The sequence below is a fragment of the Rhodococcus sp. BP-332 genome, assembly GCF_019836065.1.
Lineage (GTDB): Bacteria > Actinomycetota > Actinomycetes > Mycobacteriales > Mycobacteriaceae > Rhodococcoides.
Genome location: NZ_JABUEC010000002.1, coordinates 911,963 through 1,024,649 on the forward strand (window position 1 = coordinate 911,963; position 112,687 = coordinate 1,024,649).

110 protein-coding genes (2 of these 110 cut by a window edge) are annotated in these 112,687 nt (G+C 68.4%); 71 read left to right on the top strand and 39 right to left on the bottom strand.

Features of this window, described 5'->3' with window-relative positions; all coding sequences use genetic code 11:
• Positions 1–880: the 3' portion of a multidrug effflux MFS transporter gene (locus tag HQ314_RS09990; RefSeq protein ID WP_222649938.1), read on the top strand. Its footprint begins 383 nt before the window's first position; only the last 880 of its 1,263 coding nucleotides appear in the window; the start codon falls outside the window, past its left edge; the stop codon is at positions 878–880.
• A gap of 1 nt (position 881) precedes the next feature.
• On the opposite strand, the gene HQ314_RS09995 is transcribed toward HQ314_RS09990, so the two are convergent.
• The 4 genes from HQ314_RS09995 to HQ314_RS10010 all read right to left on the bottom strand — a co-directional run bounded on the left by HQ314_RS09995 (position 882) and on the right by HQ314_RS10010 (position 5,361).
• Entirely contained in the window at positions 882–1,646 is a 765-nt protein-coding gene (locus HQ314_RS09995) for a deoxyribonuclease IV (RefSeq protein WP_222649939.1), read from the bottom strand.
• A gap of 9 nt (positions 1,647–1,655) precedes the next feature.
• A complete protein-coding gene (locus HQ314_RS10000) occupies positions 1,656–1,997 on the bottom strand; it encodes a carboxymuconolactone decarboxylase family protein (RefSeq protein ID WP_051613431.1) in 342 nt (113 codons plus the stop codon).
• A 41-nt stretch (positions 1,998–2,038) separates the two neighbouring features.
• Positions 2,039–3,022 (bottom strand): NADPH:quinone oxidoreductase family protein, encoded by a 984-nt coding sequence (locus HQ314_RS10005; RefSeq protein ID WP_027506074.1) that lies wholly within the window; start codon positions 3,020–3,022, stop codon positions 2,039–2,041.
• A 92-nt stretch (positions 3,023–3,114) separates the two neighbouring features.
• A complete protein-coding gene (locus HQ314_RS10010) occupies positions 3,115–5,361 on the bottom strand; it encodes a bifunctional diguanylate cyclase/phosphodiesterase (RefSeq protein ID WP_222649940.1) in 2,247 nt (748 codons plus the stop codon).
• Positions 5,362–5,584: 223 nt separating this feature from the next.
• On the opposite strand from HQ314_RS10010, the gene HQ314_RS10015 reads away from it, so the two are divergent.
• Both HQ314_RS10015 and HQ314_RS10020 read left to right on the top strand, forming a co-directional pair.
• Complete coding sequence (locus HQ314_RS10015; RefSeq protein WP_051613430.1) at positions 5,585–6,190, top strand: TetR/AcrR family transcriptional regulator; 606 nt, start codon at positions 5,585–5,587, stop codon at positions 6,188–6,190.
• Positions 6,187–7,395 (top strand): acetyl-CoA C-acetyltransferase, encoded by a 1,209-nt coding sequence (locus HQ314_RS10020; RefSeq protein WP_222637902.1) that lies wholly within the window; start codon positions 6,187–6,189, stop codon positions 7,393–7,395. The genes HQ314_RS10015 and HQ314_RS10020 overlap by 4 nt, the downstream gene beginning before the upstream one ends.
• Before the next feature lie 155 nt (positions 7,396–7,550).
• Here the strand turns inward: HQ314_RS10020 and HQ314_RS10025 are convergent, their stop codons facing one another.
• Positions 7,551–8,738, bottom strand: a complete 1,188-nt coding sequence (locus tag HQ314_RS10025; protein ID WP_027506071.1) for an AAA family ATPase — start codon at positions 8,736–8,738, stop codon at positions 7,551–7,553.
• Between the two features lie 239 nt (positions 8,739–8,977).
• Here HQ314_RS10025 and HQ314_RS10030 point away from each other — a divergent pair, with 239 nt between their 5' ends.
• Positions 8,978–9,454 (top strand): alpha-isopropylmalate synthase regulatory domain-containing protein, encoded by a 477-nt coding sequence (locus HQ314_RS10030; RefSeq protein WP_222649941.1) that lies wholly within the window; start codon positions 8,978–8,980, stop codon positions 9,452–9,454.
• 18 nt (positions 9,455–9,472) lie between these two features.
• Here the strand turns inward: HQ314_RS10030 and HQ314_RS10035 are convergent, their stop codons facing one another.
• Complete coding sequence (locus HQ314_RS10035; protein WP_308119338.1) at positions 9,473–9,952, bottom strand: MarR family transcriptional regulator; 480 nt, start codon at positions 9,950–9,952, stop codon at positions 9,473–9,475.
• A gap of 55 nt (positions 9,953–10,007) precedes the next feature.
• On the opposite strand from HQ314_RS10035, the gene HQ314_RS10040 reads away from it, so the two are divergent.
• Positions 10,008–10,883, top strand: a complete 876-nt coding sequence (locus HQ314_RS10040; RefSeq protein ID WP_222649942.1) for an alpha/beta fold hydrolase — start codon at positions 10,008–10,010, stop codon at positions 10,881–10,883.
• Positions 10,884–10,906: 23 nt separating this feature from the next.
• On the opposite strand, the gene HQ314_RS10045 is transcribed toward HQ314_RS10040, so the two are convergent.
• Positions 10,907–11,503: a hypothetical protein gene (locus tag HQ314_RS10045; RefSeq protein WP_222649943.1), complete on the bottom strand. Its 597-nt coding sequence runs from the start codon at positions 11,501–11,503 to the stop codon at positions 10,907–10,909.
• 215 nt (positions 11,504–11,718) lie between these two features.
• Between HQ314_RS10045 and HQ314_RS10050 the strand changes: the two genes are divergently transcribed.
• The 3 genes from HQ314_RS10050 to HQ314_RS10060 are packed head-to-tail and all read left to right on the top strand — an operon-like array spanning position 11,719 to position 14,641.
• On the top strand, positions 11,719–12,600 hold the full coding sequence (locus tag HQ314_RS10050) for a metal-dependent hydrolase (RefSeq protein ID WP_222637898.1): 882 nt from the start codon (positions 11,719–11,721) through the stop codon (positions 12,598–12,600).
• Positions 12,597–13,673 (top strand): PDR/VanB family oxidoreductase, encoded by a 1,077-nt coding sequence (locus HQ314_RS10055; RefSeq protein WP_222649944.1) that lies wholly within the window; start codon positions 12,597–12,599, stop codon positions 13,671–13,673. The genes HQ314_RS10050 and HQ314_RS10055 overlap by 4 nt, the downstream gene beginning before the upstream one ends.
• 41 nt (positions 13,674–13,714) lie before the next feature.
• Positions 13,715–14,641 (top strand): alpha/beta fold hydrolase, encoded by a 927-nt coding sequence (locus HQ314_RS10060; protein WP_222649945.1) that lies wholly within the window; start codon positions 13,715–13,717, stop codon positions 14,639–14,641.
• Here HQ314_RS10060 and HQ314_RS10065 read toward each other — a convergent pair.
• Both HQ314_RS10065 and HQ314_RS10070 read right to left on the bottom strand, forming a co-directional pair.
• Entirely contained in the window at positions 14,623–15,003 is a 381-nt protein-coding gene (locus tag HQ314_RS10065) for a YchJ family protein (protein ID WP_056441019.1), read from the bottom strand. The two genes, HQ314_RS10060 and HQ314_RS10065, sit on opposite strands and share 19 nt — an antisense overlap.
• 11 nt (positions 15,004–15,014) lie before the next feature.
• Complete coding sequence (locus HQ314_RS10070; protein WP_027506062.1) at positions 15,015–15,614, bottom strand: TetR/AcrR family transcriptional regulator; 600 nt, start codon at positions 15,612–15,614, stop codon at positions 15,015–15,017.
• A gap of 63 nt (positions 15,615–15,677) precedes the next feature.
• Here HQ314_RS10070 and HQ314_RS10075 point away from each other — a divergent pair, with 63 nt between their 5' ends.
• Complete coding sequence (locus tag HQ314_RS10075; RefSeq protein ID WP_027506061.1) at positions 15,678–16,253, top strand: hypothetical protein; 576 nt, start codon at positions 15,678–15,680, stop codon at positions 16,251–16,253.
• Here HQ314_RS10075 and HQ314_RS10080 read toward each other — a convergent pair.
• Positions 16,225–17,214 (bottom strand): malate dehydrogenase, encoded by a 990-nt coding sequence (locus HQ314_RS10080; protein ID WP_222649946.1) that lies wholly within the window; start codon positions 17,212–17,214, stop codon positions 16,225–16,227. The genes HQ314_RS10075 and HQ314_RS10080 overlap by 29 nt on opposite strands.
• Before the next feature lie 188 nt (positions 17,215–17,402).
• Here HQ314_RS10080 and HQ314_RS10085 point away from each other — a divergent pair, with 188 nt between their 5' ends.
• The gene (locus tag HQ314_RS10085) at positions 17,403–18,101 is read left to right on the top strand and encodes a FadR/GntR family transcriptional regulator (RefSeq protein WP_027506059.1); all 699 of its coding nucleotides are present in this window, start codon (positions 17,403–17,405) and stop codon (positions 18,099–18,101) included.
• A 286-nt stretch (positions 18,102–18,387) separates the two neighbouring features.
• On the top strand, positions 18,388–19,821 hold the full coding sequence (locus HQ314_RS10090; RefSeq protein WP_374197833.1) for a stealth family protein: 1,434 nt from the start codon (positions 18,388–18,390) through the stop codon (positions 19,819–19,821).
• A 9-nt stretch (positions 19,822–19,830) separates the two neighbouring features.
• Here HQ314_RS10090 and HQ314_RS10095 read toward each other — a convergent pair whose 3' ends face one another.
• Positions 19,831–20,754: a phosphodiesterase gene (locus HQ314_RS10095; protein ID WP_222649948.1), complete on the bottom strand. Its 924-nt coding sequence runs from the start codon at positions 20,752–20,754 to the stop codon at positions 19,831–19,833.
• 148 nt (positions 20,755–20,902) lie between these two features.
• Here HQ314_RS10095 and HQ314_RS10100 point away from each other — a divergent pair, with 148 nt between their 5' ends.
• Entirely contained in the window at positions 20,903–21,112 is a 210-nt protein-coding gene (locus tag HQ314_RS10100) for a heavy-metal-associated domain-containing protein (protein ID WP_222637893.1), read from the top strand.
• Complete coding sequence (locus HQ314_RS10105) at positions 21,109–23,343, top strand: heavy metal translocating P-type ATPase (protein WP_308119339.1); 2,235 nt, start codon at positions 21,109–21,111, stop codon at positions 23,341–23,343. The genes HQ314_RS10100 and HQ314_RS10105 overlap by 4 nt, the downstream gene beginning before the upstream one ends.
• A 1-nt stretch (position 23,344) precedes the next feature.
• Here the strand turns inward: HQ314_RS10105 and HQ314_RS10110 are convergent, their stop codons facing one another.
• Positions 23,345–23,755, bottom strand: coding sequence for a DoxX family protein (locus HQ314_RS10110; RefSeq protein WP_027506054.1), 411 nt, complete (start codon positions 23,753–23,755; stop codon positions 23,345–23,347).
• A gap of 91 nt (positions 23,756–23,846) precedes the next feature.
• Between HQ314_RS10110 and HQ314_RS10115 the strand changes: the two genes are divergently transcribed.
• A complete protein-coding gene (locus tag HQ314_RS10115) occupies positions 23,847–24,827 on the top strand; it encodes a sigma-70 family RNA polymerase sigma factor (RefSeq protein ID WP_222649949.1) in 981 nt (326 codons plus the stop codon).
• A 21-nt stretch (positions 24,828–24,848) separates the two neighbouring features.
• Here the strand turns inward: HQ314_RS10115 and HQ314_RS10120 are convergent, their stop codons facing one another.
• Both HQ314_RS10120 and HQ314_RS10125 read right to left on the bottom strand, forming a co-directional pair.
• Entirely contained in the window at positions 24,849–25,274 is a 426-nt protein-coding gene (locus tag HQ314_RS10120) for a VOC family protein (protein WP_027506052.1), read from the bottom strand.
• Between the two features lie 107 nt (positions 25,275–25,381).
• The gene (locus HQ314_RS10125) at positions 25,382–26,374 is read right to left on the bottom strand and encodes an LLM class flavin-dependent oxidoreductase (RefSeq protein WP_027506051.1); all 993 of its coding nucleotides are present in this window, start codon (positions 26,372–26,374) and stop codon (positions 25,382–25,384) included.
• A 292-nt stretch (positions 26,375–26,666) separates the two neighbouring features.
• Here HQ314_RS10125 and HQ314_RS10130 point away from each other — a divergent pair, with 292 nt between their 5' ends.
• Complete coding sequence (locus HQ314_RS10130) at positions 26,667–27,035, top strand: Lsr2 family protein (protein WP_222632680.1); 369 nt, start codon at positions 26,667–26,669, stop codon at positions 27,033–27,035.
• A 19-nt stretch (positions 27,036–27,054) separates the two neighbouring features.
• On the opposite strand, the gene HQ314_RS10135 is transcribed toward HQ314_RS10130, so the two are convergent.
• Positions 27,055–28,293: an APC family permease gene (locus HQ314_RS10135; protein ID WP_027506049.1), complete on the bottom strand. Its 1,239-nt coding sequence runs from the start codon at positions 28,291–28,293 to the stop codon at positions 27,055–27,057.
• A gap of 147 nt (positions 28,294–28,440) precedes the next feature.
• Between HQ314_RS10135 and HQ314_RS10140 the strand changes: the two genes are divergently transcribed.
• Positions 28,441–30,060 carry an AMP-binding protein gene (locus HQ314_RS10140; protein WP_027506048.1) on the top strand — a complete coding sequence of 540 codons (1,620 nt, stop codon included), beginning with the start codon at positions 28,441–28,443 and terminating at the stop codon, positions 30,058–30,060.
• 34 nt (positions 30,061–30,094) lie between these two features.
• Here HQ314_RS10140 and HQ314_RS10145 read toward each other — a convergent pair whose 3' ends face one another.
• Positions 30,095–31,135 (bottom strand): type III polyketide synthase, encoded by a 1,041-nt coding sequence (locus HQ314_RS10145; RefSeq protein ID WP_027506047.1) that lies wholly within the window; start codon positions 31,133–31,135, stop codon positions 30,095–30,097.
• Between the two features lie 90 nt (positions 31,136–31,225).
• On the opposite strand from HQ314_RS10145, the gene HQ314_RS10150 reads away from it, so the two are divergent.
• From HQ314_RS10150 to HQ314_RS10175, 6 genes are all read left to right on the top strand, one after another.
• Positions 31,226–32,311, top strand: a complete 1,086-nt coding sequence (locus HQ314_RS10150) for a PLP-dependent cysteine synthase family protein (protein WP_222649950.1) — start codon at positions 31,226–31,228, stop codon at positions 32,309–32,311.
• Positions 32,308–33,111 carry a hypothetical protein gene (locus tag HQ314_RS10155; protein ID WP_222650101.1) on the top strand — a complete coding sequence of 268 codons (804 nt, stop codon included), beginning with the start codon at positions 32,308–32,310 and terminating at the stop codon, positions 33,109–33,111. Before HQ314_RS10150 ends, HQ314_RS10155 begins: the two co-directional genes overlap by 4 nt.
• 10 nt (positions 33,112–33,121) lie before the next feature.
• Positions 33,122–33,964 (top strand): SGNH/GDSL hydrolase family protein, encoded by an 843-nt coding sequence (locus HQ314_RS10160; protein ID WP_222649951.1) that lies wholly within the window; start codon positions 33,122–33,124, stop codon positions 33,962–33,964.
• 148 nt (positions 33,965–34,112) lie between these two features.
• The gene (locus HQ314_RS10165; RefSeq protein ID WP_222649952.1) at positions 34,113–35,354 is read left to right on the top strand and encodes a dihydrolipoamide acetyltransferase family protein; all 1,242 of its coding nucleotides are present in this window, start codon (positions 34,113–34,115) and stop codon (positions 35,352–35,354) included.
• A 7-nt stretch (positions 35,355–35,361) separates the two neighbouring features.
• Positions 35,362–35,799: a GNAT family N-acetyltransferase gene (locus HQ314_RS10170; RefSeq protein ID WP_222649953.1), complete on the top strand. Its 438-nt coding sequence runs from the start codon at positions 35,362–35,364 to the stop codon at positions 35,797–35,799.
• Positions 35,800–35,813: 14 nt separating this feature from the next.
• Entirely contained in the window at positions 35,814–36,608 is a 795-nt protein-coding gene (locus HQ314_RS10175; protein ID WP_222649954.1) for an SDR family NAD(P)-dependent oxidoreductase, read from the top strand.
• Here the strand turns inward: HQ314_RS10175 and HQ314_RS10180 are convergent.
• Entirely contained in the window at positions 36,584–37,498 is a 915-nt protein-coding gene (locus HQ314_RS10180) for a DUF5996 family protein (protein WP_222637884.1), read from the bottom strand. The genes HQ314_RS10175 and HQ314_RS10180 overlap by 25 nt on opposite strands.
• A 48-nt stretch (positions 37,499–37,546) precedes the next feature.
• Between HQ314_RS10180 and HQ314_RS10185 the strand changes: the two genes are divergently transcribed.
• The 17 genes from HQ314_RS10185 (at position 37,547) to nuoN (ending at position 54,943) form a co-directional block, all read left to right on the top strand.
• Positions 37,547–38,497: a ring-cleaving dioxygenase gene (locus HQ314_RS10185; RefSeq protein WP_056440995.1), complete on the top strand. Its 951-nt coding sequence runs from the start codon at positions 37,547–37,549 to the stop codon at positions 38,495–38,497.
• Positions 38,494–39,123: an MSMEG_1061 family FMN-dependent PPOX-type flavoprotein gene (locus HQ314_RS10190; RefSeq protein ID WP_307097003.1), complete on the top strand. Its 630-nt coding sequence runs from the start codon at positions 38,494–38,496 to the stop codon at positions 39,121–39,123. The genes HQ314_RS10185 and HQ314_RS10190 overlap by 4 nt, the downstream gene beginning before the upstream one ends.
• Positions 39,124–39,210: 87 nt before the next feature.
• The gene (locus tag HQ314_RS10195) at positions 39,211–39,603 is read left to right on the top strand and encodes a response regulator transcription factor (RefSeq protein ID WP_056440992.1); all 393 of its coding nucleotides are present in this window, start codon (positions 39,211–39,213) and stop codon (positions 39,601–39,603) included.
• 177 nt (positions 39,604–39,780) lie between these two features.
• Positions 39,781–40,140: an NADH-quinone oxidoreductase subunit A gene (locus tag HQ314_RS10200; protein ID WP_027506038.1), complete on the top strand. Its 360-nt coding sequence runs from the start codon at positions 39,781–39,783 to the stop codon at positions 40,138–40,140.
• Positions 40,141–40,167: 27 nt separating this feature from the next.
• Positions 40,168–40,722 carry an NADH-quinone oxidoreductase subunit B family protein gene (locus HQ314_RS10205; RefSeq protein WP_027506037.1) on the top strand — a complete coding sequence of 185 codons (555 nt, stop codon included), beginning with the start codon at positions 40,168–40,170 and terminating at the stop codon, positions 40,720–40,722.
• Positions 40,719–41,366, top strand: a complete 648-nt coding sequence (locus tag HQ314_RS10210) for an NADH-quinone oxidoreductase subunit C (RefSeq protein ID WP_222649955.1) — start codon at positions 40,719–40,721, stop codon at positions 41,364–41,366. The genes HQ314_RS10205 and HQ314_RS10210 overlap by 4 nt, the downstream gene beginning before the upstream one ends.
• Positions 41,366–42,676: an NADH dehydrogenase (quinone) subunit D gene (nuoD, locus tag HQ314_RS10215; protein ID WP_056440985.1), complete on the top strand. Its 1,311-nt coding sequence runs from the start codon at positions 41,366–41,368 to the stop codon at positions 42,674–42,676. Before HQ314_RS10210 ends, nuoD begins: the two co-directional genes overlap by 1 nt.
• Positions 42,673–43,521 (top strand): NADH-quinone oxidoreductase subunit NuoE, encoded by an 849-nt coding sequence (gene nuoE, locus HQ314_RS10220; protein WP_222649956.1) that lies wholly within the window; start codon positions 42,673–42,675, stop codon positions 43,519–43,521. The genes nuoD and nuoE overlap by 4 nt, the downstream gene beginning before the upstream one ends.
• Positions 43,518–44,834 carry an NADH-quinone oxidoreductase subunit NuoF gene (nuoF, locus tag HQ314_RS10225; protein ID WP_222629538.1) on the top strand — a complete coding sequence of 439 codons (1,317 nt, stop codon included), beginning with the start codon at positions 43,518–43,520 and terminating at the stop codon, positions 44,832–44,834. The genes nuoE and nuoF overlap by 4 nt, the downstream gene beginning before the upstream one ends.
• Positions 44,831–47,206, top strand: coding sequence for an NADH-quinone oxidoreductase subunit G (locus tag HQ314_RS10230; protein WP_222649957.1), 2,376 nt, complete (start codon positions 44,831–44,833; stop codon positions 47,204–47,206). The genes nuoF and HQ314_RS10230 overlap by 4 nt, the downstream gene beginning before the upstream one ends.
• Complete coding sequence (gene nuoH, locus HQ314_RS10235) at positions 47,203–48,477, top strand: NADH-quinone oxidoreductase subunit NuoH (protein WP_222649958.1); 1,275 nt, start codon at positions 47,203–47,205, stop codon at positions 48,475–48,477. Before HQ314_RS10230 ends, nuoH begins: the two co-directional genes overlap by 4 nt.
• Positions 48,470–48,994 (top strand): NADH-quinone oxidoreductase subunit NuoI, encoded by a 525-nt coding sequence (gene nuoI / locus HQ314_RS10240; RefSeq protein WP_027506032.1) that lies wholly within the window; start codon positions 48,470–48,472, stop codon positions 48,992–48,994. The genes nuoH and nuoI overlap by 8 nt, the downstream gene beginning before the upstream one ends.
• Positions 48,991–49,689, top strand: coding sequence for an NADH-quinone oxidoreductase subunit J (locus tag HQ314_RS10245; RefSeq protein WP_051613412.1), 699 nt, complete (start codon positions 48,991–48,993; stop codon positions 49,687–49,689). The genes nuoI and HQ314_RS10245 overlap by 4 nt, the downstream gene beginning before the upstream one ends.
• On the top strand, positions 49,686–49,985 hold the full coding sequence (gene nuoK, locus HQ314_RS10250) for an NADH-quinone oxidoreductase subunit NuoK (protein WP_056440973.1): 300 nt from the start codon (positions 49,686–49,688) through the stop codon (positions 49,983–49,985). Before HQ314_RS10245 ends, nuoK begins: the two co-directional genes overlap by 4 nt.
• A 1-nt stretch (position 49,986) precedes the next feature.
• Positions 49,987–51,873, top strand: a complete 1,887-nt coding sequence (gene nuoL, locus HQ314_RS10255; RefSeq protein ID WP_222649959.1) for an NADH-quinone oxidoreductase subunit L — start codon at positions 49,987–49,989, stop codon at positions 51,871–51,873.
• A complete protein-coding gene (locus HQ314_RS10260) occupies positions 51,870–53,417 on the top strand; it encodes an NADH-quinone oxidoreductase subunit M (protein WP_027506029.1) in 1,548 nt (515 codons plus the stop codon). The genes nuoL and HQ314_RS10260 overlap by 4 nt, the downstream gene beginning before the upstream one ends.
• The gene (gene nuoN / locus HQ314_RS10265) at positions 53,414–54,943 is read left to right on the top strand and encodes an NADH-quinone oxidoreductase subunit NuoN (RefSeq protein ID WP_222649960.1); all 1,530 of its coding nucleotides are present in this window, start codon (positions 53,414–53,416) and stop codon (positions 54,941–54,943) included. The genes HQ314_RS10260 and nuoN overlap by 4 nt, the downstream gene beginning before the upstream one ends.
• Before the next feature lie 138 nt (positions 54,944–55,081).
• Here nuoN and HQ314_RS10270 read toward each other — a convergent pair whose 3' ends face one another.
• Positions 55,082–55,783: a type 1 glutamine amidotransferase domain-containing protein gene (locus HQ314_RS10270; protein ID WP_056440961.1), complete on the bottom strand. Its 702-nt coding sequence runs from the start codon at positions 55,781–55,783 to the stop codon at positions 55,082–55,084.
• A gap of 135 nt (positions 55,784–55,918) precedes the next feature.
• On the opposite strand from HQ314_RS10270, the gene HQ314_RS10275 reads away from it, so the two are divergent.
• Positions 55,919–56,311, top strand: a complete 393-nt coding sequence (locus HQ314_RS10275; protein WP_027506026.1) for a hypothetical protein — start codon at positions 55,919–55,921, stop codon at positions 56,309–56,311.
• Here HQ314_RS10275 and HQ314_RS10280 read toward each other — a convergent pair.
• Positions 56,254–56,964 (bottom strand): YitT family protein, encoded by a 711-nt coding sequence (locus HQ314_RS10280; RefSeq protein ID WP_222649961.1) that lies wholly within the window; start codon positions 56,962–56,964, stop codon positions 56,254–56,256. The genes HQ314_RS10275 and HQ314_RS10280 overlap by 58 nt on opposite strands.
• 242 nt (positions 56,965–57,206) lie before the next feature.
• Between HQ314_RS10280 and HQ314_RS10285 the strand changes: the two genes are divergently transcribed.
• Positions 57,207–58,622 carry a diguanylate cyclase gene (locus tag HQ314_RS10285; protein ID WP_222649962.1) on the top strand — a complete coding sequence of 472 codons (1,416 nt, stop codon included), beginning with the start codon at positions 57,207–57,209 and terminating at the stop codon, positions 58,620–58,622.
• 6 nt (positions 58,623–58,628) lie between these two features.
• Here HQ314_RS10285 and HQ314_RS10290 read toward each other — a convergent pair whose 3' ends face one another.
• On the bottom strand, positions 58,629–59,336 hold the full coding sequence (locus HQ314_RS10290) for a YoaK family protein (RefSeq protein ID WP_222649963.1): 708 nt from the start codon (positions 59,334–59,336) through the stop codon (positions 58,629–58,631).
• Between the two features lie 41 nt (positions 59,337–59,377).
• On the opposite strand from HQ314_RS10290, the gene HQ314_RS10295 reads away from it, so the two are divergent.
• Entirely contained in the window at positions 59,378–59,920 is a 543-nt protein-coding gene (locus tag HQ314_RS10295) for a YceI family protein (RefSeq protein ID WP_222649964.1), read from the top strand.
• Positions 59,921–59,971: 51 nt separating this feature from the next.
• Here the strand turns inward: HQ314_RS10295 and dnaB are convergent, their stop codons facing one another.
• From dnaB to rpsF, 6 genes are all read right to left on the bottom strand, one after another.
• Complete coding sequence (gene dnaB / locus HQ314_RS10300; RefSeq protein ID WP_222637870.1) at positions 59,972–62,611, bottom strand: replicative DNA helicase; 2,640 nt, start codon at positions 62,609–62,611, stop codon at positions 59,972–59,974.
• Between the two features lie 571 nt (positions 62,612–63,182).
• Complete coding sequence (locus tag HQ314_RS10305) at positions 63,183–65,456, bottom strand: SulP family inorganic anion transporter (protein WP_374197828.1); 2,274 nt, start codon at positions 65,454–65,456, stop codon at positions 63,183–63,185.
• A gap of 338 nt (positions 65,457–65,794) precedes the next feature.
• Positions 65,795–66,247, bottom strand: coding sequence for a 50S ribosomal protein L9 (rplI, locus tag HQ314_RS10310; RefSeq protein WP_027506022.1), 453 nt, complete (start codon positions 66,245–66,247; stop codon positions 65,795–65,797).
• A gap of 14 nt (positions 66,248–66,261) precedes the next feature.
• Entirely contained in the window at positions 66,262–66,504 is a 243-nt protein-coding gene (gene rpsR / locus HQ314_RS10315) for a 30S ribosomal protein S18 (protein ID WP_027506021.1), read from the bottom strand.
• Between the two features lie 47 nt (positions 66,505–66,551).
• Positions 66,552–67,103, bottom strand: coding sequence for a single-stranded DNA-binding protein (locus HQ314_RS10320; RefSeq protein ID WP_027506020.1), 552 nt, complete (start codon positions 67,101–67,103; stop codon positions 66,552–66,554).
• Positions 67,104–67,182: 79 nt separating this feature from the next.
• Positions 67,183–67,470 carry a 30S ribosomal protein S6 gene (gene rpsF / locus HQ314_RS10325; RefSeq protein WP_027506019.1) on the bottom strand — a complete coding sequence of 96 codons (288 nt, stop codon included), beginning with the start codon at positions 67,468–67,470 and terminating at the stop codon, positions 67,183–67,185.
• Positions 67,471–67,641: 171 nt separating this feature from the next.
• Between rpsF and HQ314_RS10330 the strand changes: the two genes are divergently transcribed.
• From HQ314_RS10330 to HQ314_RS10340, 3 genes are all read left to right on the top strand, one after another.
• Entirely contained in the window at positions 67,642–69,051 is a 1,410-nt protein-coding gene (locus tag HQ314_RS10330; protein WP_056440943.1) for a glycosyltransferase 87 family protein, read from the top strand.
• Positions 69,048–69,629, top strand: coding sequence for a GNAT family N-acetyltransferase (locus tag HQ314_RS10335; protein WP_056440941.1), 582 nt, complete (start codon positions 69,048–69,050; stop codon positions 69,627–69,629). Before HQ314_RS10330 ends, HQ314_RS10335 begins: the two co-directional genes overlap by 4 nt.
• 167 nt (positions 69,630–69,796) lie before the next feature.
• On the top strand, positions 69,797–70,108 hold the full coding sequence (locus HQ314_RS10340) for a LuxR C-terminal-related transcriptional regulator (protein WP_081821310.1): 312 nt from the start codon (positions 69,797–69,799) through the stop codon (positions 70,106–70,108).
• A gap of 10 nt (positions 70,109–70,118) precedes the next feature.
• Here HQ314_RS10340 and HQ314_RS10345 read toward each other — a convergent pair whose 3' ends face one another.
• Together HQ314_RS10345 and HQ314_RS10350 are read right to left on the bottom strand one after the other, a co-directional pair.
• The gene (locus HQ314_RS10345; RefSeq protein WP_056440938.1) at positions 70,119–71,231 is read right to left on the bottom strand and encodes a DUF475 domain-containing protein; all 1,113 of its coding nucleotides are present in this window, start codon (positions 71,229–71,231) and stop codon (positions 70,119–70,121) included.
• Between the two features lie 171 nt (positions 71,232–71,402).
• Entirely contained in the window at positions 71,403–71,978 is a 576-nt protein-coding gene (locus HQ314_RS10350) for a TerD family protein (protein ID WP_027506015.1), read from the bottom strand.
• A gap of 77 nt (positions 71,979–72,055) precedes the next feature.
• Between HQ314_RS10350 and HQ314_RS10355 the strand changes: the two genes are divergently transcribed.
• Genes HQ314_RS10355 through HQ314_RS10385 form a run of 7 tightly spaced genes read left to right on the top strand, consistent with a single transcriptional unit; the run spans position 72,056 to position 79,556 of the window.
• A complete protein-coding gene (locus tag HQ314_RS10355) occupies positions 72,056–73,348 on the top strand; it encodes a hypothetical protein (protein WP_056440935.1) in 1,293 nt (430 codons plus the stop codon).
• Between the two features lie 16 nt (positions 73,349–73,364).
• Positions 73,365–74,549, top strand: coding sequence for an HpcH/HpaI aldolase/citrate lyase family protein (locus tag HQ314_RS10360; protein WP_056440932.1), 1,185 nt, complete (start codon positions 73,365–73,367; stop codon positions 74,547–74,549).
• Positions 74,546–75,820 carry a phosphoribosyltransferase family protein gene (locus HQ314_RS10365; protein ID WP_222646435.1) on the top strand — a complete coding sequence of 425 codons (1,275 nt, stop codon included), beginning with the start codon at positions 74,546–74,548 and terminating at the stop codon, positions 75,818–75,820. Before HQ314_RS10360 ends, HQ314_RS10365 begins: the two co-directional genes overlap by 4 nt.
• Positions 75,817–76,926 (top strand): cysteine protease StiP family protein, encoded by a 1,110-nt coding sequence (locus HQ314_RS10370; protein WP_222649966.1) that lies wholly within the window; start codon positions 75,817–75,819, stop codon positions 76,924–76,926. The genes HQ314_RS10365 and HQ314_RS10370 overlap by 4 nt, the downstream gene beginning before the upstream one ends.
• Positions 76,927–76,970: 44 nt before the next feature.
• Entirely contained in the window at positions 76,971–77,798 is an 828-nt protein-coding gene (locus tag HQ314_RS10375; RefSeq protein ID WP_056442152.1) for a hypothetical protein, read from the top strand.
• Between the two features lie 38 nt (positions 77,799–77,836).
• The gene (locus tag HQ314_RS10380) at positions 77,837–79,066 is read left to right on the top strand and encodes a TerD family protein (protein WP_308119343.1); all 1,230 of its coding nucleotides are present in this window, start codon (positions 77,837–77,839) and stop codon (positions 79,064–79,066) included.
• A gap of 22 nt (positions 79,067–79,088) precedes the next feature.
• The gene (locus tag HQ314_RS10385; protein ID WP_027506008.1) at positions 79,089–79,556 is read left to right on the top strand and encodes a universal stress protein; all 468 of its coding nucleotides are present in this window, start codon (positions 79,089–79,091) and stop codon (positions 79,554–79,556) included.
• Here the strand turns inward: HQ314_RS10385 and HQ314_RS10390 are convergent.
• The 3 genes from HQ314_RS10390 to HQ314_RS10400 all read right to left on the bottom strand — a co-directional run bounded on the left by HQ314_RS10390 (position 79,519) and on the right by HQ314_RS10400 (position 84,417).
• Positions 79,519–81,036 carry a glycosyltransferase family 87 protein gene (locus HQ314_RS10390; protein ID WP_222649967.1) on the bottom strand — a complete coding sequence of 506 codons (1,518 nt, stop codon included), beginning with the start codon at positions 81,034–81,036 and terminating at the stop codon, positions 79,519–79,521. The two genes, HQ314_RS10385 and HQ314_RS10390, sit on opposite strands and share 38 nt — an antisense overlap.
• Positions 81,037–81,251: 215 nt before the next feature.
• Positions 81,252–83,342: a transglycosylase domain-containing protein gene (locus HQ314_RS10395; RefSeq protein WP_081821327.1), complete on the bottom strand. Its 2,091-nt coding sequence runs from the start codon at positions 83,340–83,342 to the stop codon at positions 81,252–81,254.
• 655 nt (positions 83,343–83,997) lie between these two features.
• Entirely contained in the window at positions 83,998–84,417 is a 420-nt protein-coding gene (locus HQ314_RS10400; protein ID WP_056695695.1) for a DUF5318 domain-containing protein, read from the bottom strand.
• 138 nt (positions 84,418–84,555) lie between these two features.
• On the opposite strand from HQ314_RS10400, the gene HQ314_RS10405 reads away from it, so the two are divergent.
• The 4 genes from HQ314_RS10405 (at position 84,556) to HQ314_RS10420 (ending at position 88,052) form a co-directional block, all read left to right on the top strand.
• Positions 84,556–85,353, top strand: a complete 798-nt coding sequence (locus HQ314_RS10405; protein ID WP_222649968.1) for a DUF1707 domain-containing protein — start codon at positions 84,556–84,558, stop codon at positions 85,351–85,353.
• A gap of 9 nt (positions 85,354–85,362) precedes the next feature.
• Positions 85,363–86,202: a DUF1707 domain-containing protein gene (locus HQ314_RS10410; RefSeq protein ID WP_222649969.1), complete on the top strand. Its 840-nt coding sequence runs from the start codon at positions 85,363–85,365 to the stop codon at positions 86,200–86,202.
• A 127-nt stretch (positions 86,203–86,329) separates the two neighbouring features.
• Positions 86,330–86,968, top strand: a complete 639-nt coding sequence (locus HQ314_RS10415) for a PadR family transcriptional regulator (protein WP_027506004.1) — start codon at positions 86,330–86,332, stop codon at positions 86,966–86,968.
• Positions 86,961–88,052, top strand: a complete 1,092-nt coding sequence (locus HQ314_RS10420; RefSeq protein WP_027506003.1) for an inositol-3-phosphate synthase — start codon at positions 86,961–86,963, stop codon at positions 88,050–88,052. Before HQ314_RS10415 ends, HQ314_RS10420 begins: the two co-directional genes overlap by 8 nt.
• A 67-nt stretch (positions 88,053–88,119) precedes the next feature.
• Here HQ314_RS10420 and HQ314_RS10425 read toward each other — a convergent pair whose 3' ends face one another.
• Positions 88,120–88,662 (bottom strand): hypothetical protein, encoded by a 543-nt coding sequence (locus tag HQ314_RS10425; RefSeq protein ID WP_027506002.1) that lies wholly within the window; start codon positions 88,660–88,662, stop codon positions 88,120–88,122.
• Between the two features lie 134 nt (positions 88,663–88,796).
• On the opposite strand from HQ314_RS10425, the gene HQ314_RS10430 reads away from it, so the two are divergent.
• The 4 genes from HQ314_RS10430 to HQ314_RS10445 all read left to right on the top strand — a co-directional run bounded on the left by HQ314_RS10430 (position 88,797) and on the right by HQ314_RS10445 (position 94,510).
• Positions 88,797–92,246 (top strand): BREX system ATP-binding domain-containing protein, encoded by a 3,450-nt coding sequence (locus HQ314_RS10430; protein WP_222649970.1) that lies wholly within the window; start codon positions 88,797–88,799, stop codon positions 92,244–92,246.
• 113 nt (positions 92,247–92,359) lie between these two features.
• Entirely contained in the window at positions 92,360–93,175 is an 816-nt protein-coding gene (locus tag HQ314_RS10435; protein ID WP_056440912.1) for a DUF2786 domain-containing protein, read from the top strand.
• Positions 93,172–93,690, top strand: a complete 519-nt coding sequence (locus HQ314_RS10440; protein ID WP_027505999.1) for a TIGR04338 family metallohydrolase — start codon at positions 93,172–93,174, stop codon at positions 93,688–93,690. The genes HQ314_RS10435 and HQ314_RS10440 overlap by 4 nt, the downstream gene beginning before the upstream one ends.
• Positions 93,691–93,742: 52 nt before the next feature.
• Complete coding sequence (locus tag HQ314_RS10445; protein WP_222649971.1) at positions 93,743–94,510, top strand: LLM class F420-dependent oxidoreductase; 768 nt, start codon at positions 93,743–93,745, stop codon at positions 94,508–94,510.
• A gap of 3 nt (positions 94,511–94,513) precedes the next feature.
• Here HQ314_RS10445 and HQ314_RS10450 read toward each other — a convergent pair whose 3' ends face one another.
• Positions 94,514–95,878, bottom strand: coding sequence for an ammonium transporter (locus HQ314_RS10450; protein WP_027505997.1), 1,365 nt, complete (start codon positions 95,876–95,878; stop codon positions 94,514–94,516).
• A gap of 190 nt (positions 95,879–96,068) precedes the next feature.
• Here HQ314_RS10450 and HQ314_RS10455 point away from each other — a divergent pair, with 190 nt between their 5' ends.
• From HQ314_RS10455 to fdhA, 3 genes are all read left to right on the top strand, one after another.
• Complete coding sequence (locus tag HQ314_RS10455; protein WP_222632432.1) at positions 96,069–97,892, top strand: ABC transporter substrate-binding protein/permease; 1,824 nt, start codon at positions 96,069–96,071, stop codon at positions 97,890–97,892.
• A 3-nt stretch (positions 97,893–97,895) separates the two neighbouring features.
• Entirely contained in the window at positions 97,896–98,651 is a 756-nt protein-coding gene (locus HQ314_RS10460) for an amino acid ABC transporter ATP-binding protein (RefSeq protein WP_222649972.1), read from the top strand.
• Between the two features lie 112 nt (positions 98,652–98,763).
• Positions 98,764–99,984 carry a formaldehyde dehydrogenase, glutathione-independent gene (fdhA, locus tag HQ314_RS10465; RefSeq protein ID WP_222649973.1) on the top strand — a complete coding sequence of 407 codons (1,221 nt, stop codon included), beginning with the start codon at positions 98,764–98,766 and terminating at the stop codon, positions 99,982–99,984.
• Positions 99,985–100,030: 46 nt separating this feature from the next.
• Here the strand turns inward: fdhA and HQ314_RS10470 are convergent, their stop codons facing one another.
• Complete coding sequence (locus HQ314_RS10470) at positions 100,031–100,861, bottom strand: alpha/beta fold hydrolase (protein WP_056440899.1); 831 nt, start codon at positions 100,859–100,861, stop codon at positions 100,031–100,033.
• Positions 100,862–101,014: 153 nt separating this feature from the next.
• Between HQ314_RS10470 and HQ314_RS10475 the strand changes: the two genes are divergently transcribed.
• On the top strand, positions 101,015–103,069 hold the full coding sequence (locus tag HQ314_RS10475) for a PhoX family phosphatase (RefSeq protein ID WP_027505992.1): 2,055 nt from the start codon (positions 101,015–101,017) through the stop codon (positions 103,067–103,069).
• 27 nt (positions 103,070–103,096) lie between these two features.
• Here the strand turns inward: HQ314_RS10475 and HQ314_RS10480 are convergent, their stop codons facing one another.
• Entirely contained in the window at positions 103,097–104,434 is a 1,338-nt protein-coding gene (locus tag HQ314_RS10480) for an amylo-alpha-1,6-glucosidase (RefSeq protein WP_204869410.1), read from the bottom strand.
• A 127-nt stretch (positions 104,435–104,561) separates the two neighbouring features.
• Between HQ314_RS10480 and HQ314_RS10485 the strand changes: the two genes are divergently transcribed.
• Both HQ314_RS10485 and HQ314_RS10490 read left to right on the top strand, forming a co-directional pair.
• Positions 104,562–105,509, top strand: a complete 948-nt coding sequence (locus HQ314_RS10485; RefSeq protein ID WP_222649974.1) for a universal stress protein — start codon at positions 104,562–104,564, stop codon at positions 105,507–105,509.
• Positions 105,510–105,532: 23 nt separating this feature from the next.
• Entirely contained in the window at positions 105,533–106,963 is a 1,431-nt protein-coding gene (locus HQ314_RS10490) for an amino acid permease (protein WP_222649975.1), read from the top strand.
• A 14-nt stretch (positions 106,964–106,977) separates the two neighbouring features.
• Here the strand turns inward: HQ314_RS10490 and HQ314_RS10495 are convergent, their stop codons facing one another.
• The 3 genes from HQ314_RS10495 to HQ314_RS10505 are packed head-to-tail and all read right to left on the bottom strand — an operon-like array spanning position 106,978 to position 108,942.
• Positions 106,978–107,760, bottom strand: a complete 783-nt coding sequence (locus HQ314_RS10495) for a pirin-like bicupin family protein (protein ID WP_222649976.1) — start codon at positions 107,758–107,760, stop codon at positions 106,978–106,980.
• Positions 107,761–107,790: 30 nt separating this feature from the next.
• Complete coding sequence (gene wrbA / locus HQ314_RS10500; RefSeq protein WP_027505988.1) at positions 107,791–108,390, bottom strand: NAD(P)H:quinone oxidoreductase; 600 nt, start codon at positions 108,388–108,390, stop codon at positions 107,791–107,793.
• 45 nt (positions 108,391–108,435) lie between these two features.
• A complete protein-coding gene (locus tag HQ314_RS10505) occupies positions 108,436–108,942 on the bottom strand; it encodes a VOC family protein (protein ID WP_027505987.1) in 507 nt (168 codons plus the stop codon).
• A 99-nt stretch (positions 108,943–109,041) separates the two neighbouring features.
• On the opposite strand from HQ314_RS10505, the gene HQ314_RS10510 reads away from it, so the two are divergent.
• Together HQ314_RS10510 and HQ314_RS10515 are read left to right on the top strand one after the other, a co-directional pair.
• Positions 109,042–109,500, top strand: a complete 459-nt coding sequence (locus HQ314_RS10510; protein ID WP_027505986.1) for a MarR family winged helix-turn-helix transcriptional regulator — start codon at positions 109,042–109,044, stop codon at positions 109,498–109,500.
• Positions 109,501–109,509: 9 nt separating this feature from the next.
• The gene (locus HQ314_RS10515; RefSeq protein WP_027505985.1) at positions 109,510–110,181 is read left to right on the top strand and encodes an SDR family oxidoreductase; all 672 of its coding nucleotides are present in this window, start codon (positions 109,510–109,512) and stop codon (positions 110,179–110,181) included.
• Between the two features lie 24 nt (positions 110,182–110,205).
• Here HQ314_RS10515 and HQ314_RS10520 read toward each other — a convergent pair whose 3' ends face one another.
• Positions 110,206–110,592 carry a universal stress protein gene (locus HQ314_RS10520; RefSeq protein ID WP_027505984.1) on the bottom strand — a complete coding sequence of 129 codons (387 nt, stop codon included), beginning with the start codon at positions 110,590–110,592 and terminating at the stop codon, positions 110,206–110,208.
• A 177-nt stretch (positions 110,593–110,769) separates the two neighbouring features.
• Between HQ314_RS10520 and HQ314_RS10525 the strand changes: the two genes are divergently transcribed.
• The 3 genes in view from HQ314_RS10525 to HQ314_RS10535 are tightly spaced (each overlapping or abutting the next) and all read left to right on the top strand, a layout consistent with a single transcriptional unit that may run on beyond the window.
• Positions 110,770–111,753, top strand: a complete 984-nt coding sequence (locus HQ314_RS10525) for a tripartite tricarboxylate transporter substrate binding protein (protein WP_231476358.1) — start codon at positions 110,770–110,772, stop codon at positions 111,751–111,753.
• On the top strand, positions 111,750–112,298 hold the full coding sequence (locus tag HQ314_RS10530; protein ID WP_027505982.1) for a tripartite tricarboxylate transporter TctB family protein: 549 nt from the start codon (positions 111,750–111,752) through the stop codon (positions 112,296–112,298). The genes HQ314_RS10525 and HQ314_RS10530 overlap by 4 nt, the downstream gene beginning before the upstream one ends.
• Positions 112,298–112,687, top strand: the 5' portion of a protein-coding gene (locus tag HQ314_RS10535) for a tripartite tricarboxylate transporter permease (protein WP_222649977.1). 1,116 nt of this gene lie beyond the right edge of the window; the window shows 390 of its 1,506 coding nt (coding positions 1–390); it begins with the start codon at positions 112,298–112,300; the stop codon falls past the right edge of the window. The genes HQ314_RS10530 and HQ314_RS10535 overlap by 1 nt, the downstream gene beginning before the upstream one ends.

Here is a 112,687-nt window from a genome sequence, read left to right on the forward strand (position 1 = left end):
CTTCGGTGCCGCCGCCGCCATGGTCATCGCGATCGCCATCGTCCGCGACCTGTTCGACGGCAGGGCCGCCGCCACCGTGATGTCGCGTCTGGTCCTGGTCATGGGCGTCGCGCCGATCGTGGCACCCAGCCTCGGCAGCCTCGTCCTCATCCACGGGTCGTGGCGCGGCGTGTTCGCCGGGCTCGCGGTCGTGGGTGCCGCCCTCATGCTCGTGGCGATGTTCCTGCTGAAGGAGACGCTCCCCGAGGAGCGTCGTCGACCCAACGAGTTCCTGCCCGTCCTGCGCACCTACGGATCGTTGCTCGGCGACCGACGGTTCGTGGTTCTCGTTCTCGTGGCCGGCCTCGGTATGTCCGCGCTGTTCGCCTACATCTCCGGCAGCTCGTTCGTGCTGCAGGACGGCTACGGACTCGGCGAGCAGCAGTTCGCCCTGGTGTTCGGCATCGGCGCCGTCGCACTGATCAGCGCGTCGCAACTCAACGTCCTGGCGCTGCAGCGCTTCACCCCGCAGCGGATCGTCACCGTGGCACTGGTCGCGATGGCCGTGTCCGGCGCCGCCCTCATCGTCACCACGACCACCGGATTCGGCGGCATCGTCGGATTCATGGTGCCCGTGCTGTTCGTGCTGGCGTCGGCAGGATTCGTCATGCCCAACTCCCCGGCGCTCGCCCTGTCACGCCACGGTGAGGCCGCCGGCACCGCCGCCGCTCTGCTGGGTGCCGCGCAGTTCGGCATCGGTGCGCTCATCGCGCCCCTGGTGGGCGTCCTCGGCAACGACGGCCCGGCCATGGCCATCGCGATGACCGGTGGCGCGACCATCGCGCTGCTCGCTCTCGCGAGCGTCCGGTCCGAGAAGCCGGTACCCGCCGACGCGGTCTGACTCAGAGCGAGCGGAGGTACGCGACGTCGTCCTTCATGCCGTCAGCGGGCGTCTCCAGCATCACCGGAGCGTCCGCCGAGGCGGCGACGGCGGCCAGCACCTCGGCCTCGATCTCGCCGCTCTCGAGATTGGCGTGACGGTCGCGAGCCGAATCGAACTCGTCGCGAGAGTTGTTCAGGTGCACCAGGTCGATGCGTCCGGTGATCGCCTTGACGCGCTCCACGGCGTCCACGAGGTCCTCGCCGCCGGCCCAGGCGTGGCACGTGTCGAGGCAGAACCCTGCTCCGAACTCCCCGACGGCGTCCCAGAGGCGAGCGATGGCGTCGAAGCGCCGCGCCATCGCGAAGTCGCCGCCGGCGGTGTTCTCGATCCAGATCGGAACCGCGAATCCACCGGACTCCGCCTGCCGTTCGAACAGCTTGCGCCAGTTGGCCACTCCCTCGGCGGGATCCTCCCCGTCGCGAACGTGTCCACCGTGGACCACCAACCCGAGGGCACCGATCTCTGCGGCCACGTCGGCCTGCTGCGCGACGGCCTTGCGGGACGGGATGCGGATGCGGTTGTTCAGGCTCGCGACGTTGATGACGTAGGACGAGTGGACGACGATGTCGACCGCACTGTCCCGGACCGCCTCCAACCCCGAACCGACGACGGGCTTGTTCCACTTCTGCGGGTCCGTGAGGAACAGTTGCACCAGGTCGACGTCGAGATCCTCGGCCTCGCCGAGCGGGTTCTCCGAGTTGCGGACGTGTGCACCGATACGCATGTCCCGACCTTACTCGAGCGGACCCAGCTCCTCGTCGAGTACTCGCTGCACCACCCGCATCGCTGCGAGCGCCGCCGGCGCGCCGCAGTAGCCACTGGCGTGGACCACGGACTCCACGATCTCCTCGCGGGTCAGACCGTTGGTGAGTGCGCCCCGGATGTGCCCGCCGAGCTCCTGCTCGGCCCGGAGGGCGATCAGCATGCCGATGTTCAGCAGGCTCCGACTCCGTCGGTCGAGGCCCGGCCTGTTCCACACGGCGTCCCACACGTGCTCGGTGACGTGGCGTTGCAACGCTTCCGAGTCGGTGCCCGTGCTGTTCTCGAGGGCGGCCGCGACGAAGGTATCGCCCATCACCTCGCGGCGGACCGCGAGACCGTCCCGATAGGCATCACTCACTGCAGCGTCACCACGACTTTGCCTGTGGCGGTCCGGTTCTCGAGAGATGCGATGGCCTCGCCGGCCTTGTCGAGTGGGTACACCACCGGCTCCGGCGCCACCAGCGCGCCCGAGGCGAACAGCGGCTCGAGCTCGGCCCACTGCGTCGTCGTGTAACCGGGCCGGCTCATCCACCACGCACCCCATCCGGCGCCGACGACCTCGACGTTGCTCAGCAGCAGTCGGTTGACCTTGACCGTCGGGATGTCGCCACCGGTGAAGCCGATGACCACGAGTCGACCCGCAGGCGCCAGCGATCGGATGCTGTCGGTGAAGCGATCCCCACCGACGGGGTCGATGACGATGTCGACTCCGCGGCCACCGGTGAGTTCCTTGACCGTGTCCTTCCAGCCCTCGCCGTTCGGGCCCTGCAGCATCACCACATCGGTGGCGCCCGCGGCGCGAGCGACCTCGGCCTTGGCCTCGCTGCTCACCACCGCGATGGTGCGTGACGCTCCCAGTACCGGGGCGAGTCGCAGCGTCGATGTCCCGATGCCGCCACCGGCGCCGTGGACCAGGACGGTCTCGCCCTCGGCCAGACGTCCGCGCTCGCGGAGGGCGAAGTGCACCGTCAGATCGTTGAAGAGCAGTCCCGCACCGGCCTCGAACGAGACGGCGTCGGGCAGCGCGAAGACGAGGTCGGGGGTCGCCACCGCCACCTCGGCCATACCGCCGCCGAATCCGGTCAGCGCCGCCACTCGGTCACCGGGCGCGAATCCCGAGCCCTCGGGCGCGGACCGCACGACACCGGCGACCTCGCTTCCGGGCACGAACGGCAGGTCCGGCTTGTACTGGTAGAGACCACGACTGAGCAGTGCGTCGGGGAAGGCCACGCCGGCCGCACGCACGTCGATCACCACGCCGTCGCCGGTGGGCTCGTCGAGATCGGTGAGGGTGAGGGCTTCGGGGCCTTCGAGGGTGGTCACCTGCACTGCGCGCACGGACTGTCCTTTCGCCGGTCGACGGTCGAGGGGTGGTGCGAGTCGACTCGGGCCCCAGGTTACAAAGAACCCGCCGTCGCCGGTGCGCTGGGTCACACAGCAGTACGAGCGGCGCCCACTGCAGAGTTCACGGCCTTCACCGTGCGCACGACGTCGCCCGCGGGGACCGGCCGCGCGATGTGGAAGCCCTGCACCGCGTCGCATCCGAGTCCGCGCAGCACGTCGAGGGTGTGTTCGTCCTCGACGCCCTCGGCCACGATGTGCAGACCCATGCTGTGCGCGAGAGCGATGGTGGATCGGACGATCGCGAGGTTGGCGGAGTCCGACGCGAGCGAGGTGACGAAGGACCGGTCCATCTTCAGCTGCTGCACCGGAAGCGACGCCAGGTACGTCAAGGAGCTGTACCCCGTGCCGAAGTCGTCGATGGAGAGTGAGACTCCCTGCGCGCGAAGCGCTTCGAGCGTGTCGATCGATCGTTCGGGATCGGTCATCGCGGACGACTCGGTGACCTCGAAGACGACGGCGTGCCCGGGAAGGCCGTGGTCGTCCAGAGCCGTTCGCACTCGGGACGCCAGGGAGGAGTCCACGAGATCCCGGACGGAGAGATTGACGGCCACGTCGATGTCCAGTCCCGCCAGCCGCCAGCGTCGGCACGCGGCCATCGCCGTGTCGATGACGAACGAGGTGACGGCCGGGAGCATGCCGGTCTGCTCCGCACTCGGCAGGAACGCGGCCGGCAGCAGCAGCCCCTCGCGCGGATGTCGCCACCGCAGAAGGGCTTCCATTCCCGACACGGCTCCGGTGCGCAGGTCGAGGCGGGGCTGAAAGAACACCTCGAGCTCACCTCCCGTGATGGCGTCCTCCAACTCGCCCATCCTCCGGAGCTGATCGATCCTGTCGATGTCCATCGTGTGGTCGTAGACGGCCAGTCGCGGTTGCCGGGACTTCGCGGCCACCACGGCGGCGTACGCCCGCTGCACCAGCTCCTCGGATCGTGGGTGCGGCGTGCCGGTCGACAGTGCCACGGCCACACTGCTTTCCAGCGTCAGCTTCATGTCCCGCACCTCGAGCGGGGCCCCGACCGCGCGTTGCGCAGCGATCGCGACCGCCACGGCGTCGTGCCTGTCGACGGGGCCCGGCAGGACGAGGGCGAACTCGTCACCCCCGAGACGTCCCACCGTCGCCGACGAGTCCACCGTGTCGACGAGTCGGCGACCGATCTCGGTGAGCACCTGATCTCCCACCGCGTAGCCGAAGGTCTGGTTGATGTCGGAGAACCGGTTGAGATCCACCAGCACCAGGGCCACTCCGTCGCGGCCCTCCGGACCGAGGATCTCGTGCAGCCGGCGCCCGAGCCGGCCGCGGTTCGCCAGTCCCGTGACGGAATCGGTGTCGGCCGCAAGGCGCAGTGCCCGCGACTGTCGTTGCAGCAGTGTCAGGAACGAGGTCATCCGCACGGCGCCGAGGACGACGATGATCGAGGCGGCGATCACCACCGCGGGCCCCCAGCGAGTGACCGGAGTGCCGCGCATCAGTTCGATGCTCATGACGACCGGCGTCATCGCCACGGCCGAGGTCAGCAGGATCAGTCGAGCCATCCCCGTCTGCGCACGACTGATGGTGCTGACACGCGGACGCTCGTCGTGTCGCAACGCCGCCGCACCGAAGAGCACGTAGGACGCGAGCCAGCAGACGTTGAGGATCGTGCTCTCGGCGGGACCGTCCGCGACCACCACGTACGAGGTGTAGTCGGCGACCACCATCAGTGCCGTGGCCGCACCCAGCAGCCAGTGGGTGGTGGAGCCCGCGCGTCGCTTCAGCACGACGAAGACGAGCAGTACCAGCAGGAAGACGTCGATCTCGGTGTAGAAGATGCCGAGCCACGTTCCGGCGTCGGGCACGCGCTCGCCTCGGGGACCGGACACCACGACCCAGGACGCGAGACCCACCCCCGCGGTCATGATCGCGGCTTCGAGTCCGTCCGCCGGACTCAGCATCGGGGTCCCCGAACTGCGGACCGACAGCAGGGCCACGACGATGAGGAGGTACCCCAGGACGTAGGCGGCGTCCGCCACCGACGGGAGAGGTACGCCGCCGCCCGAGTTCTCCATCACCGCGATCGCGATGTCGCCGACGACCCAGAACGACAGCGCCGTCGCGACGATCCACCACGAATGGGTGCTCACCTTGCGGTGTGCGCGGATGCCGACAGGAATGGACGCCACCGCACCCACGGCGATGACGCAGTACAGCACGCTGGACACCACGCCGGGCGGAAGCGTCGCGTACACGGCGATCGCGAGCGCACCGACCACGAGAAAACGGGTCGGCGAGGACATCGAGACCATGCTGCCTCTCTCGTGACCCCGACCGACATGGACGGAATGAATGTACCGCCGCCGACGGGCGCGCATCGCGGAAATCCCGCGAAGAGAGCGCGGTCACCAAGTGAATGGTCACTAACCGAATACGGTAAACTGGCTGCTCGCGACCGACGACAGGTGGGAGGCCCGGGTGGTGAACCGTATCGCGGCGGGCTCCGCGTCCACCGAACGTTCACGGATGAAGGCCGAGCGCCGCAGCGCACTGGTCGACGCCGCCGCCGTCCTCGTCGCGGAGCGCGGGTACCACGGTCTACGACTCGAGGACCTCGGCGCCGCGGTGGGGATCAGCGGTCCCGCCGTGTATCGCCACTTTCCGAACAAGGAAGCCGTCCTCGTCGAACTGCTGGTGGGAATCTCCGAGTACCTCCACGCCGGTGGGGAAGAGGTCCTGGCGCGACGGTCGGCACCGCTGCCGACGCTGCACGAACTGGTCGCGTTCCACCTCGACTTCGCCATGACCTCGCCGCGCCTCATCGAGATCCAGTTCCGCGATCTCGCGAACCTGCCGACCGACGCCCAGCGTTCGGTGCGCTCGCTGCAGCGCCGCTACGTCGAGATCTGGGTCCGCACCCTGCGGGAACTGGACTCGGACTGCTCCGAGGACGACGCTCGCGTCCAGGCTCACGCGGCGTTCGGTCTGCTCAACTCCACTCCGCAGTCGATGGGCCGCGTGCCCGCGTCGCTGCTCCGACACCGTTTGTCCACCATGGCTCTGACCGCTCTGGGGATCGACCCCGCCGCATCCACCATCACATCTGCCCCCACCAGTGAGGAAACAGCATGACCGCACCTTCCGGCACCACGTCCGTCATCGTGGCCGGTGCCCGCACTCCCATCGGCCGTCTGCTCGGATCGCTGTCGACCCTCTCCGGCTCGGACCTCGGCGGCGTCGCCATCGCCGGAGCCCTCGAGAAGGCCGGTATCAGCGGTGACCAGGTCCAGTACGTCATCATGGGCCAGGTCCTCACGGCCGGCGCAGGCCAGATTCCCGCACGCCAGGCCGCCCACGCCGGCGGCATCCCCCTCAGCGTTCCTGCCCTGACCATCAACAAGGTGTGTCTGTCCGGTGTCGACGCCATCGCCCTCGCCGACCAGATGATCCGCGCCGGAGAGTTCGACATCGTCGTCGCCGGCGGCCAGGAATCGATGTCCCTCGCCCCGCACATGCTCGAGAAGAGCCGCAGCGGATTCAAGTACGGCGACGTCACCATGAAGGACCACATGGCCTACGACGGCCTGTACGACATCTTCACCGACCAGGCCATGGGCGCCCTCACCGAGGACCGCAACGCCGACACCCGCTTCGTCACCCGCGAGGAGCAGGACGCCTTCGCCGCCGCGTCGCACCAGCGCGCCGCCGCAGCCTGGAAGAACGGCGTCTTCGACGACGAGGTCGTTCCCGTCAGCATCCCGCAGCGCAAGGGTGACCCCGTCGTCGTCACCAGCGACGAGGGCATCCGCGCCGACACCACCAGCGAGAGCCTCGCCAAGCTCCGCCCGTCGTTCGACAGGAACGGCACCATCACCGCCGGCTCCGCGTCCCAGATCTCCGACGGCGCCGCCGCCGTCGTCGTCATGAGCCGCGCCAAGGCCGAGGAACTGGGACTGACGTGGCTCGCCGAGATCGGTGCCCACGGCGTCGTCGCCGGACCCGACTCCTCGCTGCAGTCCCAGCCCGCCAACGCCATCACCACCGCCTGCGCCAAGGAGGGCATCGCCCCGACCGACCTCGACCTCGTCGAGATCAACGAGGCGTTCGCCGCCGTCGGCATCGTCTCCACCCGCGAACTGGGCATCGACCCCGAGAAGGTCAACGTCAACGGCGGCGCCATCGCCATCGGTCACCCCCTCGGCGCGTCCGGCGCCCGCATCGCCCTGCACCTCGCACTGGAGCTGCAGCGACGCGGCGGCGGAGTCGGCGCCGCAGCACTGTGCGGTGGCGGTGGACAGGGCGACGCCCTCATCCTGCGGGTTCCCGCAGCCGAGTAGCCGGTTCCACACCCCCTCCCGCCGCGCGCGGCCCGTGCCGCGGCGGGGAGGGGTGTGCGGGGCTCCGGCTCGAGCGGCGCACACTTTCCAGCCACCCACACCCCGAGCGGCCTGCTGCAAGGGGTGTCGACACACCGAAAGCGTGCAGGTCGGCGCTAGTCGGCCTGCGCCCTGAGGTACCGCCCGAAGTGGGGGACGGTGAAGCCGATCGACCCGCGCTCGGCGGAGTAGATCAGTCCCTTCTTGATCAACCCGTCGCGTGCGGGGGACAGCGACGCCGGTTTCCGGCCGAGTTCCACGGCGATCTTCGACGTGGAGACGGGACCGTCGTCGCCGGATAGGTCGGCCATCGCTCGCATGTACTCGCGTTCGGCGGGAGTTGCTCTCTCGTAACGGGATCCGAAGAACCCGACGGCCAGCTCGTCCTCGGCCGTCGGTGCTGCGACCCGCACGTCGTGGACCGTGATCGGGCTGTCCGCGGCCAGATCCCACGTCGCCTTGCCGTACGCCTGAACGAAGTAGGGGTACCCGTCCGCGGCCTCGTACAGCGCGTCGAGTGCCTCGCTCGTGTACTCGACGTCCTCCCGCTCGGCCGGTGCGATGAGGGCGCGGTCCGCCGAAGCGCGGTCCAGGCGGTCGATGCGGTGATAGCTGAACAGTCGCTCGGAGTAACTCTTCGACGCGGACAGCACCGCAGGCAGGTGGGGAAGACCGGCGCCGACGACGATCAGCGGAGCCGCATCCTGGCTCAGTTCGTGGCACGCCCCGCAGATCGCGGAGATGTCCTCCGCCGCGAGGTCCTGCATCTCGTCGATGAAGATGGCGATACCGACGCCGACGTCCCGAGCCAGCGACGCGGCGTCGAGCAGCAGTTCGACCAGGTCGATCTCGATGTCACCGGTGTCCGCGCGCCCCTTGAGGGCGGGCGCGTCGATGCCGGGCTGCCATTTGTCCCGCATGCCCTTGTCTGCGGACGCACGAAGAGCGAAGGACTTCAGCACACCGAGGAACTGGTCCACGCGTTCGGGATCGCGATGCGCCACCGCGATCTCCCGCACTGCCATGTGCAGCGCCGACGACAGCGGTCGCCGCAGGTCCTGGTCGGGGCGGGCCTCGATCTTCCCGGTTCCCCACTTCCGCGAGATCGCCGCTGATCGCAGGTGGTTCAGCAGCACCGTCTTGCCGACGCCGCGCAACCCGGTGAGCACGACACTGCGTTCGGGACGACCGCGCGCGATGCGCTCGAGCACCACGTCGAACGCGTCGAGTTGCTTGGACCTGCCGGCGAGCTCGGGTGGCCGCTGGCCGGCGCCGGGTGCGTACGGGTTGCGAACGGGGTCCATGGCGTGACGGTAGCAACGTCGGTAGCGTTCTCTGCCCTTCTCTAGCGCGTGTCCTAGAACCGAACAGAGAGCAATCGAGAACCGGACCCTTGCCTGTGACGCCGCGACGCAGCTACTCTGGGGCCATGTCGCGCATTCTCGTAGTTCACCGCAGCGGGGTCTGATCTCGGACCGACCCCCCGCTGCGGGTCGAACGAGCGCCCGTCGGTCCTTCCTCTTCCCGGAAAGACCCCAGCGACATGAGCACCAGCGCACATTCCTTCACCGAACACTTCTCGCACAGTTCCGCTGCCATTCACGCCTCGTCGGCTCTGCCGCACGGGTTGCGCGCGGAGGCTGACGGCATGTCCTTCGCGGAGTTCGTCCACACCTACTCGCCCACCTCGGGCCCCATCCGGCTCGGTTCCGCAGAGTGCGCGCCGAAGGGTGCGGGCAGGTTCGAGTTCACGGCCACCCTCGCCATAGGCGACACCATCCGCAGCTCGTCGATCGTCTGCCACGGGCCGGCGGAGGCCATGACGTCGATGCTCTACGACGCCGGCGTCAACCTCGAGATCCTGTCGTTCCACCAGCAGATCACCGAGACGGGATACGTCACCTACATCCGCGGACAGCAGGATCACCGCACCGCGTGGGCCATGGGGACGGGCTCGGATCGCACCGAGTCGACCGCCAAAGCCCTTGTCGCTGCCGCGAATCGGATGCAGAACCTGTAGTCGGTCGACACACCGGTCTCACGAGCCCGGCGCAGTCGATCTGATGGCGGCCAGCATCGCCGACTGATACCGGCGGATGGTTGCTCGGTCGTCGTCCGACAACTCGGAAAGTTGCGTGGCAGCCCTGAGAATCAACGGGCCGAAGAACTCCGAGCCCAGTCGCTGAGCCTTGTCGGTGACCCTCAGGGCCACCTTGCGGCGATCACCGACGACCGACTTCCGTTCGACGTGGCCGGCGAGTTCGAGCCTGTCGACGAGTGCCGTCGCGGTCGCCGAGGTGATACCCAGCTGCGTCCGCAGCCACGACGGAGTAGCCGTTCGACCCGCGCGAGCAGCATCGAGGAGAACGATCAACGCGCGCACGTCGGTGCTGTGCATACGGTGCTTCTCGGCGAATCCCGCACCCAGCAGGTCGAGCTCGACGACGAGCGCACGCAGGCCGTGCACCAGGTCCATGACATCCGTGTCCACCGAAGGGGTTGCGTCGACGTCGTCCACGGCACCAGTATGTCACCTATCGTATTACTCGACCATCGAGACAACGAGGTGCTGCATGACCGATGCGATGCAGACGTTCCGTCGATCGCCCGAGGGGCAGGAGTTCGATGCGGCCTACGACCGCGTGCTCGGCACGTGGCCGACGGGAACGACCACCACGATGGTGCCGACACGATTCGGCGACACCCATGTCACCTCGGCCGGTCCCACCGACGGCCGCCCTGTCGTACTGCTCCCTGGATCCGGAGCGACCTCGATGGCCTGGACCGGTCAGGCGACCGAGCTGAGTCGTCACCACCGAGTGGTCGCGGTGGACATTCTCGGCGACGTGGGTCGGTCGGTCCCGACGGGTGAACCCGCGAGGAACGTCGACGACCTCATGCTGTGGCTGGACGACGTGTTCGCCGGGTCGGCACTGCGGCGACCGTCGATTCTCGCTCACTCGTACGGCGCGATGATCGCTCTGGCGTTCGCTCTCCGTCGGCCGGCCGACGTCGACCGCCTCGTCCTGCTCGATCCGAATTCGTGCTTCGCCGGCATGCGCGCCGCCTACCTGGCTCATGCGTTACCGCTCCTGCTGCGACCGTCGGAAGAGCGACAGAGACGATTCACGGCGTGGGAGACGGGCGACGCAGTTCTCGACGCCGACCTGTCCCGACTGTCCGAACTCGGAACAGCCCATCACCCTCGTCGTCGGCCCATCGTTCCGAGGCGGCCGAGTTCTTCGGCGCTGCACTCGCTCCAGGCGACCACGACGGTCGTTCTCGCCGGGTCCAGCCGGATTCACGACAGTGCTGGGGTGCGAGATCGCATCCAGAAGAACTGGCCGTCGATCAGTACCCGAATCCTCGACGGCGCCACCCATCACACGTTCCCGGACTCACCGAGAGCAGAACTCGGCGTCGCGATTCACGACGCTCTGACGAGGTAGCGACAGCCGTCGGCACACGTCCGTCAGGACAGGAATCGCGCGATCGCGTCGTCCCACTCCCGGTCCCGACGACGGTCGTAGACGCGGGCGAAGACGCTGCGCACGATCACGAGCACGATCGCCACGAGCGCGAGAAGTGCTGCAGCGCCGAAGATGCTGACCACCACGACGTCGACCCCGGTGGGCGGGGGTGCGATGCGACGACCGTCCGCGTCGACGGTGATGGTCACCTCGGTACCCGACGGACTCTGCGCCGCAACAGGAACCGACCCGACGTGCTTCACGCCGTCGGAGGACCAGGTCGCGGGAGCCAACACGGTGGGAGTGACCGCCGCGAATTCGTCCGACGCCACCGGCGCCACGGCGTCCGCGGTGGTCGTGGCGAGCACCGACGAGGACGACGTCACGGCGTCGGCCGCCATGGTCTGCTGATCGTGGTAGAGGCTGACGCCCATCACGGCGACGAACGGGACGGCGAGCAGGAACAGCGTCACGAGAAGACGGTGCAGTCGAGCCTCCGCGCGGTCGACGCCTCGAAAGAGCGGGTTGCGCGGTGTGCGCGCCACGGGCCGCCGAGTGTCGTCGGTCCCGCGCTCCGCCCTCTTGGAATTGTCCGCCATCGTCTCGTGTCCTGCCTGCATCACGGACCCCGTGCGCCGTAAGGGCGGCGGGTGTCCTGCGTGTCCGACCTTCTGTCCAGCGTCCGCGCAGCGTGTGACCTCGGCAAGGTCGTTCGCGTCACGTCACATGTGTTCTCGCTTACCCGAGGTGCTTTACTGTTACCAGTTGTCATACTAAGATTTGTGTGAACGAAGCCACACCGGAAGGACCCGACATGACCGCCGATGCCGACAATCTCGTGCTGCAGGCGCGCGACGTGCACTTCGACTGGGACGACCTGCCGATGCACTGGATCCCGGGTGAGCCGTTCTCCACACACGCGCTCAACGTGCTGCACCTGCTCCTCCCCGCCGGGGAGGAATGGTTCGTCGAGACGTTCCGCCAGGCGCTCCCGTTCATCGAGGACGAGAAGCTCCGCGAGGACGTCATCGGGTTCATCGGCCAGGAGGCCATGCACTCGTCGGCGCACTCCGGCGTCCTCGAGCACCTGCAGCGCAGCGGACTCGATCCGACGCCGTTCACCGACCAGATGAACTGGGTCTTCGGCAAGGTCATCGGCCCTCGACCCATCACCAGCAGCCGCGAGAAGAACTACCTCGTCGAGCGCCTGGCGATCATCGCGGCCATCGAGCACATCACCGCGTTTCTCGGCGACTGGGTTCTGAACGCCGAGGGGCTCGACCGCGCCGACATCCACCCGACCATGCTCGACCTGCTGCGATGGCACGGGTCCGAGGAGGTCGAGCACCGCTCTGTCGCCTACGAGACGATGCGCTACTTCGATCGCCGCGAGGTCCGACGCCTTCGCACCCAGGCACTCGCGGCGCCGCTGCTGGTCTACCTGTGGATCCGCGGAACCCGCTTCCTCATGCAGAACGATCCGCTTCTCGCCGACGGACCGGCGTCCCGGCGCCGTCCCACGCCACTCGCCTGGCGCCGCGCGGCGAAGAAGGGCACCGTGCCGGGGCCTGTCGATCTCGGCCTGCGGCTCTCGCGCTACTTCCGTCGCAGCTACCACCCCAGTCAGGAGGGCTCAACGGCGCAGGCCGTCGCCTATCTGGCCTCCTCGCCCGCGGCGCGGGCAGCGTCGCGATGATCGACGCACCACGCGACCTCCGCGGACGGCCTCGTGGCGACCGGGCCCTCGGCCTGATCGGCCTGGTCGTCGGCAACTACCTCGGCGCGATGTCGCGTGTCCCCTACGACCCTCGGGTGGCCCTGCGTCCCCCGGACACCGCGGCCACACTGACGGTCGCGAGTGTCACGCCGGTGACCAGCGACGGCGATGTCGCGCAGATCGATCTCGTCGACGCGGGCGGATCGTCCCTGCCGGCCTGGCAGCCGGGCTGCCACATCGACGTGCACCTGGAGGGTGACGCGACGTCGGGACCGCTCCGGCGGCAGTACTCGCTGTGCGGCGACCCCGCCGACACGACGCGGTACCGCATCGCCGTCCGACGCATCGGCACCGTCTCGGAGCGGATGCACGCCCTGCGCCCCGGCGACACGGTGACGGTGCGCGGTCCCCGCAACGCCTTCCTGTTCGCGCAGGAACGCTCGGTGCACTTCGTCGCCGGCGGCATCGGCATCACCCCGATCCTGCCGATGGTCCGCGCCGCTCGCGATCTCGGCCTGGACTGGACCTTCGTCTACTGCGGACGCTCCCGCGAGAGCATGCCCTTTCTCGACGAGATGGAGAGCTGGAATTCGCCGCGTGTCGCCGTCCGCACCGACGTCGAGGACGGACTGCCCACTGTCACGGACCTTCTGGGTCCGGCCGCCCGTGGCGGCGCGGTGTACTGCTGTGGACCGACGCCGATGCTGAACACCGTGCGCACGTCGTTCGCGGGCTGCGGCGCGTCTGCTCTCCACTTCGAACGTTTCGGGGCCCCACCCGTGGTGGGCGGTCGGCCGTTCACGGTCACACTCGCGAGAAGCGGTCGCACGCTGACAGTTCCCGCCGACAGGTCTGCACTGTCCGTCATCGTGGACGAGGACCCGACAGTCGCGTACTCGTGTCGCCAAGGCTTCTGCGGCACCTGCAAGGTGCGTGTTCTCGCGGGGACGCCCGAGCACCGCGAGACTCGACTGAGTCCCACCGAGCAGCAGGAACACATGCTGCCGTGCGTGTCTCGGGCAGACTCCGACCACCTCACGCTCGACGTCTGATGTCCCCCGCACACCCCACGTCCACCGATTCCGGAGCGTCCATGACCGTCACCCGCCCGTTCGAGTCCGAGCGCTCCACCGTGCGGAACGGTGACGTCGAGCTCGCCGTGTACACCGCCGGCGTGTCCGAGGGCCCCACTCTCGTGCTGGTGCACGGGTGGCCGGACAACCACACCCTCTGGAACCACGTCGTCGGACTTCTCGCCGACCGCTACCGCGTCGTCACCTACGACTCACGCGGCGCCGGTGACTCCACGGTCCCCGCACGGACCCGCGGGTACCGACTCGACGCGATGGCCTCCGATCTGCGAGCGGTGATCGACGCGGTCAGTCCCGACGCCCCGGTCCACGTGCTCGGACACGACTGGGGCGCGGTGGAGGCCTGGGAGCTCGTCGCCGAAGCCGATGCGCCGCTCCGCATCTCGTCCTACACGTCCGTGTCGGGACCCAACCTCGACCACCTCGCACTGTGGGCCCGCTCGCGACTCCGTAGGCCCACAGCGCGCAACCTGGCACAGGTGTTCGCCCAGACGCGAGCGTCCTGGTACACGGTCACCTTCCACGTCCCGCCGTTGGCTCGGGTACGGATGTACCGCATGAAGCGCAAGGGCTGGACCCAGTTCATCGGCGAGTTCTCCGACGTCCCCGCCGCGATGGTGGAGGAGTCACCGACACTTCTCGACGACGCGTGGAACGGCCTGCGCATCTATCGAGCAAATCTTCTGCCGCGCTTCACCTCTCCGCGGCGTCGCTACGTCACCGTGCCCGTGCATCTGATCGTCAACACCCGTGACGCGGCGGTGCGTCCGTTCCACTACGAGGACACGCCGCGCTGGGTGGCCGACCTGTCGCGAACCGATCTCGATGCAGGACACTGGTCGCCGCTGTCGCATCCTTGGGACATCGCGCGCATCACGTCCGAGTTCGTCGACGGCATCGAGTCGCGGCGTCAGACCGCGTCGACGTAGACCCAGGCTCCATCGACGCGGGAGAACGTGCTGTTCTCCCGCTGCGAACCCGGTCGCCGGGCACCCGCGTCACGGAAGTGAGCCACGAACTCGACCGTGCCCGTGGTGTGCAGCATGCCGCCTCCGGTGGTGCCCAGGATCTCGAGCCCGGTCCACCGGCGGCGGTCGTCGAGGTCGAGCGCCGACGGTCGAGTATCGGGATGCCATGTGCGCAGCAGATACTCGGCGTCGAGCACCGTGAAGGCGGTGTACCGCGAGCGCATGAGCCGCTCGGCGGTCGGCGCACCGATCCGTCCCTCGAGCAAGGGTCCACAGCACTCGGACATCGGTAGGGGAGTGCCGCACGGGCAGGTGTCGGGCATGGCTGTAGACCCTACGGCCCTCGCAGCGAGTCGAGATGTGCCGCCAGCTCCGCCTCGGCCCACGCGCGGTTCTCGTCGTGTGGCGCGTGGACCAGGTGCAGCGCGAGTCCGTCCAGAAATGCATGAAGTCGACGCGCCTCGTCGGGTACCCGGTCGGACAGTGACGCGTAGTCGGTGTCGTTCTCGGCGAGTAGGTTCACCAGTCGCCTGCACCCCGCGGCCAGGTACTGGTGCGCCCGGTCGTAGGCGACGCGCATCGCGGCGTTCGTGAAGGCGAGAGCGCCCAGCGACATCTGCACCTCCATCTCGAGGCGACTCTCGTCGGTGAGCGGCAACAACTCTCGCAGGCTCGCCTCGCAGTACTCGCGGGGTGACAGCTGCGGGTCGATGCGCTCCAGGCGTTCGACGACGCGTTCGGCTGCGTGTTCGAGGCAGAACGCTCGCAGGTCGTCCTGAGTGGGAAAGGAGCGACGGAGGGAGGCCGTCGCCAGCCCGGCCTCCTCGGCCACGTTGCGCACCGACAGATCGAGCAGGCCGTCTCGACCGATGATGCGCCAGGCGGCGTCGGCGACGTCGCGTCGCCGCTGGTCGTGATCGATCAGTTTCGGCACTCCCTGAATGTACACAGTTGTGCTACTTTGTTGTGAACACGATCGTACCAACAAGGAGCGCTCATGGTTCTGGCAGTCATCGTCGCGTGCGAGATCGGATTCTGGGTGGCCATCGCCGCCGGCCTCACGCTCCGGTACGGCGCACGGCGACCTCGTGCCGGTGCCGTGGTTCTGGCCTGCGCCCCGGTCGTCGATCTCGTCCTGCTCTGCGCCACCGTCATCGACCTGCGGTCGGGCAGTACCGCCACGTGGCATCACGCGCTGGCCGCTGCCTACATCGGCTTCTCGATCGCGTACGGACACCGCATGATTCGCTGGGCAGACGTGCGAGTGGCCCACCACTTCCGCGGCGGGCCCGCGCCGGTTCGTCTCCACGGCGCTGCCTATGCGAGAGCGTGCTGGGCGGACGTGGTCAGAACCCTGATCGCCGTGGCCGTCACCGTCGGGCTGCTCGCCGGCCTCGTCGCGCTGGTCGGGTCTCCCGAGCGAACCGAGGCGCTGACGGCCTTCATGCCCGTGCCCCTCGTCGTGCTCGCCGTCGACGTCGTCGCCGCGATCACCTACACGGTGTGGCCACGACAGCCTCGACGGCGGGACATGGACGGTCGAGTCAGTTCGGCAGCATCCCGAGTCTCGTGACGGCCTCGCGCTCGGCCTGCAGTTCCGCGACGGAGGCGTCGATACGGCGCCGGGAGAACTCGCCGATCTCGAGGCCCTCCACGATCTGCCAGGCGCCGCCGGAGGACCGCACGGGGAACGAGGACACCAGTCCCTCGGGCACGCCGTACGCGCCCGTCGACGGGAGTGCGACGGACGTCCAGTCGGCGGCGGGAGTGCCCAGGACCCAGTCGCGCACATGATCGATGGTGGCGTTCGCCGCGGAGGCAGCGGACGACGCACCGCGCGCCTCGATGATCGCGGTACCGCGGCGCGCCACCGTCGGCACGAAGACGTCCTCGAGCCAGGTGGTGTCCGCGGCGAACTCGGCGCCCGACCGGTCACCGACTCGCGCGTGGAAGATGTCCGGGTACTGCGTGGCGGAATGGTTGCCCCAGATGCTGACCCGCGAGATCTCACCCACCGGGACGTCCGCACGAGCGGACAGTTGCGCGACGGCGCGGTTGTGATCGAGCCGGGTCAGCGCGGTGAACCGATCGGCGGGGATGCTGGGTGCGTGCGCCGCGGCGATGGCCGCGTTGGTGTTGGCGGGATTGCCCACGACGACCACCCGGATGTCGGACGCGGCGCCCGCCTCGAGAGCGGCGCCCTGCGGCCCGAAGATCGACCCGTTGGCCTCGAGCAGGTCGGCGCGCTCCATCCCCGCGGTACGAGGGCGAGCGCCGATCAGCAGCGCGACGTTCGCGCCGTCGAAGGCGTCGACCGGATCGTCGTGGATCTCCACCGACCGCAGCAGGGGGAACGCACTGTCGTGCAGTTCCATGGCCGTGCCCTCGGCTGCGCGCAGTGCCGGCGGGATCTCGAGAAGCCGCAATGTGACGGACGTGTCCGGACCGAGCATCGCACCCGATGCGATGCGGAACAGTGCCGCGTAGCCGATGCTGCCGGCCGCGCCTGTGACGGTGACGATGCTGTGCGCCATGTGAACTCCTTCGTTCCCCTCGACCGTAGATCCGGCAGCCGACCGAGTGCACGGATGTGTGTCGGACTGCACCCGATCACCGTTCCATCGGGCTCTCTCTCGCTCTCTAGCGCTGAGACTAGAACCGCGAATATCGTCCTGTGCACGTCCGATTTGCCTGACCACCATTCCTCGTTCACAGTGACGCCATGACCCTGTCGGACAGTTGGGCCAGCAAACAGGCCACGGTGACGCGCGTGGGGGCGGCCGAGGCCGTCCTGCGCGAGCTGCGTTCGGCGATCGAGAGCGGCGAACTCGAGGTCGGCACCAAGCTCCCGTCCGAGGCCGCTCTCGCGACGCGCTTCGGCGTGAGCCGGTCGGTGGTTCGCGAGGCACTGCGCTCGACCACGGCTCTCGGACTGACGGAGACGCACACCGGCAAGGGAACGTTCGTCCTGGCGAAGACCGTCGAGACCGACAGAGTCTTCGGCAACCATTCCGTCGAGTCCCTGCGCGAGGCCCGCCCGCACATCGAGATTCCTGCCGCCGCACTCGCTGCCGAACGGCGGACGCCGGAGCAGATGGACGCGATCCGCAGCCTGTTGAATCGGATGATCGCCGAGAACGATCCCAAGGAGTGGGTCCGTCTCGACGCGGAGTTCCATCTGCTCATCGCGACCGCGAGCGGCAACGACGTCTTCGCCGCCGTCATCACCGAGATCCGCGAGGCCCTGTCGCAGCAGTCCGAGATGGTGAACCTGCTGCCCGACCGTCGGCACCGGTCCAACGTCGAGCACGAGAGCATCGTCGACGCCATCGACTCGGGGTCCGGCGAGGCCGCGTCCGAGGCGATGAGCCGACACCTGACGCACGTGCAGGACGCACTCGGCCAGCTTCGCGGCCGATGACTCCCGTGGTCCGGACCCACCCTCGGCATCACTTAGAATGAGCAGGTCACAGCGCCGTACAGGCTCGCCCACCAGCACGTCGGGAAGGTCCACCATCACACAGCCGCCAGCCCTGCAGAACGTCGAGACGCCCGATGTCTACCTCGTCCCGCCCGACAGCGGCGAGATAGAGCGGGCGCGCGTCGCGTCCGCGGCGTCCCGACATCGGTTGACCGAGCGCTCCGACATCGTGTGGGTCAAGGACAAGTTCGCACTGTCCATCACCACCACGACGCCCCACGAGGCGATGGTGGAGGACCTCCTGTTCGTCCGCGATGTGCTGGACGCGACCGCGATCGAGTACCTGCTCGTCCGCGGCAACGACGAGCGGCCCGTCATCGCCATCGACAGGCACGACAGGCCGACGTTGCGCGATGCGCTGGTCGCGGCCTGCGCGGACGAGCCGTTCTACTCCAAGCCGATGGACGTCAAGGGATCCCCGGCCCTGCTCATCGCGGACGGACTCCTGGCGTCGGCCACGCAGGCGCGGATCTTCCGGTTGTTCCGCCCTCGTGCGCACCGCCCGAGCGGGCTCTTCTACGGATCCGGCAAGGGCATCCAGATCGAACTGTGGGAGTTCTCGGACGACACGATCGTTCTCCCCGTCGAGAACTCGCTGACCCGACGCACCATCCGTCAGGACGAGGCGGTGCGTGGCACGGTCGAGCGCTTCGGCCGACACTGGCCGACCATCGAGAACATGTTCGCCGACCACGCGTCGGACATCGACTTCGACATCGACCTGATCTTCTCCTGGGTCGACGGCACCGACGTGGAGTGGCAGGCGGAACGCGCGGCGATGCTGCGTGAGGTCGTCGTGGGCGAGGGCGACGATCACGAGGCCCGCTTCCGACAGATCGACGAACTCAAGTACGCCCTGCGCTCGGTACACTTGTACGCGCCGTGGATCCGGCGCATCTTCGTCGTCACCGACTCACCGAAGCCGGGGTGGCTCGACGATCATCCCGACGTCACGTTCGTGCGCAGCGAGGAGTTCTTCACCGACACCTCCGTGCTGCCCACCTACAACTCGCAGGCCGTGGAATGCCAGCTCCACCACATCGACGGTCTCGCCGAGCACTTCCTGTACTCGAACGACGACATGTTCTTCGGCCGCCCGGTCGGTCCCCAGATGTTCTTCTCACCCGGCGGCATCAGCATGTTCGTCGAGGCGGGAACCCGGATCGGACTGGGCGCCAACGACGAGCAGCGCAGCGGATTCGAGAACGCCGCGCGGGTCAACCGTCGCCTGCTCCACGACCGATTCGGTCGCATCACCACGCGCCACCTCGAGCACGCTCCCGTGCCGCTCCGGCGCAGTGTGATGTTCGAGCTCGAGAAGGAGTTCCCCGACGAGTTCGCGGCCACGGCCGCCAGTCGATTCCGCGCGAGCTCCAACATCTCGGTGACCAACTCGCTGTACCACTACTACGCCCTGCTCACCGGCCGCGCCGTGGTGCAGACGCAGGCCTCGGTCAAGTACGTCGACACGACGATGCGCAGTGGACTGCGGGACATGGACCGCCTGCTCGCGAAGCGGTCGATGGACTTCTTCTGCCTCAACGACGGCAGCTTCCCCGAGATCAACGCCGACGAGCGCGCAGCGGCGGTGACGACGTTCCTGAGCACCTACTTCCCGGTGCCGGCGCCCTGGGAACACGCCGTCACACCGGTCGGCTGATCGCCACAGCTACGACTGCCGGCTGATCGCCTTCTGGGGAGCGTCGGCGATGACGACGCCGGCATCGTGCAGGCGCTGGGCGGCCTCGTCGGCCGACACGTAGGTGCCGACGGTGTCGCCCGTCCCGATGGGCACCACCGAGTGGACCACCGTGTCCTGGTACAGATGCACCAGGTTGTAGGCCTGCGCCCCGTCGCGCCCGCGTTGCGCACCCACCGGGACGTTGAGGTCCTGGGTATAGCAGGTGGCCGACGCCACCGACACCGGGATTCCGGCGAAGGTCGCGGACGTGGAGTAGTGCAGGTGGCCCGCGAGGATCGCCCGCACGTCGCTGCCCGCGAGCACCTCCGCGAGCGAGTCCTGGTCGCGGAGTTCCACCAACACCGCGAGATCTTGCACGCAGGGAACCGGCGGATGGTGCAGCGCGAGCACTGTGCCGTCCGGCGCCGGCATCGCCAGTTCTGCTGCGAGCCACCGCAACTGTTCCGCGGAGATCTGGCCGTAGTGGTGGCCCGGGACGGTCGAGTCCAACGTGATGACTCGCAGCCCACCGATGTCGTGGACCCTGTCCACGGGCTCGGTCGATCCGCGCTCGTCGAGCAGGCCGCGACGGAACGCCGCTCGGTCGTCGTGGTTGCCCATCGCCCAGATCACCTCGGACCCCAGGGCTGCGGCGACCGGATCGACCAGTGCGCGCAACGAGTCGTACGCGTCGGGCTCGCCCTTGTCCGCGAGATCACCCGTGAACACCAGAGCCTCCGGCCGGGCACCCGTCGCCTCGAGCTCCGCGAAGATCTGGCGAAGACGCGCCTCGCTGTCGACCGCGTCGTACAACTCGCCGGCGCCGACCAGGTGCGTGTCACTGATGTGCAGGAGGAAATGGTCCGGCCGTGGATGCTCGGCGGTGCGCCAGGTCTGCTCGACTGGCTCCATGAGTTCTCGCTTCCCAGTGCTCCCGGATCGGAGCTCGGTCACCCTGTGTGTACCGGGCTCGTCCACCCTAACCACAGGAGGTGTCGAGCCGCCGAACGCCGGGCGACACGGGGTTGACGGCATACCGTAGGGGGGTATGGTAGTTCTCATGACCACGAAGACTGTCACCGTCCTCGGAATGACCTGCCAGCACTGCGTCGCAGCGGTGACGGAGGAGGTGAGCGCCCTGCAGGGAGTCACCTCGGTCCACGTCGACCTCGAGTCCGGACGCGTCGATGTCGAGTCCGACACACCCGTCGACGACGCTGCCCTCGCAGCCGCGGTGGACGAGGCCGGGTACGAGCTGGCTCAGCCGTGACCACCGGGGAGAAGGCCGCGAACATCCAGCTCGACATCGGCGGCATGACCTGCGCGTCGTGCGCCAATCGCATCGAGAAGAAGCTCAACCGCCTCGACGGTGTGACCGCGACGGTCAACTACGCCACCGAGAAGGCGAGCATCGCCACGGACGCGACCGTCGAGACCGGGGATCTCATCGGCACCGTCGAGAAGGCCGGCTACACAGCGACCGTGCACGAACCGCACCGACCGGCCGGCCCTCCCGCAGCCGAGTCCGATGCCGCCGCAGCCGAGTCCGATCCCCTGCGCACGCGTCTACTCGTGTCGACGCTGCTGTCCGTTCCCGTCATCGCGATGGCGATGATTCCGCCGCTGCAGTTCGACAACTGGCAGTGGCTCTCGCTCACCCTCGCCGCGCCCGTCGTCGTGTGGGGCGGACTGCCGTTCCACCGCGCCGCCTTCACCACTGCGCGGCACGGCGCGACCACCATGGACACGCTCGTGTCGGTGGGCACGCTGGCCGCCTTCGGCTGGTCGCTGTACGCGCTCTTCTTCGGCCACGCGGGCATGCCCGGCATGCGACACGCCTTCGAGTTCACCGTCTCGCGTGGCGACGGCAGCGCGAACATCTATCTCGAGGCGGCGGCCGGCGTCACGACGTTCCTGCTCGCCGGTCGGTATCTGGAAGCGCGGTCCAAGCGCAGCGCCGGCGCCGCTCTGCGTGCGTTGCTCGAGGTCGGCTCCAGGAACGCGACCGTGCTGCGCAACGGCAGTGAGGTCAGCGTGCCCGCCGACGAGCTCGTGGTCGGAGACCGCATCGTCGTCCGACCGGGCGAGAAGATCGCCGCCGACGGCACCGTCGAGAGCGGCACATCCGCCGTCGACGCCTCGATGATCTCGGGTGAGTCCATCCCCGTGGAGGTCGGTCCGGGTGCCACGGTCACGGGCGGGACCGTCAACGTGGGTGGCGCGCTCACCGTCGTCGCCGACCGCGTGGGCGCGGACACGCAGCTCGCGCGCATGGCCCGCATCGTGGAGGACGCGCAGAACGGCAAGGCCGAGGCGCAGCGCCTGGCCGACCGCATCTCGGGCGTCTTCGTCCCCGTCGTGATCGGTCTCGCCCTGGCCACCCTGCTGGGCTGGGTCCTCGTCAGCGGCAGCTGGTCCGCCGCGTTCACCGCATCCGTCGCGGTCCTCATCATCGCGTGCCCGTGCGCGCTGGGCCTGGCCACTCCGACAGCCCTGATGGTGGGCACCGGACGCGGCGCCCAACTCGGCGTCCTCATCAAGGGACCCGAGGTGCTCGAGCGCACCCGCCGCGTGAACACCATCGTGCTGGACAAGACGGGCACCATCACCAGCGGTGTCATGAGCGTGCAGTCCGTCGTGGGAGACGCTCGCGACGACGCGCTGCGGTTCGCCGCGGCGGCGGAGTCCGGTTCCGAGCACCCGGTCGCCCGCGCGATCGTCGACGCGTACCGGACCGCGCACGGAGAGCCCGTCGCCGCCACCGACTTCACCACCACGGCGGGACGCGGTGTCACCGCGACGGTCGACGGCCACCGCGTGGTCGTCGGACGCCCCGGCCTGGTGGGCGGCGCACTGCCCAGCGCTCTGCAGACGGCCTTCGAGGACGCCGAGGCCACCGGGGCCACCGCGGTGGTCGTCGGGTGGGACGACGAGGCCCGCGCCGTCATCGCGGTCTCCGACACCGTGAAGGAGACGTCCGCGCAGGCGGTCTCGGAGCTCCGCGCACTGGGTCTCGACCCGATCATGCTCACCGGTGACAACGAGTCCGCAGCCCGCACGGTGGCCGCCTCGGTCGTTATCGACACCGTCATCGCCGGTGTGCTGCCGGAGCAGAAGGTGGACGCGATCCGCGAGCTGCAGGCGTCGGGCAAGGTCGTCGCCATGGTCGGTGACGGCGTCAACGATGCTGCGGCACTGGCTACGTCGGACCTCGGACTCTCGATGGGCACGGGCACCGACGTCGCGATCGAGGCCGGCGACCTCACGCTGGTGCGGGGAGATCTGCGCGTCGCGGTCGACGCGGTGCGCCTCTCGCGCGCGACCCTCCGCACCATCAAGGTCAATCTCTTCTGGGCCTTCGCCTACAACGTCGCGGCGATCCCGCTCGCGGCCGCCGGACTGCTCAACCCCATGCTGGCCGGTGCCGCGATGGCGCTGTCGTCGGTCTTCGTCGTCACCAACAGCCTGCGGCTCCGATCCTTCCGGTCCTCGGTGGTGTGACTCAGCCTGCGAGCAAGGCTCGGACTCGGCCGTCACGCAGCCAGAGTCCGAGCCACGCGGCGATGCCGACGTAGATCGCGAAGAACACCGTGCTGACGAGTGGCTGGTCGGTGCGCCAGTTCGTGATCACCGCTCCACCGAGGTAGCCGGTCAACAGGACGGCACCCAGCGGCGCGGTCCGCGGAATCACGTACAGGGTCACGATCACGAGGCAGACGACGCCGATCTTCGGGGCCATGTCGACGGGGAGTCCGAGTTCGGCGGACGCGTCCTTCACGACGTCCAGGTTCAGCAGATGGATCACGGCGTCGAACAGCATGAAGACGACCACCAGCGCGCTGACGATCCATCCTGCTCGAACGGCTCCGCGGGACGGTGCGGTGGTGGTGGCGCGGGTGAGGTGTGTGGTCATGTGACTGTCGACCGCGTACGCCACGGAAACTCATCACGAAGCCCCGAAATTTTCCTCGGCGAGTCGTTCCTGCGAGGACTATCCTCCTCGCATGACTGCGACGCAGGAGCTCGGCAACGACTTCATGACTCTCGCGGAACCGTACCGCCGCGAGCTCCTCGCGCACTGTTACCGCATGACCGGATCCATCCACGACGCGGAGGATCTGGTGCAGGACACCCTGGTCCGAGGGTGGAAGGGGTACGCGAACTTCAAGGGCGACTCGTCGCTGCGCACGTGGCTCTACCGCATCGCCACGAACACCTGCCTCACCTCGCTCGAGGGCCGCAAGCGCCGACCGATGCCGTCGGGGCTGGGTACGCCGTCGTCCGATCCGTCGGACGAGCTGGTCGAGCGCCACGAGATCGCGTGGCTCGAGCCGGCGCCGCCGTTCGGCGATCCGGTGGACGACGACCCGGCATCGCTGATCGGCTCGCGTGAATCGGTGCGGCTCGCGTTCGTGGCCGCGTTGCAGCATCTGTCCGCGCGGCAGCGAGCCGTCCTCGTACTCCGAGAGGTGTTGCAGTGGAGAGCATCCGAGGTGGCCGAACTGCTCGGCACCTCCACTGCTGCAGTCAACAGCCTGCTGCAACGTGCGCGCGGCCAGATCGAGGCGATCATGCCCGACGAGAACTCCGTGTCCGAGCCGGAGTTGCCGGAGACGCGAGAGTTGCTGCGACGCTACGTCGAGGGATTCGAGACGTACGACATCGACGGCATCGTGAAACTTTTCGCCGCAGAGGCTGTCTGGGAGATGCCGCCGTTCACCGGGTGGTACCGCGGCCCGGCCGACATCGGCGCCCTCATCTCGACGAAGTGTCCCGCGACCGGCCCCGAGTCGATGCGGATGATGGCGACCACCGCCAACGGGCAGCCGGCCTTCGGCCTCTACATGCTCGGAGAGGACGGGGTGCACCGCCCGTTCCAGCTGCACGTCCTCGAGATCATCGACGCCCGCGTCGCGCATGTGGCGTGCTTCTTCGATCTCACGCTGTTCGATCGGTTCGGACTGCCACCGGTGTACCCGGGCTGAGCCCGGGTCACCTGCCGCGGCTCACATGTCGGGAGGCGTGGCCTCGCCCGAGGCGACGGCCGGGTCCATCCAGGTCACTTCCCACACGTGACCGTCGAGGTCGCGGAACGACCGCCCGTACATGAAGCCGTGGTCCTGCGGATCCATCCAGTCACTGCCGCCCGCGGCGAGCGCCGCGTCGGCCATGGCGTCGACGGCCTCCTTGCTGTCGGCCGACACTGCCAACAGCATCTCGCGCGAGGTGGAGAGGTCCGCGACGTCGTCGCGGATGAAATCCTTGAAGCGCGGGACGTTCAGCAGCATCACGACGGCCTGCTCGTTGACGATCAGGCACGCGGTGTTCTCGTCGCTGAAGGTGTCGTTGAAAGAGAATCCCAGCGACGTGAAGAACGCGCGGCTCGCGGCGACGTCCTGGACGAAGGTGTTGACGAAGATCATGCCGGACATGGTGTCTCCTGGTGTGGTGTCGTCGGCCCCGGCGTCAGGGCCACTCACCACTACCGACACCGCCCGGGCGGAAAAGTCATCGCGCGGGCGGCGTCGGTCGTGCGGCGTCAGGCCGCGGTGGCGTGCAGGTGCTGCTCGGCGAGCAGGCGGTAGGAGAGCAGTCGCTCGTCGGTGTCGTCGATACCGCTGGCGACGATGACCTCGTCGGCCCGGGCGTGCGCGGCGAAACGATCGATGTAGTCCGACGCCTCCGCCGGCGTTCCGACGGCCGAGTACTTCACCATTCCCTGAATCTGTCGGCCAGCGGGCGAGTCCATGATCATGTCGACCTCCTCCTCGGAGAAGGAACGGCCGCGTCCCACCATCTGCACCACCCGGCGCCGCAGACCGGCCGTGAACAGCTCGTGCGCGCGAGCGGACGTCGGTGCGACCGTCGCGTTGACGGCGGCGATGACGTAGGGCTCGGCGAGCTGTGCGGACGGCTGGAACGTGTCCCGATAGACGGCCACGGCCTCCTCGAGCGAGTCGGGAGAGAAGTGCGACGCGTTGGCATACGGAAGGCCGAGATGTGCTGCGAGCTGAGCACCGAAGAGCGAGGATCCCAGAATGTAGAGCGGCACATCGGTTCCCGCGCCCGGCACTGCCTGCACTCCCGGAACCCGACTCGAACCCGACAGGTAGCCCTGGAGTTCGAGAACGTCCTGCGGGAAGGAATCGGCCGACGACGGGTCACGGCGCAGAGCACGCATGGTGGTCTGATCGGAACCCGGCGCTCTGCCGAGACCGAGATCGATACGGTCCGGATGGAGTGTGGCCAGCGTTCCGAATTGCTCGGCAATGGTCAGCGGAGAATGGTTAGGCAACATCACTCCACCCGATCCGAGGCGAATGGACGAGGTGTGCGCGGCCACGTGTGCGATGAGGACCGACGTCGCCGAGGACGCGATGGAGGGCATGTTGTGGTGCTCCGCGTACCAGACTCGCCGATATCCGCTCTCCTCCGCGAGGCGGGCCAACGCGACACTGGCATCGAAACTGCTTCGAGGAGTTTCACCCTCGCCGACCTGTGCGAGATCGAGTACGGACAGTGGTACGGCCACGTGCGTTCACCCTTTCGAGAAAAAGAAGACTTCTCAGGTGCGAACGCCCGCCCGGCGGAGAATATTTCCCGAGCCGCGTGACCTCGAACGACCGAACCGTGCGGTATCGAAGGACCGGCACGAGTACACGACATCGAACCGGAATTGGCGGTGACTCGCTAATCGGGCTTCGAGATGGATAAACTCTGGCGGAAGAACCGCGATGGTGGTCGGACCCACGAGTCGACGACGGCTCGATGAATCCATGTCCGGTTCGGTCGGGGAACTCATCATCGAAAGGAACCACAGCGTCATGGCGAAACAGGTCTTCGTGGAATTGGTCGACGATATCGACGGCGCACCCATCAAATCGGGTAAAGGGGAGACCATCGGTTTCTCGGTCGACGGTGTGGAGTACGAGATCGACCTCGGTGTGAAGAATGCCAAGGAGTTCCGCAAGCAACTCGATTACTGGGCCGAGCACGCCACGAAGGTGTCGTCACGTGGCAAGAAGGCCACGGCGAAGAAGGCGACCGGAACGGCGACGCAGGTCGGCTCGTCTCCGCGAGATCCTCTGCAGACCAAAGCCATTCGCGAGTGGGCGAATCAGAACGGGTACACGGTCTCGAGCCGCGGACGTATTCCGGCCGAGGTCGAAGAGGCGTACAACTCCGCCCAGTGACGTCAGGGCAGTAGTGATGTCATGACCGCAGTGCGCGCCGGCGCTGCAGCATCCACCGTCCGGCCGACCCTGCCGACAGAACCCCGATTCCGACCACCACCGCCGCCGCGGGCAGTGTGACCGCCAGCAGGACGCAGCCGCAGAGCCCGAGCATCTGCAGTGCCCGCGGCCACCGGCGATCGGAACCGGTCTGCGTGAATGCCGCGGCATTGGCCACGGCGTAATAGACGAGAACTCCGAACGACGAGAATCCGATCGCGTTCCGCACGTCGAGCGTGAGAACCACGACCACCACCACGGCGGCCACGGTGATCTCCGCGGCGCGCGGAACCGAACGGCGCTCGTCGACGTGCGCGAGGTATCGCGGCATGTCCCCTTCCCGCGCCATCGCCATCGTGGTGCGGCCGATTCCCGCGATCAGTCCCAGCAGGGCTCCGAGAGCCGCGGCCGATGCCCCGACGCGCACCACCGGGCCCGCCCAGTGTGCCCCGACCGCGTCCATTGCCGCGGCCACCGGAGCCGTCGAGCGCGCGAGTGCGTCCGCCCCGAGAACGTGCAGCAGCATCACTGCGACGGCCGCGTAGATCACGATCGCGCACGCGAGGGCGCCGACCACGGCGCGCGGGATGGTGCGCGCCGGGTCCCGCACCTCCTCTCCGAGCGTCGCGATGCGCGCGTACCCGGCGAAGGCGAAGAACAGGATGCCCGCGGACTGCAGAACGCCCACCGGACCCGAGGTCGCCGAGAACCCGGCGCCCGTCACGGTGGACGAGCCGGTCGCACCGACGATCAGTGCCGCGACGAGCACGACGAGCACCACCGCCACGAGCACGCGCGTGACCGACGCGGTGCGGGTGATGCCCAGGCAGTTGACCGCCGCCAGCGCCACCACCGCGATCACGGCGAGCGCCCGTGCGTGCTCGGGCCACGCGTACGCGCCGAACGTCAGGGCCATGGCGGCACAACTCGCGGTCTTGCCGACCACGAAGCTCCAGCCCGCCAGGAAGCCCCACCGGTCACCGAGTCGCGCTCGCCCGTAGGCGTAGGCGCCGCCGGACGTGGGGTGCACCGCGGCGAGCTGGGCAGTCGACGTCGCGTTGCAGAACGCCACGACGGCGGCGACGGCGAGCCCGACCAGCAGCCCGCCACCCGCGGCCGCCGCGGCCGGGCCGAAGGCGGAGAACACCCCGGCGCCGACCATCGACCCCACGCCGATGACGACGGCGTCGCGCGTGCTCAGTCGTCGTTGCAGCGGCATCGACGAAGCATAGGGACCCCCGGTGAACGCCGAACGAAACCACCGCCACTTCGATGAATCATGATTAACCGAAATCGGGGAAACCGCAGACGGGCGGCCGTCCCATGGATTACCGTCGCGGAGGTACCCGAGCCTCGAGGAGCGACTTTGTCACCGCAGACTTCCTACTCGTCCGGCCCGACCGACACGCCACTGCTCGACGAGACGATCGGACGGAACTTCGATCGCACCGCCGCGCGGGTGGGCTCGTCGGACGCTCTCGTGGACGTCGCGTCCGGTCGCCGGTGGACGTACGACGAGTTGCGATCCGACGTCGACGATCTCGCCCGCGGCCTGCTCGCGCGCGGAATCCGTCGCGGGGATCGCGTGGGGATCTGGGCACCGAACTGCCCGGAGTGGACCATCGTCCAGTACGCCACCGCGAAGATCGGCGCGGTGCTGGTGACCATCAACCCTGCCTACCGTGCGCACGAGCTGCAGTACGTGCTCGACCAGTCCGGCGCCACCATGCTGGTGGCGGTCCGGGCGCACGGCACCTCGGACTACGCCTCGATGATCGACGCCGTGCGCGGCGAGTGCACCGATCTGGCCCACGTCGTGTACATCGGCACCGACGACTGGAGCGACCTCGTCACCGACGGTGAGTCCGTCGATGTGGACGAACTCGACCGGCGCACTGCCGAACTCGGTCCCGACGACGCCATCAACATCCAGTACACCTCCGGCACCACGGGATTCCCCAAGGGCGCGACGCTGAGCCACCGCAACATCCTGAACAACGGCTACTTCGTCGGCGAGCTCTGCCATTACACCGAGGCGGACAGTGTCTGCATTCCCGTGCCGTTCTATCACTGCTTCGGGATGGTGATGGGAAACCTCGCCTGCACCTCGCACGGTTCGACCATGGTGATCCCGGGACCGTCGTTCGATCCGGCAGCGACACTGGCCGCGGTCTCCGCCGAGCGGTGCACCTCGCTCTACGGAGTTCCCACCATGTTCATCGCGGAACTGGCCGTTCCCGACCTGGCGGAGCACGATCTTCGGTCGCTGCGCACGGGCATCATGGCCGGATCACCCTGTCCCACCGAGGTGATGAAGCAGGTCATCGACGTCATGGGAATGGCGGAGGTCTCCATCTGTTACGGGATGACCGAGACCTCCCCGGTGTCACTGCAGACCCGCTCCGACGACACGATCGAGCAGCGCGTGTCCACGGTCGGACGAGTCGGACCGCATCTCGAGGTGAAGATCGTCGACCCCGTCACAGGGGAGACGGTTCCCCGCGGAGAGCCCGGTGAACTGTGCACACGGGGGTACTCCGTGATGCTCGGTTACTGGGACGACCCCGAGAAGACCGCCGAGGCACTCGATTCCGAGCACTGGATGCACACGGGCGACATCGGCACCATGGACGACGACGGCTACGTCGCCATCACCGGGCGCATCAAGGACATGGTGATCCGCGGCGGCGAGAACATCTACCCCCGTGAGATCGAGGAGTTCCTGTACTCCCACCCCGACATCCTGGACGCCCAGGTCATCGGTGTGCCCGACGACAAGTACGGCGAGGAACTGATGGCCTGCGTCCGTCTGCGTGAGGGCGCGGCGGCCATGACCGTCGACGATCTCCGGAGCTACTGCGACGGCCGCATCGCGCGATACAAGATCCCGCGCTACCTGCGCGTCATGGATGCCTTCCCCATGACCGTGACCGGCAAGATCCGCAAGATCGAACTACGCGAGGAAGCCACGCGCCTGCTGGATTGACGGAACGGCTGGGTCCATCGAACGGCTGGGGTGATCAGGCTGCGTGGAACAGCATGGTCTCGGCGGTGAGTCCGGGGCCGAACGCCATCGCGCATCCCGACCCGGTGTCACCCCGCTCGAGCATGTCCGCGAGCACGAACAGCACGGTGGCCGACGACATGTTGCCGTAGTTCTCGAGCACGCGGCGCGACGACGTCAGAGCGTCTGCGTCGAGGTGCAGCGCGCCCTCCACCGCGTCGAGGATCGAGCGACCACCGGGATGCACGGCCCACAGGTCGATCGACGACGTCTCCGCCCCCGAGAGCACCGTCTTCATCGTGGTCTCGTCCAACGCGCGTGACAACGAGCCCGGCACCTTGCCGGAGAGCACCATGTCGAACCCCATGCCGCCGATGCGCCAGGTGATGAGGTCGCGGGAGTCCTCGATCATGAGGGCCTGGAAGGAGTCCATGGCCAGACCGGTGGACTCGGCAGTGACCAGCACGGCCGCGGCGCCGTCGCCGAACACCAGGAACGACAGCATCGTCTCGAGATCGTCGGTCTGCTGCATGTGCAGCGAGCACAGTTCGACGCTGACCACGAGCACCTTCGCGGCGGGCTCGGAGCGCACTATGTGGTGGGCGAGCTTGAGACCGTTGATGCCGGCGAAGCAGCCCATGAAGCCGACCTGGGTGCGCTCTGCCGTGGTGGGCACGCCGCACTGCTTCATGATCTCGAAATCGATTCCCGGAGTGTAGAACCCGGTACATGTCAGGACGATGAGATGGGTGATGTCCCCTGCCGTTTCGCCGAGGCCGAGCCCGTCGACGGCACGAACGGCGAGTCCGGGAGCGGTGCGCTCGAACTCCTGCATCCGCGCCTGCGTGTCGACGGCGTTGGGATCGTCGCCGTAGAAACTGGCGATGGACGGGAACGCGGACCACCGGTGCGAGATCTGCGCGCGATCCGCCATGCGGCGGAACAGCAATTGCTTACGTCGCAGCGTGAACGTGCTGTCGGCGTAGGCGACGAAGTCGTCGTGGACGTCGTGCTCGGGAACGGCGGTCGAGATGGCATTGATGTATGCGATCGTCACAGGTGCCTCTCGTGAAGGTGGGGGCTCGACAGGTCGAGTTCCCCCTGACCACCGCAGTCAACCACCGAGCGGGGCCGCGCGTCGGACAGAATGACCGTCATGAGAATCGAGGACCGTTCCTGGGTGGAGAACGCGCTGCGCATCGTCGAGGCCGACGCGAACCGCAGCGCGGACACTCATCTGCATCCCTTCCCACTGCCGGCCGAGTGGGGCATCGATCTCTACCTCAAGGACGAGTCGGTCCACCCCACCGGATCGCTCAAGCATCGGCTCGCGCGGTCGCTCTTCCTCTTCGGCCTGGCCAACGGGGACATCGGGCCCCGCACCACGCTCGTCGAGGCGTCGTCCGGGTCGACCGCCGTGTCGGAGGCGTACTTCGCCCGGCTCATCGGCCTCGAGTTCGTCGCGGTCATGCCGGCCACCACCAGCCCGACGAAGATCGCGCTGATCGAGCGCTACGGCGGCATCTGTCGCCTCGTCGAGCACTCGGGTGCCGTGTACGACGTCGCGGAGGAACTGGGTGCGCAGAAGGACTGGCTGTATCTCGACCAGTTCACCAATGCGTCGGTGGTCACCGACTGGCGCGGCAACAACAGCATCGCCGCCTCCATCTTCGATCAGATGGCCCTCGAACGGTTCCCCGTCCCCACCTGGGTGGTGGTCGGCGCCGGCACCGGTGGCACCAGCGCGACCATCGGCCGGTACTGCCGCTACCGGCGCGTGCCCACCCGGGTGTGTGTCGTCGACCCCGAGGGATCCGCGTTCTTCGAGGCGTGGCGCGACGACACCCGTGACGCCGTCGGCACCGGATCGCGCATCGAGGGAATCGGTCGGCCCCGCGTCGAGCCGTCGTTCGTCCCCGCCGTCATCGAGCACATGGTGCAGATCCCCGACGCCGCCTCGGTGGCGGCCGTCCGCATGCTCGACCAGGTGACGGGCCTGCACGCCGGTGGATCGACCGGGACCAACCTCGTCGGCGCGTTCCGGTTGGCAGCGGACATGAAGGCTCGCGGAGAGCAGGGGAGCATCGTCACGCTGCTGTGCGACGGGGGAGAGCGCTACGAGGGCACCTACTACGACGACGCCTGGGTGAGAAGCCACGGCATGAACCTCGACGCACACCGCGCCAGCATCGACCACTTCCTCGCGACAGGCGTCTGGTCGGAGTCCGTGTGATGACCCTCTACTCGGAGCTGCCCGCCCGCCGGACCCGCCAGGTGGTCGCCGACGTGGTGGTCGCGGTGTGGACCGTGGTCTGGATCCGGGTGGGCCTGGCGCTGCACGACGCGGTGATGGCGTTGGCGGCGCCCGGACGCGAGATCGCCGACGCCGGAAGCGGACTGGAGAACAATCTCCGGTCCGCGGGCGAACGGGTGTCCTCCGTCCCACTCATCGGTGACGACGTCCGCACACCGTTCGACCGGGCCGGGGACGCCGGCGCCGCACTGCGCGGCGCAGGTGAGGCGCAGGTCGCGGCGGTCGAGGCGCTGGCGTCGTTCCTCGGTGTCACCGTCGCCCTGCTCCCCATCGTCGCGCTGCTGCTCCTGTGGCTCCCGCGGCGGATCCGCTTCGCCCGGCAGGCCACCGCCGCGGCGGCGCTTCTCCGGTCCGGCGCCGACCTCGACCTCTTCGCGCTGCGTGCTCTCGCACGGCGACCGCTGACGGAACTGACGCACATCCATCCCGATCCCGCCGGCGCCTGGCGCGCGGGCGACCCAGCCGTGGTCCGCTCGCTCGCGGCGCTCGAACTGGCGGCGGTAGGGATGCGCGCACCCGGTCCCGACCTTTCGTCGTCCGACGGCGCCACGGCCGTTTACGCTGAGTCCATGGCCGAGAAGACGACGACGAACGACTCCACCGACGAGCCCAAGGGCGGTCGTCCCGGACCCGCCGATCAGGGCGGCGCCGGCGGTATGGCGACGCGGGAGAACGCACCCGACGTCGCGGAGTCGGAAGCATCGAACGACGCCGACTAGGACTGCGCGCATGTCGACACGCCGACTCGTCGTCGCAGTGGCGGCTGCCGCCGCCGCGAGCACTCTGTCCGCCGCTCCCGCGGCCGCCGCGCCGGCACCCGGTGCGTATGTCGCGCTAGGAGATTCGTTCTCTGCCGGCAGCGGAATCGCACCGCAGACACCGTCCGGGATCTGCGGCCGGTCCGCGGTGAACTACCCCACGCTCGTCGCTCGCGAACTCGGCATCGACACGGTGCGCGACGTGACGTGCGGCGCCGCGGAGAGCGAGAACCTCGCGGGACCGCAGACCGGGCTCGGCGGCGGAGTCGCCGCACCGCAGTTCGACGCGCTCGGTCCGGACACCACGCTCGTCACCCTGGGAATCGGCGGCAACGACATCCAGTTGGTTCAGCTCGCGGCGGGCTGTATCAGCGTGCTCCCGGCTCCTCTGACGCCATCGTGCTCCGATCGTCCGGACACCTACAGCGACCGTATCGACGCGTTCGCCGCGACGTACGACACGATCCTCGACGAGATCGCCCGCCGGGCGCCGGCCGCGCAGGTGGTGATGGTCGGGTATCCCACCGGCATCCGGCCCGGCGGCTGCCTCGACTCGCAGCCCGTGCGGCCCGCGGACGCGACCTACCTACAGGCCCGCATCGATCAGCTCAACTCGGTGATGAGTCGCGCCGCCGTCGCGCACGACGCCACGTTCGTCGACCTCGCGCCGACCACCCGTGACCACGACGTGTGCGCCGCCGACAGCTGGATGGTCGGCGCGGTGCCAACGTCTCCGGACGCGGTGGTGCCCCTGCACCCCACGGCGGCGAGTCACCAGAACACCGCGCGCGAGATCGTGGCCGCACTGCGCTGACGCACGGTGCACGACCGACTGCCTCGCTCGACCGCCGCCGTTGGTCATCGTGCTCACTCGGTCGGCCGTCTCTTGCGCACTGTGCGGCGTGGTGATTGTGTGATCTGACACACAGCGTTCACGAGTGCACTCACGAGGAGCATCCGCCATGTCCACGGTCAAGACATTCCTGCTGCCGGACCTCGGCGAGGGGCTCGCCGACGCCGAGCTGCTCACCTGGTCGGTCGACGTCGGCGACACCATCACGCTCAACCAGACCATCGCCGAGGTCGAGACCGCGAAGGCGTCCGTCGAACTGCCGTCTCCCTATGCCGGCGTGGTCGTGGCGCGGCACGCCGAGGAGGGCACCACCATCGACGTGGGCGCACCGTTCCTCGACATCGAGGTGGCGGGTCCGGCGACGACCGGTCCGGCCTCGCCCGACACCGCCGACGAGGCGGCAGCCGACGCGCGTCCCGAGCCGTCGGTCGAGAAGGCGGAGTCCGAGACGGTCGGGGCCGCGCCGACGCGGACGCCCGTCCTCGTCGGCTACGGCGTCGCGGAGGAGACATCGAGTCGTCGGCCCCTGGCCGCGCCGCCGGTACGCAAGGAAGCGCGCGAGCGCGGTATCGACCTCGCGACCGTGGCCCCGACGGGACCGCACGGCAACGTGACCCGCGACGACCTGGCCGTCTCCTCCGCGCCGCACGCGGACGAGAAGCGCACGCCGATCAAGGGCGTCCGCAAGCACACCGCCGAGGCCATGGTGCGCAGCGCGTTCACCGCGCCGCACGTCACCGAGTTCGTCACCGTCGACGTCACACCGATGATGGAGTTGCTCGACGAGCTGAAGGCGAGCCCACTGCTGGCCGGTGTCCGCGTGACGCCGCTCGCTCTCGTCGCGAAGGCCCTGCTCATCGCCGTTCGGGAGCACCCGAGCCTCAACTCGTCGTGGGACGAGGCGGCGAACGAGATCGTCACCAAGAAGTACGTGAACCTCGGTATCGCCGCGGCGACACCGCGCGGGCTGATGGTTCCCAACATCAAGAACGCGCAGACACTCGGATTCCGCGACCTGTGCTCGTCACTGTCCGCGCTCACCGCCGTCGCCAAGGAGGGGAAGACCGGTCCGGCGGAGCTCGCCGACGGGACCATCACGATCACCAACATCGGCGTGTTCGGCATCGATTCGGGCACACCGATCCTCACGCCCGGCGAAGCCGCCATCCTGTGCTTCGGGGCCGTCCGGCGTCAGCCGTGGGAGTACCGCGGGGAGATCGCGCTGCGGCACGTCACGACCCTCAGTCTGTCGTTCGATCACCGGCTCGTCGACGGCGAACAGGGCTCGACATTTCTGTCCACCGTCGCGACCCTGCTCTCGGATCCGGTGGGGTTCGCGGCCCTGGGATAGTGGTGCGGTGACCCGCATCCATCACGCCACCGTTCGAGACGTCGATCCTGTTGCGCTGTACCGCGTCCTGCAGTTGCGCACCGAGGTGTTCATCCACGAGCAGGGCATCGTCGGCGAGCAGGAGATCGACGGGCGCGATCTCGAACCCACGACCACCTTGTTCTGGTCGGAGGAGCCGAACGGCGACGTGCTCGCGACACTGCGGGTGTTGCAGGACGAGGTGCCGGCCCACATCGGCCGCGTCGCCACGGCGTCGGCGGCACGCGGACGCGGGCTGGCCGCCGACCTGGTGCGGGCGGCGATCGAGTTCGCGGGCACCGACGTCGCGATCTCCGCTCAGGCCTACCTGGAGGAGTGGTACGGGCGCCTCGGCTTCGTGCGCACCGGGCCGAACTATCTGGAGGCAGGAATAGACCACCTGCCGATGCTGCTGACCCGTACCTGACACCAGGAGGACACATGCAGATCGATCTGAGCGGCCGGACAGCCCTCGTCACGGGTTCCACGCAGGGCATCGGCTACGCCATCGCCGTCGGCCTCGCCCGAGCGGGAGCGACCGTGCTGATCAACGGCCGGTCCGACGCGTCCGTCGGTGCGGCACTCGACCGTCTCACCGCGGAGGTACCCGACGCGACGGTCGTCGCGGCCCCGGCGGACGTCAGCACGGAGGACGGCACACGCGCCCTGGTGCAGGCACACCCCGATGTCGACGTCCTGGTGAACAATCTCGGAATCTTCGGCGCCACACCGGCTCTGGAGATCGACGACGACGAGTGGCGCCGCTATTTCGAGGTCAACGTCCTCGCCGCCGTGCGTCTGATCCGCGCCTACCTTCCGGGTATGAAGGACCGGCGCTGGGGCCGGATCCTGTCGATCGCCAGCGACTCGGCCGTCGTGATTCCGGCCGAGATGGTCCATTACGGCATGTCCAAGACCGCGCTGCTCGCGGTGTCGCGCGGCTTCGCGAAGGAGGCGGCCGGCTCGGGCGTGACCGTCAACTCCGTCATCGCCGGACCGACACACACGGGAGGTGTCGAGACCTTCGTCCGCGATCTGGTGGGCGACGAGTTGCCGTGGGACGAGGCGCAGCACGAGTTCATGGTGAAGTACCGCCCGCAGAGCCTGATCCAGCGACTCATCGAGCCCGAGGAGATCGCCAACATGGTGGTCTACCTCAGTTCACCTCTCGCGTCGGCCACCACGGGCGGCGCACTGCGCGTCGACGGCGGCTACGTGGACTCGATCCTGCCCTGACCGTCGGGCCACTCCGCGAGGTCCGCGGCGATGCGTGCAGTGCTCTCGAGGAACTCCCGCAGCAGGGCATCGCCGTCCTCGGCCTCACGCACCGCCGAGTAGGGGAGCACGAACTCGCCGAGATCGCGATCGAAGTACGCCTGCGCCGGCTCGACGACCGCGGTGTCGAAGCCGTCGGGTTGCGGGTAGGCGTACGAGTAGAAGATGCCCTCCGACGCCCCGCCGGGCCAGTACCCGGCGCTCGACACCTCCTCGTTGTAGGCCTCGTGCATCACCCAGTCGGGGCAGTTGGGCACCCCGCCCGGATGCTGCGCCGCGGGGCGACCCGAGAACCGGGTCACAGCCAGGTCGAAGGCCCCCCAGAAGAAGTGGGACGGACTGGACTTCCCGCGGAACCCGCCGCGGAACGCGGAGAACACCCGATGAGCCGACACCAGCGAGCGCCAGTATCGCGTCATCGCTTCGGCGTCGTAGCTGGAATGCACGGTGTCCTCGGCGAACGGAATCGACGGGTCGACCTCGACGGGGGAGCCCATGATCGAGACGTGGACCCCGAGCGCCTCGAGGTGGGCGAAGAACTCGTCGTGGAAGTCCGCGACCGTGCGCGGCCGCAACTCCATCTCGCGTGCGTCGCCCCACGTGGTCTCGATGGTCAGCCGGTGTCGGAGGAAGTCGAAGCGGATCTCGACTCCGCCGCCGCGGTACGGCATGAGCGAGGTGGTGAGTCCGGACGCATCGACGTAGGACGTCACGCCCCACCAGTGGTTGAGCGGCGGAGCCAGAGCCATGCGCACCTTGCCGACGATCTGCGTCCACATGTGCACGGTGTCGCGGGTGTCCTGCCACGAGTCCACGACGAGTTCCGGCCAGGCATCGTTCGTTTCGGTCACTGCATCCCTTTCACGGAGATATCGGCGCACACGTAGGACGATGGTCCCATGACGACACTCGCCCCTCTCGGTCTTCACCACGTCACCGCCATCGCGTCGGACCCCGGCCGGAACGTGGAGTTCTACACGCGCGTGCTCGGCCTGCGGTTGGTGAAGCAGACCGTCAATTTCGACGACCCCGGCACCTACCACCTGTATTACGGGGACTTCCGCGGTAGCCCGTCGTCGCTCATCACCTTCTTCCCGTGGAAGGACGTCGAGCGCGGACGACAGGGAACCGGACTCGCGACCTCGACAGCGTTCAGCGTTCCGGGCTCGTCGCTGTCCTTCTGGCACGACCGGCTCCGGGAGCTGAACGTGCGCGTCGAGGCGCCGGTGACCCGCGGCGACGACGAGGTCCTGCGCCTGTACGACCACGACGGCATGGTCCTCGACCTGATCGCCTCCGACGGGGACACCCGCTCCGGCTGGGACGGCGTGGCATCGGTGCCCACCGAACACGCGGTGCGCGGACTGCACTCGGTCACCCTCACCGAGACGACACTCGACGCGACAGCCGAGCTGCTCACCGACCGGATGAGCATGACCGTCGCCGCGGACGGTGCCGCGAGCGCGCGGTTCGCCATGGCCGCGGGCGGCGCGGGCGCGCTGGTCGACGTCGTCACCGACCGCAGCGACCGTGGTCTGCAGGCAGGCGGCACCGTTCACCACGTCGCCTTCCGTGCGCCCGACCACGAGACGCTCACCGCCTGGCGCACCGAGCTGGTCGACAGCGGCGCGCACGTCACCGAGATCCTGGACCGGCAGTACTTCCAGTCGATCTACTTCCGGGAGCCGGGCGGCGTGCTGTTCGAGATCGCGACCGAGGCGCCGGGATTCGACGTCGACGAGCCACTGCTCGAACTCGGGCGCTCGTTGAAGCTGCCGCCGTGGCTCGAGCCGACGCGGGAGCAGATCGAGCAGAATCTCCCGGCACTCCCGGTGGGTGACGCGTCGTGACGTGGACACAGGTGACCGACGGTGAGACGCTGACGGCGATGTTCGGTACGCCGAGCTTCCGCGCCGCCCACAAGGATCGCCCCCGGCTGCATCCGCTCGACCGCGACTTCCTCGCGGCCTCGCCGTTCTGCCTGGTGGCCACCGCTGACGAGACCGGACGGTGCGACGTCTCGCCGAAGGGAGACCCGCCCGGCTCGCTGGTGCACGTCCTCGACGACGCCACCATCGCGCTGGCGGAACGGCCCGGCAACAAGCGGATGGACGGATACCGCAACGTGCTGAGCAACCCGTTCGTGGGGCTCGACTTCCTGGTCCCCGGACGCGGGGACACGCTGCGCATCAACGGCCGCGCGCGGTTGATCTCCGACGCGCCGTTCTTCGACGACCTCGTGGTCAAGGGACACCGCCCGATCCTCGCGCTCGTCGTCGACATCGAGCAGGTCTTCCATCACTGCGCCAAGGCGTTCCTGCGGTCACGGCTGTGGGAGCCGGGCACCTGGAATCCGTCGGTGCTGCCGACGGTCGCAGAGATCTCCAAGACGCTGATCCCCGACTCGCCGGAATCGCTCGAGGAACTGCGGGCGTACTACGGGCCGGCATACGAGGAGTCGCTGTACCGGTCGTAGATGCGCTCCGCGCCTGTGCGCCTCTTGCGCATCCAGGCATACGCAAAAGGCGCACGGGCGCGAAGCGCACTGGGTAACGTCCCACCCGTGGCGGACGCAACGTTGTCGGTGCTGATCTACAGCAGCCACGCGTCCACGCGGGCGCTCGTCCACCAGGCGCTGGGCCGTCGCCCGCACCCCGACCTGCCCGAGATCGAGTATCTCGACGTGGCGACGGCGCCCGTCGTGATCGAGCACCTGGATCGCGGCGGTGTCGATCTCGTGATCCTCGACGGTGAGAGCGCTCCCGTCGGCGGGATGGGCCTCGCGAAGCAACTGCGCGACGAGATCGACCCGTGTCCACCACTTCTCGTGCTCACCGGCCGCCCCGACGACGCGTGGTTGGCCACCTGGTCGCGTGCCGACGCGTCGGTGTCGCACCCGATCGACCCGCTCGAACTCGGCCGCGCCGTGGTGGGACTGCTCCGCGACCCTGCCTGAGGCCTCGCCGGATCTCCGATCTGTGACGCCGGGGATCACCGATTCGCGACGATTGTGAGCCCGAGTCACCAAACCGGACCCATCGCGACGAAAAAGTCCTACTGTGTGGCACAGATCACCTCGAGGCGTAGGGCGGTTCCGGTCGGAACCCACGACACGGGCAGGAGTTCGAGTGGCATGAACGCATATGTGCCGGTCCTCGTCCTCGGCGCGATCGCGGTCGCCTTCGCGCTGTTCTCGGTCCTCGTGGCATCGGAAGTGGGACCGAAGCGATACAACCGCGCCAAGCTCGACGCGTACGAATGTGGCGTCGAGCCCACCCCGCAGCACATCGGCGGCGGTCGCTTTCCGGTCAAGTTCTACCTCACCGCAATGCTTTTCATCATCTTCGACATCGAGATCGTGTTCCTGTACCCGTGGGCTGTGCACTTCGAGGCACTGGGTGTGTTCGGTCTCGCCGCGATGGCCCTGTTCATCGTCAACGTTTCCGTCGCCTACGCATACGAGTGGCGTCGTGGAGGTCTCAGCTGGGACTGATCCACTCGCCGTGGAAGAAGTGATCGCATGGGATTGGAAGAGAAGCTGCCGAGCGGCTTCCTGCTGACCACTGTCGAAGGCCTCGCCGGCTTCGCCCGTAAGGGGTCTCTGTGGCCCGCGACCTTCGGACTGGCGTGCTGTGCGATCGAGATGATGTCGACGACGTCCGGCCGGTTCGATCTCGCCCGATTCGGTATGGAAGCCTTCCGTGCCTCCCCCCGCCAGGCCGATCTCATGATCGTCGCGGGACGGGTGAGCCAGAAGATGGCACCGGTGCTCCGGCAGGTGTACGACCAGATGGCCGAGCCGAAATGGGTTCTGGCGATGGGTGTCTGCGCGTCCTCGGGAGGAATGTTCAACAACTACGCCATCGTGCAGGGCGTCGACCACGTGGTACCGGTCGACATCTATCTGCCCGGTTGTCCGCCGCGGCCCGAGATGCTGATCAACGCCATCCTGCAGTTGCACGCGTCGATCCAGGCGATGCCGCTGGGCGTCGACCGCGAGAGGGCCATCGCCGAGACCGAGAAGGCCGCGCTGAGTTCTCCGTCCGTCATCGACGCGAAGACGCTGCTGCGATGAGAGCGCGGGGCATGTTCGGAGTGCGCGGTTCGGGCGACACGTCGGGTTACGGCCGACTGGCGCCGCCGAAACCCCGACACGACAACGCGAGTCGACCGTTCGGTGGGGACCACGACGTCGTGGCGGACGCACTGGAGTCGGCGCTCGCGGCTCGGGGCGAACGTTGGGACGACGCCGTCGAGCGTGCCGTGCTCCACCGCGGTGAGCTGACTCTGCACATCGCGCGTACGCACCTGCCCGCTGTCGCGTCCGCGCTACGCGACGATCAGGCACTCCGCTTCGAACTGTGTCTCGGCGTCAGTGGCGTCCACCAGCCCGGCGAGACCGGACGCGAGCTGCACGCCGTCTACCATCTGCAGTCCATCACGCACGGTCGTCGGTTGCGTCTCGAAGTGTCTGTGCCGGAGTCCGACCCGCACATTCCGTCGCTGTGCGGCATCTACCCCACCACCGACTGGCACGAGCGCGAGACGTACGACTTCTTCGGCATCGAGTTCGACGGGCACCCGTCCCTGACACGCATCGAGATGCCCGACGACTGGGTGGGGCACCCGCAACGCAAGGACTACCCGCTGGGCGGCATCCCGGTGGAGTTCAAGGGCGCGCGGATCGCGCCCCCCGATCAGCGCAGGTCGTACAACTGATGACACTCGAGAAGGATCACACCACGCCGACCGTCTACACCGCGTCGGGCCAGGACTGGGACGAGATCGTCGACCTGGCCGGCACCGCCGGTGAGGAGCGCATCGTCGTCAACATGGGACCGCAGCACCCCTCCACGCACGGGGTCCTCCGCCTCATCCTCGAGATCGAGGGGGAGACCGTCACCGAGGCGCGGTGCGGAATCGGCTACCTGCACACCGGTATCGAGAAGAACCTCGAGTACCGGAACTGGACGCAGGGCGTCACCTACGTGACGCGGATGGACTACCTGTCGCCCTTCTTCAACGAGACGGCGTACTGCCTCGGCGTGGAGAAGCTGCTCGGCATCACCGACGACGTGCCGGAACGCGCGACCGTGATCCGGGTGTTGCTGATGGAACTCAACCGCATCTCCTCGCACCTGGTCGCTCTGGCCACCGGCGGCATGGAGCTCGGCGCGGTCACCGCCATGCTCTTCGGATTCCGGGAACGTGAACTGATCCTCGACATCTTCGAGACGATCACGGGCCTGCGGATGAATCACGCGTTCGTCCGGCCGGGCGGGCTGGCGATGGACCTGCCCGACGACGCCGTGCCGAAGATCCGGGACCTGCTGCACCTGTTGCCGATCCGCCTGCGCGACATGAGTGCGATGCTGGACGACAACCCCATCTGGAAGGGTCGGACCCGCGGCATCGGGTACCTCGATCTCACCGGATGCATGGCACTCGGAATCACGGGTCCGGTGCTGCGTGCCACGGGCTTGCCCCACGATCTCCGTCGCGCGGAGCCCTACTGCGGCTACGAGACCTACGAGTTCGACGTGATCACCGAACAGGAGAGTGACTGCTACGCGCGGTATCTCATCCGTGTCGACGAGATGAGCGAGTCGCTGAAGATCGTCGAACAGTGCCTCGACCGACTGGCGCCGGGGCCCGTGATGGTGTCGGACAAGAAGATCGCGTGGCCTGCGGACCTGGTCTCGGGCCCCGACGGACTGGGCAACTCCCGCGAGCACGTGCAGAAGATCATGGACGGATCGATGGAATCGCTGATCCACCATTTCAAGCTCGTCACCGAGGGCATCCGCGTGCCCGAGGGACAGGTCTACGTCGCGGTGGAGTCACCCCGCGGCGAGCTGGGTGTGCACATGGTCTCCGACGGTGGATCCCGGCCCTACCGGGTGCACTTCCGGGACCCGTCGTTCACCAATCTGCAGGCCGTCGCGGCGATGTGCGAGGGCGGCATGGTGTCCGACGTGATCGCGTCCGTGGCGAGCATCGATCCCGTGATGGGTGGGGTGGACCGATGAGCACACGGGAACCGGTGGCGATACCCTTCGGACCCCGTCCGGAGGAACGCGTCCAACTCGTGCGACCCGGGGCCCGGCGTACCTACCCCGAGGACGTGCTGGCCCGCCTCGAGGCGGACGCCGCCACCATCGTCGCCCGCTACCCGCGCGCCCGGTCCGCGATCATCCCGATCCTTCATCTGCTCCAGGCCGAGGACGGGTACCTCACCCCCGCCGCGGTCGACTTCTGTTCGCACACACTCGACCTCACGGGTGCCGAGGTCGCGGCGGTGGCGACGTTCTACTCGATGTACCGACGCGAGCCGACAGGCGACTACCTCGTCGGCGTGTGCACCAACACCCTCTGCGCCGTGATGGGCGGGGACGCCATTCACGAGGCCCTCGTCGACCACCTCGACGGCGTCACGGACGGCACCGTGACGCTCGAACACATCGAGTGCAACGCCGCCTGCGACTACGCACCGGTGGTGATGGTGAACTGGGAGTTCTTCGACAACCAGACTCCCGAGTCGGCACGCACGCTGGTCGACGAACTCCGCGCCGGGCGCCCGGTCACCCCGACGCGCGGCGCGACCCTGTGCACCTTCCGCGAGACCTCGCGCATCCTGGCGGGCTTTCCCGACACCCGGCCCGGCGCGCTCGACGCACCGGCCGCCGGCGAGGCGACGCTGGCAGGCCTGCGTGTCGCGCGGGAGAAGGACATGCGCGCCCCCGATCACGCGGAACCCGACGCGGCGGCGGCAGCCGAGCCGCCGACGGACTCCACCCCGGACAAGCCCGCGCCCGCCCCGTCTGCCGGTGTGCCCCACCCGAACGGCACTGCAGCGAAGGAGGCCCGGCCGTGACACTCACCCCGGTTCTGAGCCGCTACTGGGACGAGCCCGAGTCCTGGACTCTGGACACCTACCGCCGCCACGGCGGGTACGACGGACTCGCCGCAGCCCTGGCGATGACACCCGACGAGGTCATCGGCACGGTCAAGGACTCAGGCCTGCGCGGCCGCGGCGGCGCCGGTTTCCCCACCGGCACGAAGTGGAGCTTCATCCCCCAGGACGGCCCGACACCCGCGGACCAGACCGTGCCGCACTACCTCGTGGTGAACGCCGACGAATCGGAGCCGGGCACGTGCAAGGACATGCCGCTGCTGATGGCCACACCCCACGCGCTGGTCGAAGGCATCGTGATCGCTGCGTACGCCATCCGCTCGTCGCACGCGTTCGTCTACCTCCGCGGTGAGGTGGTGCCGGTGCTGCGGCGGCTGCAGGCCGCGGTCGCCGAGGCCTACGCCGCGGGGTATCTGGGCACGGACATCCAGGGCTCCGGGTTCGATCTGGACCTCGTCGTCCATGCGGGGGCGGGCGCCTACATCTGCGGCGAGGAGACCGCACTGCTCGACTCCCTCGAGGGGCGCCGCGGCCAGCCCCGGCTGCGGCCACCGTTCCCCGCCGTGGCGGGCCTCTACGCGAGCCCCACCGTCGTCAACAACGTCGAGTCCATCGCGAGTGTGCCGACGGTACTGGCGCGCGGGACGCAGTGGTTCCGCTCGATGGGCAGTGAGAAGTCACCCGGCTTCACGCTGTACTCGCTCTCCGGCCACGTCACCCGCCCCGGACAGTACGAGGCGCCGCTCGGCATCACGTTGCGCGAGTTGCTCGAGCACGCGGGCGGTGTCCGCGCCGGGCACACGCTGAAGTTCTGGACACCGGGCGGATCCTCCACCCCGATCTTCACGGCCGAGCACCTCGACGTCCCGCTCGACTACGAGGGTGTGAGTGCCGCGGGATCGATGCTCGGCACGAAAGCACTCCAGATCTTCGACGAGACGACCTGCGTGGTCCGTGCGGTCCGGCGCTGGAGCGAGTTCTACGCGCACGAATCGTGTGGGAAGTGCACCCCGTGCCGGGAGGGCACCTACTGGCTGGTGCAGATACTCGCGCGCCTCGAGAACGGCACCGGATCGGAGGGTGACCTGCAGAAGCTGCTCGACGTCGCCGACAGCATCCTGGGAAAGTCGTTCTGCGCGTTGGGAGACGGGGCGGCAAGCCCCATCGTCTCGTCGATCGCCCACTTCCGGGACGAGTACGTGGCGCACGTGGAGCAGGGTGGATGCCCCTTCGATCCGCACCTCTCCACCCTGATGGCAGGACAACTGACATGACCGCGGTGCAGAACGACGGCGCGCGCGCCGAGACGACGGTGGACATCACCCTCGACGGCGTCCCGATGTCGGTCCCGAAAGGCACCCTGGTCATCCGGGCGGCCGAGATGCTCGGTGTGCAGATCCCGCGGTTCTGCGACCACCCGCTGCTCGACCCGGTCGGCGCGTGCCGGCAGTGCCTGGTCGACGTCGAGGGTCAACGCAAGCCCCTGGCGTCGTGCACCACCACGGTGTCCGACGGCATGGTGATCCGGACGCAGCACAGCTCGGAGATCGCCGAGAAGGCGCAGCGCGGAGTGATGGAACTGCTCCTGATCAACCATCCGCTGGACTGCCCGGTGTGCGACAAGGGTGGCGAGTGCCCGCTGCAGAACCAGGCCATGTCCACCGGCCGCACCGAGTCGCGCTTCACGGAGACCAAACGCACGTATCCCAAGCCGATCCCCCTGTCGACCGAGGTCCTGCTCGACCGGGAGCGGTGCGTCCTCTGCGCCCGGTGCACGCGCTTCTCCGAGCAGATCGCCGGTGACCCGTTCATCGATCTGCTCGAACGCGGTGCGCTGCAACAGGTCGGCATCTACGGCGCCGAGCCTTTCGAGTCGTACTTCTCCGGCAACACCGTGCAGATCTGCCCGGTGGGTGCACTCACCAACACCGCCTACCGATTCCGCGCGCGGCCCTTCGACCTGGTGTCGACTCCCAGCGTCTGCGAGCACTGCTCCAGTGGGTGCGCCCAGCGCACGGACCATCGCCGCGGAAAGGTGTTGCGTCGGTTGGCCGGCGACGATCCCGAGGTCAACGAGGAATGGAGCTGCGACAAGGGCCGCTGGGCGTTCGCGTACGGCACGCTGCCCGATCGCCTCGACACCCCGCTGGTCCGACGCGGAACCACCCTCGAGCCCGCGTCGTGGTCGGAGGCCCTGGCGGTGGCCGCTCGGGGCCTGGCGGAGGCTCGCGGACACGCCGGCGTGCTCACCGGTGGCCGTCTCACCGTCGAGGACGCGTACGCCTACAGCAAGTTCGCGCGGATCGCGCTGGGTACCAACGACATCGACTTCCGGGCCCGCCCGACGTCCGAGGAGGAGACCGACTTCCTGTCCGCTCGGGTGGCCGGCCGCGGGATCGACGTCACGTACGCCGCACTCGAGGCCGCACCGATCGTCGTCCTCGTGTCCTTCGAACCGGAGGAGGAGAGCCCCATCGTCTTCCTCCGCCTGCGGAAGGCAGTGCGCGGGGGACACACTCGCGTACTGACACTGGCGCCCTTCGCGTCGCCCGGCAGCACGAAGCTGAGAGCCGACGTGCGTCCCACGGCGCCGGGGACGGAGGCCGCGGGGCTGGCGGACCCGGACGTGCTCGACCAGCTGCGCGTGCCGGGCGCGGTGATCCTCGTCGGCGAGCGCGCGGCGTCGAGCCCCGGCACCCTCGCCGCGGTCGCGCGCACCGCCGACACCACCGGCGCCCGCGTCGCGTGGATCCCCCGCCGTGCCGGTGACCGCGGCGCCCTCGACTCGGGTGCGTTCCCCACCCTCCTGCACGGAGGTCGCCGGGTGGACGACCCCGCGGTTCGGCGCACGGTGGCCGCGGCGTGGGGTGTCGACGATCTGCCGGCGACACCGGGCCGGGACACGGTCGGCATCCTCGGCGCCGACCTCCGCGCGCTCGTCGTGGCCGGTGTCGAGCTCGACGACCTCCCCGATCCCGAGGCGGCCAGCGCCGCGCTCGACCGAGTCCCCTTCGTCGTCGCACTGGACCTGCGCAGCAGCGAGGTGACCGACCGGGCCGACGTCGTGTTCCCGGTCGCCGCCGTCGCGCAGAAGGCCGGATCGTTCACCACCTGGGAAGGCCGCCGGCGCACGTTCGGAGCAGCACTCCCGACGCCGTCCATGATGGCCGACCTGCGGGTCCTCGACGCGATCGCCACCGAGATGGGTCACCGCCTCGGACTGCCGGACGCCGACGCGGCACGCCGCGAACTCGACGCGGCCGGGTCGGCACCCGGATCCCCCGACGTTCCGGACCGCGGCAGCGCGGCACCGACCGCCCTCGGCGCAGGAACCGCCGTACTGGCCGGCTGGCGGATGCTGCTCGACGCCGGGCGGATGCAGGACGGGGAGACCGATCTCGCCGGCACGGCGCGGACCCCCGTCGCCCGGCTGTCGCCCGCGACCGCGGCCGACACCGGGGTGTCCGACGGTGAGCCACTGACCGTCTCCACCGACTCGGGGTCGATCACGCTGCCGCTCCGCGTCACCGCCATGCCGGACCACGTGGTGTGGCTGCCGTGGAACTCGGCACCGTCCCGAGTGAGTGCGACCCTCCACGTCGCACCCGGTGCCGCCGTGCGTCTCTCGGCAGGAGCACCGTCATGACCGACCTCTCCGTCTTCGGGATCGACCCACTGTGGCTCGTCGTCGCCAAGGCGCTCGCCGTCTTCGGCTTCCTCGTGCTCACACCGCTCATCGCGATCTACGCCGAGCGCAAGGTCATGGCCTGGATGCAGATGCGCATCGGACCCAACAGGGTCGGGCCGTGGGGAATCCTGCAGAGCCTCGCCGACGGTGTGAAGCTCGCCCTGAAGGAGGGGATCGTCCCGAGGGGCGTGGACCGTCCGATCTACCTGCTGGCACCGATCATCTCGGTCGTCCCCGCCTTCATGGCCTTCGCCGTGATCCCGTTCGGCCCCACCGTGTCGGTGTTCGGGCACATCACCCCGCTCCAGCTGACCGACATGCCCGTCGCGGTGCTCTACATCCTGGCCGTGACCTCGATCGGTGTGTACGGCATCGTCCTGGCCGGGTGGTCGTCCGGTTCCACGTATCCGCTTCTGGGAGCACTGCGCTCGACCGCGCAGGTGATCTCGTACGAGGTGGCCATGGGCCTGAGCTTCGCGGCCGTGTTCCTCTACGCGGGCACCATGTCGACGTCCGGCATCGTCGCCTCGCAGGAGCGCCTGTGGTTCGTCGTGATGCTGCTGCCGTCGTTCCTCGTCTACATCACCTCGATGGTGGGCGAGACCAACCGTGCGCCGTTCGATCTCCCCGAGGCGGAGGGCGAACTGGTCGGCGGATTCCACACCGAGTACTCCTCGCTCCGGTTCGCCATGTTCATGCTCGCGGAGTACGTCAACATGGTCACCGTCTCGGCGCTCGCGACCACGCTTTTTCTCGGCGGCTGGCGCGCCCCCTTCCCGATCAGCCTGTGGGACGGCGCCAATCAGGGCTGGTGGCCGGTTCTCTGGTTCACGATCAAGGTGTGGGGCTTCCTGTTCGTCTTCGTCTGGCTCCGCAGCACCCTGCCACGCCTGCGCTACGACCAGTTCATGAACTTCGGGTGGAAGGTGCTCATTCCCGCTGCGCTGCTGTGGATCATGGTCATCGCGGCCGTGCGCGTCCTCCTCCTCGACTCCCCGCACGTCCGGCCGGTCACCGTGGTGGTGTCACTGGTCTACACCGCCGCCCTGATCGCCGTGCTCGCCCGGACGCTACGGCGTGGGCGCCTGGAACGGACCCACTCCGGTGCGACGGCGGACCAGCAGGGGGTCGATACCGCGGCGGGCGGGTTCCCCGTGCCTCCGATGCCGGACCGCTCACCCGGTCCGGCACGCCCTCGACCCATCACCAAGGAGACGACCGATGCCTGAATTCCTGGGACCTGTCGCGGGTTTCGGCGTCACCTTCGCCACCATGTTCAAGAAGCCGGAGACCGAGTCGTATCCGGAGGAGAAGGTACCGACGGCGACGCGGTACCACGGCCGTCACCAGCTGAATCGCTACGCGGACGGCCTGGAGAAGTGCATCGGCTGCGAACTGTGCGCGTGGGCGTGCCCCGCCGACGCCATCTACGTCGAGGGCGCCGACAACACGGAGACCGAGCGGTACTCGCCCGGCGAACGGTACGGGCGCGTCTACCAGATCAACTACCTGCGGTGCATCGGGTGCGGTCTGTGCATCGAGGCGTGCCCCACCCGCGCCCTGACCATGACCAACGAGTACGAGATGGCCGACGACAACCGCGCCGATCTGATCTACGAGAAGACCGATCTGTTGGCCTCGCTCGCCGAGGGGATGGACGCGCCCCCGCACGCCATGGCCGACGGCGCCACCGACGAGGACTACTACCGCGGGGCCGTCATCGCCCGGCGGGAGGCGGACCGATGATCGTCTCGACCTCCGAGGCCATCGCCTTCTGGATCCTCGCCCCGCTCGCTCTCATCGGCGCGCTGGGCGTCGTGGCGTCGGCGAAAGCCGTGTACTCGGCTCTGTTCCTGGCATCGACGATGGTGGTGCTCGCGATCTTCTACATCGTCCAGGGTGCCGTCTTCCTCGGTGTCGTCCAGATCGTGGTCTACACCGGCGCCGTGATGATGCTCTTCCTTTTCGTACTCATGCTCGTGGGGGTGGACTCGTCGGACTCGCTCGTCGAATCGCTACGGGGGCACCGCATCGCGGCCATCGTCGTGGGTCTCGGATTCGGTGTCCTGCTGATCGGGGGGCTCGGCAATGCCGCGCTGAGCGACTTCCGCGGCTTCACCGCGCAGTCGCCGGCGAACGTCGAGGGGCTCGCCGAGCTGGTGTTCGTGCGCTACGTGTGGGCCTTCGAGCTCACCGGAGCGCTGCTCATCACTGCCACGATCGGTGCCATGGTGCTGACCCACCGGGACGCCGTCGGCCGGACCAGAACCCAGAAGGAGCTGTCGCAGGACAGGTTCCGCTTCGGAGACCGCGTGACACCGCTGCCGAGTCCGGGTGTCTACGCACGCCACAACGGTGTGGACCGGCCCGCTCGTCTCCCCGACGGCAGCGACGCCGAGTCGTCGGTCAGTCGGCAGTTCCGCGACGGGCCGAGCCGATGAACCCGGAGTACTACCTGTACCTGTCCGCGGCCCTGTTCACCATCGGCGCCGCCGGTGTCCTCCTGCGCCGCAACGCCATCGTCGTCTTCATGTGCATCGAGCTGATGCTCAACGCCGCGAACCTGGCCTTCGTGACGTTCTCGCGGATGCACGGCGGACTGGACGGACAGGTCTTCGCGTTCTTCACGATGGTCGTCGCCGCCGCCGAGGTGGTCGTGGGTCTGGCCGTCATCATGGCGATCTTCCGCTCTCGTCGATCCGTCTCGGTCGACGACGACAGTCTGTTGAAGTACTGACATGGCGACGACTCTGGTTCTGCTGCCGCTCATTCCCCTCGCCGGAGCCGTCGTGCTGCTGCTGGGTGGACGCCGGAGCGATGCGTGGGGCCACCTCCTCGCGTGCGCGGCGATGCTCGCGTCGTTCGCGCTGGCCGTCGTCGCCTTCGTCGACATGGCCGGGCGGGCAGCGGAGGACCGCGCGCTCTCGCAGACGGTCTTCACCTACGTTCCGGTCGAGTCGCTGCAGATCGAGTTCGGTCTCCGCCTCGACCAGCTGTCGGTGTGCTTCGTCCTGCTCATCACCGGCGTCGGAACCCTCATCCACGTGTACTCGATCGGGTACATGCGGGACGATCCCGCGCGCCGCCGATTCTTCGCGTACCTCAATCTGTTCGTGGCCGCGATGCTGCTGCTGGTCATGGCGGACAACTTCCTCGGCCTGTACGTCGGATGGGAGGGCGTGGGCCTCGCGTCGTACCTGTTGATCGGATTCTGGTCCACCCGGCCGTCGGCGGCCTCGGCCGCACGCAAGGCGTTCGTCGTCAATCGTGTCGGCGACATCGGACTGGCCGTCGCGCTGATGATCATGATCTCGTCCGTCGGATCCGTCTCGTACGACGACGTGTTCGCCGGGGTCGACGGCATGGGCGATGGCACCGCGACCGCCCTCGGCCTCGTCCTCCTGCTCGCCGCGTGCGGCAAGTCGGCGCAGGTGCCGCTGCAATCGTGGCTGGGTGACGCGATGGAGGGCCCGACGCCCGTCTCGGCGCTCATCCACGCCGCGACGATGGTCACCGCCGGTGTGTACCTCATCGTCCGGTCCGGGCCCGTCTTCGAGGCGTCCCCGGCCGCCCAGAACGTCGTCGTGCTGGTCGGCGCCGTGACGCTGCTCTTCGGGGCCGTCATCGGCTGCGCGAAGGACGACATCAAGAAGGCTCTGGCCGCGTCGACGATGAGCCAGATCGGGTACATGGTTCTCGCGACCGGTCTCGGCCCCGCCGGGTACGCGGTCGCGATCCTGCACCTGCTCACGCACGGATTCTTCAAGGCCGGCCTGTTCCTCGGCGCCGGGTCCGTGATGCACGCGACGAACGACGAGACGGACATGCGGCGGTACGGCGGACTGCGCACCGTTCTGCCCATCACCTACGTGACGTTCGGGCTGGCCTATCTCGCCATCATCGGTGTCCCACCGTTCTCGGGGTTCTTCTCGAAGGACGGCATCATCGAGGCCGCGATCGACGCCGGCGGTGCGAAGGGTGCGGCGCTCGGCGCAGCCACCCTGGTCGGCGCGGGACTGACCGCCTTCTACATGACGCGGGTCATGATCCTCACGTTCTTCGGCGAGCGGCGGTGGCGGAGCGGAGTCCACCCGCACGAGGCACCCGCGAGCATGACCGGCCCGATGATCGTGCTGGCCGTCGGATCCGTCGGTGCCGGTGCGCTTCTCGCGATCGGCACCCGATTGGAGGGATGGCTCGCACCGGTCGTCGGTGAACACGACCCCGCACACCTCGTACCCGCGTGGGCCGTCACCCTCGCGGTGCTGGTGACCGTCGCCTCGGGGGTGGGCGTGGCCGTGCGCATGTACGGCCGATCGGCGGTCCCGGTGACCGCACCCACGGGGTCGGTCCTCACCGCGGCCGCTCGCCGAGATCTGTACGGGGACGCGGTGAACGAGGCCGTCTTCATGCGGCCGGGTCAGCGGGCGACCGCCGCGGTGGTCACCGCCGACCGCGTCGGCGTCGAGGGAGTGGTGAGTGCCGTCGCCACCGCGGTCCGGGAGTCCTCCACACGACTGCGCCGGTGGCAGAACGGGTTCGTTCGGTCGTACGCCCTCTCGATGTTCGCCGGGGCCGTCCTGGTGGTCGTCGCCCTGACCGTGGCACTGGGAGTGACGCGATGACCGACCTTCCCGTGCTGAGCGCGCTCTGGCTCCTCCCGCTGATCGGAGCGCTGGCAGTGATCGCCGTGCCGCCCACCCGGTCTGCGGCCGCCCGCGCGGTGGGGCTCACGACATCGTGCGTCGTGCTGATCCTCGCCGTGCTGTGTGCGATCGGATTCGAGGCGGGCGCGCCGGGATACCAGTTCGTGGAGGAGCACGAGTGGATCCCGAGCTTCGGTGCGGGCTACACACTCGGGATCGACGGCATCGCACTGACTCTCGTACTGCTGACCGCTGTCCTGGTCCCGATCCTCCTGCTGGCCGGGTGGAACGACACCCCGCCCGCGTCGCGCTCACGCCGCACCCACACCTACGTCGCGTTGATCCTCGTCGTCGAGTCGATGGTCATGGTCTCGTTCGTCTCCCTCGACATCCTGCTCTTCTACCTCTTCTTCGAGGCCATGCTCGTGCCGATGTACTTCCTCATCGGCGGCTTCGGCCGTGATGCCGGACGAGCGCGTTCCGCCGCGGTGACCTTCCTGCTCTACAACCTCGCGGGCGGGCTCGTCATGCTGGCGGCCGTCATCGGCCTGTACGTCGTCACCGCCTCGGATGCGAGTCCCTTCTCGGCGGGCACGTTCGACCTGCGCGCCATCGCGGACGCCGCGGCGGCCGGCGAACTCGGCGCCTCTCCCGGCGTGCTGAACGCGCTGTTCCTGGGATTCCTCGTGGCCTTCGCCGTGAAGGCGCCGCTGTGGCCGCTGCACACCTGGTTGCCCGGCGCGGCGACCGAGAGCACCCCGGCGACCGCGGTACTGATGATGGCCGTCGTCGACAAGGTGGGCACCTTCGGGATGCTGCGGTACTGCCTGCAGCTGTTCCCGGAGTCGTCGGCGACCTTCGCGCCGGCGGTGATCACGCTCGCCGTCGTCGGGATCGTCTACGGCGCGGTGCTGGCGATCGGCGCGACCGACATCATGCGCCTCATCGCGTACACCTCCATCTCGCACTTCGGGTTCATCATCCTCGGCATCTTCGCCATGACGAGCCAGTCGCAGGCGGGGTCCGCGCTGTACATGGTGAACCACGGGATCGCCACGGCCGCACTGTTCCTCGTCGCAGGGTTCCTCGTCACCCGGCGCGGGAGCGCGGTCATCGCCGACCACGGGGGTGTGCAGAAGGTGGCGCCCGTGCTCGCCGGCACGTTCCTCGTCGCCGGACTGGCCACTCTGTCGCTTCCCGGACTCGCCCCGTTCGTCAGCGAATTTCTGGTCCTCGTGGGAACGTTCCCGCGCTACGGCGTCGCGGCGGTGATCGCGGCGTCGGCGCTGGTGCTCTCGGCGATCTACGTGCTGTGGCTGTATCAACGGGTGATGACCGGGCCCGTCGCCGCCGGCTCGGAACGGATCCGCGATCTCGTGCCGCGCGAGATCGCAGTCGTCGCTCCACTTCTCGTGCTCGTCATCGCGCTGGGCGTGTACCCGAGACCCGCGCTGGACATCCTCACGCCGGCCGTCGAACGCACATCGGTCGAGCAACTCGAGACAGGAGTGGCCGCGCCATGACCATCGACACCCCGTCCCTCGAGTACAGCCTGCTGTCGCCCATGATCATCGTGCTGGCGGCCGCGGTGATCGGCGTCCTGGTCGAGGCCTTCGTTCCCGCCGATCGGCGCCGCGTCACCCACCTCGTGCTCGCCCTCGGCGCACTCGCGGCAGCGTTCGCCGCCGTCGTCGCGCTGGCCGGAACCAGCACCGTCGCCGCGGTGGGGTCGGTGGCCGTGGACGGGCCCACACTGTTCCTGCAGGGGGTCATCGTCGCGGTGTCCGCGGCGTCGGTCGTACTGATGGCGCATCGCTCGTCCGACCATCCCGAAGTGGCTGCGGTCGATGCCTTCACGCCCGCGGCGTCCACGGTGCCGGGCACGGTCGCCGAGGCCCGTGCCGTCACCGCCCGGGTCACCCGTACCGAGATCTACCCGCTCACCCTGTTCGCCGTCGGCGGCATGATGGTGTTGCCGGCCTCGAACGATCTGCTGAGCATGTTCGTCGCGCTGGAGGTGCTCTCGCTCCCGCTGTACCTGCTGTGCGGGCTCGCGCGTCGTCGGCGTCTGCTGTCCCAGGAGGCGTCGCTCAAGTACTTCCTCCTCGGAGCGTTCTCGTCGGCCTTCTTCCTGTTCGGCACGGCGCTGCTCTACGGCTACGCGGGCAGCGTCCGACTCGACGACATCGCCGATGTGGCCGACGGGGACCAGGTTCTCGGCGTGCTGGGGGTCGGTCTCGTGGCCGTCGGCCTGCTGTTCAAAGTCGGTGCGGTGCCGTTTCATTCGTGGATCCCCGACGTGTACCAGGGCGCACCCACGCCCGTGACCGCGTTCATGGCCTCGGCCACGAAGGTGGCGGCCTTCGGCGCGCTGCTGCGCATTCTCGTCGTGGGCGTGCCCGATCTCCAGGACGCGTGGCGGCCGATGCTGTGGGCCGTCGCCGTCGTCACCATGCTCGTGGGAGCCGTGATCGCGGTGACGCAGACCGACGTCACGCGGATGCTGGCGTACTCGTCGATCGCCCACGCGGGCTTCATCCTCACGGGTGTCTCCGCGGGAGCGGCGGGCGTGTCCGCCACGCTGTTCTATCTCGCGGCCTACGCCTTCAGCACACTCGGCGCCTTCGCCGTGGTGTCCCTCGTGCGGGATCAGGGCGGCGAGGTCACCGAACTGTCCCGGTGGGCGGGCCTCGGACGATCGTCGCCCCTGACCGCGGCGGCCTTCGCGCTGTTCCTGCTCGCCTTCGCCGGCATCCCGCTGACGAGCGGCTTCACGAGCAAGTTCGCCGTCTTCCAGGCCGCACTCGAGGACGGTGGTGCCGCGCTGGTGATCGTCGGCGTCGTCAGCAGTGCCATCGCCGCGTCGTTCTACATCCGCGTCATCGTGGTGCTGTTCTTCACCGAACCGGAGGGACCCTCGGCGACGATCACCCACGGAACGGGCGCGACCGTGGCCGTCGCCGTCTCGGCCGTCGCCACCGTGGTGCTCGGGGTCTTCCCGCAACCGCTGCTCGACCTGGCCGAGCGGGCTGCAGCCGCGATGGTCTGACCCCCTTCCCCCCCCCCCGCCCGCTCCCGGCGAGTACGTCCGAAGCGTCGTGAATCGGCGTGGAATCGCGACAGTGTGGACGTACTCGCGGGGGCGGCAGGGAGGGTCAGCGGGCGCCGGGAGTCAGCGAGGGTGCCGTCAGCTCAGAGCAGCGACGAGCCGATCCGCCAATGCCTTGGTCGATGCCGGGTTCTGGCCGGTGTAGACGGTGCGGTCGACGATGACGTGGGGCGACCAGGCATCCGCCGCCGAGAAGCTCGCTCCACCCTCACGCAGACGGGTCTCGAGCAGCCAGGGCGCCTTGTCGGCCAGTCCGGCCTGCTCCTCCTCCTGGTTGGTGAAGCCCGTGAGCTGGTAGCCGGAGAAGGGCCAGCTGCCGTCGTCGCGCTTCGCCGACAGCAGCGCGGCGGGTGCGTGGCACACGGCCGACACGATCTTGCCCGAGTCGAGGAACTCGGTGACCAGGGCGCCGAAGTCGTCCGACACCGCGAGGTCCTCCATCGGACCGTGGCCACCGGGGACGAAGACCGCGTCGAAGGACGACGCCGTCTGATCCTCGAGGCGCGCGGGTGACGCGAGCACGTCCTTCACCGACTCCAGGTACGACTTCAGGTCGGCGACCTTGGCCTCGTCGCCGCCGTTCGCCTCGACGGCCAGCGATCCTTCGTCGACGGTCGGGGTCACACCACCGGGCGTCGCGACGACGATGTCCCAGCCGGCCTCGGTGAAGGTCCGGTGCGACTCGACGAGCTCCTCCGCCCAGTAGCCGGTGGGGTGCGCGGTCCCGTCCTTCAGCGTCCAGTGATCCGATCCGGTGACCACGTACAGAAGCTTCGTCATGCGGTGATGTCCGTTCGTCGAGGGGTACTTGCCGTCATGGTGTACCCGTCCGCGCCGTGCTGACCCGGGAACGGATGAAGCTCACCGGTCGTTGGGGGAGTAAAGCCCGTCACACCACACTCTGCGAGGTACACCATGAGCGGTAAAGGACAGTTCGGTTTCGATCCCGAGGACTTCGAGCGCGTCGCTCGCGAAGCGGGTGAGGGCCTGCGGGACATGCTGGGCCAGGCCATGAAGATGGCCGATCAGTCGGGCGGAGGCGCTCCGTGGGTCGGCATGTTCACGCCCGCCGCGACCAAGTCCACCCCGGAGCCGGAGACCACGGGTCAGAAGGGCGACGGGGTGTGGGCCGTCTACTCCGTCGACTCCGACGGGTCGGCGAGCGTCGATCAGGTCTTCGCGACCGAACTCGATGCTCTGCGTGCCCACCGGGACAACGTGGATCCGAATCGCAAGGTCCGCTTCCTTCCCTACGGTGTCTCGGTCGGGATCCTGTCGGCCGGTTCGGAGCTCTCCACCGAGGAGTGATCTCCTCCTGCTCGCACCGTGCACTTCCGGGCCGTGAACTTCTGGGCCGTGAACTTCTGGGCCGTGAACTTCTGGGGCATCACGCCGAGGAAGAAGTGCACCAGCGGCCCGATCGCGAGCGCGTACAGCACCGTCCCCACACCGGCCGTGCCGCCGAGGAGCCATCCGGTTCCCAGCACCGCGAGTTCGATGGCCGTGCGCACCAGGCGCACGGACAGTCCGGTCCGCGCGACTAGTCCTGTCATCAGGCCGTCGCGCGGACCCGCGCCCAGGCCGGCCGAGATGTAGGCCGCCGTGGCGAGACCGTTGAGGACGATCCCTCCGGTGAGCAGCGCTGCGCGTGACGGGATCGAGGTGACATCGGGCAGCCAGTCCAGCGCGAGGTCGACGCTCACCGCGATGATGACGATGTTCGCGACGGTTCCGATGCCCGGCCGCTGACGCAGCGGGATCCACAGCAGCAGCACCATCACGCCGGTCACCGCCGTGATCGCCCCGAAACTGATCGGGAGCCGTGCGGTCAGCCCCTGGTGGAACACGTCCCACGGGTTGAGCCCGAGACCACCGGTGATCATCATGGCCATCGACGTGCCGTAGAGCGTGAGGCCACCCACGAGCAGGGTGGTCCGGAGTGCGAGGTCGCGGGCGTTCATGTCTCGAGTCTGTCCGCCCGTCCGCTGCTCGAGTCCAGTCCACCGACCGGCAGTGGACTGAATATCGGTCCCCGTACCGGAACCGGAGACGTGGGCGAGCGCGGCGCCTCAGCGCGAGTGAGCAGTCTGTCGCATCGGTCGCCACGTGCGGTTGCGGTAGTAGATACTGCACTCGATAACAACGAAGCCGTTGGGGACGACTGAGATGTCACAGGGGGTTCCCGTCCATGCGAAGGACGACCTTGCCTGCGACACCCGAGCCGGACATGCGCAGTCCGGCCGCGCGCGCTGCGACCGACATCGCCCTCCTGACCGCCGCCGTCTTCATCGCGGCAATCATCGGAATCCATTCGCGGCCACCGGGACTTCTTGCCTCGGTGTGGGTGGCCAACGCGGTGGCGCTGAGCGTCTTCGTACGCTGGCCCCGCACCTTCACCGCGCCGGCGGCCGTCGCAACGCTGCTCGCCCTCGTCACCGCGGACCTCGTCTCGGGTACCGACGTCTACGCTGCGGTCGCGTTCAATGTCGCGAACATCGTCGGGGTCCTCGGAGGCACGCTGGTGATCCGGCGGCGGCACCCCGAGCCGATGACCCTCGCGGGATCCGCGGACTTCGCCAGAATGTGCCTCGGCATCGTCGCCGCCGCTCTCCTGTCGACGACCGTCGCCACCCTCTCGAGCAGCCGGCTGGGACCGCACGCACCCGCCGTCGAGGCTCTGAGCTGGTTCGGATCCGAGCTCACCAGCTACCTGCTGATCGTCCCCGTCCTCCTGTCCTTCCGCGCGTCGACGCCGCGCCGCCGCACCGGCCCCGCCTCGCTCCGGCGCCTGATCACGGGTGAGACGGCACCGATCGCGCTGACCGTCCTGCTGATGCTGGCCGGTCTCATCGTCCAGGGCCCGTTGCTGCTCGCGCTGCCGCTGCCCGCGCTGCTCTGGTGTGCCACCCGCATCCCCATCTTCGGCACCGCGCTGCTCACCGCACTGTGGTCCGCGTGGACGCTGCTCTTCCTCGGACGCGGGGAACTCCAGACCGGTGGACTGCTGGGCGCGGACGGCCAGGACGGCGCCTCCGCGGTGCTGTCCGTCGCGTTGGTCGCACTCGGACCGCTGCTGGTCGCCGCCGTGTCGCTGGACCGGATGGCCGTGCAGAACAAGCTCCGCGAGGCCCTCGAGTACGACAGTCTCACCGGCGTCCTCTCCCGCGCCGCCTTCCTGCGACGGAGCCAGCAGCGCCTCGACACCCTGATCACCGACTCGCGGCCGGTCGCGCTGCTCATGCTCGACCTCGACCACTTCAAGTCCATCAACGACACGCTCGGCCACGCCGTGGGCGACATCGCGTTGGTCCGCAGCGCCGCCTGCATCCTCGGTGCCTTACCGGACGACGCGATCGCCGGGCGCATGGGCGGTGAGGAGTTCGCGATCCTCCTCCCGCACGCGGATCAGGAGGACGCCGCCTCCATCGCCGACTCGATCCGCCGCGATCACGAACGGCTGCACGTCCTCTCGTCGCGCACGGCGACGGTGAGCATCGGGTTGGCCTGGACGAGCTACGCCCCGCAGTCCGTCTCGCCGCTGCTCGTGTCCGCGGATCATGCGCTGTACGACGCGAAGCGACGCGGCCGGAACACGGTGGTCGCGGTCAGCCTCGACTGACCGACGTCAGGCGGCGACCTGCCATGGTCGCTCGCGGCGCCCCACCGCCCACACGACCACGAGGATCGCCGCGAACAGCGCGGCCACGAGCACCAGCGTCGCCACCACACCCGAATGCAACACCACCACGGTGCCCAGGATCGCACCGAGGAACATGGCGACGACGGAGGAGAGCCGACGCAGTACAGCCGCCCCGTCCCGTTTCCGGAGATCGGACCCGATGCCGGTGAGGGCCATCGTCAGCACGGTGGTGGTCATGTCCGGGACGGCGAGATGCCGCACCGCCGCATTCTGCAGCCCCAGGCCCAGCGCGAGCAGCACGACGATGACGTATCCGCGGCCGGGACCGTCCACCATGAGAATCGCGGCGATCAGCGATGCGAGCGCGAGGACGAACTCGACCCCGAGTGCGTTGCGTAGCAGATGATCTCGTCGACCACCGGCCCGCGTGATCAGTGTTCCACCGACCATCGCGCCCACCAGGAATCCGACCAGGGCGAGCACCGAGCCCCACAACGAGAAACCGGCCGCCCCGCCCAGTGCGAAACCGATGAACACGACGTTGCCCGTCATGTTGGCCACGAACACTCGACCGAGAGCCAGCAGGCTGAGCGCGTCGATCGCACCGGTGACGACCGTGACGGCCAGCAGGATCATCGGCAGCGGCCCGTGGCGGGGATGCGCGACGTAGTCCGAGAAGCCATGTGTGGTCACGGCCACGCATTCTGCCCCAGCAGCGCGGATACAGTCGGGTGATGACCACCTCGAGCAGGACCCTGACCGCGGCGGACGGCACGCTGAACGTCCACACCGGGGTGACCGGTCGAGCGTCGAAGATGGGGCACCGGCTGACCATCGCGTTCCGCGACTGGAGCGTCACCGTCGACGAGTCGGACGGCGCTCCGACGGCCGTCACGGTTCGGGTGCGCGTCGACTCCATGGAGGTCGTCAGTGGCGAGGGCGGCGTCACACCGATGTTCGGCCCCGAGAAGATGCTCGCGCGGTCCAACGCCCTCGGCACGCTGGACGCGTCGGACCATCCCGAGATCCGCTACGACGCGACCACCGTCGAGTCGACGAAGGACGGCTACCGTCTCGACGGCACGCTGACGATCCACGGCGTGACACGCGAGCACACCGTCGACCTTTCGGTCTCCACCTCCGACGGGACGACGCACGTCGCCTTCGACGCGGTGGTGACGCAGACGGACTTCGGCGTGAAGCCCTACTCCCAGCTGCTCGGATCGATGAAGGTCGTCGACGACGTCGACGTGTCCTTCTCGGCCTCGATCTCGTAGCCCTGCCCCGATCTCCCAGCCGGCCCCGATCTCCTGGCCGGCCTCGGCGGACTAGCCGCGCGCCATGTCGACGAAGCGCGACAGGTGCAACTGGTGCGCCACCGTGATGGTGGCCGTGGGTCCGTTGCGGTGCTTGCCGAGGATCAGGTCGGCTTCGCCACCGCGGGGATCGTCGCGCTCGGTCGCATCCGGACGGTAGAGCAGGATGACCATGTCGGCGTCCTGCTCGAGCGAGCCGGACTCACGCAGGTCGGAGACCATCGGCTTCTTGTCCGTGCGCTGCTCGGGACCACGGTTGAGCTGACAGATGGCGACCACCGGAACCATGAGCTCCTTGGCCAACAGCTTCAGCGATCGCGAGAAGTCCGAGACCTCCTGCTGACGCGACTCCACCTTCTTGCCGGACGACATCAGCTGCAGGTAGTCGATGACGATGAGCTTGAGATCGTGTCGCTGCTTGAGTCGCCGCGCCTTGGCGCGGATCTCCATCATGGTGAGGTTGGGGGAGTCGTCGACGAAGAGTGGTGCCTCGCTGATCTCGCTCATCCTGCGGGCGAGGCGGGTCCAGTCGTCGTCCGTCATCTTTCCCGAGCGCATGTCGCCGAGCTTGATCTTGGCCTCGGCGGAGAGGAGACGCATGACGATCTCGGTGCGGCTCATCTCGAGCGAGAACATGACGCTGGCCATGCCGTGTTTGATGGAGCACGAGCGCATGAAATCCATTCCGAGAGTGGAGTTGTGTGTCGGCACCATCGAACGACCGGCGAGATAGAGGTGGTCCGTGTTATCGACCTCGACACATCTGACCGGCACCGAGTCGACGCGACGAACGTCGACGATGAAGCGACTCGAAGACCTGGACACATTCGACGAGGCACGACGCTCTTTGTGCAGCAACTGCTTTCGATGCAGACCGAAGACCACATCATCGGTCGAGAAGGTAAGTGTGAACGCCGTCGACGACGCCTCGGTGCGTCCTGCCACCCTCTTCGTCGATCGATGTACTCGGTACCCCAGACTGACGATGAGTTCCTCGACGTCGAGTGCCAGTCGCTCATTGGTGACACTGAACTGCGCGGATCCGCCTGCCGTGACGGTCCCGTCGGTGTCCAGCAGGCCGGCGAGTACAGCTCGCCGCTGCGACTCCGACGACCTGAGGTACTCCATGGGAATGTGCTTGTTGTTCAATACACCGAGTGTTCGGAGGCGAGCTTGCACCGTCCCCGTGGCGTTTCGGCACTTCTGGCACATCCGAAGTCCGGTGCACAGCTCACCGCAGAGCGGGCACAGCGGCTGATCCACCACGTCATCCTGGAAACGAGCCCGGCCACCGCATGAACGGCCGCAGGTACGCACCTGAGAAGAGAACGGCACGAAGCGTTTTCCGCACACCGTACAGAACTTGGCCGGTACAGGTTCGGGTGCGGGAAGCTGAATCGAGTATCGCAACTCAGCAGCTGCGGATCGAACGGCCACCAACCCCTCACCTTCGATCCGAGCAATGATCTCGGGATCGTCGGAGGTGATCTGCGCGCAAGCGCTGGTGCCGTCCCCCAACCACGCGCCCAGCGTGTAGGGAGGGACGGAAAGGACCGCGTCCGGACGCTGGATCGGCTTCGCGTTGGTCACCGAGTGATTCAGTCGAGCGTCCTTGGTCGCGCACCTGACCGAACCGGCGATCTGCTCGGTGGTTCGCACCTCGGCGAACGTTCCTTGGTTCTTGGTCCTGTTGTATCGAGCAGCCGCAGCCTGCGCCGACTTTCGCGATGCGCGGGTATCCGTGAGCCACTGATGCTCCGCGTCGGCCACGATGACCGTGCCGTCGGAGAACTCGACCTCGTAACACGGCCTACCGACCATCACGTCGGTCGCAGCGACGACCCGAGTCGCAGATCCGGACGCATCGATGAGGTGGTCCCCGACCTCGACTTCACCCATCGTCGTCCACCCAGTGGGCGTCGCCAACGGCGTGTCGAGGGCGAGCGCCTTGCCCACACCAGGCCTCGCCGCGACGATGATCATCTGGCCCGGATGCAGACCGTTGGTCACCTCGTCGAGCTCGGTGAAGCCGGTGGGGACACCGTTCGACATGCCGCCGCGGCTGGCGATGGAGTCGATCTCGTCCATCGTGGGCTGCAGTAGCTCTTCGAGTTGGACGAAGTCCTCCGCGGTACGCCGCTCGGTGACCTCGTACACCTCGGCCTGAGCCCGGTCGACGACTTCGGACACGTCCTGACCGTCCGCGCCCGCGTAGCCGAACTGGACGATGCGCGTACCGGCCTCGACGAGGCGACGCAGGATCGCCTTCTCGACGACGATCTCGGCGTAGAACGACGCGTTGGCCGCCGTGGGGACCGTCTGCGTCAGCGTGACGAGGTAGGGCGGGCCGCCGATGCGCTTGAGCTCACCGCGCCGTTCGAGCTCCGCGGAGACGGTGACCGGGTCGGCGGGGTCGCCACGGCCGTACAGATCGAGGATGGCGTCGTAGACCATCTGGTGAGCCGGGCGGTAGAAGTCGCCGGGACGCAGAACCTCCAGGACGTCCGCGATGGCGTCCTTGCTGAGCAGCATGCCGCCCAGTACCGACTGCTCGGCAGCCATGTCCTGAGGGGGCTGACGACCGAAGTCCTCACCGGGCGCCTCGGACGGCCCCTGGTAGTCGTTCGTTCCCCGATCGTCCACGACTGCCACAGAAGTTCGCCGCCCTCTCGCTCGACCGAAGCTCGCCCCCGGAGATCTCGTCCGTCCTCGGCCGTGTCGGCCGAGTCCGTGCTCACCACGTTGTACCCCCGGCCTCCGACACGGTCCGAACAGGTGACTGCACGCGCGTGCGCGAGCGGCTGTCCGGCGGTCGACGAGGCCCGTCGATGGTGTGCCGGAGGGACGTTAGGTGCTCGGTCCGCCAGCACCAAACGGGCCTGTTGAGCAATCTGTGGACGGGGTGTGGACAACGCAGGCGAGTCGTGTTGACCACCTGTGCAGAACCTGTGCAGCAACAAGATCACACAGCCCATCAGTGCACGTCAGGGCGATTTCGCAATTTTTCTCTCTGTGGATGAATCCGCACTCGGCGTGTCCTGCCGACTTGACATGTCGGGCGTGTCAGGTCTCCATGGCTGGGGTTATCAACATGACCTGGGTCACATGTCGGTATCCGCCGGTGAAACCGCCGAGTGATTCTGATCCGGTCCGGATAACGGCCGCCGGACACGCGACGGGGCGCCGCGATGCAGTGCATCGCGGCGCCCCGTGGAGACCCTGGTCAGTTCTGCGCTTGCTCCTGATCGAGCTCGGTGACCGAGGCCGCGTCGACGAGCACGACCCGCGCCGTGGGAATGTCGAAGAAGAGTCCGACCACCTTGAGCCTCCCCTCGGCGACCGCCTTGCCCACCACGGCGTGACGCGACAGGGTCTGCAGTTGTACTGCCACGTTCACCATGGCGAGCTGGTCGATCTCGGAGAACCCCAGCTCTGCGGCATCCCGCGCGACGGGGTGGCCACTCCGGAACGCACTGAGGCTCGCCCGGCCGTGCGAGAGCCACTCACCCACCACCCCGTCGGCGTCGTGGGCGTCCGCGAGCAGCCCCCGCATGGCTCCACAGCCGGAGTGGCCGCAGACCACGACGGAACTGATGGCGAGCGTGTTCACGCCGTACTCCAGAGCGGCCTCGAGCGACGTGTCCGGATCACCGACCGGGATCAGATTGCCCATGTTGCGGACGGTGAAGAGGTCGCCGGGTCCGGCGCTGGTGATCGTGTTCGGCAGCACGCGCGAGTCGACACAACTCAGGAAGAACGTGTCCGGGTCCTGGAACTCGCTCAGCTTCTCGAGGTGCGGGCGCATGGACGACGCGCTGCGACGGTGGTATTCCTCGACACCGGCCAGGACCGGCCGGAGTGCCGCCGGGGTGACGGCGTCGGCGGTGAACGGCCCGGAGTGGCTGTCGACGGTCTGCCATTGCGACCACGGCATGAACGTGCGCGCGGACAGCATGTGGGGCATGCGTCTCGGTGGCCCGGCCGTGGCCGACGCCATGTCCACGGCGCCGACCTCGTCGACGACGACGGTGCCGCCCGTCGCCTCGTACTGCTTCGTCCACTCGTGCAGCGCGTCGTACACCGCGTGGTCGAGGAAGTCGACGGTCAGCTCGATCGTCACGGATCGGCCGGCAGGAACGGACTGCAGCACCCGCGTGAGGCGAGGAAGCGACAGGAAGCTGAGCGATCCCTCCACCACGACGCGCCAGGAGTCCTCGGTGAGCTGCTCGGCACGCACCCGTGCCCACAGCACGCGGCGCAACACCAGCAGGACGGAGATGGCGAGCCCGATCAGCACACCCTCGAGCAGATTGAGGGTGACGACACCGACGACCGTCGCCGCGTACACCACCACGTCGCCGGTCCTCGTCGCCGAGCGGATGTCCGCGAGCTTGACCAGCTGCACACCGATCATGACGAGCAGACCTGCCAGTGCGGCGTAGGGGACCAGCTCGACCACACCGATGAACAGGACCGAGAAGATGAGAACCCAGACACCGTGCAGCACAGCCGAAGCGGGGGATCGGGCGCCGGATCGGACGTTGGTGGCGCTGCGCACGATGACGCCGGTGACGGGCAGTCCGCCGGCGACACCGGACACCATGTTGGCGGCGCCCTGACCCATGAGTTCGCGATCGAAGTTGGTGCGTCTGCCCGAGTGCATCTTGTCGATGGCGACTGCGGAGAGCAGACTCTCGACGCTCGCGATCAACGCGATGGTCAGCACACCGGTCGCGAACGCTGCCCACTGCCCGTCCGGGAATGCCGGCAACTCCACGGCCTCGATCAGGTTGCCGGGCAGATCGATTCGTTCGACGTTCATCGAGAAGGCCAGTGAGAGACCGGTTCCCGCGACCACGGCCACCAGCGGGCCGGGGACCTTACCGAGTGGGCCGGTGATGCGCGGCCACAGCAGCATCAGCGCGACGACCACGCCGCCGATGGCGACCGGCGCCGCCTCGGCGTTCAGGATCGACGAAGGCAGGGACGTGATGTTGGCGACGGCGGAACTCCGGCTCTCCCCACCGAGCAGCACGTGGATCTGCTGCAGCGCGATGGTGATACCGATACCGGCCAGCATCGCGTGCACCACCACCGGCGAGATGGCGAGCGCCTGGCGGGCGATACGGCTCAGACCCAGCGCCACCTGCAGCACACCGGCGAACACCGTGATGAGACACGTGATGCGCCAACCGAACTGGTTCACCAACTCGGCCACCACCACGGTCAGGCCGGCGGCCGGCCCGCTCACCTGCAGCGGGGACCCACCCAGCGCACCGGCGAGGATGCCGCCGATGACGGCCGCGATGAGGCCCGCCATGACGGGAGCGCCGGAGGCCACCGCGATTCCGATGGAGAGCGGTACCGCCACCAGGAACACCACCAGAGACGCGGGCACGTCGTACCGGGCGACGCTCGCCAGCCGGTCGCGCGGTGTGGGGCTCGGGGCGGGTACGGGTGGTTCGGCGGGGGACGAGCGATCGAGTTGTGCAGTCACGGTGAAGCCTCCAGGCGGACACGGATGGTGTGGGTCTGTGCGGTTTCGTCGGTGCAGAACGCCCGGTCTCTCCTCGGGGCGCATCGTTGTTCAAGACATCTCGAAGAGTACGTAAAGGTTTCGGCGCACCCTCGGCGTCGGACGGTGCTCGGGCCGCGTCTGCTCCGAGGTTTGGGGACGGTGCCAGTGGACCCACCCGGAAACACTCACCGCGTACAGAATCACCACCTCGCCCACGCCGGAGGACGGCCGAGACAGGCAGGAAAAGAACGAACGCAAACGCAGAATGCCCCGGCCGAGAATCGGCCGGGGCATTCGGTACTGCGTGTCGGTGATGCTTACGAGGCGGTGACCTCGAGGTCGAACGACGCCGTCACATCGGGGTGCAGCGCCACGGTGATGCGGTGCGTTCCGGTGGACTTCACGTGCGACTTCGGCAGTTCGATGCTGCGCTTGTCGAGCACCGGGCCACCGGCGCTCTTGACGGCAGCGGCGACGTCGGCTGCGGTGACCGCACCGAAGAGCTTGCCCGAGCCGCCGGTTCGCACCGACAGCGTCACGGACGTCAGGCCCTCGATGGCCTGCTTGAGCTCGTTGGCATGGTCCAGCCCGCGCACGGCGCGAGCTTCCTGGGCACGACGGATGCCCTCGACCTGCTTCTGTGCTCCGCGGGTGGCCGCAATGGCCAGTCCACGGGGCAGCAGGAAGTTACGTCCGTAGCCGTCCTTGACCTCGACGGTGTCTCCGGGTGCGCCGAGGTTGTCGACATCAGCGGTGAGGATGAGCTTCATGGTTACCTTTCCCCTTATCGCGCAGTCGCGGCGTAGGGCAGCAGTGCTACCTCACGCGAGTTCTTGACTGCGATGGCGATGTCCCGCTGGTGCTGGACGCAGTTGCCGGTGACACGACGAGCGCGGATCTTGCCGCGGTCGCTGACGTACTTACGCAGCAACGTCGTGTCCTTGTAGTCGATGGACGTGTTCTTTTCCTTGCAGAAGGCACAGACCTTCTTCTTGATCACCTTGTCGCGCAAAGGCGGTTTAGGCATGGACAATCTCCGAATCTTGATTCACTGCATGTGTGGTGCGTACCGGATCAGAACGGCGGTTCGTCGTCGCCGCCGCCACGGGAGCCACCGAACGATCCCGATGCCTGCGGGGCACTGCCCCACGGATCGTCACCGCCCGAGCTGCCACCGGACGAACGGCTCGACGAGCCACCCGATCCACCGGAGGAACCACCGAACCCGCCGCCGCTGTTGCCGCCGCCTCCGCCGCTGCCACGACTGACCTTGTTGACCTTGGCCGTCGCGTACCGCAGGGAGGGACCGACCTCGTCGACCTCGAGTTCGACGACAGTGCGCTTCTCGCCTTCACGCGTCTCGTAGGAACGCTGCCGCAACCGACCCGTCACGACGACTCGCGCACCGCGGGTGAGCGACTCCGCGACGTTCTCCGCAGCCTCGCGCCAGATGTTGCAGCGCATGAAGAGTGCGTCGCCGTCCTTCCATTCGTTGGACTGACGATCGAACGTGCGGGGCGTGGACGCGACGGTGAAGTTCGCGACCGCTGCACCTGCGGGGGTGAATCGGAGTTCGGGATCGGCCGTCAGGTTCCCGACGACGGTGATGACGGTTTCGCCTGCCATGATTCCTCTTTCTCGTGCCTTGTCAGCGCATGATCTTCTCGGTTGCCGTCAGCCTAGGGCGAGACGGTGACACGAGGGATCACTTGCCGCGGCGCAGAACCTTGGTGCGCAGCACCGATTCGTTCAGGCCGAGCTGGCGATCGAGCTCCGACACCGTGGCGGGCTCCGCGTTGATGTCGATCACCGCGTAGATGCCTTCGGCGTGCTTCTCGATCTCGTAGGCGAGACGGCGCTTTCCCCACACGTCGACCTTGTCGACCTTGCCGCCGTCCTTGCGGATGACGTTCAGGAACGTATCCAGCGACGGGGCGACCGTGCGCTCGTCGAGATTGGGGTCGAGGATGACCATCAGTTCGTAATGACGCATAAGACCTCATCACCTCCTATGGACTGTGAAACGGTCACGGACGATCCGTGACAGGAGGGTCGTTGCGTCAGCAACCGGTCCAGGGTACCTGGACCGCGGCTCACCACGAAATCGGCGGATCGACGGTGCGGACAGCACGGCGCGAGGTCCGGGGCACCTACTCTTGTCCTCATGACCACCGGCCGCGCGACGATCTCCGGCCGCGCCGGGGTCGCCACGGCGGCCGCCGTCACCGCGATCTCGGTGATCACGATGGTGCTCGGCTACGTCAACAAGGCGCGGTGCGCGGGAGCACCCTTCGACGAGACCGGACGCAGTCTGGCGTTCGACCGCATCAAGGACTCGTCCGTCTGCTACTCCGACATCCAGTTCCTGTGGCTCGACCGCGGCATCGATCAGCACCTGTTCCCCTACCTGACCGGCGGTATCTCCGCCGACGGCACACTCACCGGCGGAACCGTCGAGTACCCGGTGCTCAGCGGACTTCTCATGTGGGTCGGCGGTCTGGCGAGCCACACCGACGCCCAGTTCCTCCTCTACTCGGCGCTCCTGCTCGCACCGTTCGGCGCGGTGACCGCCTGGATGCTCGGACGCCTCGGCGGCCGCGTCGCGCTGCTCTGGTCGGCCGGCCCCGCGCTGGTTCTCTACGCGTTCCACAACTGGGAACTCCCCGTGGTGGCGACGACCGTCGGCGCCGTGTACGTGATGTCCACCCGCATGCCGCTCCGACGTCGGGCGTATCTTGCGTCGGCACTCCTGGCGGTGGGCTTCTGCCTCAAGCTCTATCCGGGCGCCTTCGTTCTCCCGCTCGCGTCGTACGTCCTGGCCGGGGGCGTGGGCGGGGTGGAGTCCCCCGTGTCCGCACGCCGGTCGCCGCGCCGACTCGACGTGCGCGGGGCGGCCGGAGTGATCGCCGTCGCCGCTGCCGTGGTGGCCGCCGTCAACCTGCCCTTCGCGATCCTCGGCTACGACGGATGGCGGGCGTCGTTCGCCTTCCAGGGCATGCGGCAGGCCGACATCACGACCAACTCGATCTGGTACTGGGGACTGCGGATCCTCTACGACGTGCCGTCGGCGACGCCGGACATGAGCGCCGCCAACGACCAGGCGTACCAGAGCCTGGTCTCGGTGCTCTCGCCGTTGCTGGTGCTGGTGTCGTTCGCCGCCGCGCTGTGGTTCGGCTGGCGTCGACGTCTCGCGGAGGGCACCTACCCCTGGGTGCAGACCAGCGCGGTGATGCTCGTGGCGTTCCTTCTGTTCCACAAGGTGCACTCACCGCAGTACACGCTGTGGCTCGTCCCGTTCTTCGTCCTGTTGCACGTTCCCTGGCACGTGGTGACGGCTTACCTGATCACCGACGTCGTACTCGGTGTCGGCGTCTTCCGGTACTTCGCCGCGTTGTCGAGTGGCAGCGACGCGACCACCGAGGAGAACGTCGTGGTGTTCGGGGTGTGGGTGCGCGCCGTGCTGCTGGTCGTTCTCGTCGTCCTGTTCGCACGGTCCCGTCGCCGCACTCTCGACGCCCGTCCCACCCGGTCCCCGCGTCGCCGGACCGACGCCGAAGCGGAGGTACCCGTGTGAGCACGCCGTTCGATCCCGTCCCCCTGCTCGGCGAGCACGTGCACCTCGAGCCGCTGACGCCCGATCACGCGGGCGAGCTCGCGGCGGCCGCGGACGACCCCGCGATCTTCCGCTGGACCGGATCCGTCGTGTCCGACGACACGACCGCCCGCGCGTACATCGACACCGCCCTCGCGGACACGGCGCGGCGGGCGTTCCTGCAGCGGGACGCGCGTACCGGCGTCGCGGTCGGCACGACGTCCTACTATCAGATCGACGCCTCGAATCGGAGCGTCGCCATCGGATACACCTGGCTCTCGCGCTCGGCCCAGGGAACCAGGATCAACCCCGAGTCGAAGTTCCTTCTGCTCGAGCACGCCTTCGGCTCCGCCGGCGTGGTGCGGGTGGAGTGGCACACCGACGCACTGAACGAGCAGTCCCGTGCGGCGATCGGCAAGCTCGGCGCACACTTCGAGGGATTGCTGCGCAAGCATCGTCGCCGCGTCGACGGAACGTGGCGCACCACGGCGCTGTTCTCGATGACCGACGACGAATGGCCGGCGGCCCGGGACGTTCTGCGCAGCCGCATCGACAGCTGAGCCGTCCGTCGACCTGCGCCTTTTACAGAATGTGTGCACTCGTCCGGCAGAGTTCGTGACGAGTCATTCTCCGGGGAACGATGACAAAACCGACTGTTCGGTGAGAGACTGCTGAAGAAACCGGCAGTTCGACCGAAGCCAGGGACACGAGAAACAAGGGCACACCAGTGACGACCACGACATGGCGCCGTCCGGATCAGGACGGCTCGGCCACCGTTCGCACGCATGGCCACACCGACAGCACCACCTACCAGCGCCCCAACCTCACGGTTCGTGAGATCGAGGTGCTCATCAGCTGGTTCCGCTGCGATTCCAAGCCGGCCGTCGCGGCCAGCATGTTCCTCTCGCTCGGAACGGTGAACACCCACCTGACGCGGATCCGTCAGAAGTACGCGGCCGTCGGCCGGCCCGCACCGACCAAGGCATCCCTGGTCGCGCGGGCCCTGCAGGACGGCCTGATCGACATCGACGAACTCTGAGGTCCGCCCGTCATTCCTGGATGTGCACCTTGGCGTCGTCGGCATGCCCCTCGGCCGCGAGGCGCCGGTTACGGCGCACGCTGGACAGGAACGACAGTCCGATGAGGACCACACCGACGAGTCCGGTGATGATCTCGTTGATGTGCACGCCGATCGAGACCAGCAGGATGATCGACAGTGCGCCGATGGCCCAGTGGGCGCCGTGCTCGAGGTACACGTAGTCGTCGAGCGTGCCCTTGCGCACCAGATAGACCGTGAGCGACCGCACGAACATCGCACCGATGAAGCCGAGGCCCAGGGCGATGATGATGGGGTCGGCGGTGATGGCGAACGCGCCGATGACGCCGTCGAAGCTGAAGGACGCGTCGAGGACCTCGAGGTAGAGGAACAGGAAGAAGCCGGCCTTGCCGGTGGCCTTCGCGAGGTCCGACGGCCCGCCGGAGGCCTCCTCCTCGTCTTCACCGGGGACGTGGAACAGATTGCCGAGGCCGTTCACCGCGATGTAGGTGACCATGCCCAGCACGCCGGACACCATGACCGTGGAGATCTTGTCGTCCTCCGCCATGAACTCGGCCGCGAGAACCAGCAGGATGCCGGCGACGATCACGGACATCATGTCGAGCTTGCCTGCCTTGGCCAGCGGCTTCTCGATCCACGAGAGCCAGGTGTGCTCGCGCTCCTCGAAGATGAAGCCGAGGAACAGCATGAGCAGGAACATGCCACCGAACGCGGCGATCTGCGGATGCGCGTCGGTGATCAGCGTCTCGTACGACGGGCTGCCGTCGGGGAAGTAGGCGGCGTCGTCCGCGGGCGGGTTGAGCGCGAGACGGAGCGCCGCCACGGGGCCCAGGCCGGACGCGGCCCAGACGATGACCAGCGGGAAGACCAGCCGCATACCGAAGACGGCGATGATGATGCCGATGGTGAGGAAGATCTTCTGCCAGAACTCGCTCATCCGGCGCAGGACCGTCGCGTTGATGACCGCGTTGTCGAAGGACAGCGACACCTCGAGGATGCCGAGGATCACGACGAGAGCGACGGCCTGCCAGCTCCCGTAGATGAAGGCCACCACGATGGCGAGCGCGGTGATCGCGAACGACCATCCGAAGATGCGTAGAACCACGGGTGGTGGCCTTTCTCTGGTGTCGATCCCTGCGGGCTCCGGCGACGGGGCGTCGTTGCCCCCACATGCAACGGAGAGTGTCGCAGCGCCGTCCGACGAGGACGACGCGCAACACTCTCCGGTACTCGGACCGAATGCCCCGTCGAGCGGGACATTACTCCTTCACAGGGGTCAGACGTTCACTCCGAAGTCGCGGGCGATGCCGGCCAGACCGGAGGCGTAGCCCTGTCCCACGGCGCGGAACTTCCACTCCGCACCGTTGCGGTAGAGCTCGCCGAACACCATGGCGGTCTCCGTCGAGGCGTCCTCGCTGAGGTCGTAGCGGGCGAGTTCGGTGCCGTTGGACTTGTCGACGACGCGGATGTAGGCGTTGCGGACCTGGCCGAACGACTGCGAGCGTGCGTCGGCCTCGTAGATGGACACCGGGAAGTTGATGGTGTCGATGTTCGGCGGCACGGCGGAGAGCTCGACGTTGATGACCTCGTCGTCGCCGTCGCCCTCACCGGTGGTGTTGTCACCGGTGTGCTCGATCGACCCGTCGGGGCTCTTCAGGTTGTTGAAGAACACGAAGTGCTGGTCGCTGACCACCTTCTTGTCCGTACCGAGCGCGATGGCGCTGGCATCGAGGTCGAAGTCGGTGCCGGTGGTCGTGCGGATGTCCCATCCGAGACCCACCGAGACGGCCGTGAGGTTCGGTGCGGCTTTCGTGAGGGAGACATTGCCACCCTTGGTCAGGCTGACGCCCATGGCTCGAGTCCTTTCGGTTGCGTGCTACCGGTCGCGTGCTGGAAAGTGCTGTCCACTCGCGTTCATACCCCCAACGTGTGGCATCGCACCAGCGTTCCCGCGAGCCGGTGCGACTCGAGATCGCCGGCGCGTCCGAGAACGGCGCCGCCAGTACCATCGGGCGGGTGACACACCGCTGGCCCGGGCGCCTGAGCCGCGGCCGGGCGCGCACCGAGGCGGTCGCCGCCATCCGGGCCGACACGGTCCGGACCTTCCTCGACATGGACAAGCGTCAGTCGATCGCATCCGCGGGGGTCGACGCGCTGGAACGACTGGGCAGGTCGGACGACAGTCTGCGAGCGCGCTGGCGGCCGGTGGAGGAGCAGTGCTTCGCAGCGGGTGCCTCGTATCTGGCGGCCACGGAGCGCCCCGAGTCCGACGCGAGCGAGGAGGCGTACGACGCCTTCGCCACCGCCATCGCCCACCTCTCCGCCGCCAGCGCCGCGGTCGACCAGTTCTACGAGGCGCACCGGGCACGGCTCGAGCACGCGACACTCGAGTACGCCGCGGTCCCGCGCCTGGCGAACGACGCACGCACCGCGGCGACCTCGGTGCTGGCAACCGTCACCGGATCGGAACCGCACCACTCCTATCGCTCCGTGCGTGACGCCGTCGCCGCGGTACACCGTGCACTGGACGGTCTCGCGGCGGCGGAATCCGGGGGCAGCGGCACCGCGGTCACCGGCCGCGCAGCGCAGGTGCGCTCCGCCGCGGACGATCTCCGCCAGGCACTCGCCGAGGCACCCGGCCGCGCCGGATCGGCGTCCACCGCCCTGGCATCGGTCCGCACTCGGCTCCAGGCGGTCGGCACCAAGGCCGAGTACATCGCGCCCGCCTACTCCGCCCTGCTGCGCGAGTTCGTGGCCGCCAGCTCGGACGATCTCTCCCGAGCTCGGGAGAACTGCGAGACCCACATGGTCGAGGCGGCCCGCGACATCGACGACGCGGCGACCGCACGCGACCGAGGCGATCCGGAGGAGGCACTCGACCGGATCACCGCCGCACGGCAGCATCTGGCCGACGCGGAGGCGGACATCGAGGCCGTCACCGGACGCCTGGCACGCCTGCGCGAGGTGCGGGACGACCCCGGGGCCGTGGATCGCCGCGTCCGGTTCCGGCTGCGCGACGCGCAGCTGCTGGCCGTCGACCGGGGACTGGTTGCCGAATGGGGCTCGGTGTTGGATGCTCAGCTCGCACGGATCGAGAGGGCCGCCGCGGCACTCGGAACGGGCCGACCCGACTACTGGGCGTACCTGCGCGAACTCGATTCCGTCGAGGACTTCATCTCCGGTGTGGTCGACCGCATCCGCGGCCGACAGAGTCGGACCTGATACGAAAGGGGTTGCAGTGCAGCACTTCTCTCACCTGGAACCCGCCACACTCGAGTACCTGTTCCACCGCCCGCCCGTCGCCGTGACCGCGGAGAGCGACCTCACGACGCGGGCGCTCGCCCTGGGCGCCACGCTCTACGTCCCGGCCACCAGGGCGAACCTGGTGGAGACGGTACGCAAGCGCGCGGCCGAGGGCTCCCGGTCCGTCGTGCTCGATCTCGAGGACGCCGTTGCCGACGCCGACCTCGAAGCGGCGCGCGGACACGTCGTCGCCGCGCTGGACGCACTTGCCGTCGATCCGCCCGAGGCCGCCGTCTTCGTCCGCGTCCGCACGGCGGAGGACATGCACCACGTCTGCGACCGTCTCACCACCGGCATCGACGTCCTGCACGGCTTCGTTCTTCCCAAGTTCCGGCCGGAGAGCGGCGAGAAGTTTCTCGAGGAGGTGGCCGCTCGGTCGGCCGCAGCGGGCAGACACCTGGTGGTCATGCCCGTGATGGAGTCCCGCGAGATGGTCTACCGGGAGACCCGTGACGACGAGTTGGCCGGTGCACGTGACGTGCTCGACCGATACCGCGACAGCGTCCTGGCGGTGCGAGTCGGTGCCACCGACATGAGCGGCGCCTTCGGGATCCGACGCGACCGCGACCTGACGATCTACGACGTGCGGGTGGTCGCGGACACCATCGGCGCCATCGTCAACCACCTCGGGCGCAGTGACGGAACGGGTTTCGTCGTCACCGGCCCGGTCTGGGAGTACTTCGCCGACCACGAGCGGCTGTTCCGCCCGATGCTGCGAGCCACGCCCTTCGCCGAGCACGACGCCGTCCGCTTCCGCCAGCAGCTGGTCAGCCGCGACATCGACGGTCTGCTCCGTGAGGTCGCGCTCGACCGTGCCAACGGGCTGCACGGCAAGACCGTCATCCACCCGTCCCACGTCGCCGCCGTGCACTCGCTGTCGGTGGTCACCCACGAGGAGTATCAGGATGCACAGGCCATCGCGTCGTCCTCCGGCGGAGGCGGCGTCCTCGCCTCCGGCTACGGCAACAAGATGAACGAACTCGGTCCGCACCGGCCGTGGGCCGAGCAGACGCTGCGCCGGGCCGCCGTCTTCGGCGTCACCGCCGAGGGTGTGTCGTTCGTCGACGTGATGCAGGCACTGGCCAGGCGTCCCGCGTCCACGACCGGCACTGCACGATGAGCCGCGCGATGGGCCGTCGACTGCCCTGGGCGACAGCGGAACTGGGGCTCGTCCTCGAGCACGGCACCTCGTCGGTGGGCCGGCGGGTGGGCGACCTGGTGCAGCCGGGGCTGCGGCGCAACCCGCGCCGGGCACACCTGCTGGTGTCGACCGTTCTGGGCAAACACATCCCGCAGGACCCGGCCGAGGTGATCCGAGCAGGTGAGCTCCTGGGCTCCCTGTGCGCCGACGTGCTCGCCGGGCACGACGACGGCGTGGTGGTACTCGGATTCGCCGAGACCGCGACGGGACTCGGCCACTGCGTGGCGACGCGCCTCGGCGCACGGTCCTACATCCACTCGACCCGTCGACCCGTCGAGGGATTCGCCGTGCACGGTGAGTTCGAGGAGGGCCACTCGCACGCGACGGATCATCGCCTCCTACCCACCGATCCGGAGCGCGACCTGCCCTCTTACCTCCCGATGGTTCTGGTCGACGACGAGATCTCCACGGGAACGACGGCCCTCGGTGCCATTCGCGCGGTGCACGCACTCGCGCCGCGGGCGCGCTACGTGATCGCCTCGCTCGTCGACATGCGCTCGGCGGATCAGCGCCGCGAGACCGACCGCGTCGCTGCGGAACTCGGGGTGGTCATCGACTCGGTGTCGCTCGCGACGGGCACCGTGCATCTGCCCGACGACATCATCGCCGTCGTGGAAGCGCTACCCGCTGCGTCTGCACCGGTGGATGCTCCCCACCGAGGGACCGTCACCAGGGTCGACGTGCCCTGGCCGGCCGGAGTGCCCGACGGCGGTCGCCACGGTTTTCGGGCCGAGGACGTCGCCGCCTTCGACGCCGCGGTCGAGGAGTCGGCCGATCTGCTGCGACCGCACCTCGGCTCGGGCACCACCGTCGTGATCGGGCACGAGGAACTGATGTACCTCCCGCTCCGCATCGCCCGCGCACTGTCGGACCGCGGAACGCCGACACTGTTCCAGACCACCACCCGCTCACCCGCTCATGTGCTCGACGAGCCGGGTTACCCGCTGCGGCGCGGCTTCTCGTTCGTCGCACCGGAACCCGCGGCCGGTGGCCGACGTCATCTCTACAACGCTCGGGTGCCGGACGAGGAGGCGCCGAGCCCCGTTCTTCTCGTCGTGGATCCGCCCGCGGACACCGAGGCGTTGACGGGTCCGGACGGTCTCGTGGACGCCCTTACCCGCACCGGTATCGACGTCACCGTCGCCGTGGTGGCGGCGGATCCGCACTCGCTGCGGACGGAGTCTCGATGACGGCACCGCTGCACGGTCCGGCGTTCGGGTCCTACGCGGCGGGCGAGGTGTCCTGGCTCCTGAAGGATCTCTCGCACGTCTCGCTGGAGGCGGACACCGCGTCGCGGGAGCAGCAGATCCAATCGGGCGCAGCGCACTACGCCGAGAGCCTGCCCGTCGAGTATCAACCCGATGCCGCCTACCGCGACCTGTTCGCCACCGTCCTGGAGGAGAGCGCGACGCGCCTCGCCACCGCGGTCGGCGTCGTCACCGATCTGGTGATCGCCGAGCGCGGTGAGAACCTGGTGCTCGCCTCTCTCGCCCGCGCCGGCACCCCCATCGGCATCCTGATGCGCCGCTGGGCGCGGGACGTGCGCGGTCTGACGTGGCCGCACTACGCCGTGTCCATCGTGCGCGACCGCGGAATCGACTCGGCCGCACTGGATCATCTCGCCCGTCACCACGACCCGGCCGACGTCGTCTTCGTGGACGGGTGGACCGGCAAGGGCGCCATCACTCGGGAATTGACCGCCGCCCTCGACGCGGTGCACCGGGCGGGAGGCCCCCGCTTCGACGACCGGCTCGCGGTACTGGCGGACCCCGGGCACTGTGTGACCACCTACGGCACCCGCGACGACTTCCTCATCGCGTCGGCATGCCTCAACTCGACGGTGTCGGGCCTGATCTCCCGCACCGTGCTCAACGACACGCTCATCGGGCCCGGTGAGTTCCACGGCGCCAAGTTCTACGCCGACCTCGCCGCGGTGGACGTGTCGAACCTGTTGCTGGACAGCGTGTCCGCCAGATTCGACGATGTCGCGGACGCCGTGGCAAAGGGACTGTCGACGGTACGGTCCGCCGACCGGACACCGACGTGGAGTGGCTGGGCCTCGGTCGAGCGTGTACGGGAGGAGTACGGCATCAGCACGGTCAACTTCGTCAAACCCGGAGTGGGAGAGACCACCCGCGTGCTGCTCCGCCGGGTCCCGTGGCGCGTTCTCGTGCGCGACGCGCGGGCGCCGGAGCACCGCCACATCCGGATGCTCGCCGAGGCGAGGGGAGTGCCCGTGGACGTCGTTCCCGATCTCGCCTACTCCTGCATGGGTCTCGTCCGGGACGTCTCGTGACCGAGGCGAGGACCGCACTGGTCGCGACCGATCTCGACCGCACGATGATCTACAGCGCCACCGCCTTGGCGGAGGGTCGCACGGACGGACAGGACGACGACGTGCGCTGCGTCGAGTACTACGAGGGCGCTCCGCTGTCGTACATGACCACACGCGCCGCGGACCTGCTCACCAGCCTCGCGTCCGAGGTGGTGGTGGTGCCGACCACGACGCGCACCGTCGAGCAGTTCCGACGCATCGCCCTGCCGGGAGCACCCTGGCGGCATGCGATCACGACCAACGGGGCCACCATCCTCGTCGACGGTGAGCCGGATCTCGACTGGCGCCGCGCCGTCGAGGACGCCGTCGCCGGGTCCGCGGTGCCGCTCGCGGAGGTGACCGCGGAGATGACACGGCGGGGCGACGACTCGTGGGTGCTCACGCAGCGGACGGCGGACGATCTGTTCTGCTACCTCGTCGTGAACGTGGAGACGATGCCCGAGGGTTTCGTCGACGAGTTCGCACACTGGTGCACCGAGCGCGGCTGGGGCGTGTCCCGGCAGGGCCGCAAGGTCTATGCGATGCCCGACGCGGTGTGCAAGTCGCATGCCGTCGCCGAGGTGCGCCGACGGTGCGTGAACGCGGGAACGCTGGAGGCCGACGCCCCGGTGCTCGCCGCCGGGGACGGCGCCCTCGACGCGGAGATGCTTCGTGCCGCGACCGCCGCCATCCGTCCGCGGCACGGTGAACTGGAACTGCTGCAGTGGGACGCCCCCGGGCTGGTGGTCACCGAACGGTCCGGCGGTGCTGCGAGCGAGGAGATCCTGCACTGGTTCCGGGCAACGGCCGGCACGTCGGGCTCCGCCGCTGCCCCGCCGACACACGTACGCTGAATTCGGACGTACCCGACCACCCCGGAAGAGGACGAGACGTGGCTGCACAGCCGTTGACCAAGGGACAGAATGCTCCTCTGTCCACCGCCACCGTTCGCATCGGTCTCGAGCTGACCGCACCGGCGGACATCTCCGCCCTGCTCGTCACCGACAGCGGCAAGGTTCGCTCCGACGCCGACTTCGTCTTCTTCAACCAGCCCTCCGGCCCCGGTGTGCAGCTGGTTCCGGGCCAGGGTGGGCTGCAGGAAGTCGCCGTGACCCTCGCCGCGGTCCCGGCCGACATCACGCAGATCCGAGTCGTCGTCACGCTCGACGACTCGTCGAGCAGCTTCGGACGCGTCTCCGCGCCCACCGCCCACGTGATCGACGGCGGCACCGGTGCGACGCTCTACTCGTACACCGTGGACGGCCTCACGACGGAGTCCATCGTCATCGCGCTCGAGCTGTACCGGCGCGGCGACGGCTGGAAGGTCCGTGCCGTGGGCCAGGGTTACGCGGGCGGGTTCGCCGCTCTCGTCGGTGACCACGGGGTCTCGGTGGACGACGCTCCCGCAGCGGCGCCTGCGCCTGCTGCACCCACACCTCCGCCTGCCGCTCCCACACCTCCGCCGGCCCCCACGCCGCCGCCCGCGTCACCTCCGGCACCTTCTGCGCCCGCGGCCCCCGCCGAGGTGAGCCTGACGAAGGCTCGGCCCGTCAGCCTCACCAAGGGTCAGAAGGTGACGCTGAAGAAGGACGGTGGCGTCGCACTGACCACCATCCGCATGGGCCTCGGCTGGGACCCCATCAAGAAGGCCGGCTTCTTCGGAGGCGGGCGCAGCGCGGACGTCGATCTCGACGCCTCGGCGCTGATGTTCTCCGGCGACAAGCACGCCGACGTCGTCTACTTCGGCCAGCTGCGGTCGAAGGACGGGTCGATCGTCCACCAGGGCGACAACCTCACCGGCGAGGGCGAGGGCGACGACGAGGTGATCACGGTGGACCTGACGCGGGTGCCCGCCCATGTGAGCTCGATCGTCTTCATCGTGACCTCGTACCGCGGGCAGACGTTCGAGCAGGTGGCGAACGCCTTCACCCGCCTGGTCGACAACACGATCAACACCGAGCTGGCACGCTTCACGCTGCAGGGCGGCATGCCGTTCACCGGGCTGGTCATGGCCAAGGTGTACCGAGCCGGGAGCGAGTGGAAGCTGCAGGCGATCGGCGACGGCATCAACGCCAAGCACGCGGGCGAAGCGTTGCCGCAGCTCCGTCCGTACCTCTCCTGACGAGGAGTCGTAGGCTCGGGTCGTGACCTCGTCGAACGATCCCTCCGTCTTCGAGTACGGAGTGGACGGCCCCAAGCTGATCGTCGTGGGCCTCGACGGCTCCGACTCCTCCTGGCGGGCGGCCGCGTACGCCGCCGGACTGGCGCGCCGGCAGCACTCCAAGCTCGTGCTGGTCTACGTGCAGACGCTGGCGGCCGGCGCCTTCGCGCAGGCGAGCGGCGTGGTCTACGACTCGGGGAGCCAGGTGGCGGACCAGCTGCTCACCGAGATCCGCGACCACGTGGTGCGTTTCGGCGAGCACCAGCACGTGAACTGGGAGTTCCGGACGTTCCGCGGCGACCCGGCGATGGGACTCGCCGCCGTCGGCGACGAACTGCGTGCCGACGCGATCGTCGTGGGCACGTCCGAGTCTGCCGGGCACCGCATCTTCGGCTCCGTCGCCGTCCGACTGGTCAAGCTGGGTCGGTGGCCGGTGACCGTGGTGCCCTAGGCGGTGGCGCCGCATCCGCGATCGGAACCTCGACGGGCCGCGGACGCACCATCGCCGGCACCCACGACGGGTACGCGTCGGGTGCTCCGTCGAGCACACCACCGGCCGGATCGTCGTCGCCGCTGCGACGCACCAGATCGTCCAACGGCCGGTAGATCTGCCGCACCACCAGGACACACAATCCGACGACGGCGAGATCGCGCACCAGGACGGTCGCCGTGAAGTACTGCTCGGGCAGACCCTTGTCGGCCACGCCCAGGTAGTACATCATCCGCGGAACCCAGACGAGTGCGTCGATGGTCATCCACGCCAACAGAATTCGCCGGTGCGGCAGAGCCAGGACCGCGAGCGGCACCAACCACAGGGAGTACTGCGGACTCCACACCTTGTTCGTCAGCAGGAAACCGGCGACCACGAGGAAACACAGCTGCATCAGGCGAGGACGCCGCGGGGCCGTCAGCGCCACCCAGCCGATGGCGAGGCACACGACCACGAAGAGCAGCGCCGTCACGAGATTGAGGATCACCGGCTTCTCCCCGGGACCGAGCGGACCGTCGAATCCGGCCCAGCCGGTGAACGACCGGGCCACGTTGTAGAGCGAGTCCGGATCGGCGCCGCGGTCGGAGTTCAGTCGGAAGAACTCCGACCAGCCACGCGGGAACAGCAGTGCGATGGGTAGATTGACCAGAACCCACGCCGAGAGCGCCGCCGCCGTGGTCCGCGACCAGTCCCTGATGTTCCCCGTGCGGATGCACAGCACGAGGAGCGGACCGAGCAGGAACAGCGGGTAGAGCTTCGTCGCGCCCCCGATGCCGAGCAGGACACCGGCCAGCACCGGCCTACGTCGCGCCCACGCCAGCAACCCACCGGAGGCGAATGCCGTTGCGAGGGCGTCGAAGTTGGTGAAGACGTGCACGATCACCAGAGGAGAACACGCGGCCAGCGCGGCGTCCCACACCCGACGTCCCGCCAACATCGTGGTCGCCCAGATCGTCACGAGCCAGGCGAGGGCGGAGCCGAACGCCACCACGTTGAAATACAGCGCGACCGTGAGCGCCTGCGGCAACCACGGGACCGCAGACCACGCGTGGGCCACCTGCATCGACACGTACTGGTACAGCCCCGCCACCACCGGATACTCCATGTACCGGGTGATCGTGGAACCGTCGGAACCCGTTTCCTCCCACGACTTCTTGTACGGGAACGCGCCCTGATCGAGGCGCTCCGCGCCGTAGAGGGGGACCACGTCGGAGTAGCACATCGCGACGTACTGACGGCTCCCGCTCCAGTCGAGTCCCAGCTCGCCGCCGGGGCCGTTCGGGGCCTGCTGGATGCACGCGGCCTTGCCGAACCAGCCCAGCGCGAGAAACACGACCGTGAACGCGAAGATCACGCGCAGTGGCGTGATGTGGCGCTGCCGCCCCACCAATGCGTGCTTGCCGACGGGGCCGCCGACCACCGTCGACAACTCCGCAACCATGGGGTCGGTCAGACTCGGCCGATCGCGCCGACGAGCGGAGCGTCGATCCGTCGCCAACTCACCCGGACTCGCCAACAACTCGTCGGACGAGTCGTCCCGACCGGCCTCCGGCCTGCCCGCCGAAACTCGACCGGCCTCCGGCCTGCCCGTCGAATCCCGACCGGCCTCCGGCCTGCCCGCCGAATCCCGACCGGCCTCCGGCCTGCCCGTCACCCCTAGCCGCCGGGCGGCGTGGCCGGCTCCGGAGCCGCCCCGTCGTCGGGCGGGGTGACGGCGGAAGGTTCCGCCGGCGCCGGGGCCAGACCGGGAACCGGAATGGTGATGCCCGGCAGGATCTCGACCTGCGACGGGACGACGACCGGCGGAGCGACGGGCTCCGGCGTCGTGGGCTCCGGCGCTGCGGAAGAGGACGTGGGCGGCGCCGCGGTCCGTGTCGGCGCGGGTGCCGAGTACTGCGGCACACCGGCCTGGCCGGCGATCGCACCCGGTGCAGGGAACGACTCGACGGGCGAGCCCTCGAGGGACGCGTCGAGCGTGTCCTTCCAGATGTCCGACGGAAGTCCGGAGCCGTAGATGGGTCCCCCGTAGCTGTTCTCCAGCGGGAGGCCCTGCTCGGTACCGACCCACACGGCCGTCGCCAGAGACGGCGTGTACCCGACCATCCAGGCGTCCTTGTTCTCGCCGGTGTCACCGAGCTGCGCGGTGCCGGTCTTCGCGGCGGAGGCGCGTCCCTCGGCCAGGTTGTGGCCGTTCGAGTAGCCCGCGATGGGACGCATGGCCGCCGTGACGTTGTCCGCGACGGCAGGGTCGACCCGCTGCTCGCCGGGGTCCGCTCCGCGATCGAGCAACACGGTGCCGTCGGCCGTCACGACCTTCTGCACGAAGTGCGGTGCGTGGTAGGTACCCGATGCGGCGAGCGTCGCGTAGGCGCTGGCCATGTCGATGACACGGGACTGGTACTGCCCGAGCACGATGCCGTTGTTGGGGCCGGCGCCGTTCGGCTCGGTCAGGGTCTCGCCGATGCCCTCGACCTCGGTCGGGATACCGAGGCGGTGCGCCATGTCGGCCACTGCCTGCGGGCCGCCGTCGAGGCTGAGCTGCAACCGGTAGAAGCTCGTGTTGAGCGACCGCTTGAGCGCCTCGGCAATGGTGCAGGTGCCGCAGGACTCGCCCTCGACGTTGCCGATGGAGATGCCGTTGACCGTCAGCGGCGAGCTGTCGTACATCTGCGACAGCGGGATGCCCTGATCCAGAGCCGCCGCCAGGCCGAAGACCTTGAACGACGAACCGGTCTGCAGGCCGGACTGCGCGAAGTCGAAGCCGCGGCCGTCGACACCGCCGTAGTACGAGCGCACCGCACCGGTGCGGGGGTCGATCGACACCGACGCCGTGCGCAGCTCGGACGGTTCGCCCTCCATGTTGGAGTTCACGGCGTCGATGGCGGCCTGCTGATCCTGCGGATCGATCGTCGTGGTGATCTGCAGTCCGGCGGTGTTCAGGTCCTGCTCACTGATGCCCGACGCGGTGAGCTCCTTGAGCACCTGGTTCTTGATCAGTCCGTTCGGGCCGGCGTCGGCGGCGTCGCCGCTGTCCACCGAGGCGAGCGGTCGCCACTGCGGGTACTGCATCGCCTGACGCTGGGTCTGATCGAGCGCACCCATCGTGACCATGCCGTCGAGGACGTAGTTCCAGCGGCTCTGCGCACCCGTCGGGTTGTTCTCCGGATCGAGTCCGGAGGGCTGCTGGATGGTGGCCGCGAGCACGGCACCCTCCTCGACGCTCAACTGCTCGACGGGCTTGTCGAAGTACGCCTTCGACGCCGCCGCGATGCCGTACGCGCCGCGGCCGAAGTAGATGGTGTTGAGGTACGCGGCGAGGATGTCGTCCTTGGTCCACTGACGCGCCATCTTCGAGGAGATGACCAGCTCGCGCATCTTGCGGGTGAGCGTCCGCTCGGACCCCACGAGCGCGTTCTTCACGTACTGCTGCGTGATGGTGGATCCACCACCGGCGCTGTCGCGCCCGAGCACGTTGTCGCGAGCGGCGCGTGCGAAGCCGGTGACCGAGAATCCGGGGTTGGAGTAGAAGTCGCGATCCTCGGCCGACAACACCGCGTTGCGGACGTGCTCGGGGATCTGTCCGATCTCGACGTCGGTGCGGTTGCCCTCGGGAGGGACCACCGTGCCGAGGACGGACGTTCCGTCCGATGCGAGGACGGTGGCGACCTGGTTGGTCTTGATGTCACCGGGCCGCGGAACGTCCTCGACGACGTACGCGACCATGAACACCAGGACCGGAACGACCATGCCCAGCGCGATCAAGCCGTACAGCGTGCGCCGCAGGACCTTCCACTTCGACTTCTTCTTCGTCTTCGTGGCAGTACCTCCTGATGGCGGTTCGGTGGGTCCTCCACCGAACCGGTCCCGGTCACCGTCGGCGTCGCCACGCGAGTGGGACGTCACGGGCCGGGAGGGTGGAACGTCGGTCGCCCGTGGATCGTCCGAGTACGGGCGCGGCTGCGAGAACGCCTGCGACCGCGGCGGGGGCGCGGTCGGGGGAATCTGGGTGGTGTCCGGTCCACGATCGTCGTAGGACGGCGGACCGTAGGCCGGGCGCCGCGGGTGATCGGCCGGCGGCCAGCTCGGTGGGGGACCACCGGGGCCGTCCCGGCGAGGCGCACGCGGTGGGGGTGGGCCCGACGGCCGCTGCTGGGGATCGCGGACCGGCTCGTGGCTCGGGCGCCCGTGACGCGGTGGTTCCCCGGGCCCGTCGGGTCGACCGTGGCGGCCGGACGGACGCCCGCGATCGTCACCGGAACTGTCGTAGGGGGAACTCACTCACGTACTCCACTGTCAGGACGCACGTGTGACCAGGTGGCGACGGTCACGTGTGCGTCGGGCTCGTTCGACTCGGTTGCGCGGGGGACCACCGACGGACGGTACCGCCGACGACCTGCGTCCGTCACTCACTGGCCGTGCGTCGGCGGGAGGCGGAGCGTGTGCGGGGGCTCTTGGGCGCCGGAACGGCACCCAGGACGTACGACTGCACGAGGTGGTTCCAACTGCAGGTTCGGCAGACCTCGACGACGTGCACGGAGAACTCCTCCTGCGTGCCGGCGAGGCGGGTGAGCTCGTCCGCGGTCCGGGCCGAGCCGTTCATCGTCCCGAGCTTCTCTCCGAACACCCAGGAGACCAGCGTGAGCTGCTCCTTCCGGCAGATGGGGCACGCCACGGTGGACGGCCGACCGTGGAACTTGGCCGCTCGGAGGAGGTAGGGATCGGCGTCGCAGACCTGGGCCATCGCCGTTCGTCCGGAGTAGACCTCGGCGAGCAGCGACTTGCGCTGCAACGCGTAGTCCACCACCTGCCGCTGTGATCTCACGGTGACCAGAGTACGTGCGCCGTCGAGGTGGGGTGGTGCTCGACCCCGTCCCGTGCGCTGGAGCGGAGCCGTGGAGCCGGAGCACTTGAGGGACCCGGTCCACGGGCCTACCATCTGGCGATGCCGACGGTCCGATCTGTGGGTGTCAGAGCGCGTGACCAGGACAGAGTGCACGCGTGCGCCGCGCTGGACCGTGCACTCGCGGACGGCCAGATCGACGCCGAGGAGCACGCCACCCGCATCGCCCTCGCCACCGATGCACGTGCGCTCGAGGACCTCCACGATCTGATCGGCGATCTGCAGGGCACGTCGGACCTGGCTCCGATGGCGTCGCCCGGGGCGGCAGCCGCGGGGCTCTCCCGTCGGGGTCGGCCGAGCGTGCTGAGCGCGGTGATCCGGTGGGCCGTTCTCCTGGTCGTCGCCGCACTCCTGTTCCTCGGTGTCCGCGCCTGTGCGTCCGACGACAGCGCGACCGGCACCTACGGCTCGGCCGGCTACCTCGAACCGCGCGCGATGGACGACATCGTGGCGTCGACGGGCATCCTGCTGGGAACCACCGTCGTCGACGAGCTGATGTTCTACTCCGAGTACGCGCTGCTGAGGGCGCCGAGTCCCGACGATCCGGGCCGGGAGAGGCGTTATCAGTACCGCGACGGCGAGTGGAGACAGTCGGACGACGCGGACAGGGACCGAGAGACGGCGATCGTCGACCTCGCCGACCTGGGCCCCGGCGTGCTCGGCGGATTGGTCCTGGGCGCCGGTGCGAGCCTGAACATCGCCGAGATCGACTCGCTGTACCTGTTCGTCCGGAACACCGGCGCCGGCCCCGCGATCAGCCTGCACGCGAGCAACGAGGCCGCGAACGAGGACGGATACCTCGAGGCGTCCCTGTCGGGCGACTTCCTCAGCGTCACCCCGTTCGATCCGACCGAGTAGGAGACGACGATGGCGACCGGACAGGATCGACGACTGCGCGCCCGTGACATCGATCGCGCCGTGGTCGCGACCGCTCTCGACACCGCGTACGCGGACGGGCAGCTGACGTTCGACGAGCACCGGTCACGGGTGGCGGCGGCGAGAACGGCGACGACACTGGGCGATCTCCACGCGTTGGCCGCCGATCTGCAGGCGGCCGTACCGCTGCCCGAGGCGATACGGCCCGCACCCGGACCGTCCCGGCGCCCGGTGATCGTGGGTCTGCTCGTCGTGGTCCTCGTCCTCGGAGTCGCCGTCGTGCTGGCGGTCCGCGGATCCGATGCACCGTCGTCGCCGAGCGTCGCGGCTCCGTCGTCGTCCGTCGGCCCGGGAGCGACGGCCGCGGGCACCGTGACGCCGATCGTCGCGCGACCCTTCGTGTTCGACACCCCGGAGGGCCTGGCCGACTTCCGCGACCGGTGGATCACACGATTCGGCGACCCCGAGGTCACCGAGTTGGTGCTGTACCCGTCGGACGATCGCGCCTCTCTGACCCGCCTCGCCGAGAGCGACCGCGTGCGCGACGTGTCGGTCCGCGGCGGCTTCGCGGAGTCCGCCGCCACGAGCCCGAGGGAGACGGACGAGCTGCCCTTCGACCTCACCGCGCTCGACGTCGCGGCACTGGCGGGCCTGATGGCGGGGTCCGCGTCGTTCGTCGAGGTACCGGACGCGTCGGTCACCCACGTGATCGTGCGCAACGAGGGAGTGCCGGAGGTACTGGTCTACGCCGCGGATGCGGACGGCCGCGGTGGATACCTGCAGGCCACCCTGGCCGGTGAGGTCTCGCGCGTCAGCCCCCACCGTCCCTGACGGGGTCCGTGTTCATGTTCTCGACAGTTACATGTACCCCCATATATCGGCCCGATACATGTGGCGGTTATAGTGAGCGAGCGTCATCTCGACGCGGACTCGGGTCGGAACAGGAAGGGGACCGCACATGCTCGAACTGGCGATCCTCGGCCTGCTCCTGGAGACACCCATGCACGGTTACGAGCTTCGTAAGCGACTCACCGGCCTTCTCGGTGCCTTCCGGGCCTTCTCGTACGGTTCGCTCTACCCCACCTTGCGTCGTATGCAGGCGGACGGGCTCATCGTCGAGAACCCCGGAGTCCAGGGCGCCGTCAAGCGTCGGGCACGTCGTGTCTACGAACTCACGCCGGCCGGCCGAGCTCGGTTCACCGAGCTGGTCGCGGACACGGGTCCGCAGAACTACACAGATGATGGATTCGGCGTACACCTGGCCTTTTTCGGGCGCACCCCCGCTGAGGCGCGGATGCGGATACTCGAAGGTCGGCGTCGCCAGGTCGAGGAGCGCCGTGAGGGGCTCCGCGACGCCATCGGCCGAGCAAGTGGGTCGTTGGACAGGTACACGCGCGGATTGCATCAGCTCGGCCTCGAGTCGAGCGAGCGCGAAGTGCGATGGCTCAACGAATTGATCGCTGCCGAGGCAATGGCGATCACTTCGGAGAGTCCACCGCCCGCACCCACGACCGACACCTCGGCCGTGGCACACCCGGAGAGCACGTCGGCTCCGGCCACCCGATACGGAAAAGAAGGAGAACCCGACCATGAGTGACAACAGCACTGCGGTGCGCGTGGCCATTGTGGGCGTGGGTAACTGCGCGTCGTCCCTGGTTCAGGGCGTGCAGTACTACAAGGACGCCGACGAGAACACCACCGTTCCCGGCCTCATGCACGTGAAGTTCGGCAAGTACCACGTCCGCGACGTCGAGTTCGTCGCCGCGTTCGACGTGGACGCCAAGAAGGTCGGCTTCGATCTGTCCGAAGCCATCTTCAACAGCGAGAACAACACCATCAAGATCGCCGACGTGCCCCCGAGCGACGTCAGCGTCCAGCGCGGCCCGACACTCGACGGCATCGGCAAGTACTACTCGGAGACCATCGAGATCTCCGACGCGGAGCCGGTCGACGTGGCGCAGGCACTGCGTGACGCGAAGGTCGACGTGCTCGTCTCCTACCTGCCCGTCGGATCCGAAGAAGCCGACAAGTTCTACGCGCAGGCCTGCATCGACGCGAAGGTCGCGTTCGTCAACGCGCTGCCCGTCTTCATCGCGTCCGATCCGGTCTGGGCCAAGAAGTTCACCGACGCCGGTGTGCCCATCGTCGGCGACGACATCAAGAGCCAGGTCGGTGCCACCATCACCCACCGCGTCATGGCCAAGCTGTTCGAGGATCGCGGCGTCCAGCTCGATCGCACGATGCAGCTGAACGTCGGCGGCAACATGGACTTCCTCAACATGCTCGAGCGCACGCGCCTCGAGTCGAAGAAGATCTCGAAGACGCAGGCCGTCACGTCCAACCTGCAGCGTGAGTTCAATGCGAAGGACGTGCACATCGGCCCGTCCGATCACGTCGGCTGGCTCGACGACCGCAAGTGGGCCTACGTCCGCCTCGAGGGTCGCGCGTTCGGTGACGTCCCGCTGAACCTCGAGTACAAGCTCGAGGTCTGGGACTCCCCGAACTCCGCCGGCGTCATCATCGACGCCGTGCGCGCCGCGAAGATCGCTCAGGACCGCGGAATCGGTGGACCTGTGGTGCCCGCGTCCGCGTACCTGATGAAGAGCCCGCCGAAGCAGCTCGCCGACGACATCGCTCGTCAGCAGCTCGAGGCGTTCATCATCGGCTCCGACGAGCAGTAGCCACTCGCGAACGTCCCGACGGGGTCGTCACGGTCGATCACTCGGCCGCGGCGACCCCGTCGGCGTCTCACCGGTCGAGCGGGCCGTCGGGGACGCCGAGCAGGTACGACGTGGTGCCGCGGACACCGTCGGACACGAACACCTGGAACGTCTGATCGCAGGTCTCGGTACCGAAGCGGACGACGGCGAGTCGATGGTGCGCACCCGTCACGCGCGGCCCCCGCGGAGGAGACGATTCCGTGAGCGGTCGGCGACGTGCGGACGCCGCCGCGTCGTGCTCGTACGTCACGACGGTGCCCTCGGTGGTGACCACGCCGACGGCCGTGATCGGTTCCGTCGCACTCGTGGACAACACCGGCGTGATCACGATCTCCCCCACCTCGTGGTCCCCGTCGGTGACGACGATGGTGAAGCGATCGGAGCCGAAGGACGACGGGTCGTCCTCCCACCGGTCCACGGACGCCGTACGCGAGTAGGTGAACATCCCGTCGGACGCGACGTCCGCGGTACCGCAGGACGGGCCGGAACCCAGTCGGTGGCTCCGCTGTGTGCACAGGGGCGAGGCGACGGACCCCGCCAGCAGGCAGGCCGTGACGGAGGTTCGAGGCATGGGGTCGCTCCTGAGGGTCGTGCGCCGGCCGGGTCGGCCGGATTCTCCTGTACTCACCGTGCCCGACGCGTGCACAAGAAGTGCAAAAGTGCCTGCATGCGGCGCGGATACGCACAGCTGACTAGACTTGTCAGGTGACGAGTGACTCACCCGCTTCCGTCCGACTCGTCGGTGCCGTCACCGTCGAGCGTGGCTCTCGGGTGGTCGATCCCCGCATCATCGGTGGGCCGCGCTGCGTCGAACTGCTGTCGTATCTGACGCTCAATCGCCATCGAGAGGTCTCGCACGACGAGTTGGCGGACCTGCTCTGGCCCGAGAAGCGGCCGCGCACCTGGAATTCTGTGCTGCGTGGGGTGATCTCGAAGGTGCGGGACGTTCTCGACGCCGCGGACATCGCGGGTACGTCGATCGTGTCCCGTACCGGCATGGTGCGTCTGACTCTTCCGCCGGACACCACGGTCGATCTCGAGGAGATCCGGGACGCGTGCCGGCGCACGGAGGGATCACCCGCGGACCGTGCCCGCGATGCCCGGACGGCGTTGCGTCTGCTCGCCGAACCCGTGCTCGTCGGAGCCAACGGCGCGTGGGCGGACGACGTCCGGCGAGAGTTCGACGACCTGCGGCTCACGGCCCTCGAAGCGGACGCCACCGCGTCGATGGATCTCGGTGCGTTCGAGAACGCCGTGTCCTCCGCGGAGTCCCTGCTGGCAGCCGACCCCCTGCGCGAGAGCGCGTACCGCATCGCCATGCGTGGCTACGTGGCACTGGGCGACCGCGGACAGGCTCTCGGGGCGGCGGCGCGATGCCGAGCGGTGCTGGCGGACCGGCTCGGGGTGAGCCCCTCACGCGAGACCCAGTCGTTGTACCTGGAGTTGTTGGAGGACGATACCGAGACCACCCCAGCGCAGCGCGAGGAGCCGCCGGTGGGATCCGCCTTCGTCGGACGCGATGTCGAGATGAGCCGCATCGTCGAGGACCTCGAGGCGGCCGCTGCCGGTCATGGACGGTTTCTCCTGGTCTCGGGTCCGCCGGGGGCAGGGAAGACGTCACTCGCCCGCGCCGTGATGCAGCGTGCCCGCGCCGCCGGCACGGACGTCGTGTCGGGTCGCTGCAGCGAACACTCGACCATCCCGTACGAACCGTTCGTGGAGGCGGTCACCCGCGACCTCGACTCGCGCGGCGTCATCGGAGCGCGTCAGTGGCTGCGGACCAACGGCGCCGACATCCTCGGCATCATCCCCGGGGCCGCACGTCGATTCGGGGACCTCATCCCCCCGCACGTGGACGACGACCGCACAGGGGCGTCCGACGCGGTGCAGCGGTGGCTCGTCGGGCCCGCTCGACAGGCCCCGACCCTGCTCGTGATCGACGACCTGCAGTGGGCCTCCGGCACGACGGCCGCCCTGGTCCGCCATCTCGCGCGGTCGACGCAGAACGACCGACTCTGCATCCTCGCGACAATGCGGGACGAGAACCTCGTGTCCCCGGAACTCCAGGCGACCCTCGACGTCATCCGGTTGTCGGCGGGGTTCCGCGAGATCACCCTGGGCGGACTGTCTCTGGCCGCGGTGCACGACCTCCTTCGCGAGCAGAACTCGACCCTCGACCCCGAGGCCATCGTGGCACGGACGGGTGGCTCCGCCCTGCTGGTCGCAGCCGTCATCGCGGCACACGAGCGCGAACCCGGCGGCTCGCTCCCCTTCACGGTCACGGACGCGGTGCGTCTCGCGAGTCGCGAACTAAGCTGTGACGCAGTCACTCTGCTCGAACTGTGCGCGGTGACCGGGGTGACGGTCTCGCGCCCGCTGCTGCGGGCCGCCTCGACGATCCCGTCCGATCTCCGTTTCGCCGAGACCCTCGACGAACTGCTGGCCGTGAACTTCCTGGTCGCCGGCGACACCGACGACGAGCTGGTGATGAGACACGCTCTCGTGCAGTCGACTCTGTACGACGCGATACCCGGGGCGCGGCGAGCGCAGATGCACTCCGACGTGGCTCGGGCCCTGGTCGATCTCGGTGCCGACACCACCGCCGACGAACTCGCGCGCATCGCGTACCACTTCGGCAGGGCGCTGGACTCCGACCGCTCCGAGGCCGCGCTCTACGCGCGGCGTGCCGGCGACGCCGCCTACGCGGTGTCCGCGTACGAGGACGCGGTGGTGGGGTACCGGACCGCCCTTCGGAAGATGGTGCCGCACGGCGACTCCCGAGACCGGTGCCGACTGCTGATCGACCTCGGCCGGGCGCAGCGCAAGTGCATCGACCGGTCCTACCGGGCCACTCTCTTCGACGCGATCGCCATGGCGCGGAGACTGGGCGACGTCGACCTACAGGTCGACGCGACGCTGGCGGACACGATCAGTGGTGCGGGCCTGTTCCAGATGTTCGACCCGTTGCCGGAACGACTCGACAGCCTGCACGACGCACTGCACGTCCTCGAGGACTCCGGCCGCGCGAACAGCGCCGCCACGGCCAAGGTCCTGGTATTGCTGGCCATGGAGCTGAGCTGGACCGATGACTGGAAGGAACGCCGAGACCTTCTCGAACAGGCTGTGACGCTGGCGCATTCGGTGGGAGACCGCAGTGCCCTCGAGTCGGCGCTGCGCGCGATGCTGTGGTGCCTCCTGGTGCCCCAGTGCTGGGATCTGCGCCAGGAGGCGATGACGCGCCTCGTCGAGCTGGAGTCGACATCGTCTCGGCGGCATCGCGATCCGTCCGCCGCCACCATCCTGGCCAGGACCCAGCAGGCGTTCGGCGACCTCGGCGGCGCCGACTCGACACTCGCGGCGGTGACCCGGGCCGATCTCGCGGACGACCCCGAGATGACCTGGGCCATGGTGTGTTCCAAGTTCGGCGTGGACGTGTCGGCAGGACGACTGGTGCGCGCGGAGACCGTGCTGGCACGGATCTGCGAGACGCCCGACGCCGCGCTCGGCAGCCACACCTACGGCCGCGAACACACGTCGATCCTCACCCTCCGGACGATGCGCGGAGATCTCCGGCACTTCGCGGATCGGCGCGACGAGATGGCCACTATGTTCGACCTGATCCCGGCGTTCCGCCCGGTCGTGGCGTCCTCGCTCGCCGACGTCGGACGCATGGACGAGGCGCGCGAGCTGATGGACTGGTACGACGAGCAACGGCTCGCGGCGATCGCCCCGGACATGCTCTGGCTGATGTCGATGACCTTCATCGCCCGTGCCGGTGCCACGGTGGGCAACACACTGGTGTGCACCGACGTGTACGAACGGTTGCTGCCCTACGCGGAGCAGACCGTGTCGGTCGCCCCGAGCGTCTTCGGCGTGGTGCACCACCACCTGGCCGACGCGTCCCTGGCCACCGGTCACGTCGAGCGAGCGGGTCGCCATCTGCACGCCGCGCGGCGCCTGCACGTCGCCCGCGGCTTCGAGGGATGGAGCGCGGAGGACGCGTATCTCGGTCTCCGCATCGAGCACGCCCGCACCGGACGGCTCGCGGCCCGCGCTCTGGCGTCGGCCCGCACCCGTGCGGACGTCATCGGAGCCTCGGCGGTCCGGCGGCGCATCGACGCCGTCGCGGCCTTGGTGGAGAACTCCGAGCGCTGACTGCTACTCGCCGACGCGGCCGTCCGCAAGACCCTGCGAGCGCCTGTGGACGGCCGTCCCCGGGGACGCTCGGTGGGCCCGGCTCACGGCTGGTCCGGGCGTACTCTCGGCCCGTGAGTTCAGACAGGATGGTGGCCCGCATCGGTGGGCTTCTGCGTCAGGCCGAGTCCACGGACAATCCCCACGAGGCCGAGGCGTTCATGGAGGCCGCGCAGCGTCTCGCGACCGCCGCCTCGGTCGATCTGGCCGTGGCACGCTCGCACACCGCCTCGCGCGAGAAGCGGGCGACGCCGGTGCAGCGCGTCGTCCACATCGGGGAGCACGGCAAGAAGGGCCTGCGCACCTACGTCCTGCTGTTCGTGGCCATCGCCCGCGCGAACGACGTGCAGTGCGACGTGGCGCAGTCGTCGACGCAGGTCTTCGCGTACGGGTTCGAGAGCGACATCGACACGTGCGAGGCCCTGTACGCGAGCCTGCTCGTGCAGATGGTGCGCGCGAGCGACACGTACATCTCGTCGGGTGCGTACCGGGACGCCACCGTGGACCGTGAGGTCACCGTCGTCCGAGGACGCCGGCGCTATCGCACGGTCGAGCGGGCGCCGCTCGCCGGCGTCACTGCCAGGATCGAGTTCCAGACCGCGTTCGCGCACCGGGTCGGCGAGCGCCTGGCCGCCGTCAAGAAGGAGGCCGAGGCCGAGGCGGTCGCCACGGAAGCTCCCGAGGCCGGCACCGCACTGGTGTTGCGTGACAAGGAGATCGAGCTGCGCGACTTCTACCGGTCCGCTTCCACCGCCCGGGGTACCTGGCGCGGCAGCTCGGGTCGCTCGTACTCGTCGGAGGCTCGGCGAGCCGGAGACCACGCCGGTCGACGTGCGCGCCTGGGCAATCAGAGCGAGATCGGCGGCCCCCGAGGACAACTCGAACGGTGACCCGCGACAGCCAGCGCTCCCGCGTCTACGACGCCGAGCATCAGGTCCGCACCATGTTCGACCGCGCGGACGAACGGGGCCTGCGCACCGTCGAGCTCCTCGGGTCCACGGTCACCCTGCCGATCGAGCGGCGCTTCGCCTCGCTCGACTCGGTCCAGACCTACGTCGACGGCGTCACCGCTCTGGACTGGGTGCGCAGCGAGTGGCCACGCGCGGCGGTCCCGGTACGGGTCCGGGCCCGCTCGGGCGCGGGCGCCGCGCACTACGAGGTCGACACCGCCACCATCGCTGTCCCACTCCACGTACGGGGACGCGCCTGGGCCCTGCGCGAGATGGTGGTGCTGCACGAGATCGCGCACCATCTGGAACCCGGCGATCCGGACGACCACCCCGAACCGGCCCACGGCGGCGCGTTCGTCGATCGCTATCTCACCCTGGTCTCGGAGATCATCGGCGCCGAGGCAGGTTTCGTCCTCCGCGCGACGATGCACGCGTGTGGAGTGCGCATCGGTTGACAGGCCGGGCACCATGGAAGCGACAGCCAGCGCACTCACCGAAGGATCACACATGTCCGTTCGCATCGGAGTTCAGCTTCAGCCCCAACACGCCCCCGATTACGGCCTCATCCGCGACGCGGTGTTGCGGTCCGAGGACGCCGGCGTGGACATCGTCTTCAACTGGGATCACTTCTACCCGTTGTACGGCGACCTCGACGGCGCCCACTTCGAGTGCTGGACGATGCTGGGCGCCTGGGCCGAGCAGACCTCGAACGTCGAGATCGGCGCGCTCGTCACCGGCGGCGGCTACCGCAATCCCGACCTGCTGGCCGACATGGCGCGCACCGTGGACCACATCAGTGGAGGACGGCTGATCCTGGGCATCGGCGCCGGGTGGAACCAGAAGGACTACGACAACTTCGGCTACGACTTCGGCACCGCCGGCTCACGCCTGGCACTGCTCGACGAGAGTCTCGCGCGCATCACCTCGCGTCTCGCCGTCGGCAATCCGGCGCCCACTCGCCACATCCCGATTCTCATCGGCGGTGGCGGTGAGAAGAAGACGCTCAAGATGGTCGCCCGCTACGCCGACGTCTGGCACAGCTTCGCCGACCTGGACGCGCTGAAGCACAAGTCCGAGGTCCTGGCCGGACACGGTGAGACCGTCGGCCGCGACGTGTCGCAGATCGAGCGATCGGTGGCGTGGCCGGGCGCGGACGACGCGCAGGCCTTCGTCGACGCCGGAGCCACCCTCTTCACCGTCGGCGTCAACGGCCCCGACTACGACCTCACCAAGCTGACCGGCGCGATCTCCTGGGCGCGGTCGCACCAGGGTTGACAGTCAGCCGGACTGCTTTCCGAACAGCCCCGAGCTGCCGTGTCCGCCGTGCGAGGAGGCGAACTCGTACGCGGACTCGGCATGCTCGTGTTCGTCGATGCCGTCCGTCTCGTGCTGCGGATCCGCTCTGATCCCGATGGTCAGCTTCAGCACCGTGGCGATGGCCGCGGTGACCAGGAACGCATAGGCGAGAACGACGACGACGGCGACCACCTGTCGACCCAGCTGCGTGACGCCGCCGCCGTAGAACAGGCCGTCGACACCGGGCGGCATGTCGCTGCTCGCGAGGAGGCCGATCATGAGCGTGCCGACGATGCCACCGACCAGGTGCACTCCGACCACGTCGAGCGAGTCGTCGTACCGGAAGCGGTACTTGAGGCCGATCGCCAGGGCGCAGGCGACACCGGCGGCAGCGCCGACGCCCAGAGCGCCGATCGGGGTGACGGCCGTGCACGACGGCGTGATGGCCACCAGACCGGCGACGACACCCGACGCCGCGCCGAAGGATGTGGCCTTCCCGTCGCGGATCTTCTCGACCACCAGCCACGCCACCATCGACATCGCGCCCGCGCCCATCGTGTTGACCAACGCGACCGCGGCGACGCCGTCCGCCGCGAGCGACGATCCGGCGTTGAAGCCGAACCAGCCGAACCACAGCAGCCCGGCACCCACCATGACGGCGGGCAGGTTGTGCGGCCGCATCGCCTCCCGGGGCCACCCACGACGCTTGCCGACGACCAGGGCGAGCGCCAGTCCGGCCGCGCCGGCATTGATCTCCACCGCGGTGCCCCCGGCGAAGTCGATGGCCTTCAGCTGGTTGGCGATCCAGCCCCCGGTCTCCGCGGTGACACCGTCGAACGCGAACACCCAGTGTGCGACGGGGAAGTAGACGAGTGTCGCCCAGAGGCCGGCGAAGATCACCCACGGCATGAAACGCATCCGGTCGGCGACGGCGCCGGACACGAGCGCCACGGTGACCATCGCGAAGCCTGCCTGGAAGGCCACGAAGGCGAGCGCCGGAACGGTTCCCACCAGCGGGATCTCGACCGCGCCGCCCCCGGCTCCGAAGCTGCCGCCGATCAACGAGGTGAGGCCGGCGAACTGCGTCGGGTCCCCGATCCACCCACCGACGCTGTCGTCGCCGAACACCATCGAGTATCCGAACAGGACCCACAGGACCCACACGACCCCGATGGCCGACAGGCTCATCATCATCATGTTCAGCACGCTCTTCACGCGCACCATGCCGCCGTAGAAGAACGCGAGCCCCGGAGTCATCAACAGCACCATCGCGGCACTGGCCAGAACCCACGCCGTGTTGCCGGCATCCGGAGCGCCCGTCAGCGGGTACTCGAGACTGGAGTACATACGAACACCTTCCGTCCCCCGGCGCACACCCTCCAGGCGTCCTGGATAGTCGGTGACGTGCGCCCCGACGGAGACTAGACCCCTGGTCGGAGCGGTCCCCACGGCGATCACCGGTAACAGATCACTGAGCACAACCATTGCGCGTTCGACGTTTCGGTGATCCCGGCACGTGAGCCCTAGTGTTCATCTCATGCTTGCGCACCGCGTGGGACGGAAACTCATCGTCCTCGTCTCCACACTTCTCCTCGCCGTCCTCCTCGCGTCCTGCGGCACCTCGGACGGCGGCTCGTCGGACGGCTCCTCGTCCGCTGCCGCGGCACCGACCGAACTGTGCTCACCTCCCGGTGTGGACAGCGCGTCGTCCACGCCGACCAACTTCGACGCCGCGGCCGCCGCCGCGACCGAGGATCGGTACACGACGCCGTCGGTCACGCCGCTCGATCGCATCGACACCTCGCAGCTCGGACTGATCACGCCCGGCCAGCTCACCGTCGGCACGCTCTCCGACGCGCCGCCGAGCATCTGCGTCGACGGCTCCGGCACCTACACCGGCTACGACAACGAGCTGCTGAAGGCCGTCGCCGCGAAGCTCGGCCTGCAGATCAACTTCTCGGGCACCGAGTTCTCGGGTCTGCTCGCGCAGGTCGCCGGCCGACGCTTCGACGTCGGGTCGTCGTCCATCACCACCACCGACGAGCGGCGCAACACGGTCGGCTTCACCAACGGCTACGATTTCGGCTACTTCTCCCTGGTCGCGAAGGCCGGCGGACCGATCACCGCCTTCGAGAACCTGGGGCCGGACACCCGTATCGGCGTCGTGCAGGGAACGGTGCAGGACGACTACGTCGTCAACACCCTGGGCCTGGACCCGGTGAAGTTCCCCGACTACAACACCGCGTACGCAAATCTCCGCACCGGACAGATCGACGCCTGGGTCGCACCGTCGCAGCAGGCCGAGGGCCTGGTGAAGCCGGAGGACGGCACCGCGATCACGCAGAACACGTTCAGCCTCAACAACTTCGTCGGGTGGGCCGTCGCGCGGGACAACCAGCCGCTGATCGACGCGTTGAACTCCGGCCTCGACGCGATCATCGAGGACGGGACCTGGGCCCAGCTGTACTCCGACTGGGTGCCGCGCGAACTCCCGGAAGGATTCAAGCCCGGTAGCAAGGCAGCGCCGCAGCCCGAGCTTCCCGACTTCGCGGCCATCGCCGCCGAGAACGACGCGAATGCCCCGGCCGCGCAGGCCGTCGCACCGAAGTCGACGTTCGAGCAGCTCGGCGACACGTTCTTCGACTGGAACCTCTACAAGCAGGCGCTGCCGGACCTGCTGAAGACCGGCCTGCCGAACACGCTGATCCTCGCGCTGGCATCGGGCATCATCGGCACGGTTCTCGGCATGCTTCTCGCACTGGCGGGCCTGTCCCGCACCCGCTGGCTGCGCTGGCCGGCACGCGTCTACACCGACATCTTCCGCGGACTGCCCGCCGTCGTGATCATCCTCGTCATCGGTCTCGGCATCGGACCGGTGGTCAGCGGCATCACCGGCAACAACCCGTACTGGCTCGGTGCGGTGGCGTTGTCGCTGCTCGCGGCCGCGTACATCGGCGAGATCTTCCGATCCGGCATCCAGAGCGTCGAGAAGGGGCAGATCGAGGCAGCGCGTGCTCTCGGGTTCAGCTACCGACGCTCGATGCGCCTGGTCGTGGTGCCGCAGGGTGTCCGGCGCGTGCTTCCCGCACTCGTCAACCAGTTCATCTCGCTGATCAAGGACTCGTCGCTGATCTACTTCCTGGGTCTGCTGGCGACGCAGCGCGAACTGTTCGCCGTCGGCCGAGACCTCAACGCGCAGACCGGAAACCTGTCACCCCTGGTGGCGGCCGGACTCGTCTATCTCGCGATGACCGTCCCGCTGACCCACCTGGTCAACTACATCGACAAGCGTCTGCGCGTCGGCAAGGCCGAGCAGACACTCGACCCGGTCGAGCAGGCCATCGTCGTGGAAAGAGGCTGACACATGACCACCGCACCCTCGACCGAGCCGTTGACCGGCGTCTCACTCGCCGGCCGTGCCCTGCACCTGTCCTTCGGCACCAACAAGGTCCTGCGCGGCGTCGACATCGACGTCGCCGCAGGAGCCACCACCACTGTCATCGGACCGTCCGGGTCGGGCAAGTCCACGCTCCTGCGCGTGCTCAACCGACTGCACGAGCCCGAGCAGGGCGACATCCTGCTCGACGGACGCTCGGTGCTGAAGGACGATCCCGACGCGCTGCGCCAGCGCATCGGCATGGTGTTCCAGCAGTTCAACCTGTTCCCGCACCGGACCGTCCTCGACAACGTCGCGCTCGGTCCGTGGAAGTTGAAGGGACTGAGCAAGGACGACGCACACGCCGCCGCGCTCGCCCAGCTCGACAAGGTGGGCCTGAAGGAGAAAGCGGGCTCGCGCCCCGGCAACCTCTCCGGCGGTCAGCAGCAGCGCGTGGCCATCGCGCGAGCACTCGCCATGGAACCGCAGGTGATGTTCTTCGACGAGGCCACGTCCGCCCTCGACCCGGAGCTCGTCAAGGGCGTGCTCGCCCTCATGGCGGACCTCGCGACCGGCGGCATGACGATGGTCGTCGTCACGCACGAGATGGGCTTCGCCCGCTCGGTGTCCGACCGCGTGCTGTTCATGGACCACGGCAGCGCCGTCGAGGTGGGCCCGCCCGCAGCACTGTTCGACGACCCGCAGACCGAGCGACTGCAGCGGTTCCTGTCCGAAGTGCTCTGATCCCCGAGCCACGAATGTGACGCGGCGCACAGCATCCCGCGTACGGTCGAGAGAGATGCCGACATTCGCACTCGAGAATGTCGGCGCTGTACCTCGAACGGGAGCTGAACACATGGCCGACAACAGAGCCGTCGCCTACGCCGGAGCCGGGAAGGTCGAGGTCGTCGACATCGACTTCCCCAGCTTCACCCTGCAGGACGGGCCCGGCGTGAATCCGGCGAGTGTGGGCCGTGAGTGTCCGCACGGCGTGATTCTCAAGGTCGTCTCCACCAACATCTGCGGCAGCGACCAGCACATGGTGCGAGGCCGCACGACGGCCCCCGAGGGCCTGGTCCTCGGCCACGAGATCACCGGCGAGGTCATCGAAGTCGGCCGCGACGTGGAGTTCATCAAACAGGGTGACCTGTGCTCGGTTCCGTTCAACATCGCGTGCGGTCGCTGCAAGAACTGCAAGGAACGCAAGACCGGCATCTGCCTGAACGTCAATCCTGATCGTCCCGGCGCCGCCTACGGCTACGTCGACATGGGCGGCTGGGTCGGCGGCCAGGCCGAGTACGTCATGGTGCCGTACGCGGACTGGAACCTGCTGAAGTTCCCCGACCGCGATCAGGCCCTGGAGAAGATCCTCGACCTGACGATGCTGTCGGACATCTTCCCCACCGGCTTCCACGGCTGCGTGACGGCCGGAGTGGGAGTCGGGTCGACGGTCTACATCGCCGGCGCCGGACCCGTCGGACTCGCCGCGGCGGCCAGCGCGCAACTGCTCGGCGCCGCCGTCGTCATCGTGGGCGACCTCAACGAGAGCCGGCTCGCGCAGGCCCGAAGCTTCGGTTGCGAGACCGTCGACGTCAGCAAGGGCGATCCGAAGGATCAGATCGAGCAGCTGCTCGGGGTACCGGAAGTCGACTGCGGCGTCGACGCCGTCGGTTTCGAGGCACGCGGTCACGGTGACGGGTCGGCGACGGAAGCGCCGGCCACCGTGCTGAATTCGCTGATGGACATCACGACGGCGGGTGGCTCGCTCGGAATTCCGGGGTTGTACGTCACCGGCGATCCCGGCGCATCCGACGAAGCCGCCAAGGTCGGCGCGTTGTCGCTGAGCCTCGGCACCGGGTGGGCCAAGTCGTTGTCCTTCGCCACCGGACAGTGCCCGACGATGCAGTACCACCGCGGGCTGATGATGGCGATCCTGCACGATCGCGTGCAGATCGCGAAGGCCGTCAACGCACGCGCCATCTCGCTCGAGCAGGCTCCGCAGGGCTACGCCGACTTCGACTCCGGTGAGGCCACGAAGTTCGTGCTCGACCCCCACGGGCTCCTCGGCGCGGCCTGACCGACTCTCGCGAGGTGGGCTGTGGCGCCCACCTCGCGAGTGCGCGTCAGCCCAGGAACGCGAGCAGTTCCTGGTTGAACCGATCCGGGTGCGAGGTGTTGAACCCGTGCGGGCCGCCCTCGACGAGTACCAGAGTGCTGTTCGCGATCGCCTCGTGTGAGCGCTTGCCGCTCACCTCGAACGGAACGATGGCGTCCGCGTCGCCGTGGATGACGAGGGTGGGGACGTCGATCTTCGGCATGTCCTCACGGAAGTCGGTGCGCGCGAACGCCTCGATGCAGCCGAGGATCGCCGGTGTCGACGCTTCGGCCGCCATGTCCACCGCGTACTGACGATCCTCCTCCGAGACCTTCAGCTCGCCGTTCGCGCTGAAGAAGTTGGTGGCGAAGCCGTCGAGGAAGGCGTTGCGGTCCTCCTCGACGCCGTTCTCGAATCCCGCGATCGTCTCGTCGTCGAGGCCGCCGTCGGGGTTGTCCTCGGACTTGTAGAGATACGGGGGAACAGCACCGGCGAGCACCGCCTTCGCGATGCGGTCGCTGCCGTACTTCGCGAGGTAGCGCACCACCTCGCCGCCGCCCATGGAGAAACCCACCAGCGTCACGTCCCGCAGGTCGAGCGTCTCCAGCAGGACCGACAGGTCCGCGGCGAACGTGTCGTAGTCGTAACCGGACTCGGGCTGCGACGAGCTGCCGAATCCACGCCGGTCGTACGTGACGACGCGGTGGCCCGCGTCGAGCAGTGCGACGATCTGGGGTTCCCACGACCGCTCGTTGAGCGGCCAGCCGTGGATCAACACCACCGGCGCGCCCTCGCCTCGGTCCTGGTAGTGCAGGTCGATCGGGGCGTCGTTCTCGACTCCCACCGAGAGCATCGGCATGTCGTGCCTCCTTCGTCGCGGTGTCTCCGCGTCGCTCTCGGTCTACCCGGAGCGTGCCCCGACGACACACGTTCGCCCACCGTTCACCTTCCTGCACCCGGGGAGTTGCTTACCTTCCCTTTGCCTTTTGCCCGGCACTTCTACGGTCGACCGGTGACCACGATTCCGCTTCCCCTGATCGTCTCCCATCAGCACGACGGCAGCTCCTCGCGGTCGTCGCTGACGTGCAAGTACAAGTGCGGCGACGCCTGCTTCCACGAGGTGCCCAACACGTCGTCGAGCGAGTACTTCGGCGACATAGTCAAGACGGCGATGACGCGCCGCGGCATCCTGCGCGGTAGTGCGATGGCCGTGCTGGCCGTCGGCGCCACCAGCGCCCTCGCCGCGTGCGGCACAGAGGACTCGGGCACGGCCACCACCGCGTCGGCCACCCCGACCCCGGAGCCGCGTGGACTCGACTTCGCCGCCGTCGCGCCCAACACCGAGGACGCGGTCGTCGTCCCGGAGGGGTACGAGCAGGCCGTCGTCATCCGGTGGGGCGACCCGGTGGTCGAGGGTGCGCCTGCCTTCGACTTCGACAACCAGACCTCGGCGGCCCAGGAGAAGCAGTTCGGATTCAACAACGACTTCGCGGGTCTGCTGCCGATCGACGGGTCGTCCACCGAGTACCTGCTGGTGGTCAACCACGAGTACACGACGGAACCGTTCCTCTTCAAGGGGTACGACGCGGAGAACCCCACCGCGGAGCAGGTCGCCATCGGCCTTGCCGCCCATGGTCTCTCGGTGGTCCAGGTGGCCGGTGAGAACGGCTCGGGCAAGCTCACCCCGCAGATGGGCCGCTACAACCGTCGCATCACCGGATCGACCGAGTTCGTCCTCACCGGACCCGCGGCCGGCAGTGACTTCCTCAAGACCTCCGCCGATCCCACCGGCACCAGGGTGTTCGGCACGTTCAACAACTGTTCCGGTGGCGTCACCCCGTGGGGCACCGTGTTGTCCGGCGAGGAGAACATCAACCAGTACTTCGCCAACGCCGAGAGTGTGACCGACCCCGTGGTCGCCGAGCGTCTGGCGCGCTACGGCGTGGAAGGTGCTGCGTCCGAGCGCAAATGGGAGCGATTCGACAAGCGCTTCGATCTGGCGCAGGAGCCGAACGAGGTGAATCGCTTCGGCTGGGTCGTCGAGGTGAACCCGTGGGATCCCACCGCAGCGCCGATCAAGCACACGGCACTCGGCCGGTTCAAGCACGAGGCCGCGACCATCCACGTGACCGACGACGGCACCGTGGTCGCCTACAGCGGTGACGACGAGCGTTTCGACTACATGTACAAGTTCGTCTCCAGCCGGAAGATGATGCAGGGCACCGGCGCTGCGGCACTGCGGTCCAACGTGACGCTTCTCGACGCCGGAACCCTCTACGTCGCGACGCTCTCCGGTGACGCGCCCGACCAGATCGACGGCTCCGGAAAGCTCCCGACGACGGGACAGTTCGCCGGCAAGGGCGAGTGGATCCCGTTGTTGCGTACCGGCGAGGACGGCCGCGGCGAGTCCCTGGTCGACGGCATGTCCGCCGAGGAGGTCGCCGTCTTCACGCGCCTCGCCGGTGACAAGGTCGGCGCCACCAAGATGGACCGGCCGGAGGACTTCGAGCCGAACCCCGTCACCGGCAAGGTGTACGTGGCGCTGACCAACAACTCGAACCGAGGCACCGAGGGCAAGGCCGCCGCCGACGAGGCGAATCCGCGGGACAAGAACAAGAACGGCCAGGTCCTCGAGCTCGACGACGACCACGCCGGGACCAGTTTCACGTGGAACCTTCTGCTCGTCTGTGGCGATCCCGCAGCCGCCGACACCTACTTCGGTGGCTTCGACAAGTCGCAGGTCAGCCCGATCTCGTGCCCGGACAACCTGGCGTTCGACGCCGACGGCAACCTGTGGGTGTCGACGGACGGCAACGCCCTCGACTCCAACGACGGCCTGTTCTCGGTGGTTCTCGACGGTGACCGCCGCGGCCAGACGAAGCAGTTCCTCACCGTGCCGAAGGGCGCCGAGACCTGCGGTCCGATCGTGCAGGAGCAGCGTGTCGTCGTGAGCGTGCAGCACCCGGGCGAGGAGGACGACGCCAGTGCCGACGCCCCCGCCTCGCACTGGCCCGACGGTGGCGACTCGCAGCCCCGTCCGTCGGTCGTCGCGGTGTGGAAGGTCTGACCTTCTCCCTGCCGTCGTGGACCGCGGTCAGCCCAGCCAGTCGAGCACGCTGGCCGCGGTCCACGATTGCTGCATGCTTCCCAACGGCTCTCCGGTGAACGGCTCGTAGTACTCGGCGAAGCTGCCGTCGCTCGCCTGCCGCAACCCCTCCTCGCGCAACATCGCCGACCGCTCCGACCACCCGCGTCGGGCGAAGGCCCACGAGAACAGCCACGTCACCACCGGCCACACGGGACCGCGCCAGTACTCGCGAGGTCGGAAGTCCCTCGAGATCGGCGACGTCGACGGGGGAACGGCGTACTTGAAGTCCGGGTGCCCGCAGAAGCGCGGACCCTCGAAGAGTCGCAGCAGCGCCCGCTCGGTGTCACGGGGCAACCCACCGCACAGCAGCGGCGCGAACATCGCCATCGTGTCGGTCTTGATCCACTCCCCGGACCGCACGTCGCGATCCCGAGCCGCGCCGGAACGCGCGTCGGTGGTGGCGACGACGCCGCTCCGGAACCGGTCGGCCCAGGCGCGCAGGTCCCGCACGTCCGCATGAGGCCGGGAATGGTCCTCGCCGATGGTGGCCAGCACGTCACAGGCGACAGCGAAGATCGCGCTGACGAACACGTCCTCCACCGCGAAGCTCATGGCGCTGTTCAGCGCGAGATCGTCGTACCGCGCGAGCTTCATCTCCTCGAGCAGCCAGAGATAGCGGTCGTACTCGATGTTGCTCGGGCGCTGCGACGAGTCGGTGACGATGGACGTGTCCTCCCGGATGTACGGCGGCACCGCCCCCGGAATCACCTTCGCGTACGCCGCGTCCCAGCGCGGCGAGTTGTCCATGCCCGATTCCCACCCGTGGTACAGCGTGATGCGCCCCGTGTGGTTCTGATCGCGTGCGTGTGCCAGCCAGCGGTGCCACCGCACCAGATCCGGCCATCGCCGATCGAGGAACTCACCGGCGACCTGCCGCGTGGTCCGCCCACGTCGACGGGCGTGATCGAGAATGCGCTGCACCGCGATCGCGTGCACGGGGGGCTGCGTGATGCCCGAGGTGTGGACGCCGACGGGTGCGTGCGCGGCGAGTTCGTTCACCTGCCAGCGGGCGGGCCCGGGGAAGTATCCGTCGACACCGCTGGCGAAGACGATGTGCGGGATCATGCCGTTGGACCACTGAGCGGACAACAGGGTGTCGAGCTCGACGACGGCCCGCTCGACACTCAACGGGGCGAGCCCGACCGACACGAAGGCGGCGTCCCAGCTCCACATGTGTGGGTACAGACGCGGAGCCGCGCTGGTCATGGTGCCCAGATCGTTGCCGCGCAGGAGGTAGGCGGCCCGTGCTGCGAGCTGAGTCGGGGTGAATCCGGGGGCGGCCATGGGAGACATCATCCGTCGGACGGCGCGATCCTGCAGGACGCGCCGGTGAGTCGGGGTGCGGGCCCGGCGCGTCGGTCGCATACTGAGCCATCGGCGTCGAACGCGCCGGGGCAACTGGTCGGGGGTGATGGGTGTGTCGACCGCGTCGATGTCCGCGCTGGTCGGGTGGCTGCCGGACGACTCCGGTCACGATGCGCTGGGTCTGGCCGCGCGCATGGCGACCACCGCTCGGGCCGCGGGCGGCGCGATGACGGTCCGCACGTGCACCGTCCTGCCGCGGACGTGGCCGTTCCCGTCGATGGCGCACGTGGACGCGGAGTACCGACGCTGGCTCGAGGAGCGCGGCACGGATGCGGCCGCTCGGGCCGATGCGGCGATGGCGGACCTGCTCACTCCGGCCGATCTGGGATCGCCCTCCGCCTTCTTCGCCGAGAACGCCGCCGAGTCGGCCGCACTCACCGCGGCGGCGGCCACTCACCATGCCGACCTGGTGGTGCTGGGGAGCTCCGACGGTCCCGACGATCGCTTCACGCCGGGGAGCACGAGCGAGACGCTGCTGCACTCGTCGGCTGTTCCGCTGGCACTGGCGCCGCGCGGCGCGCGCCGCCGCACCGACGCCGTCTCCCGCATCTCCTGCGCCTACACCGGGACCCCGGAAGCCAAGGATGCGCTGTATTCCGCGGCGGCTCTCGCGGTGCGCTGGAACATCGCGCTGCGCCTGGTGGCGTTCGCACCACGACGCTCGACGACGTATCCCCCCTTCGGCGGCTACGACGCGGAGGATCTGGTGACGTCGCAGTGGCGCGAGCAGGCCACCGAGATGCTCCACTCCGCGGCGTCGGACGTCACGTCCGCCTACCCGGCCCTGTCCCCTACGTGCGCGGTGGGATCCGGCGGGGACTGGCAGCACGTGGTGGACTCGGTCGAGCTGGGGCCCGAGGACCTGCTGGTGCTCGGTTCGTCCCGCCTCGGACCTCTCGCCCGGGTGTTCCTCGGCTCCACCGCGTCGAAGATCTTGCGGCACAGCCCTGTTCCGATTCTGGTCGTTCCCCGTGGAAGCCGATTCGCTCGGTGAACCACGCCGATAGTGGAGGAAACATGAGCGATCCGAGCAACGGTTCGGGATTGCTGCGACGCAAGTCGATCAGCGACATCGCGGCACTGGAAACGACGGGCGAAGGTCGGCTGAAGCGGTCGATCACCACGTTCCAGCTGACGTGCATCGGCGTCGGCTCGACCGTGGGCACCGGCATCTTCTTCATCTTCTCGTCCGCCGTCCCGGTGGCGGGCCCCGCGGTCATCTTCTCGTTCGTCATCGCCGCCGTCACGGCCGGCCTGACGGCGCTCTGCTACGCCGAGCTGGCGTCGTCGATCCCGGCCTCCGGGTCTACCTACACCTACACGTACACCACCATCGGCGAGTTCGTCGCGATCCTCGTCGGCGCCTGCCTCATTCTCGAGTACGGCGTGTCGACGGCCGCGGTGTCGGTGCTGTGGTCCCAGTATCTCAACGACCTGCTCGATCGTACTGTCGGACTACGCATTCCGGACGTGCTGTCGCATGCACCCGGAGACGGCGCCGGTTTCGGCGTCAACCTGCCCGCCATCGTTCTCGTCGCGCTGTGCGCCGTGTTGCTGATCCGCGGAACGAGCGAGTCCGCTCGTGCGAACGCCGTCATGGTCGTCATCAAGATCGGCATCCTCGCGATGTTCGCCATCGTCGGTTTCACCGGATTCAGTCTCGAGAATCTGGAACCGTTCGCCCCGTTCGGAGTCGCCGGTGTCGGTGCGGCGTCCGGCCTGATCTTCTTCTCGTTCATCGGACTCGACGCGGTGTCGACGGCCGGCGAGGAGGTGCACAATCCCAAGCGCACGCTGCCCATCGCGCTCATCAGCGCGCTGGTGGTGGTCACGCTGATCTACCTGTTGGTGACGATGTCGGCGATCGGCGCGCAGAAGTACACCGAGTTCGAGGGCCAGGAGGCCGGTCTCGCCGAGATCCTGCAGTACGTCACAGGATCGAGCTGGCCGTCGATCGTGCTGTCGGCGGGCGCCGTCGTCTCGATCTTCTCGGTCACGCTGGTCACCCTCTACGGGCAGACTCGGATCCTGTTCGCGATGAGCCGCGACGGTCTGATCCCGAAGGTGTTCTCGCAGGTGAACCCTCGCAGCCTCGCACCGGTGAAGAACACGATCATCGTGGCGTTCTTCGTGTCCCTGCTCGCGGGTTTCCTGCCACTGGACTTCCTGGCGGACCTGGTGTCGATGGGCACGCTCGTGGCCTTCATCGTCGTCTCCGCCGGAGTGATCATCCTGCGCCGCCGCGAGCCGAACATCGAGCGCGGCTTCAAGGTTCCGCTGTACCCGGTGCTCCCGATCCTGTCGATCTGCGCATGCCTGTATCTCATCAGCACCCTGCACATCCAGACGTGGATCCTCTTCGCGGTCTGGCTGGCGGCCACGTCGGTGCTCTACTTCACCTACTCACGACGGCGATCGACCCTGGAGCCGAACAGGCTCCAGGGCTGATCGAAGCGTGACGGTCAGCGACCGATGGTGGCGTGCATCTCCCAGACGATGACCTCGGCTGCGGACGTCGTCGACAGTGTCTGTCCGCCACCGCCCTTGATGCGGATTGCGTCACCCTCGCGCAGCAGGCCCACGCCCTCGAGCGAGGCCTCGCCGCGGGCGACGAAGACGTGCAGGAACGGAGCATCCGGAAGGTCCTGAGCCGGGGTGTCGGAACGCAACCGTGCGACGTGCATCGCGGCGTACTTGTTCTTGATGCGGATCGCCGAGTGGTCCTTGTAGGCGTCCATTCCCGACGCGACCGGAACCAGCCCGCCCGAGAGCAGTTCGTCGTCGATCTCGAGCTGCTCGTACCCGGGGGTGATGCCGGCCTCGTCGGGCACGACCCACATCTGCACGAAGTGCACCGGGTCCCGATGCTTCTGCGACGGGTTCTCCGCCGACGCGAGACGCCACGAGTCGTTCTTCTCCGAGTGCAGGATTCCCGTGCCGGCGCTCATCCGCTGGGCGAGCCCCGGGTAGATGAGCCCGTTGTGCCCGATGGAGTCCTGGTGCACGAGGGATCCCTGCAGGACCCACGTGACGATCTCCATGTCCCGGTGCGGGTGCGTGTCGAAACCGGTACCCGCGTCCACGATGTCGTCGTTGTTCACCATCAGCACCCCGTGGTGGGTGTTGTCGGGATCGTAGTGATGTCCGAACGAGAACGAATGGTGCGAGTCGAGCCAGCCGATGTTCGTGGCCGGCCGGTCGTCGGCGCGACGGACGTCGAGTTCGGGTGCGGTGGAGGTCGTCATGGGGGTCCCTTCTCGGGATGGAAAGTGGGACTACCGAGCGAGCTTGCCCGCGATGGTGACGACGCGGGTGGCGAGATGTCCGAGGGCGGCGCGGGTCGCGTCGTCCAGTTCGTTCTGGTTGTCGGGTCCGGTGACGTGGCCGACGCCGTAGGGGTTGCCGTCGGCGAACTTCAGTCCGTCGGTGTAGCCGGGGGGAACGAGGATGCCGCCGAAGTGCATGAGCGAGGTGTACAGGTTGACGATGGTCGTCTCCTGGCCGCCGTGGGCCGTCTGGCTCGAGGTGAACGCGGCGTAGGCCTTGTCGGCGAGCTTGCCCTGGGCCCACAGGCCACCGAGCGTGTCGAAGAAGGTCTGGAACGGGGACGCGACGCTGCCGAAACGGGTCGGCGAGCCGAAGATGACGCCGTCGGCCCACACGATGTCGTCACCGGTGGCGGCCGGCAGATCCTTGGTGGCCTCGTAGTTGGCAGTCCAGGCGGGGTTCTCGGCGAAGGTCGCCGGGTCACGGGTCTCGGCGATGTGCCGGACGCGCACCTCGGCGCCGGCCGCCTGAGCGGCCTTCTCGAGCTCGGCCGCCATCGTGGTGCCGTGGCCGGTGGAGGAGTAGTAGAGGATCGCGAGCTTCGTCATGAGTGACCTTTCGGAAGTGGGACGTGGTTCGGGGGTGATTCGGACTCAGAGAACGTGGTGGCCGTACATCTCGCCGAGCGGGTCGGCGATGAGTTCGAGGCGTGCACCGTCGGGATCACGGAAGTAGATCGAGACTCCACTGTGCTCCGTGAGCTCGACGCCCGCATCCGTCAGCTTGGTGCGCAGGTGTTCCCAGCGGTCGGGTTCCACGCTGATGGCCACGTGATGCAGTCCGCCGAGCACCTCCTCATAGGGGCCGACGTCGAGGCCGGGGAAGTCGAAGAAGGCGAGGAGGTTGCTGTTCCCGATGTCGAAGAAGAAGTGCGACGAGCCGGGGTAGTCGCGGTTCTCGATCAACTCGGTCAGTGGGAACTCGAGCACACCCTGGTAGAACAGGATGGTCTGCTCGACGTCGCTGCTGATCAGCGCGGTGTGGTGCAGTCCGCGCGCCGAGGACGTCGGGCGGGATTCTGCAGGCTGCAGGTGCAGGCCCCGCAGTCGGTCGCGCCGGGCCTCGAACTCGTCCGAGCGCTGCTGCTCGTCGGCTGTCATGCTCATCGTCTCCGCCTTCGATCGAATCGTTGCGTTGTCAACTACCGAGAACAGTACCGCTTATGGTTGCGCTGTCAACTACTTGGGTAGACTCGTGTCATGACTCAGTGGCTGACCGAGGACGAGCAGCGCGCCTGGCGCTCGTACCTCGACGCGACGCGTCTGCTGATGCAGACGCTCGATCGGCAGCTCACGCGCGATTCCGGGATCTCCTTCACCGACTTCGAGCTGCTCGTCGTGCTCTCGGAGGCACCCGGCCGACAGATGCGGATGCGCGACCTGGCCGATGCGGTGACCACCACCCGCAGTGGCGTCACCCGGGCGATCACCCGACTCGTCGACGCCGGTTGGGTCGTCCGCGTCGAGTGCGAGGACGACCGTCGGGGGATGCTCGCGGAACTCACCGACGCGGGTATGGACAAGCTCGCGGCGTCGAGCCCCGGCCATGTCGGCGCCGTCCGGGCGTCGATGTTCGACGTCCTCACCGACGACGACGTCGCGACCTTCGCGAGGGCGTACTCGGACATGCGGACGCACATCCAGAAGGGCGCCGGATAGCCTCGCTGTATGCCACGCACAGCACTCGTCACCGGAGCCGCCCGCGGACTGGGAGCGGGAATCGCTCGCCTGTTGTCCGCCGATCACGACGTCTGGGTCGGGGGATCGACGGCCGACTCCGTCGCGGGCATCTCCGACGAACTGATCAGCGCGCGGCCGTGGCCCGTCGACCTCACCGATGCGGACGCTCTCGCCGCGGCCACCGCGGACATCACGAGCCTCGACGTCCTGGTGCACAACGCGGGCGTCGCCGACCTCGGCACGGTGGAGACGCTGACGCTCGCGGACTGGCGACACACGTTCGAGGCCAACGTCTTCGCGGTGGCCGAGCTCACCCGCCTCCTGCTGCCCGCGCTCCGAGCAGCCGGCGGCCACGTCGTGTTGATCAACTCGGGCGCCGGCATCAGGGCCAACCCGGGGTGGAGTGCCTACGCCGCGAGCAAGTTCGCGCTGCGGGCGTTCGGCGACGCACTGCGCCTCGAGGAGCCGACCCTGCGCGTGACGTCCGTCCACCCGGGGCGCATCGACACCGACATGCAGCGCGCGATCGTCGCGGGCGAGGGCGACGAGTACGACGCCTCGAAGTACCTCACCGTCGAGACCGTCGCCCGCGCCGTCCGCCAGGCCGTGGACACCCCTGCCGATGCGCATCCCACCGAGATCGTCCTGCGCACACGGTGATCGGGAATCAGGGGCGAGCGTGACTCAGTGCTCGTTCGCCTTGACAACCAGCACGGGGACCGGACTGTCGAGCAACACGCGCTGAACCGTGCTGCCGGTCAGGAACTTCCCGACCGCGCTTCGGCGACGTGATCCGATGATCACCAGCGTGGCACCGACATCCGAGACCAGATCGACGAGAGCCCCCGCCGGATCGCCGCCGTCGGGTTCGACGCGCACCGTGAAGGAGTTCTCTCCCAGCACCTGACGTGCCTGCGCCTCGGCTGCGTCGCGGTGGGCGGTGGTGACCGAATCGGCGTCGATCACCGACAGGACGACGAGATCGGTTCCCCTCAGCGTCGCCTCCGCCTGTCCCTGCACGAGCGCCTCACGGCCTTCGGGTGTCGAATTCATCGCTACTGCAACGGTCATGACGGTGCCTTTCACATCGGGGAGACTCCAGGTTCACCGAGATTCCGTCGCGGCGACGTACGTTTCGCGGTATTCGTCCGTGCACACTATGGCCACAACTCGGATTCCCTGGACTATTCGGACATCCAGAACCTAGCCTCCTGATGTGACCGAAACCACTCCTGAGTTGTCGTGCCCATGCAGATCACAGTGAAGCGCGCGCTCGGCACGCTCGCTGTCGTCGCCGTCGTCGCCGTCGCCGGCATCGACGCGGCCGGCAGCGCCAGCGGATCCGACGCCCGCGCCAAGTTGACCCTGATCGCTCCCGCCGCCGCGGGAGGTGGATGGGACCTGGTGGCGCGTGAGTCGCAGCAAGCACTCCGTTCCGACGGCATCGTGAACAACGCCCAGGTGGTGAACGTCCCCGGAGCCGGCGGGACCATCGGGCTCAGTCAGCTCGAGAATCTCACGGGCCAGTCGACCACGGTCATGGTGACCGGCACGGTCATGCTCGGCGGTATCGCGATCAACGATTCCGACATCACCCTGCAGGACACCGTGCCCATCGCCAAGATGGCCGAGGACTTCGAGGTCTTCGTCGTACCGCGAGACTCGCCGTACCAGAACCTCGAGGACTTCATCGCCGCATGGCGGGCCAACCCCGGCGGTCTCCCCATCGGCGGCGGCTCGCTCGGCGGTATCGACCACATCGTCTCCGGCCAGCTGGCACAGCAGGTCGACATCGATCCGGCAGCGATCAACTACATCGCGTTCTCCGGCGGTGGTGAGGTGCTGACCTCGCTGTTGTCCAACACCGTCGGCATCGCCGTCAGCGGATACAACGACTTCCGCGACCAGATCGAATCCGGGAACGTCCGCGCCCTCGCGGTGGCGGCACCCGAGCCCGTCGAGGGGATCGACACCCCGACGTTCAAGGAACTCGGGTACGACGTCGACCTGGTCAACTGGCGCGGATTCGTCGCACCTCCCGGCATCTCGGACACCGACAGGCAGACGTTGATCGAGATCGTCACCGAGATGCAGGAGACCGAACAGTGGGACACCGCCATCGAGCGCAACCGGTGGAAGCCGTCCTTCGTCACCGGGGACGACTTCGGTGACTTCCTCGAGGTCGAACAGACCCGCATCACCGACATCCTCCGAGAGTTGGGCCTGGTATGAGTGAGAGTGTTTCGACCACGCGGGCGGAAACGCCGCCCGATACCGATCGTGGTTTCCTCCACGGCCGGAGCGGACTGGTGGTGTCGGGGCTTCTCGTCGCCCTCGGCCTGTTCCTGATCTACGGCACCGTCACCATGGACGTACCCGACACCGCGACATCGCCCGGCCCGCAGGTCTTCCCGGCCATCATCGCGGGACTGTGCTTCGTGATCGCCGTGCTCGTCGCGGTTCAACTGCTGCGCACTCCGGACGAGGTCGACCTCGGCGTCGACGAGGCCGGCGAGCCGAACACCGGGACCGTGTCCAACTGGCGCTCCGTCGGCATCACCGTCGGCTCGATCGCCCTGTTCATCGCCCTGCTGAATCCGCTGGGATGGGTGCTCGCCGGTGCGCTGCTGTTCTGGGGCGTCTCGATCGGACTCGGCGGCACCCGGTACGTCTTCGACGCCGGTGTGGCGCTGGTCATGTCGTCCGTCGTCCAGCTTGTCTTCTCCGGTGGACTCGGGCTCACGTTGCCCGGCGGCATCCTCGCGGCGGTGTTCTGATGGACGCACTCTCCAATCTCATCGACGGCTTCGGCACCGCGCTGACGCCCATGAACATCGTGTGGGTCGTCGTCGGCGCCCTGCTCGGCACCGCGGTGGGTGTCCTTCCCGGTCTCGGATCGGCCATGGCTGTCGCCCTGCTCCTACCCGTGACGTTCACCCTCGAGCCCACCTCGGCGCTCATCATGTTCGCCGGCGTCTACTTCGGCGGCCTGTTCGGTGACTCGATCTCCGGCATCCTCATGAACACCCCCGGAAACAGCACGGCGATCGCGGGAACGTTCGAGGGGCACCGCATGGCGAAGAACGGCCGCGCCCCACAAGCGTTGGCCACCTCCGCCATCGGCGCCTTCATCGGCGGCATCATCGCTACCACCCTGGTGGTGTTC

Excerpts from the sequence above, each read along its gene's own strand:
- HQ314_RS09995 (WP_222649939.1), bottom strand. The coding sequence starts at position 1,646 with ATGCGTATCGGTGCACACGTCCGCAACTCGGAGAACCCGCTCGGCGAG.
- HQ314_RS10000 (WP_051613431.1), bottom strand. The coding sequence starts at position 1,997 with ATGGGCGATACCTTCGTCGCGGCCGCCCTCGAGAACAGCACGGGCACC.
- HQ314_RS10010 (WP_222649940.1), bottom strand. The coding sequence starts at position 5,361 with ATGTCCTCGCCGACCCGTTTTCTCGTGGTCGGTGCGCTCGCGATCGCC.
- HQ314_RS10015 (WP_051613430.1), top strand. The coding sequence starts at position 5,585 with ATGAAGGCCGAGCGCCGCAGCGCACTGGTCGACGCCGCCGCCGTCCTC.
- HQ314_RS10020 (WP_222637902.1), top strand. The coding sequence starts at position 6,187 with ATGACCGCACCTTCCGGCACCACGTCCGTCATCGTGGCCGGTGCCCGC.
- HQ314_RS10025 (WP_027506071.1), bottom strand. The coding sequence starts at position 8,738 with ATGGACCCCGTTCGCAACCCGTACGCACCCGGCGCCGGCCAGCGGCCA.
- HQ314_RS10030 (WP_222649941.1), top strand. The coding sequence starts at position 8,978 with ATGAGCACCAGCGCACATTCCTTCACCGAACACTTCTCGCACAGTTCC.
- HQ314_RS10040 (WP_222649942.1), top strand. The coding sequence starts at position 10,008 with ATGACCGATGCGATGCAGACGTTCCGTCGATCGCCCGAGGGGCAGGAG.
- HQ314_RS10045 (WP_222649943.1), bottom strand. The coding sequence starts at position 11,503 with ATGGCGGACAATTCCAAGAGGGCGGAGCGCGGGACCGACGACACTCGG.
- HQ314_RS10050 (WP_222637898.1), top strand. The coding sequence starts at position 11,719 with ATGACCGCCGATGCCGACAATCTCGTGCTGCAGGCGCGCGACGTGCAC.
- HQ314_RS10055 (WP_222649944.1), top strand. The coding sequence starts at position 12,597 with ATGATCGACGCACCACGCGACCTCCGCGGACGGCCTCGTGGCGACCGG.
- HQ314_RS10060 (WP_222649945.1), top strand. The coding sequence starts at position 13,715 with ATGACCGTCACCCGCCCGTTCGAGTCCGAGCGCTCCACCGTGCGGAAC.
- HQ314_RS10065 (WP_056441019.1), bottom strand. The coding sequence starts at position 15,003 with ATGCCCGACACCTGCCCGTGCGGCACTCCCCTACCGATGTCCGAGTGC.
- HQ314_RS10075 (WP_027506061.1), top strand. The coding sequence starts at position 15,678 with ATGGTTCTGGCAGTCATCGTCGCGTGCGAGATCGGATTCTGGGTGGCC.
- HQ314_RS10080 (WP_222649946.1), bottom strand. The coding sequence starts at position 17,214 with ATGGCGCACAGCATCGTCACCGTCACAGGCGCGGCCGGCAGCATCGGC.
- HQ314_RS10085 (WP_027506059.1), top strand. The coding sequence starts at position 17,403 with ATGACCCTGTCGGACAGTTGGGCCAGCAAACAGGCCACGGTGACGCGC.
- HQ314_RS10090 (WP_374197833.1), top strand. The coding sequence starts at position 18,388 with ATGGTGGAGGACCTCCTGTTCGTCCGCGATGTGCTGGACGCGACCGCG.
- HQ314_RS10095 (WP_222649948.1), bottom strand. The coding sequence starts at position 20,754 with ATGGAGCCAGTCGAGCAGACCTGGCGCACCGCCGAGCATCCACGGCCG.
- HQ314_RS10100 (WP_222637893.1), top strand. The coding sequence starts at position 20,903 with ATGACCACGAAGACTGTCACCGTCCTCGGAATGACCTGCCAGCACTGC.
- HQ314_RS10110 (WP_027506054.1), bottom strand. The coding sequence starts at position 23,755 with ATGACCACACACCTCACCCGCGCCACCACCACCGCACCGTCCCGCGGA.
- HQ314_RS10115 (WP_222649949.1), top strand. The coding sequence starts at position 23,847 with ATGACTGCGACGCAGGAGCTCGGCAACGACTTCATGACTCTCGCGGAA.
- HQ314_RS10120 (WP_027506052.1), bottom strand. The coding sequence starts at position 25,274 with ATGTCCGGCATGATCTTCGTCAACACCTTCGTCCAGGACGTCGCCGCG.
- HQ314_RS10130 (WP_222632680.1), top strand. The coding sequence starts at position 26,667 with ATGGCGAAACAGGTCTTCGTGGAATTGGTCGACGATATCGACGGCGCA.
- HQ314_RS10135 (WP_027506049.1), bottom strand. The coding sequence starts at position 28,293 with ATGCCGCTGCAACGACGACTGAGCACGCGCGACGCCGTCGTCATCGGC.
- HQ314_RS10150 (WP_222649950.1), top strand. The coding sequence starts at position 31,226 with ATGACCGTCATGAGAATCGAGGACCGTTCCTGGGTGGAGAACGCGCTG.
- HQ314_RS10160 (WP_222649951.1), top strand. The coding sequence starts at position 33,122 with ATGTCGACACGCCGACTCGTCGTCGCAGTGGCGGCTGCCGCCGCCGCG.
- HQ314_RS10165 (WP_222649952.1), top strand. The coding sequence starts at position 34,113 with ATGTCCACGGTCAAGACATTCCTGCTGCCGGACCTCGGCGAGGGGCTC.
- HQ314_RS10175 (WP_222649954.1), top strand. The coding sequence starts at position 35,814 with ATGCAGATCGATCTGAGCGGCCGGACAGCCCTCGTCACGGGTTCCACG.
- HQ314_RS10185 (WP_056440995.1), top strand. The coding sequence starts at position 37,547 with ATGACGACACTCGCCCCTCTCGGTCTTCACCACGTCACCGCCATCGCG.
- HQ314_RS10200 (WP_027506038.1), top strand. The coding sequence starts at position 39,781 with ATGAACGCATATGTGCCGGTCCTCGTCCTCGGCGCGATCGCGGTCGCC.
- HQ314_RS10205 (WP_027506037.1), top strand. The coding sequence starts at position 40,168 with ATGGGATTGGAAGAGAAGCTGCCGAGCGGCTTCCTGCTGACCACTGTC.
- HQ314_RS10210 (WP_222649955.1), top strand. The coding sequence starts at position 40,719 with ATGAGAGCGCGGGGCATGTTCGGAGTGCGCGGTTCGGGCGACACGTCG.
- nuoD (WP_056440985.1), top strand. The coding sequence starts at position 41,366 with ATGACACTCGAGAAGGATCACACCACGCCGACCGTCTACACCGCGTCG.
- nuoE (WP_222649956.1), top strand. The coding sequence starts at position 42,673 with ATGAGCACACGGGAACCGGTGGCGATACCCTTCGGACCCCGTCCGGAG.
- HQ314_RS10230 (WP_222649957.1), top strand. The coding sequence starts at position 44,831 with ATGACCGCGGTGCAGAACGACGGCGCGCGCGCCGAGACGACGGTGGAC.
- nuoH (WP_222649958.1), top strand. The coding sequence starts at position 47,203 with ATGACCGACCTCTCCGTCTTCGGGATCGACCCACTGTGGCTCGTCGTC.
- nuoI (WP_027506032.1), top strand. The coding sequence starts at position 48,470 with ATGCCTGAATTCCTGGGACCTGTCGCGGGTTTCGGCGTCACCTTCGCC.
- HQ314_RS10245 (WP_051613412.1), top strand. The coding sequence starts at position 48,991 with ATGATCGTCTCGACCTCCGAGGCCATCGCCTTCTGGATCCTCGCCCCG.
- nuoK (WP_056440973.1), top strand. The coding sequence starts at position 49,686 with ATGAACCCGGAGTACTACCTGTACCTGTCCGCGGCCCTGTTCACCATC.
- nuoL (WP_222649959.1), top strand. The coding sequence starts at position 49,987 with ATGGCGACGACTCTGGTTCTGCTGCCGCTCATTCCCCTCGCCGGAGCC.
- HQ314_RS10260 (WP_027506029.1), top strand. The coding sequence starts at position 51,870 with ATGACCGACCTTCCCGTGCTGAGCGCGCTCTGGCTCCTCCCGCTGATC.
- nuoN (WP_222649960.1), top strand. The coding sequence starts at position 53,414 with ATGACCATCGACACCCCGTCCCTCGAGTACAGCCTGCTGTCGCCCATG.
- HQ314_RS10270 (WP_056440961.1), bottom strand. The coding sequence starts at position 55,783 with ATGACGAAGCTTCTGTACGTGGTCACCGGATCGGATCACTGGACGCTG.
- HQ314_RS10275 (WP_027506026.1), top strand. The coding sequence starts at position 55,919 with ATGAGCGGTAAAGGACAGTTCGGTTTCGATCCCGAGGACTTCGAGCGC.
- HQ314_RS10280 (WP_222649961.1), bottom strand. The coding sequence starts at position 56,964 with ATGAACGCCCGCGACCTCGCACTCCGGACCACCCTGCTCGTGGGTGGC.
- HQ314_RS10295 (WP_222649964.1), top strand. The coding sequence starts at position 59,378 with ATGACCACCTCGAGCAGGACCCTGACCGCGGCGGACGGCACGCTGAAC.
- rplI (WP_027506022.1), bottom strand. The coding sequence starts at position 66,247 with ATGAAGCTCATCCTCACCGCTGATGTCGACAACCTCGGCGCACCCGGA.
- rpsR (WP_027506021.1), bottom strand. The coding sequence starts at position 66,504 with ATGCCTAAACCGCCTTTGCGCGACAAGGTGATCAAGAAGAAGGTCTGT.
- HQ314_RS10320 (WP_027506020.1), bottom strand. The coding sequence starts at position 67,103 with ATGGCAGGCGAAACCGTCATCACCGTCGTCGGGAACCTGACGGCCGAT.
- rpsF (WP_027506019.1), bottom strand. The coding sequence starts at position 67,470 with ATGCGTCATTACGAACTGATGGTCATCCTCGACCCCAATCTCGACGAG.
- HQ314_RS10330 (WP_056440943.1), top strand. The coding sequence starts at position 67,642 with ATGACCACCGGCCGCGCGACGATCTCCGGCCGCGCCGGGGTCGCCACG.
- HQ314_RS10350 (WP_027506015.1), bottom strand. The coding sequence starts at position 71,978 with ATGGGCGTCAGCCTGACCAAGGGTGGCAATGTCTCCCTCACGAAAGCC.
- HQ314_RS10365 (WP_222646435.1), top strand. The coding sequence starts at position 74,546 with ATGAGCCGCGCGATGGGCCGTCGACTGCCCTGGGCGACAGCGGAACTG.
- HQ314_RS10370 (WP_222649966.1), top strand. The coding sequence starts at position 75,817 with ATGACGGCACCGCTGCACGGTCCGGCGTTCGGGTCCTACGCGGCGGGC.
- HQ314_RS10375 (WP_056442152.1), top strand. The coding sequence starts at position 76,971 with ATGATCTACAGCGCCACCGCCTTGGCGGAGGGTCGCACGGACGGACAG.
- HQ314_RS10390 (WP_222649967.1), bottom strand. The coding sequence starts at position 81,036 with ATGGTTGCGGAGTTGTCGACGGTGGTCGGCGGCCCCGTCGGCAAGCAC.
- HQ314_RS10395 (WP_081821327.1), bottom strand. The coding sequence starts at position 83,342 with ATGGTCGTTCCGGTCCTGGTGTTCATGGTCGCGTACGTCGTCGAGGAC.
- HQ314_RS10410 (WP_222649969.1), top strand. The coding sequence starts at position 85,363 with ATGGCGACCGGACAGGATCGACGACTGCGCGCCCGTGACATCGATCGC.
- HQ314_RS10415 (WP_027506004.1), top strand. The coding sequence starts at position 86,330 with ATGCTCGAACTGGCGATCCTCGGCCTGCTCCTGGAGACACCCATGCAC.
- HQ314_RS10420 (WP_027506003.1), top strand. The coding sequence starts at position 86,961 with ATGAGTGACAACAGCACTGCGGTGCGCGTGGCCATTGTGGGCGTGGGT.
- HQ314_RS10425 (WP_027506002.1), bottom strand. The coding sequence starts at position 88,662 with ATGCCTCGAACCTCCGTCACGGCCTGCCTGCTGGCGGGGTCCGTCGCC.
- HQ314_RS10445 (WP_222649971.1), top strand. The coding sequence starts at position 93,743 with ATGTCCGTTCGCATCGGAGTTCAGCTTCAGCCCCAACACGCCCCCGAT.
- HQ314_RS10450 (WP_027505997.1), bottom strand. The coding sequence starts at position 95,878 with ATGTACTCCAGTCTCGAGTACCCGCTGACGGGCGCTCCGGATGCCGGC.
- HQ314_RS10455 (WP_222632432.1), top strand. The coding sequence starts at position 96,069 with ATGCTTGCGCACCGCGTGGGACGGAAACTCATCGTCCTCGTCTCCACA.
- HQ314_RS10460 (WP_222649972.1), top strand. The coding sequence starts at position 97,896 with ATGACCACCGCACCCTCGACCGAGCCGTTGACCGGCGTCTCACTCGCC.
- fdhA (WP_222649973.1), top strand. The coding sequence starts at position 98,764 with ATGGCCGACAACAGAGCCGTCGCCTACGCCGGAGCCGGGAAGGTCGAG.
- HQ314_RS10470 (WP_056440899.1), bottom strand. The coding sequence starts at position 100,861 with ATGCCGATGCTCTCGGTGGGAGTCGAGAACGACGCCCCGATCGACCTG.
- HQ314_RS10480 (WP_204869410.1), bottom strand. The coding sequence starts at position 104,434 with ATGGCCGCCCCCGGATTCACCCCGACTCAGCTCGCAGCACGGGCCGCC.
- HQ314_RS10485 (WP_222649974.1), top strand. The coding sequence starts at position 104,562 with ATGGGTGTGTCGACCGCGTCGATGTCCGCGCTGGTCGGGTGGCTGCCG.
- HQ314_RS10490 (WP_222649975.1), top strand. The coding sequence starts at position 105,533 with ATGAGCGATCCGAGCAACGGTTCGGGATTGCTGCGACGCAAGTCGATC.
- HQ314_RS10495 (WP_222649976.1), bottom strand. The coding sequence starts at position 107,760 with ATGACGACCTCCACCGCACCCGAACTCGACGTCCGTCGCGCCGACGAC.
- wrbA (WP_027505988.1), bottom strand. The coding sequence starts at position 108,390 with ATGACGAAGCTCGCGATCCTCTACTACTCCTCCACCGGCCACGGCACC.
- HQ314_RS10505 (WP_027505987.1), bottom strand. The coding sequence starts at position 108,942 with ATGACAGCCGACGAGCAGCAGCGCTCGGACGAGTTCGAGGCCCGGCGC.
- HQ314_RS10510 (WP_027505986.1), top strand. The coding sequence starts at position 109,042 with ATGACTCAGTGGCTGACCGAGGACGAGCAGCGCGCCTGGCGCTCGTAC.
- HQ314_RS10515 (WP_027505985.1), top strand. The coding sequence starts at position 109,510 with ATGCCACGCACAGCACTCGTCACCGGAGCCGCCCGCGGACTGGGAGCG.
- HQ314_RS10520 (WP_027505984.1), bottom strand. The coding sequence starts at position 110,592 with ATGACCGTTGCAGTAGCGATGAATTCGACACCCGAAGGCCGTGAGGCG.
- HQ314_RS10525 (WP_231476358.1), top strand. The coding sequence starts at position 110,770 with ATGCAGATCACAGTGAAGCGCGCGCTCGGCACGCTCGCTGTCGTCGCC.
- HQ314_RS10530 (WP_027505982.1), top strand. The coding sequence starts at position 111,750 with ATGAGTGAGAGTGTTTCGACCACGCGGGCGGAAACGCCGCCCGATACC.